This window comes from Mucilaginibacter sp. P1_A3 (genome assembly GCF_056406855.1).
This window is the reverse complement of the sequence record NZ_JBFTZJ010000013.1, coordinates 1-115,343: the sequence shown is the minus strand read 5'-3', so window position 1 is coordinate 115,343 and position 115,343 is coordinate 1. Positions and strand designations below refer to the sequence as shown.

Annotated in this window: 89 protein-coding genes (1 of these 89 running past the window's edge); 38 read left to right on the top strand and 51 right to left on the bottom strand. The window is 41.7% G+C overall.

All coding sequences use genetic code 11. The features are described 5' to 3' along the window. From feoB to gcvH, 4 genes are all read right to left on the bottom strand, one after another. Window positions 1-24, bottom strand: the start of a protein-coding gene (gene feoB / locus AC1D0K_RS25395; protein WP_477442220.1) for a ferrous iron transport protein B. It extends 2,091 nt beyond the left edge of the window; only the first 24 of its 2,115 coding nucleotides appear in the window; it begins with the start codon at window positions 22-24; its stop codon lies beyond the left edge, outside the window. A gap of 11 nt (window positions 25-35) precedes the next feature. Then, entirely contained in the window at window positions 36-251 is a 216-nt protein-coding gene (locus AC1D0K_RS25390; protein ID WP_183562073.1) for a FeoA family protein, read from the bottom strand. A 314-nt stretch (window positions 252-565) separates the two neighbouring features. Beyond that, window positions 566-961, bottom strand: coding sequence for a VanZ family protein (locus AC1D0K_RS25385; protein WP_477391477.1), 396 nt, complete (start codon window positions 959-961; stop codon window positions 566-568). After that, the gene (gcvH, locus tag AC1D0K_RS25380; RefSeq protein ID WP_477434382.1) at window positions 961-1,341 is read right to left on the bottom strand and encodes a glycine cleavage system protein GcvH; all 381 of its coding nucleotides are present in this window, start codon (window positions 1,339-1,341) and stop codon (window positions 961-963) included. Before gcvH ends, AC1D0K_RS25385 begins: the two co-directional genes overlap by 1 nt. 455 nt (window positions 1,342-1,796) lie before the next feature. Here gcvH and AC1D0K_RS25375 point away from each other — a divergent pair, with 455 nt between their 5' ends. From AC1D0K_RS25375 to msrA, 4 genes are all read left to right on the top strand, one after another. After that, window positions 1,797-2,627 carry a mechanosensitive ion channel family protein gene (locus tag AC1D0K_RS25375; RefSeq protein ID WP_477391475.1) on the top strand — a complete coding sequence of 277 codons (831 nt, stop codon included), beginning with the start codon at window positions 1,797-1,799 and terminating at the stop codon, window positions 2,625-2,627. A 279-nt stretch (window positions 2,628-2,906) separates the two neighbouring features. After that, a complete protein-coding gene (locus AC1D0K_RS25370) occupies window positions 2,907-3,479 on the top strand; it encodes an RNA polymerase sigma factor (RefSeq protein WP_477391474.1) in 573 nt (190 codons plus the stop codon). Then, window positions 3,469-4,803: a carboxypeptidase-like regulatory domain-containing protein gene (locus tag AC1D0K_RS25365; protein WP_477391473.1), complete on the top strand. Its 1,335-nt coding sequence runs from the start codon at window positions 3,469-3,471 to the stop codon at window positions 4,801-4,803. Before AC1D0K_RS25370 ends, AC1D0K_RS25365 begins: the two co-directional genes overlap by 11 nt. Before the next feature lie 152 nt (window positions 4,804-4,955). Continuing rightward, window positions 4,956-5,444, top strand: coding sequence for a peptide-methionine (S)-S-oxide reductase MsrA (gene msrA / locus AC1D0K_RS25360; RefSeq protein WP_477391472.1), 489 nt, complete (start codon window positions 4,956-4,958; stop codon window positions 5,442-5,444). 235 nt (window positions 5,445-5,679) lie between these two features. Here the strand turns inward: msrA and AC1D0K_RS25355 are convergent, their stop codons facing one another. The 9 genes from AC1D0K_RS25355 to aspS form a co-directional block, all read right to left on the bottom strand. Then, complete coding sequence (locus AC1D0K_RS25355; protein ID WP_477391471.1) at window positions 5,680-5,994, bottom strand: low molecular weight protein tyrosine phosphatase family protein; 315 nt, start codon at window positions 5,992-5,994, stop codon at window positions 5,680-5,682. 2 nt (window positions 5,995-5,996) lie between these two features. After that, window positions 5,997-6,860 (bottom strand): hypothetical protein, encoded by an 864-nt coding sequence (locus AC1D0K_RS25350; RefSeq protein WP_477391470.1) that lies wholly within the window; start codon window positions 6,858-6,860, stop codon window positions 5,997-5,999. A gap of 7 nt (window positions 6,861-6,867) precedes the next feature. Beyond that, complete coding sequence (locus AC1D0K_RS25345) at window positions 6,868-7,533, bottom strand: hypothetical protein (protein WP_477391469.1); 666 nt, start codon at window positions 7,531-7,533, stop codon at window positions 6,868-6,870. 24 nt (window positions 7,534-7,557) lie between these two features. Next, entirely contained in the window at window positions 7,558-8,067 is a 510-nt protein-coding gene (locus tag AC1D0K_RS25340; protein WP_477391468.1) for a nuclear transport factor 2 family protein, read from the bottom strand. A 51-nt stretch (window positions 8,068-8,118) separates the two neighbouring features. Next, a complete protein-coding gene (locus AC1D0K_RS25335) occupies window positions 8,119-8,691 on the bottom strand; it encodes a hypothetical protein (RefSeq protein WP_477391467.1) in 573 nt (190 codons plus the stop codon). Between the two features lie 4 nt (window positions 8,692-8,695). Further along, window positions 8,696-10,003 carry an amidohydrolase gene (locus AC1D0K_RS25330; RefSeq protein ID WP_477391466.1) on the bottom strand — a complete coding sequence of 436 codons (1,308 nt, stop codon included), beginning with the start codon at window positions 10,001-10,003 and terminating at the stop codon, window positions 8,696-8,698. 112 nt (window positions 10,004-10,115) lie between these two features. Continuing rightward, on the bottom strand, window positions 10,116-10,577 hold the full coding sequence (locus AC1D0K_RS25325; RefSeq protein ID WP_477391465.1) for an FKBP-type peptidyl-prolyl cis-trans isomerase: 462 nt from the start codon (window positions 10,575-10,577) through the stop codon (window positions 10,116-10,118). A 104-nt stretch (window positions 10,578-10,681) separates the two neighbouring features. Beyond that, window positions 10,682-11,158 (bottom strand): FKBP-type peptidyl-prolyl cis-trans isomerase, encoded by a 477-nt coding sequence (locus tag AC1D0K_RS25320; RefSeq protein ID WP_477391464.1) that lies wholly within the window; start codon window positions 11,156-11,158, stop codon window positions 10,682-10,684. A 70-nt stretch (window positions 11,159-11,228) separates the two neighbouring features. Continuing rightward, on the bottom strand, window positions 11,229-12,974 hold the full coding sequence (gene aspS, locus AC1D0K_RS25315) for an aspartate--tRNA ligase (protein ID WP_477391463.1): 1,746 nt from the start codon (window positions 12,972-12,974) through the stop codon (window positions 11,229-11,231). A gap of 442 nt (window positions 12,975-13,416) precedes the next feature. Here aspS and AC1D0K_RS25310 point away from each other — a divergent pair, with 442 nt between their 5' ends. The 10 genes from AC1D0K_RS25310 (at window position 13,417) to trpC (ending at window position 25,143) form a co-directional block, all read left to right on the top strand. Further along, window positions 13,417-15,870 carry a TonB-dependent receptor gene (locus tag AC1D0K_RS25310; RefSeq protein WP_477391462.1) on the top strand — a complete coding sequence of 818 codons (2,454 nt, stop codon included), beginning with the start codon at window positions 13,417-13,419 and terminating at the stop codon, window positions 15,868-15,870. Between the two features lie 102 nt (window positions 15,871-15,972). Then, window positions 15,973-16,623 carry a nicotinamide riboside transporter PnuC gene (gene pnuC / locus AC1D0K_RS25305; RefSeq protein WP_477391461.1) on the top strand — a complete coding sequence of 217 codons (651 nt, stop codon included), beginning with the start codon at window positions 15,973-15,975 and terminating at the stop codon, window positions 16,621-16,623. Then, window positions 16,580-17,737: an acyl-CoA dehydrogenase family protein gene (locus tag AC1D0K_RS25300; protein ID WP_477391460.1), complete on the top strand. Its 1,158-nt coding sequence runs from the start codon at window positions 16,580-16,582 to the stop codon at window positions 17,735-17,737. Before pnuC ends, AC1D0K_RS25300 begins: the two co-directional genes overlap by 44 nt. 144 nt (window positions 17,738-17,881) lie before the next feature. Further along, window positions 17,882-19,546 carry an alkaline phosphatase PafA gene (gene pafA / locus AC1D0K_RS25295; protein WP_477391459.1) on the top strand — a complete coding sequence of 555 codons (1,665 nt, stop codon included), beginning with the start codon at window positions 17,882-17,884 and terminating at the stop codon, window positions 19,544-19,546. Window positions 19,547-19,683: 137 nt separating this feature from the next. Next, entirely contained in the window at window positions 19,684-20,307 is a 624-nt protein-coding gene (locus AC1D0K_RS25290) for a thiamine phosphate synthase (protein ID WP_477391458.1), read from the top strand. Between the two features lie 143 nt (window positions 20,308-20,450). After that, the gene (locus AC1D0K_RS25285) at window positions 20,451-21,239 is read left to right on the top strand and encodes a DoxX family protein (protein ID WP_477391457.1); all 789 of its coding nucleotides are present in this window, start codon (window positions 20,451-20,453) and stop codon (window positions 21,237-21,239) included. Between the two features lie 62 nt (window positions 21,240-21,301). Continuing rightward, entirely contained in the window at window positions 21,302-21,730 is a 429-nt protein-coding gene (locus AC1D0K_RS25280; protein WP_477391456.1) for a cytochrome B, read from the top strand. Window positions 21,731-21,964: 234 nt separating this feature from the next. After that, window positions 21,965-23,374, top strand: coding sequence for an anthranilate synthase component I family protein (locus AC1D0K_RS25275; RefSeq protein ID WP_477441869.1), 1,410 nt, complete (start codon window positions 21,965-21,967; stop codon window positions 23,372-23,374). Between the two features lie 79 nt (window positions 23,375-23,453). Next, on the top strand, window positions 23,454-24,026 hold the full coding sequence (locus AC1D0K_RS25270; RefSeq protein WP_477391454.1) for an anthranilate synthase component II: 573 nt from the start codon (window positions 23,454-23,456) through the stop codon (window positions 24,024-24,026). A gap of 334 nt (window positions 24,027-24,360) precedes the next feature. Further along, complete coding sequence (trpC, locus tag AC1D0K_RS25265) at window positions 24,361-25,143, top strand: indole-3-glycerol phosphate synthase TrpC (RefSeq protein WP_477391453.1); 783 nt, start codon at window positions 24,361-24,363, stop codon at window positions 25,141-25,143. Window positions 25,144-25,223: 80 nt separating this feature from the next. On the opposite strand, the gene AC1D0K_RS25260 is transcribed toward trpC, so the two are convergent. From AC1D0K_RS25260 to AC1D0K_RS25215, 10 genes are all read right to left on the bottom strand, one after another. Next, a complete protein-coding gene (locus AC1D0K_RS25260; RefSeq protein ID WP_477391452.1) occupies window positions 25,224-26,708 on the bottom strand; it encodes a SusD/RagB family nutrient-binding outer membrane lipoprotein in 1,485 nt (494 codons plus the stop codon). 11 nt (window positions 26,709-26,719) lie between these two features. Next, entirely contained in the window at window positions 26,720-29,959 is a 3,240-nt protein-coding gene (locus tag AC1D0K_RS25255; RefSeq protein WP_477441865.1) for a SusC/RagA family TonB-linked outer membrane protein, read from the bottom strand. Between the two features lie 600 nt (window positions 29,960-30,559). Continuing rightward, window positions 30,560-32,836: a GH92 family glycosyl hydrolase gene (locus AC1D0K_RS25250; protein ID WP_477397812.1), complete on the bottom strand. Its 2,277-nt coding sequence runs from the start codon at window positions 32,834-32,836 to the stop codon at window positions 30,560-30,562. Window positions 32,837-33,042: 206 nt separating this feature from the next. Then, window positions 33,043-35,226 (bottom strand): hypothetical protein, encoded by a 2,184-nt coding sequence (locus tag AC1D0K_RS25245; RefSeq protein ID WP_477397810.1) that lies wholly within the window; start codon window positions 35,224-35,226, stop codon window positions 33,043-33,045. Between the two features lie 119 nt (window positions 35,227-35,345). After that, the gene (locus AC1D0K_RS25240; protein WP_477397808.1) at window positions 35,346-36,029 is read right to left on the bottom strand and encodes an SGNH/GDSL hydrolase family protein; all 684 of its coding nucleotides are present in this window, start codon (window positions 36,027-36,029) and stop codon (window positions 35,346-35,348) included. A gap of 99 nt (window positions 36,030-36,128) precedes the next feature. Continuing rightward, on the bottom strand, window positions 36,129-37,322 hold the full coding sequence (locus AC1D0K_RS25235) for a hypothetical protein (protein WP_477397806.1): 1,194 nt from the start codon (window positions 37,320-37,322) through the stop codon (window positions 36,129-36,131). A gap of 221 nt (window positions 37,323-37,543) precedes the next feature. Beyond that, entirely contained in the window at window positions 37,544-37,918 is a 375-nt protein-coding gene (locus tag AC1D0K_RS25230; protein WP_295714678.1) for a hypothetical protein, read from the bottom strand. Between the two features lie 86 nt (window positions 37,919-38,004). Then, the gene (locus AC1D0K_RS25225; RefSeq protein ID WP_477397804.1) at window positions 38,005-40,242 is read right to left on the bottom strand and encodes a CRTAC1 family protein; all 2,238 of its coding nucleotides are present in this window, start codon (window positions 40,240-40,242) and stop codon (window positions 38,005-38,007) included. A 269-nt stretch (window positions 40,243-40,511) separates the two neighbouring features. Continuing rightward, the gene (locus tag AC1D0K_RS25220; RefSeq protein WP_477397802.1) at window positions 40,512-41,060 is read right to left on the bottom strand and encodes a hypothetical protein; all 549 of its coding nucleotides are present in this window, start codon (window positions 41,058-41,060) and stop codon (window positions 40,512-40,514) included. A gap of 420 nt (window positions 41,061-41,480) precedes the next feature. After that, window positions 41,481-44,216 carry a bifunctional YncE family protein/alkaline phosphatase family protein gene (locus AC1D0K_RS25215; protein ID WP_477441858.1) on the bottom strand — a complete coding sequence of 912 codons (2,736 nt, stop codon included), beginning with the start codon at window positions 44,214-44,216 and terminating at the stop codon, window positions 41,481-41,483. 291 nt (window positions 44,217-44,507) lie between these two features. Here AC1D0K_RS25215 and AC1D0K_RS25210 point away from each other — a divergent pair, with 291 nt between their 5' ends. Continuing rightward, window positions 44,508-45,641: a metallophosphoesterase family protein gene (locus AC1D0K_RS25210; protein WP_477392151.1), complete on the top strand. Its 1,134-nt coding sequence runs from the start codon at window positions 44,508-44,510 to the stop codon at window positions 45,639-45,641. Window positions 45,642-45,745: 104 nt separating this feature from the next. Here AC1D0K_RS25210 and AC1D0K_RS25205 read toward each other — a convergent pair whose 3' ends face one another. The 4 genes from AC1D0K_RS25205 to AC1D0K_RS25190 all read right to left on the bottom strand — a co-directional run bounded on the left by AC1D0K_RS25205 (window position 45,746) and on the right by AC1D0K_RS25190 (window position 52,795). Next, window positions 45,746-46,843 (bottom strand): phytase, encoded by a 1,098-nt coding sequence (locus AC1D0K_RS25205; RefSeq protein WP_477392152.1) that lies wholly within the window; start codon window positions 46,841-46,843, stop codon window positions 45,746-45,748. Between the two features lie 61 nt (window positions 46,844-46,904). After that, on the bottom strand, window positions 46,905-48,158 hold the full coding sequence (locus AC1D0K_RS25200; RefSeq protein WP_477392153.1) for a right-handed parallel beta-helix repeat-containing protein: 1,254 nt from the start codon (window positions 48,156-48,158) through the stop codon (window positions 46,905-46,907). A gap of 27 nt (window positions 48,159-48,185) precedes the next feature. Further along, complete coding sequence (locus tag AC1D0K_RS25195; protein ID WP_477441856.1) at window positions 48,186-50,945, bottom strand: TonB-dependent receptor; 2,760 nt, start codon at window positions 50,943-50,945, stop codon at window positions 48,186-48,188. Between the two features lie 272 nt (window positions 50,946-51,217). Beyond that, window positions 51,218-52,795 (bottom strand): tetratricopeptide repeat protein, encoded by a 1,578-nt coding sequence (locus tag AC1D0K_RS25190; protein WP_477441854.1) that lies wholly within the window; start codon window positions 52,793-52,795, stop codon window positions 51,218-51,220. A 433-nt stretch (window positions 52,796-53,228) separates the two neighbouring features. Here AC1D0K_RS25190 and AC1D0K_RS25185 point away from each other — a divergent pair, with 433 nt between their 5' ends. The 7 genes from AC1D0K_RS25185 (at window position 53,229) to AC1D0K_RS25155 (ending at window position 59,285) form a co-directional block, all read left to right on the top strand. Beyond that, window positions 53,229-54,782, top strand: a complete 1,554-nt coding sequence (locus AC1D0K_RS25185; protein ID WP_477392156.1) for a lipase maturation factor family protein — start codon at window positions 53,229-53,231, stop codon at window positions 54,780-54,782. A gap of 145 nt (window positions 54,783-54,927) precedes the next feature. Further along, entirely contained in the window at window positions 54,928-55,506 is a 579-nt protein-coding gene (locus AC1D0K_RS25180) for a Crp/Fnr family transcriptional regulator (protein ID WP_477392157.1), read from the top strand. Window positions 55,507-55,600: 94 nt separating this feature from the next. Then, entirely contained in the window at window positions 55,601-56,137 is a 537-nt protein-coding gene (locus tag AC1D0K_RS25175; RefSeq protein WP_477392158.1) for a YceI family protein, read from the top strand. 53 nt (window positions 56,138-56,190) lie between these two features. Further along, window positions 56,191-56,937, top strand: coding sequence for an SDR family NAD(P)-dependent oxidoreductase (locus AC1D0K_RS25170; protein ID WP_477392159.1), 747 nt, complete (start codon window positions 56,191-56,193; stop codon window positions 56,935-56,937). Between the two features lie 85 nt (window positions 56,938-57,022). After that, window positions 57,023-57,400: a nuclear transport factor 2 family protein gene (locus tag AC1D0K_RS25165; RefSeq protein WP_477392160.1), complete on the top strand. Its 378-nt coding sequence runs from the start codon at window positions 57,023-57,025 to the stop codon at window positions 57,398-57,400. Between the two features lie 3 nt (window positions 57,401-57,403). Continuing rightward, window positions 57,404-58,477: an NAD(P)H-dependent flavin oxidoreductase gene (locus tag AC1D0K_RS25160; protein WP_477392161.1), complete on the top strand. Its 1,074-nt coding sequence runs from the start codon at window positions 57,404-57,406 to the stop codon at window positions 58,475-58,477. Window positions 58,478-58,970: 493 nt separating this feature from the next. Continuing rightward, window positions 58,971-59,285 (top strand): hypothetical protein, encoded by a 315-nt coding sequence (locus tag AC1D0K_RS25155; RefSeq protein ID WP_477392162.1) that lies wholly within the window; start codon window positions 58,971-58,973, stop codon window positions 59,283-59,285. Between the two features lie 143 nt (window positions 59,286-59,428). Here AC1D0K_RS25155 and AC1D0K_RS25150 read toward each other — a convergent pair whose 3' ends face one another. From AC1D0K_RS25150 to AC1D0K_RS25140, 3 genes are all read right to left on the bottom strand, one after another. Beyond that, window positions 59,429-59,788 carry a hypothetical protein gene (locus AC1D0K_RS25150; protein ID WP_477392163.1) on the bottom strand — a complete coding sequence of 120 codons (360 nt, stop codon included), beginning with the start codon at window positions 59,786-59,788 and terminating at the stop codon, window positions 59,429-59,431. Between the two features lie 21 nt (window positions 59,789-59,809). Next, window positions 59,810-60,487: a hypothetical protein gene (locus tag AC1D0K_RS25145; protein ID WP_477392164.1), complete on the bottom strand. Its 678-nt coding sequence runs from the start codon at window positions 60,485-60,487 to the stop codon at window positions 59,810-59,812. A gap of 80 nt (window positions 60,488-60,567) precedes the next feature. Further along, complete coding sequence (locus AC1D0K_RS25140) at window positions 60,568-61,149, bottom strand: Crp/Fnr family transcriptional regulator (RefSeq protein ID WP_477392165.1); 582 nt, start codon at window positions 61,147-61,149, stop codon at window positions 60,568-60,570. A 210-nt stretch (window positions 61,150-61,359) separates the two neighbouring features. On the opposite strand from AC1D0K_RS25140, the gene AC1D0K_RS25135 reads away from it, so the two are divergent. Continuing rightward, window positions 61,360-62,847 carry an ATP-binding cassette domain-containing protein gene (locus tag AC1D0K_RS25135; RefSeq protein WP_477392166.1) on the top strand — a complete coding sequence of 496 codons (1,488 nt, stop codon included), beginning with the start codon at window positions 61,360-61,362 and terminating at the stop codon, window positions 62,845-62,847. Between the two features lie 191 nt (window positions 62,848-63,038). Here the strand turns inward: AC1D0K_RS25135 and AC1D0K_RS25130 are convergent, their stop codons facing one another. Beyond that, window positions 63,039-63,665 (bottom strand): hypothetical protein, encoded by a 627-nt coding sequence (locus tag AC1D0K_RS25130; RefSeq protein WP_477392167.1) that lies wholly within the window; start codon window positions 63,663-63,665, stop codon window positions 63,039-63,041. A 138-nt stretch (window positions 63,666-63,803) separates the two neighbouring features. Here AC1D0K_RS25130 and AC1D0K_RS25125 point away from each other — a divergent pair, with 138 nt between their 5' ends. From AC1D0K_RS25125 to AC1D0K_RS25100, 6 genes are all read left to right on the top strand, one after another. Then, window positions 63,804-64,304, top strand: coding sequence for a DUF2165 family protein (locus AC1D0K_RS25125; RefSeq protein ID WP_477392168.1), 501 nt, complete (start codon window positions 63,804-63,806; stop codon window positions 64,302-64,304). A gap of 128 nt (window positions 64,305-64,432) precedes the next feature. Beyond that, entirely contained in the window at window positions 64,433-65,449 is a 1,017-nt protein-coding gene (locus AC1D0K_RS25120) for a toxin-antitoxin system YwqK family antitoxin (RefSeq protein ID WP_477463118.1), read from the top strand. A 165-nt stretch (window positions 65,450-65,614) separates the two neighbouring features. Beyond that, complete coding sequence (locus tag AC1D0K_RS25115) at window positions 65,615-66,421, top strand: SDR family oxidoreductase (RefSeq protein WP_477392170.1); 807 nt, start codon at window positions 65,615-65,617, stop codon at window positions 66,419-66,421. A gap of 77 nt (window positions 66,422-66,498) precedes the next feature. Next, entirely contained in the window at window positions 66,499-67,326 is an 828-nt protein-coding gene (locus AC1D0K_RS25110; protein WP_477392171.1) for a helix-turn-helix domain-containing protein, read from the top strand. A gap of 667 nt (window positions 67,327-67,993) precedes the next feature. After that, window positions 67,994-68,590, top strand: a complete 597-nt coding sequence (locus AC1D0K_RS25105) for a Crp/Fnr family transcriptional regulator (RefSeq protein WP_477392172.1) — start codon at window positions 67,994-67,996, stop codon at window positions 68,588-68,590. Window positions 68,591-68,777: 187 nt separating this feature from the next. Then, window positions 68,778-69,572, top strand: a complete 795-nt coding sequence (locus AC1D0K_RS25100; RefSeq protein WP_477392173.1) for an alpha/beta fold hydrolase — start codon at window positions 68,778-68,780, stop codon at window positions 69,570-69,572. A 184-nt stretch (window positions 69,573-69,756) separates the two neighbouring features. Here AC1D0K_RS25100 and AC1D0K_RS25095 read toward each other — a convergent pair whose 3' ends face one another. The 4 genes from AC1D0K_RS25095 to AC1D0K_RS25080 form a co-directional block, all read right to left on the bottom strand. Then, window positions 69,757-70,527: a DUF2310 family Zn-ribbon-containing protein gene (locus AC1D0K_RS25095; protein ID WP_477392174.1), complete on the bottom strand. Its 771-nt coding sequence runs from the start codon at window positions 70,525-70,527 to the stop codon at window positions 69,757-69,759. Between the two features lie 115 nt (window positions 70,528-70,642). Beyond that, a complete protein-coding gene (locus tag AC1D0K_RS25090) occupies window positions 70,643-71,566 on the bottom strand; it encodes an aldo/keto reductase (protein WP_477441847.1) in 924 nt (307 codons plus the stop codon). A 252-nt stretch (window positions 71,567-71,818) separates the two neighbouring features. After that, complete coding sequence (locus AC1D0K_RS25085; RefSeq protein ID WP_477392176.1) at window positions 71,819-72,859, bottom strand: methyltransferase; 1,041 nt, start codon at window positions 72,857-72,859, stop codon at window positions 71,819-71,821. 294 nt (window positions 72,860-73,153) lie between these two features. Beyond that, window positions 73,154-73,558 carry a hypothetical protein gene (locus AC1D0K_RS25080; protein ID WP_477392177.1) on the bottom strand — a complete coding sequence of 135 codons (405 nt, stop codon included), beginning with the start codon at window positions 73,556-73,558 and terminating at the stop codon, window positions 73,154-73,156. Between the two features lie 501 nt (window positions 73,559-74,059). On the opposite strand from AC1D0K_RS25080, the gene AC1D0K_RS25075 reads away from it, so the two are divergent. The 7 genes from AC1D0K_RS25075 (at window position 74,060) to AC1D0K_RS25045 (ending at window position 86,663) form a co-directional block, all read left to right on the top strand. Beyond that, window positions 74,060-74,896, top strand: a complete 837-nt coding sequence (locus AC1D0K_RS25075; RefSeq protein WP_477392178.1) for a substrate-binding domain-containing protein — start codon at window positions 74,060-74,062, stop codon at window positions 74,894-74,896. Window position 74,897: 1 nt separating this feature from the next. Continuing rightward, entirely contained in the window at window positions 74,898-75,788 is an 891-nt protein-coding gene (gene pstC / locus AC1D0K_RS25070; RefSeq protein ID WP_477392179.1) for a phosphate ABC transporter permease subunit PstC, read from the top strand. Then, complete coding sequence (pstA, locus tag AC1D0K_RS25065; RefSeq protein WP_477392180.1) at window positions 75,785-76,630, top strand: phosphate ABC transporter permease PstA; 846 nt, start codon at window positions 75,785-75,787, stop codon at window positions 76,628-76,630. The genes pstC and pstA overlap by 4 nt, the downstream gene beginning before the upstream one ends. Next, on the top strand, window positions 76,623-77,384 hold the full coding sequence (gene pstB, locus AC1D0K_RS25060; RefSeq protein WP_477392181.1) for a phosphate ABC transporter ATP-binding protein PstB: 762 nt from the start codon (window positions 76,623-76,625) through the stop codon (window positions 77,382-77,384). The genes pstA and pstB overlap by 8 nt, the downstream gene beginning before the upstream one ends. A gap of 893 nt (window positions 77,385-78,277) precedes the next feature. Beyond that, window positions 78,278-81,445 carry a SusC/RagA family TonB-linked outer membrane protein gene (locus AC1D0K_RS25055; protein WP_477392182.1) on the top strand — a complete coding sequence of 1,056 codons (3,168 nt, stop codon included), beginning with the start codon at window positions 78,278-78,280 and terminating at the stop codon, window positions 81,443-81,445. Between the two features lie 21 nt (window positions 81,446-81,466). Then, window positions 81,467-83,026, top strand: coding sequence for a RagB/SusD family nutrient uptake outer membrane protein (locus tag AC1D0K_RS25050; RefSeq protein WP_477392183.1), 1,560 nt, complete (start codon window positions 81,467-81,469; stop codon window positions 83,024-83,026). A 73-nt stretch (window positions 83,027-83,099) separates the two neighbouring features. Continuing rightward, the gene (locus tag AC1D0K_RS25045) at window positions 83,100-86,663 is read left to right on the top strand and encodes a VCBS repeat-containing protein (RefSeq protein WP_477392184.1); all 3,564 of its coding nucleotides are present in this window, start codon (window positions 83,100-83,102) and stop codon (window positions 86,661-86,663) included. Window positions 86,664-86,807: 144 nt separating this feature from the next. Here AC1D0K_RS25045 and AC1D0K_RS25040 read toward each other — a convergent pair whose 3' ends face one another. From AC1D0K_RS25040 to AC1D0K_RS25010, 7 genes are all read right to left on the bottom strand, one after another. After that, entirely contained in the window at window positions 86,808-89,060 is a 2,253-nt protein-coding gene (locus AC1D0K_RS25040) for an FG-GAP-like repeat-containing protein (RefSeq protein ID WP_477392185.1), read from the bottom strand. Window positions 89,061-89,317: 257 nt separating this feature from the next. Continuing rightward, entirely contained in the window at window positions 89,318-91,822 is a 2,505-nt protein-coding gene (locus tag AC1D0K_RS25035; RefSeq protein ID WP_477392187.1) for a glycoside hydrolase family 95 protein, read from the bottom strand. 176 nt (window positions 91,823-91,998) lie between these two features. Beyond that, window positions 91,999-93,201, bottom strand: a complete 1,203-nt coding sequence (locus AC1D0K_RS25030; protein WP_477392188.1) for an endo-1,4-beta-xylanase — start codon at window positions 93,199-93,201, stop codon at window positions 91,999-92,001. Window positions 93,202-93,273: 72 nt separating this feature from the next. Next, window positions 93,274-94,128, bottom strand: a complete 855-nt coding sequence (locus AC1D0K_RS25025) for a sialate O-acetylesterase (RefSeq protein ID WP_477392189.1) — start codon at window positions 94,126-94,128, stop codon at window positions 93,274-93,276. 14 nt (window positions 94,129-94,142) lie between these two features. Then, a complete protein-coding gene (locus tag AC1D0K_RS25020; RefSeq protein ID WP_477392190.1) occupies window positions 94,143-96,116 on the bottom strand; it encodes an alpha/beta hydrolase-fold protein in 1,974 nt (657 codons plus the stop codon). A gap of 30 nt (window positions 96,117-96,146) precedes the next feature. Continuing rightward, on the bottom strand, window positions 96,147-97,421 hold the full coding sequence (locus tag AC1D0K_RS25015; protein ID WP_477392191.1) for a family 8 glycosyl hydrolase: 1,275 nt from the start codon (window positions 97,419-97,421) through the stop codon (window positions 96,147-96,149). Between the two features lie 67 nt (window positions 97,422-97,488). Beyond that, window positions 97,489-99,450: a family 43 glycosylhydrolase gene (locus AC1D0K_RS25010; protein WP_477392192.1), complete on the bottom strand. Its 1,962-nt coding sequence runs from the start codon at window positions 99,448-99,450 to the stop codon at window positions 97,489-97,491. A gap of 592 nt (window positions 99,451-100,042) precedes the next feature. On the opposite strand from AC1D0K_RS25010, the gene AC1D0K_RS25005 reads away from it, so the two are divergent. After that, window positions 100,043-104,257: a hybrid sensor histidine kinase/response regulator transcription factor gene (locus AC1D0K_RS25005; protein WP_477392193.1), complete on the top strand. Its 4,215-nt coding sequence runs from the start codon at window positions 100,043-100,045 to the stop codon at window positions 104,255-104,257. A 155-nt stretch (window positions 104,258-104,412) separates the two neighbouring features. Here AC1D0K_RS25005 and AC1D0K_RS25000 read toward each other — a convergent pair whose 3' ends face one another. From AC1D0K_RS25000 to AC1D0K_RS24965, 8 genes are all read right to left on the bottom strand, one after another. Beyond that, window positions 104,413-105,756: a family 43 glycosylhydrolase gene (locus AC1D0K_RS25000; RefSeq protein WP_477442858.1), complete on the bottom strand. Its 1,344-nt coding sequence runs from the start codon at window positions 105,754-105,756 to the stop codon at window positions 104,413-104,415. A 43-nt stretch (window positions 105,757-105,799) separates the two neighbouring features. Then, a complete protein-coding gene (locus AC1D0K_RS24995) occupies window positions 105,800-107,365 on the bottom strand; it encodes a glycoside hydrolase family 43 protein (protein WP_477390723.1) in 1,566 nt (521 codons plus the stop codon). A 173-nt stretch (window positions 107,366-107,538) separates the two neighbouring features. After that, the gene (locus tag AC1D0K_RS24990) at window positions 107,539-108,666 is read right to left on the bottom strand and encodes an alpha/beta hydrolase-fold protein (protein ID WP_477390725.1); all 1,128 of its coding nucleotides are present in this window, start codon (window positions 108,664-108,666) and stop codon (window positions 107,539-107,541) included. A gap of 56 nt (window positions 108,667-108,722) precedes the next feature. Beyond that, a complete protein-coding gene (locus AC1D0K_RS24985; protein WP_477390727.1) occupies window positions 108,723-110,171 on the bottom strand; it encodes a family 43 glycosylhydrolase in 1,449 nt (482 codons plus the stop codon). A 50-nt stretch (window positions 110,172-110,221) separates the two neighbouring features. Further along, complete coding sequence (locus AC1D0K_RS24980; RefSeq protein WP_477390729.1) at window positions 110,222-110,950, bottom strand: hypothetical protein; 729 nt, start codon at window positions 110,948-110,950, stop codon at window positions 110,222-110,224. 861 nt (window positions 110,951-111,811) lie between these two features. Then, window positions 111,812-112,570, bottom strand: a complete 759-nt coding sequence (locus AC1D0K_RS24975; protein ID WP_477390731.1) for an SDR family NAD(P)-dependent oxidoreductase — start codon at window positions 112,568-112,570, stop codon at window positions 111,812-111,814. A 449-nt stretch (window positions 112,571-113,019) separates the two neighbouring features. Next, window positions 113,020-113,604 (bottom strand): Crp/Fnr family transcriptional regulator, encoded by a 585-nt coding sequence (locus AC1D0K_RS24970; RefSeq protein WP_295714546.1) that lies wholly within the window; start codon window positions 113,602-113,604, stop codon window positions 113,020-113,022. Window positions 113,605-113,851: 247 nt separating this feature from the next. Next, window positions 113,852-114,604, bottom strand: coding sequence for an SDR family NAD(P)-dependent oxidoreductase (locus AC1D0K_RS24965; protein WP_477390734.1), 753 nt, complete (start codon window positions 114,602-114,604; stop codon window positions 113,852-113,854). 105 nt (window positions 114,605-114,709) lie between these two features. Between AC1D0K_RS24965 and AC1D0K_RS24960 the strand changes: the two genes are divergently transcribed. Continuing rightward, on the top strand, window positions 114,710-115,066 hold the full coding sequence (locus AC1D0K_RS24960) for a winged helix-turn-helix transcriptional regulator (protein ID WP_477390736.1): 357 nt from the start codon (window positions 114,710-114,712) through the stop codon (window positions 115,064-115,066). 44 nt (window positions 115,067-115,110) lie between these two features. Here the strand turns inward: AC1D0K_RS24960 and AC1D0K_RS24955 are convergent. Continuing rightward, window positions 115,111-115,343 (bottom strand): hypothetical protein (locus AC1D0K_RS24955; RefSeq protein ID WP_477463117.1); only part of this gene is annotated, 233 nt, incomplete at its 5' end.

Below are 115,343 nucleotides of genomic sequence, written 5' to 3'. Positions count from 1 at the left end.
TGCAACTCTTATATCGGCTTTCAATGTTTACAAAACTACTGCAAAATAATGGTGGAGGCTTCAAATTTACGCAAGCTTAACTGGTAGCCGGAAACGTGAATAGCTATAGGATCTCCAAGAGGTGCAATACGCGAAATTCTGATTTCCTCACCTGGTAAACATCCCATTTCCATCAATTTTACCGACATTTCAAGATCAGTAAATTCCTTTACAATACCTATTTCGCCTACCTCAAGTTGTGAAAGTGTCATCGTATATTTTTTAACCTGAGCAAATGTAAGCTTATTTATATTAAATCCAAATAAGAATGGTTAAAAATGACAAGGATCACTTTTGAAAAAATATTTTTTGTGAAAACTTCCTGGTATGAAACCGTAAGCTTTCACAGATTCTTATTTTTTTAGCGGTTCAACATCATTGAACCGTTTATCGAAATAAAGTTTAACAGAATTTATGGGCATCAACTGCACTTTTGATAACACCAAATGTTGGGCATCCGCAGCCTTTTTTAAATATACCGCAAGAAGAGCAACTGAATAGTATCACAGCTCCAAGTATAATCAGTTTACTTTTTCTCATTCCCAACCGCGCTTAATGTTAATACAACAGCAAAAATCCCCATACAAATGCCAAGCACATCACAAAACAAATCGTTCCATTCGGCACTGCGCCACGTAAAAATAGTTAGTTGCAAGATTTCTATCACTCCGCCAAAAAAAACAGCGGCTAAAACAACAACTATTATCTGCTTATACGTGAAAGTAGGCCTTTTTTGTTGCCTTATAATACCGTTACAAAACAGTACAACCAGCGTAAAAAACAGCCCGGTATGCGTAAGTTTATCAAAGCCGGGGAAAAACATCGGCGAATCGCTGGCAGAGCTCAGGTTAACAGAGCAAATGACAAAAATAAATAAGGCCCACAAAATTGTGAGCCCATGATATTTTAATATTGCTTTCATTAAGCGCCAACAACCGCTTTATAGTCATCAGCAGATAACAAGCCGTCTATTTCTGACAGATCGGCAACGATGATTTTCACCATCCAACCTTCTCCATAAGGATCAGCATTTACAAGGTCGGGCTGATTATTAAGGGCGGGGTTAATTTCCGTCACTGTTCCGGTTACCGGCATAAACAGGTCCGATACCGTTTTTACAGCCTCAACTGTGCCAAAAACTTCATCTTTGGCAGTTTCTTTCCCTAAGGATGCTATATCTACATAAACAATATCGCCCAGTTCGCTTTGCGCAAATTCGGTAATGCCGATAGTAGCTTCATTGCCTTCAACTTTTATCCACTCGTGGTCTTTAGTGTATTTTAATTCAGCGGGAAAATTCATGTCGTTAATTTTATGTGTCCAAAAATAATAAAACTTTAGGCTATAGCAATAATTAAAGATTTATTGTACAAACATCTTTTCATAAAAAAAGAGCGGCTCAAAACCGCCTAACTCCCCCAATAATAGCATATACCCCCCGTTTTTTGATTTTCAGGACGGATAGTACAACTCACCTCACAATTTTTTTTCGGCATTTTAATTTGAGCATGAAAAGTAATTAATTAAAACCTTTCTGATTTGCAATACAGTAAATATCATTTTATATCTAATTAAAAAATATGAACAATTGGAAATTTATTTACCAGTCCCACTTATTATTAAGTGACTGTTAATGTTTTACTTACAAATAAGCAGTCCGCTTTTAATTTGTATATTAACCGGGCATTAACTGCCATAGTCTTGTAACAACTAATCATAAAAATAAATTCCATTAATCTCCAAAACCTTCCTTTATTATGCAAAATGTATCCTTTTACTCCACCGCAATTTTTGCGTGGTTAAGCACATTCGGTATTAAGTTACTTGGTGCACTGCTGGTATTTATTATCGGCCTGTATGTTATTAGCTGGATAGGGCGTTTACTCAATGCCTCCATGGCTAAAGGAAAAATTGATGTATCCCTTCAATCATTTTTGAGCAGCCTGATGATGGCCGGCCTAAGGGTATTATTACTGATAACGGTTGCCGGCATGCTGGGCATACAAACCACATCGTTTGTAGCAATTATTGGTGCGCTTGGCTTGGCTGTGGGCCTGGCGCTGCAGGGATCATTAGCCAACTTTGCAGGCGGTGTTTTGATCCTGGTTTTTAAACCATTCAAAATTGGCGATATCATTGAATCCCAGGGCCAAAGCGGCGCGGTAATTGAAATACAGATTTTTAATACCATTTTACTTACGCCCGATAATAAAACCGTCATCCTTGCAAACGGCGCCGTATCAAACAATACCATTGTTAACTACAGCAGGCATGGCAATATCAGGGTAGATATTTCACTTGAAATTGCACCGCAAAGCGATATGGATAACGTACGCCAGATAGCTGTTAATGCCTGCCTCTCGCATCCGCTGGTGTTGGCAACTCCGGCGCCTGTTGTAAATGTTTCTAAACTACATGAAGGTAAAATAGTGCTAGGCATTTGCCCTTTTGCCAAAGCCAATGATTATTGGACCGTACTTTTCGGTGTACAGGAGCTGGTTAAAAAAGCTTTTGACGAGCACCAGATCGTGATTCCAAAACCGCATTTATTTGTTACCCAGCTGGATGCCACACCAACATCAGCGTAAATATTATAACTGCCCGGCACACCATGTCGGGCATTCATCTTCCTAATAGAAACCGGCATAATTGCTCATTTTATGCCGGTTTAATCAACCCAGAAAATCCCCGTTAACTTTAATCCGTTAACGCCCCGGGTATCCACAAACGCCACCATTAATTTGATATGGATTATCATATTTATTAAAATGGATGCAACATTTTTGCCCTTTTTCGTTTTATAAATACAGGTGCAGCCAATTCTTAATTTCCGTAAGTGGTTTTAAAATTTTATTTTGCACTTTTTAATGACCAATTTTATTAAACCAGGTAAAACAGACACATCAACGGATGAAGAACTGCTTATCGTATACCGTAACAACGGCGACGTGGCGGCTTTAGGAAAACTATATGAAAGATATATGGTTTTGGTTTATGGCGTTTGTTTAAAATATCTGAAAGATGAGGACCTGGCCAAAGATGCTGTGATGGGGATATTTGAGGAGCTGATAATAAAGGTTAAAAATCACCACATCAACACATTCAGGAGTTGGCTATATGTAGTGGGGCGCAATTATTGCTTAATGCAATTAAGGGCGGGCAAAAAATTAACAGTGGTTAATTTAGATGACGTTATGGAATTTACCCCGTTTTTGCATCCTGATGATAATAACCGCGAAGAAGCTTATAAAGCCTTAGAACAGTGTATTGATAAACTGGCCGGTGCACAAAAACAAAGCATCGACTTATTTTATTTAAAAGAGAAATGCTATAAAGAAATAGCCGATATAACCAATTTTAGCCTGAATGAAGTAAAGAGTTACATTCAAAACGGTAAGCGCAACCTTAAAATTTGCCTGGAGAAGAAAAGTGAATACTAAAAAAGCCGACATATTGCAGATCAGGAAGTACCTTAACGGGGAGCTTGATGCCAAAGCTATGCACAGGCTTGAACGGGAAGCGCTTGATGATCCTTTTTTAATGGATGCAATTGAAGGTTTTGAAGCAGCTCCCGAAGACCAGAAGGCCAACCTGGCCAAACTGACCGAAAGATTACATCAGCGCATTGAACCAAAGAAAGCTCGTGTTTTTTCATGGCAAATATGGTCAATAGCGGCATCTGTTTTGGTGATATTAACCATTGGCGCCTTGTGGTTAAGGAAAACTCCGGTAACCGAAAAAACTGCCGATCAACAACTGGTCACGCTTAAAAAAGATAAAACAAATGTTGAGTTAAAGGATACCGTAACACCGGCTAAGCCTGTTACCGTTGTCCAGGCTCCTCTGCTTACTCAAAATGCAAAACAAACCACGATAGTAAAATCGGGCAATAAATCTGTTTACCAGGACGAAATATCATCTGGCGATAATAATACAGTCGCCAGCCTGCCGCCAGCGCCAGTGTCTGCAGTTGCAAAACCAAAAGAGCAAACAGATGATGATAAAGAAGTTGTATCAGCAAGCGAGATAGTAGCATCAAATTATACCGAAACCCCAAAAGCGAAGAACAATAGCGATAGTCTGGCAGCACTTGCAAAAAAAGCACGGAACAAAGCCTCTGCTCCTCTTGAATATAAATTGCAGGGCAATGTTGGCGGTTTAACTATAGTAACCTCCAAAGATTCCAAAACGCAATTTGGCTATAACAGTATCAACGGAATAATCATTGCCAGGCCCGATGGTGCTCCTGTGATTGGTGCGGCCGTTAGGATAGAGGGAACCAATAAAAGCACCGTGACCGATGTGAATGGCCATTTTTCAATGCCGGCAAGCAGCAATAAGCAAACATTAGCCATAGCATCTATTGGATATTTACCTAAACAGGTGAGCGTAAAAGGCGGGGATAGCCTAAAAGTTGAACTTAATCCTGCCGATGGCGCCCTAAATGAAGTTGCGGTTGGCTACGGAAGTGTAAAAAAAGAAGCTGTTGTAAACGCCCACCCGCAAGGCAATATGAGCGCCCTTAAAAAATACCTGCAGGCCAATGCCGTTTTACCCAACGGAGAAGTTACCGGTACTGTAAGCGTAACATTTACCGTTAATGGCGATGGATCATTGAGCGATTTTAAGATCAAAAAAAGCCTTACCCCCACAGCCGATCAAAAGGCTATTGATCTGATAAAGGCTGGCCCCACCTGGGTAGGGAACAGTACGGGCAAACCAGAAGAAGTTACGGTTAAGGTAAAATTCCAGCAACAAAAATAACAATCAAGGGGTTAACCTCAGGAAATCAACACGTAATAGCGGGTTTACATTTAATGATGATCCACGAGATTCACAGACCACATCATTTCACATTAACCCTTGCCGTTTACCCATTTGTACCCTACCTTTAATCTATTAAAAAACGAAGCCATATGAATACTGAAAAAGCGATTTTGGCCGGTGGCTGCTTTTGGGGTGTAGAAGACCTTATTAAAAATTACCCGGGTGTTATTTCAACAGTAGTGGGATACACAGGTGGTGATGTACGCAATGCAACTTACCAAAATCATGGAACACATGCCGAAGCCATAGAGGTTATATTTGATCCCGCACATTTGCCTTATCGTGAACTGCTTGAATATTTCTTCCAAATTCATGATCCAACAACACGCAACAGGCAGGGAAATGACATCGGCACCTCTTATCGGTCCGCCATTTTTTTCCTGGATGAAACACAACGCGAAACTGCTAAAGCTTTAATTGCAGATATGGAAGCCTCTGGTAAGTGGCCAGGGAAAATAGTAACAGAAGTTGTCCCCGCAACTGATTTCTGGAACGCCGAGGAGGAACACCAGGATTATTTAAAAAAAAACCCATACGGATATACCTGCCACTTTGAAAGGCCCGATTGGAAACTGTAGTAATTAAAAAGTTGTTGAGACTAGTGTTTTTTTTGTAGAGACGCATATTTGCGTCTCCCGCGTGCAAATCGGAAAGGCAAATCCGCTCTGTATAGCTGGAGACGCAAATATGCGTCTCTACGAAAGCGTTTGCTATACGTCATCGCCATCTTTTTCAGGTTTACTCCTGATGGATTCGCAATGACGTGTGGTTATGTATTTCATTAAAAGCTAATAAATCAATTTAGACAACGCCTTAGATATAATCGCTCAATACAACCTGCAAAATCTTCACCAATTCCGGGTCATTAAATTGGTACTCGTCTTCAATATCAAGTACAATTAAAGGTTTGTTGCCTATTTCAAATCGTTGTTTAAGCAATTCCTTGTGCTTGCGCTCCATTACAAACACAACATCAGCCCTGTCAATCATTTTTTGATTTAACCGGGTACGTGCCTTATCACTTGTTCCGGCGGAATACGCTTTGTGTTCCGGGTGATCTTTAAACAGTAACTCGGCAGAAGGGCTGCGCCATTGGTTTTTACTACAGATGAAGAGGAGATTAGCCAAGTTTATTGTTTTTTTGGATGCCTGATAGCCTGATCGTCAGCGATTCTTTTCCACGCTTCCCTTGTCATTACAAAAAGATCATTTTTTTTGCAATCCCATATAGATACATATTTTTCCGATATAACATAATACTGCTGCCAGGTGGTTAGCTTTTCATAAAGCATTAAGGTGCAAATATCTGTTGCCGTAATAAAATCACCGGTTTGGGGCAAATGTGAATGCATTGAAGAAACTTCCTTCTTAATGCTATCGGCAGGGACATTAGTAAAGTAAGCCGGAATAATATTTTTGTGCAATTTATTCACACTTACAACCTCGTCATTGTCAAAGTTTATAAGATAATCATTACCAAAAACAACCACTCCCTGCTCATGCGTACCAGTTAAAACATACACCTTTTTAACACCTTTTATAATTATGGGTACAGGATTTAGGCTTGTATTTTTATAATATTTAAATGTAGTATCAGTATTAACCCGCTTAATGGCGACTTGCCTCATGTTGTATAATTCCTGCTCTATTTCACTGAACTTTCGAACTACGGTATCAAACTTGTAGTTGTTTTCATTAAAATCATTACCAAACAAAGTTGTGCCCAATACAGCTGGCTTTTCCCCTTTTGAGAAAAATACATTTGCTAAACCATTTTGGGTTTCATAGGATAAATAGCCGCCAACCTGGTCACGCTTATCTTTACATTTTTCTAAAAATATATCTGTTCCATACCATGAAGCCCATTCAGAGCGAAAAAGAGCCTTGCCCTCATTAACTATACTATCAGTTACCCTGGAAATGTCTTTTTGTTGGGCTGCTGCTGCTATCGCATAAATCGTTAACGCACATAATAGTAGTATCTTTCTTTTCATGTGGCCGTTAATTTTCCGTAAATACCGGCGCTATTTTATAAATAATACTAATCACAAAAATCGCGATAGCAATATAAAAAATCCATTTCCCTTGCTGCCTGTCGTTTTCATTATAACCATATACCCGTTCACCATCAGGTAATGTTTTTTTGTAGGTTGCCAGGTGCCAGCCTATAAAAATGCCCAATATGCCGCCGGCCAGGGCAAATAGGTAGCCCACAATTATCCATGTTTTTTGCGATGGTTCGGGTGCTTTTAGTTCTTCAAGGCGGTCGGCTTTCAGGTCGGTTAACATTTTTTCATTGATGGCAACCCCACGTTCTGTAAGTATTTTACGGGCCAGCTGGTAGTCAAAAGCGCTCCATTCATCGGCTTTTGCAAGTATATCCATCAATTCCTCATCTGTAAAGCCATACAAATAATGATCATGATCCGCGTTGTTGATATTTTCAATTTCGCTATCCTTCAGCAGCTGATTCACCGTTTCAAAATCTTCGGCTTTTATTTTTACAGAAAACTCGCTTGATAGCTCATTTCGCCTGAAAGCTGGATCAAATGATGTACCTATTTCTTCAATGGTATATTCAATTCCGTGCTCATCCAATACCGCAGTAAGGGCATTGGCAAGGGCTAAATCATTAAACCTTTTAAACAATATAAGTACAGGCTCCATATAAGTAGTTGATGTTTAAATAGATCACAGGCCATTCTTGGGTACCCAGGCCTGGCTCTTGATGAGCCATTTACCACTTACAATACGAAACACGAAAGAAAACGCGCCTTCTTCATTAAATGGATCGCCGTTTACTGTACCCGTATATTCAACCGGGACAATTAAATAGGCTAACTCCTCTGTTTGCCTAAAAATCTTGATCCGTTTAACAATAACTGTAAAATCCTTTATTTTAAATTCCTGAACAGCCTTTTGAACCGAGTTTACCCACTGCACACCAGCCAGCTGGCCATTCCACGAAAAAGGTTGTTGCTCATCCGTAACAACTGCGTTTGGCGCGTACATATCGGTAACTTTATCAATATCAAAAGTATAACATGCTTTTAACACCGTATTAACGGATTGCAGAACTTCGGGGTTTAGTTTTTTAACAGTATCGGCAAGGTTCACACCTGCCGCCATGGCTTTTTGCCCGGTTATCAAAATCAATAACAGGCCCACACGCACCATAGTAAATATGCTCTTCCTCATCATATCAGTTAATATAGCCCATTCTTCTCGCAATTGAGTTTATAAAGTTAAACATCAATCCGCAATCCAGTATTCAATTTTAAGCAAATTATTACCATTTGCACTAAATGTCAACATCCATTGATCATCCTTTCCGTCCTTAGCAGCATTTATATCTATCGCTATGTATTCATCCATCGCGGTATGATGAAGCTCATTGCTGCCAGCTTTGGGGAAAACCTTTTTAAAATTGGCCAGTGTTGTTGCATAACCCAATCTGATCTTGTCACTCTTTAAAAAAAGGGCAGTGTTTATTCTAAAATCAACACTCCGAAAAGCCAATCTATCGTTTGATTGTTCAAATTCCAGACCTCTAAAATAACAATAATTCCACTTTTGCTTGTTAAAAAAAGATGTACTTATGTTCCTATTTTTTTGCGGGACGATACTATCCGGCTTACCCAACTCTTTTACCGTTTGTTTGAAGTCTGATAGCATAGGAATAGTTCCGTTCAATTTAGTACTCTCCCAAACCAAACATTCTGTTTGGTTTGATAACCCATCGCGTTTCTTACCAGTCCTGTTTTGATTATCGGCTTGCTTACAGCCGAAGCCCAGCAATACCAACAATCCTATAAAATACTTCATTATATCACTTCCCTTTGGATGCCATATAATCTAACGTTAAATTACACAAGGCCTTAACACCTAAAGTAAAACCACTTTCATCAATATAAAAATCGGGCGTATGATGTGATGGAGCAGTAAGTGGATCATGCCCTTTAGGCATTCCGCCCAAAAAGATAAACAGTCCCGGTACTTTTTCCTGGTAAAAGCTAAAATCCTCGGCCCCGGTTACCGGCGGGCGCAATAGTACATTTTCGGCCCCTGCCGTTTTTTGCAAACTGGGCAGCATTTTTTGGGTAAGCTCCGGGTTGTTATAAGTAACCGGGTAATGATTACTGTAAGGTATCTTCACTTCAGCGGTTGCCCCCTGGGCTTCGGCAGTTTTAGTAGCTATTTGTGTAACACGCTCAACTAATAGCTTTTCGTCGGCCGCAGTAAATGAGCGCAGGGTGCCCAGCATCTCCACCCTCTCGGGTATAATGTTTGAGCGATTACCCGCTTTTATAGCACCAATAGTTACAACCGCCGGATTTTCGGTAACGTTGATGTTTCGGCTCACAATAGTTTGCAGGTTATTGATGATCTCGGCAGCAACCACTATCGGGTCAATGCTCGACCACGGGTAGGCTCCATGTGCCGATCGTCCTTTTACAATGATCTGCATATCGTTAACCCCGGCCATTGTTCCGCCCGGGCGATAGGTGATCTTGCCAACCTCGGTTTGTGAGTTGATATGCAAACCAAAAATCACATCAACCTTAGGATTTTCAAGCACACCCTCCTTCACCATTTCCTCCGCACCGCCTTTTTGACCGGGTTCAACCCCTTCTTCGGCGGGCTGAAAAATAAATTTAACGGTACCATGCAATTCGCTTTTCATAGTGGAAAGCACCTGTGCCACGCCCATTAAAATAGCCATGTGCGAATCATGACCACAGGCATGCATTACGCCAACCTCCTGCCCATTATAGGTAGTTTTTACTTTTGATGCAAAAGGCACATCTGTGCGTTCAATTACAGGCAACCCGTCCATATCGGCACGTAGGGCAACTACCGGGCCGGGTTTACCTCCCTTTAAAATGCCAACTACCCCCGTTGTGGCTATGCCTGTTTGCACCTCGATACCCAGCGACTGCAAATGTTTGGCAATAATAGCCGATGTGCGTACCTCGTGGTTACCAAGTTCGGGATGCTCATGAAAATCGCGCCGCCAGGCAATTACCTGGCCTTTTAGGGCATCGGCCTTGTTACTAACCTGTGTTATGCGGGCAGCATTTTGTGCAAATGCCTGTACTGCAAACAATAAAAAAAACAAGATCGATTTTGTTTTCATAAGGAGTTTTTGGAACACTTAATATAAGAACAATACTTTGAATGTACTAACACATGCGTAAGCATATTTCAGGCACTGCTCCAACCCTCCCCGGCGGGCCAATTTTGATGGTTTACTTAAAACTAACCAGGTCTATATCAAATATCAAAACCGCATTTGCGGGTATAGGGCCGCCACCACTTGAACCATAACCCAAAGCCGAGGGAACAAATAGCAAAATATTACCCCCTGCTTTTACATGTGGGATACCTATTTGCCAGCCCTTTACCAATCCATCAAGTGAACTGGAAAAGCCGTTAGCTGAATCAAAGGGCCCGCCATTGATCAGTTTACCCTTGTAATTTACAGTCACCATTGAATTGCTGTTGGGGTAAGCGCCCGTCCCTTGTTTAACAACCTGGTAGTACAGCCCCGATGGATCTTTAACCGCTTTGATCATAGGGTTGTTTGAAAGATAAACGCGAATAACTGAATCATCGATTTTGGCTTGCTTTACCTTATCAACAGACGGTGCGCGAGAGCAGGAGGTTATTGCAATGGATGCAATAAATAGCAGTAACAATAAATTCTTCATTCAAATAATCACTAACCTTTTTAGGTGTATTAAAACATCGGAAATATACCAAATTAAAAAAGCCCGGAATTAACAATTCCAGGCCTCTTTTAATAATTAAAATATTATTGGTTATTGGGCGCTATTAGCGTAACCGAAAATAACAAAACAGAATTGGGAGGTATTTTTCCGGTTGCATAGTTACCATAGCCATAAACTGATGGAATAAGCATTAAAACCTTACTCCCGGTTCTTACATGTGGCAATACTATTCGCCATCCCAATATTAAATTCAGTAATTTTTCGGAATAATTTGTATTGGCGTCAAACTGGGTGCCATCAAGCAGTGTGCCGGTATAATTTACATTAATTGTTGATGCATCTGTAGGATACACGCCTGTTCCCGGCGTAATAACCTGGTAATAAACGCCTAAAGTATCCTTCACATTGGTAATTTCCGGATGAGCGGTAAGATAGGTTTTTATAGTAGCATCATCAATGGCCGCCTGTTTAGCAGCATCGTAAGGTACAACATCGCTGTTTTTTGAGCAAGAAGAAAAAATAGCTAACGGTAGTAAAAATAAGAATAGAATTTTTTTCATTTTAAATAAAGATCAGTTTAATTTGAATACGCTTTAACCACAACAAACGCTACAATTCAAAAAAACTTATTTATACCGTTGTTTTAATTTTAAGTTCATTCATCTGCGTATCAGCTATGGTTGATGGTGAATCGATCATTACATCGCGGCCCGAATTGTTTTTAGGGAACGCGATTACATCACGAATAGAATCCAAACCGGCGAAAATAGATACCAGGCGATCAAACCCAAGGGCCAAACCACCATGCGGAGGTGCGCCAAATTCAAAGGCATCCATCAAAAAGCCAAATTGCTTTTGCGCTTCTTCTGCAGAAAAACCTAAGTGCTTAAACATCAGGGACTGGGTAGCACGGTCATGGATACGAATAGATCCGCCGCCAACCTCGGTACCGTTTATTACCAGGTCATACGCGTTTGCACGCACAGCTCCCGGATCGGTATCAAGCAGGGCAATATCCTCTGGTTTTGGCGAGGTGAACGGGTGGTGCATGGCATGGTAACGGCTGGTTTCTTCATCCCACTCCAGTAACGGAAAATCCAACACCCACAGTGGTGCAAATTTGTTTTTATCGCGTAAACCTAAGCGGTTGCCCATCTCCAGGCGAAGCTCATTCAGTTGCTTACGTACTTTATCTGCAGGGCCGGCTAATACCAGCATCAGGTCGCCCTTTTCAGCTTCAAATGCCGCTGCCCAGTTGGTCAGTTCATCTTCGCTGTAAAATTTATCAACTGATGATTTTAGCGTGCTATCTTCGTTATAACGGCAATAGATCATGCCGGTAACACCAATTTGCGGGCGTTTTAACCATTCGGTTATTTCATCTAATTGTTTACGGGTATAGTGGGCGCAACCTTTTGCGTTAATACCCACAACAAGCTCGGCATTATCAAAAACGCCAAAGCCTTTACCCTGAACAATATCATTCAGCTCCACAAACTCCATCCCAAAACGCACATCAGGTTTATCAGAACCGTACAGGCGCATAGCATCAGCATATTGCATGCGCGGAAAATCGCCCAGATCGATGCCTTTTACTGTAGTAAACAGGTGGCGGGTTAAACCTTCAAAAATATTCAGGATATCTTCCTGGGTGATGAAAGAAAGCTCGCAGTCAATCTGCGTAAATTCCGGCTGACGATCTGCTCTCAAATCCTCATCCCTAAAACATTTCACAATCTGGAAATAACGGTCAAAACCGCTCACCATCAGTAACTGTTTAAATGTTTGCGGCGATTGCGGCAAAGCATAAAACTCGCCCGGGTTCATGCGGCTTGGCACCACAAAATCGCGGGCACCTTCTGGTGTCGATTTGATCAATACCGGGGTCTCTACCTCAATAAACTCAAGATCGCTTAAATATTTGCGAATCTCCTGTGCCATTTTGTGGCGCAGAATGAGGTTGTTGCGTATTGGCGCACGGCGCAAATCCAAATAACGGTATTTAGCCCTAAGCTCCTCGCCGCCATCGGTATCATCCTCAATCTGGAAAGGTGGGGTTTTAGCGGCGTTAAGTATCTCTATATCTGCAACGGCTATTTCAATTTCGCCGGTTGGTATTTTTGTATTTTTGTTGGAGCGTTCAAGTACCTTACCGGTAACCTTGATCACAAACTCACGACCAAGCTCGCGGCTTTTTTCGCGCAGGGTGGCATCTGTATCTGTATTGAAAACCAGTTGGGTTAAACCATAACGGTCACGCATATCAATAAACGTGGTACCGCCCAAATCGCGCGATTTTTGTACCCATCCGCACAAAGTAACCGATTGGCCTAAGTTGCTGATATTTAATTCGCCGCAGGTGTGAGTTCTAAGCATAACTATATTTATAAAAGTTCGCAAAAGTAAGTTTTTAGTTGGAAGTCCGAAAATCCCGAAGAATGAAAGTCCAAAAGTTGGGCATTTTACTCAGGAATTTATACATCTTTTCTCGCATACTTTCCACCTTTTTTTACTTTCGGACTAAATCCCTACCTTTGCGCAATAATTCTCAAGGGGTGCCTTGCTTTGGTGTAATCAAAAACATATTGTTTTTACCAAACTGAAAGACAGGCTGAGATCAAACCCATGCCCCCCAGCCCCCTAAAGGGGGAGTTCTTAGTTTAAAGCCAGCCTTTAGCCTACTTACTCCCCCTTCAGGGGGGCGGGGGGGCTGCACCTGATCCGGGTAATGCCGGCGTAGGGAGAGGTAACATGTTAAGAGTACTGCCATTGTACCCTGGTGAGCAGATGGTTTAACTAATTTAAGTTTTTACACATTTTGAAGTTTTTCTACCTGGCGATCGCCGTATTGCTGTTGCCCGTTTTGGCATCGGCCCAACTTTCCATATCCGGAAAAATCACTAACCAATCTGGCGAAGCCCTGCCCGGCGCAACAGTCACCATTACCAATCCTGCCGCCAGCGCTATTGCAGATGCAGCCGGCAAGTACCAGCTTAGCAACCTTAAAGCCGGCAAGTATCAGCTTAATGCCAGTTACATTGGCTATCAAACTATTAGTAAAAACATCGTTGTAGGCGCCAATGAAGTTATTAACTTAACCCTCAACAGCAATACATTTGCTGCCGAAGAGGTGACCATAAGCGCCACCCGGGCGGTTAAAAACTCGCCTACTGCTTTTACCAACCTCAGCAAAAAAGATCTGGCTAAAAATAACTTCGGGCAGGATCTGCCTTACCTCTTAAGCCTTACTCCATCAGTGGTTACTACTTCTGATGCAGGCGCTGGCATAGGTTATACAGGTATCCGCATCCGTGGTTCTGATGCCACAAGGGTTAACGTTACCATCAACGGCATTCCGTTGAATGATGCAGAAAGCCAGGGATCATACTTTATTGACCTGCCCGATCTGGCCTCGTCTGTGGATAACATCCAGGTACAGCGCGGTGTTGGTACATCAACCAACGGCGCGGGCGCATTTGGAGGTAGCATCAATATTCAAACAACCACCCGCAGAGATACCGCCTATGCCGAGATCAATACATCGGCAGGCTCTTACGGTTCTATCAAAAATACTGTTAATGCGGGCACCGGTTTATTGGGTGGGCATTTTAGTTTGGATGGCCGTTTGTCGCGCATTCACTCCAATGGCTATATTGACAGGGCAACGTCCGATTTAAAATCACTTTACCTGAGCGCTGCCTGGTACGGTAAAAACAGTACCATCAGGGCCAACGTTATATCGGGTCATGAACGTACTTACCAGGCCTGGAACGGCATTGCCGATTATGTGATAGGCGATAATACCCGATCAGACAATCGCACTTATAATGAACTGGGCTTAATGGCCGATGGCTCGTTTTATAAAGACCAGGTTGATGATTACCTGCAAAACCATTATCAGTTACTGTATGATCAAAAAATAAGCAGCAAGCTATCATTCAGCGGAGCTTTGCACTATACCAAAGGCAAAGGCTATTACGAGGAGTATCGCCAGCAGGATGCAGTAACCAACTATGGTTTAAAACCGGTGATCATTGGCACAGATACGATCAACAATACCGATCTGGCCCGCCGTCGCTGGTTGGATAATGAATTTTATGGCGTTACCTATGCGTTAAAATATCAGCCTGAAAGCAACCTGAACATGACTTTGGGTGGCGCTTATAACCAATACTCTGGCGCGCATTATGGCAACGTAATTTACACCAAAGAGAGCGCGGGTATCGATCCAAATTATGAATACTACCGCGACCATGCCAAAAAGAACGACTTTAATATTTTTTACCGTGCCGAGTGGCATTTGAATGATGTTTTGCTGTATGCCGATGTGCAGTATCGCCATATTTACTATAACTTTTACGGTATTGACAGAAACCTGCAAAATGCCCAGCAAAGCGCCGAACTGAATTTTTTTAACCCTAAAGTGGGTATCACCTATCAGCTTAATGAACAAAGCAATGTGTACGCGTCATTTGCTGTAGGCAACCATGAGCCAAACCGGGATGATTATGTAAATTCACCTCCGCAAAAGCGACCTAAAGCCGAAAACCTGAAAGATTTTGAAGCCGGTTACCGCACTGTAGGCAAAATTTTTAGCGGCGGCATCAACGCGTTTTATATGCTATATAAAAACCAGTTGATACTAACAGGAGCGCTGAATGATGTAGGCTCGCAGATTCGTACCAATGTGGATAACAGCTACCGTGCAGGTGTCGAGCTGGATGGTAAAGTAAGGATAACCAGCCAGCTTAACTGGGGACTTACCGCTACCTGGAGCGCCAACAAGATCAAGAACTATCACCAGTTTTTCTCCAATTATGATGATGGCACACTGGTTGAAGAAACTTTTAAAACAACAACAATTGCCTATTCGCCATCGCTTACAGGGGCAAGCATCATCAGCTATAGCCCTATTAAAGGCGGCGAGATCGCTTTCATCAGCAAATATGTGAGCAAGCAATATTTAGATAATACAATGAACCAAAACCCCGCAGGGTTTAACATAGCGCCCGATAACCTGGGCAACCCTTACGCGGTTAACCGTTACCTTAAAAGCTATTTTACAAGCGATGTAAGGCTGCGGTATAATTTCAGTATCAGCTCGGTTAAAAACATTGGTTTGGGTTTACAGGTTAATAATATTTTCAGCAAAAAGTATGAGGCCAACGGCGCTACCTATCCAGATATCGAGAGCGGGCATGTGGTAAATTATAATTACTATTTCCCGCAGGCGCCGCGCAATTTTATGGCATCACTGAGCCTGAATTTTTAATACACGCGAATGGTTAGAATTTGGGCGAATTTCACGAATTAATGCATGGTAGATGATACGAATTGCAATGAGACAAATTCACTTATTTAAAGAGGCACGATAATGCATAATCTGCTCTCTCTTTTTATAGAACAAATAAAGGAAACCACCTGGGTGCAATGGCTTGCCGTTGCACTGGGTGTTGCCGAAGTGTTACTGGCCCGTAAAAACAATATATGGCTTTATCCCGCAGGCATCCTGGGCACAGCTATAGCTATTTATCTTTTAATGAATGTTGGGCTTTATGCCGAGTCTATCCTCAATGCCTATTATGTAGTAATGAGCATTTACGGCTGGTGGTACTGGATAAAACGTCGCAACGAACCTCCGGTAAAAATCAGCCGGAGCAATAAAACCGAGTGGATGATAAGCCTGGCAATAGCTGTTATTGGCTGGGTATTTTTTTATGTACTGCTCAAAAACCTCCCTGCCAAATATTTTACTCCATCAAACGTACCGGTTTGGGATGCGTTGATATCATCAACGGCCTGGGCAGGCATGTGGCTGCTGGCCCGCCGAAAAATAGAGAACTGGATATTCCTCAACGTATCAAACCTGTTTGCTATTCCTATTCTGTTTTATAAACACCTGCCTATGTTTGCACTGCTCACCATTTTTTTATTTGTGATAGCCTTTTTGGGTTATTTTGACTGGGGGAAAACAATAAAGAGTGAAGAATCAAGAGTTAAGACAAAAGGTGTTTATTCTTCATAAATTTACAGATCCTGATTCTAAAATGAACCATCCTTCGTATCATCTTAAACCCGACTGGGTAAAAACAATCCGCGATACAGCACCACAGGCCGAAAAGCAGGGTATGTTGCATCCCGATCAACTTAAGTTGATATATGAGCAGGGCTGGTTTAAATTCCTTGTTCCTGAAGTCTATTCAGGCTTGCAACTTGCTTTACCGGATATGGTAAGGTTGGAAGAAAGCCTGGCCTGGGCCAACGGCAGTTTAGGCTGGGTGGTAACCTTATGCAGCGGGGCCGGCTGGTTTGGCGGTTTTTTATCTGCCGATATAGCCCATGAGTTATTAAACAATCCGCATTTATGCCTGGCCGGCAGTGGGGCATCCACGGGTACTGCAACCATTACCAATGGCGGTTATATTATCAATGGTACCTGGAAATATGCCAGCGGTGTACATCATGCCACACATATAACAGCGAACTGCATTATTAAAAATGGTGAGGAACCTGTTTTAAATGATGATGGCACTAAACTGATCCTCCCCTTTATTTTCGACAGGAAAGATGTGGAAATTTTGCCCGCCTGGAAATACATTGGCATGATGGCAACCGGCAGTGATGCCTATGAGGTAAAAGATCTTTTTGTTAATGCCAACAGGTGTTTTAAAATTGACCCCGAATTTGCCGTAATTGATGCCCCTTTATATCAATACCCGTTTTTACAACTGGCCGAAGCAACCCTTGCCGCCAATATCTCCGGCTTAGCGGTCCATTTCCTGGATCTCTGCAAACCAATATTTGAAGAAAAACAATTGGGCAAACGTTTAAGCATCGCCCAAAAAGAGATTATAAAACAATTACTTACCAAACTAACGGAGCAGCTACATCATGCCCGCGAAGTTTTTTACCATGCTGTTGACGCCTCCTGGCAAGGAGAATTGACCGGGGAAAACTTCCATCTAAATGAAGTAAGCACAAGCAGCCGGAAACTGGCCAAAACAGCACGCGAATGTGTTGACCAGCTATACCCCTATTGCGGCTTACACGCTGCAAACCCCGATACTGAAATTAGCCAGGTATGGCGTGATCTGCATACCGCAAGCCAGCATTCGTTGCTAACATTTAGCCTCGCTTAACAACAACAACATTACTCATGGTGACCTTTTTTTTGAGAGAAAGTCGGCCGGGGCCTTTTGTAACAATAAGCTATAATTAACAAAAACTTCACATAGCTATTTAATTTCATTGCTGATATTTGGCCGATTCAAAGTAAAATAAAAATGAAGTTTAAACATCTGCTGCTTATTTCCTTATCTATAGTAACTGTTTCTGCATCGGCACAAAAAAGAAAAGCTGCTGCACCTGCCCCATCTAATACCTCAGTACCCCGCCCTAAACTGGTTGTTGGCCTGGTGGTTGACCAAATGCGCTGGGATTACCTTTACCGCTACTATGACCGTTACCAAACCGGCGGATTTAAACGCATGCTGAACGAAGGCTACACCTGCGAAAACACCAATATTGATTACATACCAACGGTAACTGCCGCGGGCCATACTTGTATCTACACGGGCTCAGTACCGGCTATACACGGCATTGCAGGCAACGATTTTATTGTACAGGCAACAGGCAAATCAATGTACTGCACGGATGATAGTACAGTTACTGCGGTTGGCAGCACCTCAAAAGCCGGCCAGATGTCGCCCCGCAATTTGCTGGTGAGCACAGTTACCGATGAATTAAGATTAGCAACCAACTTCCGCTCAAAAGTTATTGGTATTGCTTTGAAAGATCGCGGTGGTATTTTACCGGCAGGTCACTCTGCAAACGCGGCCTATTGGTTTGATGATGCCAGCGGTAACTGGATAAGCAGCACCTATTACATGACAGATCTGCCTGCCTGGGTTAAAAAGTTCAACGATCAAAAGATCCCCGAAAAATATTTGAAACAGGATTGGAACACCCTTTACCCCATAGCAACATACCTGCAAAGCGCACCGGATAACAGCAGCAAATACGAAGGCAAATTTGCCGGAATGGATGCGCCAACCATGCCCGTTAAAACTTCTGAATTATATAAAGGCCGTTTAGGTATGATCCGCTCAACTCCTTACGGTAACTCCATGACGCTTGATTTGGCTAAAGCAGCTGTTGAAAGCGAGCAACTGGGCAAAAATACAGTTACCGACTTTTTAGCTATCAGCCTTTCATCTACAGATTATGTTGGCCATCAGTTTGGCCCCAACTCGGTTGAGATCGAAGATACTTACCTGAGACTTGACCGCGACATAGCTTCATTTTTTACTTATCTTGATGCTACCGTGGGCAAGGGCAATTACACGGTATTTTTAACTGCCGATCATGGCGCTGCACATAACCCAAATTTCCTGGCTGATCATAAGATCCCGGCAGGCACATGGGATGATGGCCTGGCCCAAAAAGAAATGAACGCCTTGCTGAACGATAAATATAAAGTTGATAAGCTGGTGATCAGCATGGATAATTACCAGGTTAACTTTAATAATGCGGCCATTAAAAAAGCTGGTTTAAATGAGGACGCTATTAAGTTTGATTGTATCCAATACCTGCAAAAACAACCCGATGTGCAATTTGCAGTTGATATGCAAAGAGTAAATGCGGCAACTATTCCGGAGGATTTGCGTACCCGCATTATAAACGGTTATAGTGCCGAGCATAGTGGCGCTATCCAGGTAGTGTTAAAGCCCGGATATTTTTCAGGTCACGGATCAACCGGTACTACACACGGCACCTGGGCACCGTATGATACACATATCCCGCTGGTATTTATGGGCTGGGGTATTAATCATGGCAGCCTAACCCGCCAAACGCATATGACAGATATTGCCCCAACCGTAGCATCATTGCTGCACATACAGGCACCTGATGGCAACATTGGCAAAACCATTAGCGAAGTAATAAAATAAGTTACGGATGCCCCGCAACAAGGTGCGGAGCTATTTCGTATTCATACATAAAACATAGAGGCGCATATTTGCGTCTCTTTTTTAGTTTTCAACTCATAGCAACAAGGCAAAATATCCACCCCTACACCAAATCTAAAATGAAAAAATACATTTCCAAATTTCATTATCTAACACAAGACATGGCAAACCGCAGCCATACAGAGCAGGTAGAGATAGCTTGCGCCGCTGGAGCCAATTGGATACAATACCGTTGCATGACAAAATCTGATGACGAGCTGATAGATGAAATAAATGACCTGGCTGTTATTTGCGATGATTGGGGGGCCACACTCATTATCACCAACCATTATGATCTGCTTGACAGGGTTGATGCCCAGGGCGTACATATAGAAGATTTTGATGCCGATCTGGTAACCATTCGTAAGGTAATAGGTGAAGATAAAACGTTGGGTACATCGGCTACAAATGTGGCTGATCTGTTAAAAATACAAAACCTGGGAGTAGTTGATTATTGTGGATATGGGCCGTTTGCACATACAGATACCAAGCTCAATGATTTCCCATTATTAGGTTATGAAGGCTATCGCCTGCTTGAAAAACAACCTGTTGATATTCCTGTAATTGCCGTAGGCGGGATACAATTAACAGATGTGGAGCAACTGCTTAAAACCGGCATTTATGGTATAGCCGTTTCATCAGCTATCAATCTTTCACTCAATCCTGCTGCCATGGTGAAAGAATTTTATAGAAGCATTTTTTAATAAAATTCAATTTTGTTCGCTAAACAAAATAAATAGGGCAATGCAGCACCTTATTTGCTAATATTTTTACCTGTAAGATAAATTTAGGCTACGAATTTTGTAAATTGCATTATAAAATCTCTATAAACCTCATTCCAAATCTTATGGAAACCTATAATAAAGTGTGGCGGGCATTCTTTGCCTTTTCGCTCATTGCAATTGCCGTACAACAATTTATTTACACCGGTTTCAGGCCGGTGATTATGCCACCAGAGCCAGCGTTTATTGGGCAAAGCACTTTTTGCATGTGCGTTGCGAGCATCTTACTTATTTTAATATCCATAGCTATCATAGCGGGTATCAATGCCCATGTAGTGGCCGATTATTTGGGAGCATCATTGTTACTGATGCTGATACTTTTTCATATTCCCTATAACATCAAACACAACTTAAATAACCTGGGTGGTTGGACCGATGCTTTTAAAATGCTGGCCCTTTGTGGCGGCACTTTTATTATGGCTACATCACTCCCCACCCATAAAATAAGCGGCATTGATGTGGTAACCGAAAAACTAAGACCTACAGGCCCTTACCTTTTTGCGACCACCATGATTGTTTTTGGCATTATGCACTTTGTTTACCCCACATTTGTAGCAACGCTTGTACCAGCATGGATCCCCTTTCATTTATTCTGGACATACTTTGCCGGCGTTGCCCTTATAGCAGCAGGCGCGGCTATCGTACTCGGGAAAAAAGTAAAGTTAGCCGCTACTTTATTAGGCATAGCCCTCTTTTTATGGCTTATCCTACTCCATATACCACGTGCCATCGCTGATCCGCATAGCGGCGACGGTAATGAGTGGACCAGCGTTTTTGAAGCCCTGGGCTTTAGTGGTATAGCATTTTTAATTGCCGGCACATGTAAGCCCCGAAAAAATGGAACGGGTCAGTAATTAGTCAAATCCGCTTTAGCTGTTTTGCTTTTATTGTATATTCACAAAAAAATTTCCATAGCATGACAGCTTATAGCTTTTTACAACATCTTCATTCCGGTTTCAGGTATATTGTACTGGCATTAATATTAGCAGCCATTATTGGCGCATTAATTGGCTGGATAGGTCAAAAGCCTTACACCAATGGCATTCGCAAGCTCATTTTATTTGCGCTGATATCGGCACACACACAATTGCTTATTGGCATAGTACTTTATTTTGTTAGTCCGCTTGTGCAGTTCACCAGCGATACGATGAAAAATCCCGTGAGCCGTTATTTTACTGTTGAACATTGGGTTATGATGATAATAGCTATCGTTTTAATCACCATTGGCCACAGCAAATCTAAAAAAGCAGCTACTGCCGAAGGCAAGCATAAGATTATTGCTATCTTATATTTTATCGCTTTGTTAATTATTTTGGTGAGTATTATACTTATTCCACGTAGCTAATAGGATTTAGCAAATAAATAGTTTCTAAAAAAATTTGATAATTCATTTTTCTTTATAAATTTGTGACCTCGATGATTAAAAACTCACATAAAAACAGCTGGTGGCACCAATTAAATTTGGCAGCCGGATACGTTTTTGGTCAGAGATAAATCTAATCAATTGTAAACCTAAGTAGGAAACCCGGCGACCCCAATTCGCCGGGTTTTTTTATTACATATTTTTTGAAAACATAACATGAGCAAATTTAAAATAACCACTACCCATAAAAAGCTGCTTGCCGATACCACCACCCCGGTAAGCATTTACCTGCGCCTGCGCGATGTATTCCCTAATTCGCTGTTGCTGGAAAGCTCTGATTACCACAGCCGCGAAAACAGTTTAAGTTACATTTGCTGCGAACCCATTGCCGGCCTGGTGCTTAACAATGGTATCCTTAAAAAACAGTACCCTGATGGTAGCCAGGAGAGCCATGAGGCGGGCACATTTGAGCTGATAGATCAGCTTAACCAATTTATTGACAGTTTTGAAACTGATGCCAATCCGCTTAAAATAATTTCAAATGGTTTGTTTGGTTATTTTACACACGAGGCTGTTGAACATTTTGAGACCATTAAACTAAAGCAAAGCGATGATGTAAGCCGGCAGATACCAGTGATGCAATATCATATTTACCGCTACATTATAGCCGTTGATCATTTCAAGAACGAGCTGTACATTTTCCATAACCAGGCCGAAGGCGGCCCAACAAACGGCGGTATCGAGAAACTGGAATATCTGATCAAAAATAAAAACTTCCCTGAATACAGCTTTAAAAGCAGCGCCGCCGAGCAATCAAACCTTACCAACGAGGAGTTTATCGCCATTGTTGAAAAAATGAAGCAGCATATTTTCAGGGGCGATGTTTTCCAGATAGTACCATCAAGAGCTTTTTCACGCACTTTCCAGGGTGATGAATTTAACGTTTACCGGGCCTTGCGCTCCATTAACCCATCGCCTTATTTGTTCTATTTTGATTTTGGTGATTTCAGGATCTTTGGGTCATCACCCGAGGCGCAGATTACGATAAAAAACAATGTGGCCAGTATATTCCCTATAGCCGGAACCTTTAAACGCAGCGGCGACGATGAAAAAGATGCCGAAATAGCCCGCAACCTGGAGAACGACCCCAAGGAATCTGCCGAGCATGTAATGCTGGTAGATTTGGCCCGTAATGACCTGAGCAGGCATTGCGAAAAGGTAGAGGTTAAGGCTTTTAAAGAAGTACAATACTATTCGCACCTTATCCATTTGGTGTCGCATGTAAGCGGCAAGCTTTTACCGGGTGTATCATCCTTTAAGATAGTTGCCGATACTTACCCTGCAGGTACACTCAGTGGCGCCCCAAAATACCGGGCCATGGAACTTATTGATGAAAACGAAAAAGCGAAACGTAGTTTTTATAGCGGCGCAATAGGCTATATGGGTTTCAATGGCGAATTTAACCATGCCATCATGATCCGCTCATTCCTGAGTAAAAACAATACCCTGCATTACCAGGCCGGGGCAGGTATTGTAGCCGGCTCCATAGCCGAAAGCGAATTAAAAGAAGTTGATAACAAGATAGCAGCCTTAAGACGGGCTGTTGAACTGGCCGAGGAGCTGTAGAGGCGGGGAGCCGGTTGCGGGGTGCGGGTAAAGCCTGGCTTCGTTTTAGAATTTAAAAATTAGGATTTAGAATTTTACGATGAACAAGATATTAATTATAGACAATTACGATTCCTTCACCTACAACCTGGTGCATTTGGTTAACGAGCTTGGCCTGCAATGCGAAGTTTGGAGGAATGATAAATTTGCCATTGAAGATGTGGATGCTTATGACAAGATAATCCTGTCGCCGGGTCCTGGTATACCTTCAGAGGCGGGACTACTGTTGGATGTGATCAAAAAATACGCGCCTACAAAGAGCATTTTTGGTGTTTGTTTGGGCCAGCAGGCTATCGCCGAAGTTTTTGGTGGCAGCCTGTACAATCTTAGTCAGCCGATGCATGGCATTGCAACACCTATAAAAGTTATTGATGGCCAGGAAGAATTATTTCAAGGCTTACCCGATACTTTTAAGGTTGGCCGTTACCATTCATGGGTAGTAAGCAGCGATGGTTTGCCCGATGTATTAAAGGTTACGGCAATTGATGAGGCCGATAATTCCATCATGGCATTATCTCACCGGGAATATGATGTAAGAGGGGTCCAATTTCATCCGGAATCAATATTAACCGAGTACGGAAAAGAAATAATGCAGAACTGGCTAACCCGGTAATTGACGGATAATGATAACTTTGTGTTAACAATGACATTAACAAACCCGTTATCGCGAGGGGAAAAATTTCGCGAAACGGTGATGGAGAGATAACATTTTTAAAGGTTTGTCATCCTGAACGCAGTGAAGGATTTATTCGTAGACTGTACAGGGCGAATACGCATGGTGGAGAGTAGATCCTTCGTTCCTAAGGATGACAAAAGGGGCTTTTTTTACGAATATGCCATTGAGAAAAGGGCCAACGAAGCAGTCGCGAAGTGGATATATCCACGCTGTAAAGTTCGCGATTGCCGCGCTGCGCTCGCAATGACATAGTTTTTAAGATTTCTGATACATGACGATACTTGATAAAATAGTTGCCAATAAAAAAAGGGAAGTAGCGCATGCTAAAAAGCGCGCTTCATATGTTGAACTGGAAGAATCTGAATATTTCCATAGGGAAACTTATTCGTTCAAAGAGTTTTTGCTTGACCCTGCACGTACCGGTATAATTGCCGAATTTAAGCGTAAATCGCCTTCAAAGGGCATTATAAACGACAAGGTGAGGGTTAGTAAGGTAACGACTGATTACGCAGCAGCGGGCGCCTCAGCGCTCTCTGTTTTAACCGACCGTGATTTCTTTATGGGCCGCAAAGCCGACCTGAAGAGAGCCCGGTCTGTAAACAGCATCCCGGTTTTACGTAAGGATTTCATGATTGATGAATACCAGGTAATAGAAGCCAAATCATTAGGCGCCGATATTATTTTGCTGATAGCCGCTATACTTACTCCTGCCGAAATTGATAAACTGGCCACGCTGGCTAAAAGTATCGGCCTGAATGTTTTATTAGAGGTACATAACCTGGAAGAACTGGAGCGCAGCATTCACCCAAAATTAGATGCTATTGGTGTAAACAACCGCAACCTGGCCGACTTTTCCGTTTCTGTAGAAACATCCTACCAACTGGCCAAACACATCCCTGCCGAGTTCATGAAAATATCAGAAAGCGCCATCAGTGATCCTGAAACCATAAGGCACCTTAAACTGGAAGGCTATAATGGCTTTTTAATTGGCGAAACTTTTATGAAGCAGGAAGATCCGGGACAAGCCATGCGCGATTTTGTAGCCAAGTTGTAAAGATCACTCATAACACATCAAACAAAAAGAGGGAATTGCCACCGGCAACTCCCTCTTTTCTGTTTGAGCGATTATGTTAATTAATGCTTATCAAAGAATAATTTGGTAGTTACTTTATCGCCACCAATGGCAGCAGCCGCTTTATCATAATTAACCTGGTTCACATTTTGTTCATTAACAGGATAGGTAAAACGAACAGGAAAAGCAGTCTGCGCAGTTTCGGGGGCTAAGAGTACAGGATAATCCAGCCTCCTGGTTTCTATCCATGCATCCCAACCGCGGTTATATAAAGCAAGATATTTTTGAATGGCTATTTTTTGCAGATTATTACTGCCCGCTGCAGTAGCAAAAGCAACATTTGGCTGCAACAGGTAAGTTGCCGCCGCACCAGCTGTTGCACCCCAGTCGGTTACTGAAGCAGTAACGCCGGCGTTGTAATGACCGGCAACAGTACCAGCAACTGCATAACCTCTTGATGCCGCTTCCGCAAGGTTAAATTCAGTTTCTGCATAATCCAATAATGTAGCCGGAAAATCAGGATTGGTAATTGAGCCAATAGAGCCTTTTACCAACAATGGACCGGATGGCTTTGAGAATAAGCTAAATGTGGCACTTTCACCAGGATTGGCACCGGCGTACTGACCATCGGTGTTAACTGTAAAGAAGTATGGAAGCCTTGGATCAGCAGGATATTTAGGTGTCCCATTAGGATTAAGAGGTTGCAACAGGTCCATTATTGTGCTGTTGCCAACAAAATCCTGCCTTGCACTCTGTACCAGGTCAACCCATATAGGATTGGTATTTGGCGGGCTTGCTACGAATGTAAATTTAGCGTTATCGGAATTTGAAGTAAATACACCAGTGGCAATTGCGGATTCAACAACCGCCTTAGCTTTTGCGTTATCCACATCAACCATAGTGATGCCCATTTTAAGTTTAAGTGTAGCTGCAAATTTCTTCCAGGCAGTAATGTCACCACCGTATATTACGTCGGCAGCGCCAAATCCGGAAGCCCCGGTTTTTAATGCGGCAATATCCGCATCTAAACGGGTTAGCAAGCTATTATAAACAGTTTGGGCATCGTCAAACCTTGGGAAAGTTTTTTTTATATCCAAGGCATCGGTATAAGGAATATTACCAAAAGTAGTTAAGAGGTAATAATAAGTGTATACCTGCAAAATATCAGCAGTAGCTAATTCATTTTTTTGTACATCAACGCCAGTTACATCCGTTGGAATCAGCGTTTTTGCCCGCTCTAAATTATAAAGTACATCCCTGTACATGGCATTCCATAAATTATCAGGAATAGGGCGAGTAGTAATATCGTAATTACTTTCATCCGTATATGTAGTTTCCTGCCACTGCTGCTCAACTAAACGAAATATGTTTAAGTTAACATTAGATGATGTCATCGTGCTGGCTAATGTTCTTTCGGCATTTGTAAACAATGCATAAGAAGGAACAAGTACCGGATTCTTTGGGTCGTTATTCAGACTCGCAATATCCTTTTTACAGGCCGAGAATAGTATCGACGTCAGTAAAAATAAACCTATATATTTTTTCATAATTCTTTTCCTTAAAAACGTAGTTTCAAATTCAGTGATAGTGTACGTGTGGTTGGATAGGCGCCTACTTGGTAACCTTGCAGGTTTCCAGATGTTAAGCCTTCTTCAGGATCTGCATAAGGTAAATTTTTATGTATTATCCAAAGGTTTCGTCCAATCAACTGAAAGGTTACTTCTTTAATAGGGCCCAGGCTTGATACCGTTTTTTGAGGTAAAGAGTATCCGATAAGGGCCTCTCTTAATTTGATGTAACCTGCATCATACACAAACGCCTTGTCTGGTAAACGTGCGTAACCAAAAGCGCCATAGTTACTTGCACTTACACGTACAGTGTTTGGCTGCCCAGCTTCAGTTACACCAGCCCTGATAAAGCCACCACCATTGGCAAGTGTATTACGTACCGGGTTGCCTAAATCATTGGTATAAACTGTTTCAGGATATAACCCGGTAGCTAAACCGTAGTACATATCTGTTGAAAATACAGAACCTCCTTTACGTATATCAATTAAGAAACTAAGGTTAAAACCTTTATACGTAAAGCTGTTGTTAATACCACCTGCCCATTTAGGATTTGAGTTGCCGATATTTGCATTAGGTCCGCTTTGCAGATACTGCCCGTTGGCGCCAACTACCTTTTGCCCGCTTTTGTCATATATAAAATCGGTACCGCGTATCATACCAAAAGGTTGGTTTAAGCTGGCATTTATAGATACACCACCCTGGAAACTGTTCAGCTCGAGGTTTTTAGCTTCCTGGCCCTGATCATCTTTAAACAGCTCAGTAACCTTACTTATATTCTTGGTGAAGTTAACGGTCATTTTCCAACTGAAATCATTTGTACGGAACGGAGTGCCATTTAAAGATAACTCGATACCTTTATTTACTACCGTTCCCGCGTTTAAGTAGTTAAATGAATAACCCGTTGCGGTTGATACGTTAACCGGCAATATTTCATCAAAGGTTGATGTATGATAGTAGCTACCATCAAACCCTAAACGGCTGTTAAAGAATGATAATTCCAAACCAACCTCAGCACTCCTGGTACGTTCCGGTTTTAAATTCGGGTTGTTTTTGGTTGTTTTTACTATGGCCTGCGGAATTGAACCAAATGGAGGAAGTACAGTATAGGTATCATTTACACTATAAACAGGTGCATCTGCACCTACCTGCGCGTAGTTGGCCCTTATTTTACCGTATGATAACCATTTGTAATCTTTTAACAATTCAGAGAAAATGAAACCACCCGCTACCGAAGGATAATAATAAGTATTGTTGGCCTCTGGCAATGTTGATGACTTATCTCTTCTGATGGTTGCATCCAGGGTAATTAAATTGTTGTAAGTAAGTGTTGCCCCCGCAAAAACACCATCAACCTCTCTAAGTCCTTTATATTCTGTAGGCGCGTTTGGAGCGTTCAGGGAGTTGGATATAGAATATACTCCCGGAACAAATAATCCACCATTAGTTGTAGCAAAAATATTTTGGGTATTTTCCTTCCTGATATTTGTTCCTAATAACGCTTTCAGGTTGAAAGATTTTGAAATGTTTTTATCAATATTAGCTAACAAATCATAATTGGTTTCGGTAAATGACCTGTTGGTTCTTGAGTAATATGGTACACCCACACTACTTACATTTTTACGCTCTTCATCTAACTCTGTATAAGAATCTAACGAAACCCGGCCGGTAATAGTTAACCAACTAACTGGCTTATAAACCGCGTTAACATTTCCAATATACCGGTTACGGGTATCGCTTTCAAAGTTTTGGTAACGTACATAATAAGGGTTATCCCAAAATATGGGGGTTAAATTGCCATTTAATGGGTCTGCGTAGTTCCAGGTAACGTTTTTTCCTGTTCTTTCATAGGCAGCCTTCAAAGCCTGTACATCGTTGTTTACTTCCCACCATTGCCTTAAGTTGGTCATTACGTTCCTGGCGGCGGCACCATCATAACCAGTACCCGGCCGGCCAAGTCCATTAATATTATAGAAGTTAACGGCGCCACCAACTGTTAATTTAGGCGTAACGTTGTAGGTCGCTCCTAAGTCTACCTGGTTCTTTTTAATGCTGCTGTTAGGGATGATGCCATTTTCAATATTCCTGGTATAACCTAACTTAAATGTTCCCTGGTCGCCTCCGTTGGTGATCAGGATGCTTTGGTTATTTGAAACCGGGTGAACAAAGAACGAAGTAGGGTCGTTTTTTGCCGCTACCCATGGAGTAGCTTTACCAAAGTTGGGCGACGTTTTATCAAAAGCATCCCACTGATAAACCATCAGCTTTGGATCAAATTTAGCACCGTATGATGCATCTTCTGTTGTTGGTGTAACCAAATCCGCTTTTCCATCACCGTTTACGTCTCCATAAAAGAAGTAACCCGTTGGGTCATTATAATAGTTACCGTAACCGGCACCATAACTATGCTGATATTTTGCGAAGGTTGATTTATCTACAGAACCAACACTAACGCTGCTGTTAACTGTTATACCTAACCCTTTTTTGCCTTTTTTAGTAGTTATTAAAATAACGCCGTTGCTACCCCGTGAACCATACAGCGCGCTTGCCGCTGCACCTTTCAAAACAGTAACAGCTTCAATATCATCCGGGTTAATATCCGACGATGGACTACCATAATCATAACCACCATCACCAGCCTGCTGAGAAGCACTGTTATTGTTGCTGTTATTAACCGGTACACCGTCAATAACAAAAAGTGCCTGGTTATTCCCGGTAATGGATTTCACCCCCCGTAAAATAACATTGGTTGATGCACCAAGCGCGTTGTTCTGGCGTATTTCCAAACCCGCAACTTTACCAGATAAACCGTTAACAAAGTTTGATGAGCGTGTTTTGCTGACCTCTTCACCGGTTACCTGCTGAGCCGCGTATGATTGCTGGTTACGCGTCCTGGTAATACCCAGCGCACCGGTTACCACCACTTCACCAAGTTGCTGACTTGTAGGAATCAATACCACATTTAGCGTAGTGCCGTTTGCCGGTATTAATTGGGTAACGTAGCCGATAAAGCTGAATGATAAAACTGCACCTGGGGTTACCGATAAGGAATACTTTCCATCGGCACTGGTTTGAACACCCGTATTAGTTCCTTGAATTTTCACCGTTACTCCGGGTATTGGCAAACCATCTTCTTTGGCCGTAACCTTGCCAGTTACGGTATGGTTTTGTGCATATAGCTGTGATATAGCAAGCAACAAAATGCACAAAGTCGTGAGTAGACTTTTTTTCATGAATAATATAGATTAGTTATTGGTTAAAACTTAGAAGAAATAAACCTACAGGAGATTTATAATAAAATCAATTAATATGTGTAACGTTTCCTTTACATAAATATTATTAACCACAGGGAATATTTTTAGGCTGCGATAATAAAATATTTTGTTCTTTTGCACGTTCTAATTCCGTAACTAAAAAACATTTAGTTAATAATAAGACAGTTAAAAGTTAATTAGGGCGGGGAAAATGCGCGAGGCATTTTCCCCGCTTATTTTTATACTAATCTATGAAAAAAAAATTCAATTAACTAAGAATAAACGAATTATAAATATCAAAAAGTTTTACTTCAAAAATACTTTTTGCAAAAAGATGTCTCAATTAATGCATCCAATGCATCCGCCTGATATTTTACCCGGATAAAAAATAATTAAAACTGAAACAAAAAACCGGCTATTGTTAAATATGTATTAAATTAAATGCTATTATTTAATACATATTTCCCTAAAAGCAACTAAAATGTTACAAACCAAAAAAAACTAATAAATAACAGGCAATAAAAAAGGGGCTTGTTATTAAACAAACCCCTGGCATTTAGTAAATAATAATACAGGCAACTATTTTTCGTTGCTCATGGAATAAGGCACATCTGCATCCTTTGTACCACGCACCTTATTTGGTGTCGCGATCATATCAAAATTCAACTCAGCACCGTTTAATAAAGCCTTATGGCTTACCCAGTTGTTGGTATATGGCTTACCATCAATGCTCAGGCTATTCACATACTTGTTATCAGCACTGTTATTTGAAGCATTAATGGTGATGGTTTTACCATTCTCTAAATTGATGGTTACCTTTTTAAACAATGGCGCTCCCAATACATATTGATCACTGGCCGGTGTAACCGGGTAAAAGCCCATTGCCGAGAAGATATACCAGGCCGATGTTTGGCCATTATCCTCATCGCCGCAATAACCGTCGGGAGTAGCTTTGTACAGTTTGTTCATGGTTTCGCGTGCCCAATACTGGGTTTTCCATGGCTGGCCTGCATGATTGTATAGGTATATCATGTGCTGTATAGGCTGGTTACCGTGCGCGTACTGACCCATGTTGGCTATCTGCATCTCGCGAATCTCATGAATCACGCCGCCATAATAGCTATCATCAAATGTAGGTGGCATAGTAAACACCGAATCTAATTTGGCAACAAACTGCTGCTTGCCCCCCATCAGATTTATTAAGCCCTGTATATCATGAAATACACCCCAGCTGTAGTGCCAGCTATTACCTTCGGTAAACGCATCGCCCCATTTAAACGGATTGAACGGTGTTTCAAAAGAACCATCCTGATTTTTACCGCGCATCAGCTTGGTTTCCGGATCAAAAATATTGCGGTAGTTCTGGCTGCGTTTTTTGTATACCTCTATCTCTGATTTTGGTTTGCCCAGGGCTTTTCCTAACTGGTAAATAGCAAAATCATCATAAGCATACTCCAGGGTACGGGCAGCATTTTCATTTATTTTTACGTTGTAAGGCACATAACCCAATGTGTTATAATATTGCACTCCACGACGGCCGGTAGCATTAGGGCCTTCATTATTGGCGCCATGCTTAAGGGCCTGGTATAACGTTTCGATATCATATCCACGCATGCCTTTAAGATAGGCTTCAGATACTACCGATGCAGAGTTGTTACCGATCATACAATCAGCATAACCCGGGCTTGACCACTCCGGCAGCCATCCGCCTTCTTTGTAATCATTGATCAGGCCTTCCTGCATTTCTTTGTTGATAGACGGGTAAACCAGGTTAAGGAAAGGATACAACGCCCTGAAGGTATCCCAAAAGCCTGTACCGGCAAACAGGTAACCCGGCATTACTTTGCCATTAAAAGGACTGTAATGTATATTCTCGCCTTTTTCATTTACCTCATACATTTTGTTGGGGAAGAAAAGCATCCTGTATAAGCTGGAGTAAAATGTTTTAGTTTGATCAATAGTTCCGCCTTCTACATTTAACCTGCTTAATGTTTTATTCCAGGTATCTTTTGCTTTTTGCTCGGTAACCGCAAAATCATCATTGGCCAGCTCGCGTTTCAGGTTAATTTCTGCCTGTTCGATGCTCACAAATGAGGATGCCACTTTTAGGTGCACCTGCTCGCCTTTAGCTGTTTTAAGGGTAATAACAGCGCCTGCATGGTCGCCGGTATACTCTAATGAGCCATTATCCTTTTTCCAATCATGCCATGCCGAAGCCAGCGCGAAAGGCTTATCTACATAAATAACAAAGTAGTTTTTGAAATTGGCCGGTACAGCACCACTGTTTTTGGTGCTATAACCCACTATCTTTTGCTCCCCCGGAATGATCTTCACATATGATCCTTTATCAAAAGCATCTATTACGATATGTGAACTATCGCTTTTAGGAAAAGTAAACCTGAAACTGGCTGCACGCTCTGTTGGCGTAATCTCGGTGGTTACATCATAATCAGCGAGGTAAACACTGTAGTAATATGGTTTCACAATTTCGGCCTTGTGCGAGAACCAGCTGGCGCGTTCTTTTTCGTTCAGTTTTAACTTACCTGTTTCCGGGAAGATGGAGAACATGCCATAATCATTCATCCATGGTGAAGGCTGGTGGGTTTGTTTAAAGCCCAATATCTTATCGGCATCATAGGTGTATTGCCAGCCATCGCCCATTTTACCGGTTTGCGGTGTCCAGAAATTCATACCCCATGGCAATGCAATTGCCGGGTAAGTATTACCATTGGAGAGTGAAGGCTTGGAAGCCGTACCCATAAGCGGGTTAATCAGATCAACCGGCGACGCTATTTTTTCTTGCGCCAAAACTGCTACCGGTAAAAAGGCAAACGCCAGGAGGAATAGTTTTTTCATTGATAAAAAATTATTTTTTAAAGGGCGATGAAACTATCGGGCGTTGATTACCCTTTCGGGGCAACTCCAAATACCTCATCTAAAATTACTAAAGCGTTGATTTACAGTAGTGCTAAAACGTTTAACCAAACAATGCAATATACACTGTATCAACAAACTTTTGCAATAATATTTAATGAGAACCTAAATTTTTTGCAGCAATAAACTTACCATTTCAAATTAACAGTTACCCCATCCGGGCTGTTGGCAAAACCCAGGTAAAGCGTATTTGATGATTTATCCCATGATGTTTTAACATCGGTAATTGCCTGGCCCCCGCTATCGGTAACTAAAGTTTCCTTTGGCTCGCCGGGGAGCAACACGCGTACACTATTCAGCGTTTTTACAGGGCTTTTTGCCACAAAAGAATAGCTTGAGCCGGTCACATTTTCGCTATATATCCTTGATGCTGATGTTAAAACCTGGGGCAATTTTTTATTGGGCACCCGGCTTAGGTTATACAGCAAAGCCTGCTCGCCGGGGTTAATAATCTTTTCGGCCAGTACAGGTAATTGAGGATCAAAAAGATCAATAACAGGGCCTTTTATAGTCAATGGCTTGCTATCGGAGTTTTCATCTAAAACCGATGCAATATCATAAGGACCACGTTCCAAATACAAACTATTTTTAAAGATCAGGTTGCCCGCATGGGCATCTTTTTCATAAGCCTGTTTTACAATGTTGATGTAGTCACTGTCTTTATCAGCCGCCAAAACATACTCTTTGGGGTTTTGCCTTAACACATATACAGCCCCTTTGCCCACTTTAAATTGCTGGTCATTGCCGGTTGGGGTTACACCAAGCAGCTTAAATAAATGCTGAGAGGGGGCGCTGAATTTATTGCCTTTGGTATTCCACCATTCCATCACAGATTGATAGGGATCATCATCGCGACCGCAATAAATTAAAACGCCACCCTGTTTTACCCAGGCCGCTAACTGCATATGCACATCTGCCGAAACAGGCTTCATATTGGAGTAACTCAGCACCAAAACTTTTATATTTTTTAACGATGCCGCGTACCCCAGGTTTTCCATATGCACGGTTTGCACCGGTACCCCACGTTTTAACAGTGGCAGGGTTTGCCCATAAAAATTGGAGAACTGCGGATCTTCGAATCCATTATGGGTAGGGAAACGCTGAAACATGAGCGTATTACTCATCAATACACCTATACCATTTACGCCGGTTACCTTGTTAACCGATGCAGGCATACTATTCAAGGCATTCACCATGATCTGCATTTGGGTAGAGTAATATTGCGGTATCAGCACCTTTTCATTACTCCCGGCCACTTTATAGGGGTGGGTGTAAATGCGCTCGGGCCATGGCATCACTTCATAATCAGATACGGTTGGGTACAATAATTTAGCGGTAAATGTAGCTTGGTAATTGCGCTTATAATCGCTCCAGTCGCGTTGCCGGTCTTCAATCGGATCCGTCAAAAAGAACATTTTGCGGCCGGTTGGCGCGGTCATAGATACCATTGAACCGTACTCCAGGTAAGCATTTTCAAATACGCGCTCCTTTTGCAAGCCGTTAAAATAAGTTGGTTCGCGCGAAGTACCCGTCCACACCTGCGCTATGTAGCCGTCAATACCGGGCAGCGAGGCCAGGCTCGCTTCGGGGCTCACAATCTGCCATGACGAATAATTAACCAGCGAATGTGTAGCAATAAATACCTTTATGTTTAAGCCCTTGCTTTTGCCATAGGCTTTGGCGTATGATGAAACCTGCTTTATGGCATCGTAATACAGGTGATACTTTAATTTGCTTGACAAATAGGTATTCTCTGCCGATGCATCCTGCGGTTTCCACGGAAAGCCGTAATAAGTTTGCCATTGCGCTTTAAAGCCCGCGCTATAACCTGCACGTGCCCAAAACTCAGGTTCCTCCAAAAATATATTGGTGATACCTACATCTATCACCCTTTTAATCACGGCGGTTTTCATGTATTCAATGAATGAGGCATCGGGCACTACATAAGGCATATCCTTACCGTGAAAAATGGTATCGCCTTTTTGTGTTACCTGCCCCACCCCCAGGTGGTTTTTACCATCCCACTTACCCAAAAAGTAATCTTTGTAATCGCCCCAGGCTATACCCGTCATAAAATTGGTTTGATAACCGTGGTCGCGCCATGATTGTACGCGTTGCTCAAAGGTCATGCCCGGCCTGTCGTTAGTACCGTAAACAATGGCAATGTCGCTTCGTACATCAATCTCGGGCATCCAGGGACTTCCTGTTTGGAAAGCTGTTTTTTCTTTTAGTGGTGATAAGGGTGTCGTTTTTTGCGCATAAGCGGCAACGGCTAAAACGATTAAGCAACTTGCAAGTAAAATGTTTTTCATAGGTGGTTTTAATGGTAAATAACGTTACCGGCATCAACAGGTAGCTTGCCGGCACACATAGATAGTAAATTATTACAACTGAATATAGCTTTATATCATTATAATTACAGAAATTCCATTCAACGCCCTTCGACTAACTTTTGTAATACATATGGGGCTATAATAGCCTTTGTGCTTTGCACACTTGGATGGATGCCATCGGGCACATATTTAAGATAAACGCCCTCCCCCTGGTTAAGAATTTGCTGCCAATGGGGATAGTGATCAATTAACAATATTCCCTTTTGCTTAGCTACTTCTCTGTACACCTGGTAATAGGCAAACAGATTTGGCCGGGCTTCGGCATGCTTGTTAATAGCTATATTCATTACCTGTAAAATCACTTCGCAGCCGGGATTATACAACCTGATCCTGTCAATCATATAGTTTAGGTTAAGCCGGGCCAATGCCACCGATGTTTTATAAGGCAAATAAGCGTCATTCATCCCAAACTCTATCAGTACAGCATCGGGCTTTTTACTAATCACACTATCATCCAGGTGCTGCACGCCCCAGCCCGACCACATGGCGCTTTTTGCCGCATTGATCACGGTTAAGTTGTTGCCATATTTTTTATTTAATCCAGCGTTCACCGAATCAACCCAGGCACGACCGCCCTCACCAGCCGTTAAACTGGTGCCATATACCACCAATGTTTGTTTTTTACCTGCACGAAGATTTTTAATGAGTTGGGTTTGGGCAAGGACTATGGATGGAATCAGGCCAATAATCAGTAAGGAGATTTTGAGGAATAATGCTTTCATGGTGATCTACATCAGCCCAAATATAATAAATTATGTATCTACATAATATGGATTATTTAAACACAGCGATGGTTAAATATTCATATATTTTCACGCAGTTTATTTTACAGTGGGGATGTATTGATAAACCACTTCATAGGATTTATCTTTTAGCTTTGCCGATACCTGCCCTATTGCCAGGTTTTCTTTTTGCGGCGTAGGCTCGCAAAGCGAATAGATCTGCCCCTTGTAAACTATAGGGCTGCCAACTGGCTTATCAAACTGTACAGCCATGGTAATATGTGTGGGGTACAAAAGCGCTATCATGGGCAAATTGTATATTTCCTTTACCAGGTAAAAAAACAAAGCAGCCCTGTCATCACAATCGCTATATTTTTCAAACAATGTTTCTTCGGGCGACAGGCGTTTTTCTTTCCCAAAGTTTTCCTCATCGGTTTCATATAAAAAAGCATAGCGTGTAAACCGCATTAAATAATCCACACCTTTTTTTTCATTCATCCCCTTCATGTTTTTTTTCAACATCGGGATCAACGAACCATAGGTTTCTTTGCTTAGCGGAATATTAAAATATGATCCAAAATCAACTACCGGGTAGTTTTTAAAAATGGCCTCTACCTCCCTGTTCAGTTTTATATTAAAATAATACACTTTGTGGCGGTAGGTAAACTGCAATTCTTTTTCAAAGTAATCTCCGGGGTTAAAGTCTGGCATCTTTTCTACATTGTATGAAAAAGCATTTACGGCTTCCGGGATATCTACGTTTACAGGAATAGGCGGATCCTGGTGCAGATCGGCATTGGCATAATCATGATAATTTAAGCATACATACCTCTTGTTATCCACATCAAAAAATGGAATATCCTCTACCTTTTCATCATTAAACACGTAAAATATCACCTTATTGGAAGTTAAAGCCAGCCGCGCATCATATCCCGACTTAGCCAGCAAAAACCACTTATACAATGTATACCTGCTATAATTAACTTCCTTAGGGCTAATTTGCTGGGCCACCTTGCGGATAAGCTGATAGTAAAGCCAATCGTTTAAATTACTCCTTTGCTTATAGGCAGTTAATGAATCCATTAAGGGTTTATAATTACCGGCATTTACTTCGGCATAAAAGGCTCTTACCAATTGCGGTGTTAATTGTACAGGAACATTAACCAACACGTTGCTATCAATTCCACAATTAAAAGTTCCCTGGTAAAACTCAAAGCACAGCCTTTGATCTTTGCCCTGGCCATAAACTGTTGTCAGTGTAAAGATCAGCAACAATGTATACAATACATTCATGTGCCTGATCATGGAATTTATAATTGGATATATTAAAGCTACTGATAATAAATACCTTTTGCATATTATTTTTTAGCATTAAAAACACATTCAATTAACAATAGCTTAACAACCGGGAATTATTACAACCGACTTTTGATTAAAACACAAATCCCCCGGACTTTCATCCGGGGGATTTGTGTTTAATGATAGTAACAAAGTTTGGTTCAAATATCTTAAACTTATTTACTTGCGCTCCAGCCGTCACTCCAGCCATTACCGCCGGCGTTTTTTGAACCTTTTACAAGTGCATCATATTTTGCAGCCTGTTTTGGTGTTAAAACTCCCTTGATCTTTTTTATAGTAGCAGTACGCAACGGCTCAATAGCAACCACCATTTTGGCGTTATCACCTTTATTAGCTTCTTTTATCTTTTCAAATTTTTCTGATGACTCCTGGTAAATGGCAGCAACTTTTTTGCATTGAGGATCAGTAAGTTTTAATTTTTTTTGTAGTTCCATCGCTTTTTCTTCTGGCTTGGTTGCAGCCATTTTTTGCGCGAAACTTGCTGTTGTTAACCCAATTAACATGCAGCATAGTAATAATAGTTTTTTCATCGTCTAAGTTTATTTTACTATAAATGTAGCTGATTTTAATTAGATATTAAAGAATGTTTGTATTCAACTTTAAATACAGCCAACACTTACTTCATTTTCGCTGTCATAGGCATACAAAGCGACATATCCTTCTTATCGATAAACGTTAATTTAGCAAGCTGATTTACTTTAAATTGATCTACCCCTTCGGTGATATGCAAAAACTGATTGGGTAATACATTTTTAAAATATTGAACGGTACCGCTTCCGGCCCACTTTATTTCAATTTCATCAATTATTTTGGCTTGCCCTATTCCCATTTCCTGCCTTAACGGAGATGCACCAAAACTGCCTCCTGAATTTACATCTTTATACACGCTTCTTTTAACGCCGTTTTCTGTAAAGGTTAGTTTAATATGGCTCCCGATGGCGGCTTTATTGGCTTTTACCCCATCCAGCTTTAAACTTATCCAATTATTATCATTGGTTTCGGGATTAAGGTATAAAGAACTGGTATACGAATCGCCGATATAGGCCCCTCCCATTTCGGCAAAAATATCCTGCCTGCCAGTGTTTCTGAGATCGGCAAATGCAATACCGTGTCCTTTCTGCAAATTACCCAGGCGAGACGATGTGGTGATATCAACAAATTTTTTACCGCCAACATTCTTAAACATCTTGTTAGGCACCAACGACCTGAAATCGGGATTACCCGTTCCAAAATACATATCCAGGTAGCCATCATTGTCAATATCGCCAAAGTTGCCTCCCATACTGTACACTACTTTATCTAATCCCGCCTCTTTGGTTACGTTGGTAAAAGTACCATCCTGGTTATTTTTGTATAAGAATACATTACCCGCATTTGCAACAGGGCGGCCCAATGCCTGGGATGCACTATAGTATCCCAGGGAGCGCTCAAACTGATAATCGCTTACAATAATATCCTGCCAGCCATCATTGTTATAATCATAAAACCAGGTTGTAAATGTCCGTTCCTTATTGCTGCCAATTCCAGCTTTATCGGTAACATCTTCAAAATCAACACCGCCTCCCTTTATACCTTTATTTTTGAGCAGGTACTTATTACCGGTCATGGTCGAAATAAATATATCCGGGTAACCATCATTATTATAATCAGCCGAGGTAACACCCTTTACAAATGATACAATATCGCAATGCGCCGTTTTTGTAACATTGGTAAACGTGCCATTATGGTTATTAATATACAATGCGCAGGTAGATGAATTGGCATCAAGTACCTGGGTTGAGGTTTCGGTACCAACAAAAACATCAAGCCAGCCGTCATTGTTAAAATCGGCCCAGGTGGCTGTTTGGGTTGGATGAAAGAAAAGCAAGCCGCTTGGTATAGTAACATCTGTAAAAGTACCATCGCCATTATTGCGTAACAGCGAGCTGGGCTGATTTCCAAAACCCCTGGTAAGCCAGGCCCCCCTTAACACAAAAAGATCTATGTTACCATCATTATTAAAGTCTGTTTGCTGAATATTTAATCCGCCTGTTATACCGGTTAAACCGCTTTGTTCGGTACGATCGGTAAATGTACCATCCTTGTTGTTCTGAAAGTAATGCATAGGGTCGCTCAAATCCCATCCAGATGTGATGATATCCAGGTATCCATCATTATTAAAATCATCAATAGCAACACCACCGGCCCGGCCATTAACATTAATACCAAGGCTTGCGGCAATATCTTTAAATGGTTTTACGCCTGCAACACTATCGGCATTCAAGCCGGGGATCAACAAATTTTTGGGCACCTTTACCGGGTATTCGCCCAGGGTCATATAGGCAATATTAATCAGCCATTTTGATTCCAGGTCATCAGGGTGAATCTTTAAAATAGTTTTGTAGGTTTCAATGGCTTTTCTGGAGCCGGTTTGAATTTTATGAACCCCATCATTTTTAATAGGGAAAATACAGGAAGAACCGGTATGGTTAAGCATACAATTGCTGCGCTCGCCGAGGCGCATATAAGCGATGCCGGATTCAGAAAAAACAGCATCTGTTGGCATGAAATCCAGTTTGCTCAATATGTTTTCATAAATATCAACAGCTTGCTCTTCCTTCCCCTTCATCAACAGAAGCGAGGCCTTTGAAGCCCATAAATATGAATCCTGGTTATTAATCCCTATTTTGAGTACAGAATCGCAATACTCAATTTTACGTTCGGGGTTAAATGGATTTAAAATAGTATTATTCTTTTGGTTGATTGCTTTTAGTAATTGTATCATCTCTTCATGCGAAGAGGTTTGACTGGATGCTATTATGGTGAAGCCAAGCGCTACAACGAGCACTGAAGCCAATATTATTTTAAATTTCATTTGATTGTCTTTTTGCCGCTACAGGTAAACCTGCAGGGAATTATGCCACTTTAGTTTTGATAAATAAATTTGTATTTAAACCTGCCGATGCCTGATGTCCTGAAAAACAAAGCATCATAACAAATTAAAGCTGATTAAAGGGATGCCTGATTATTAAGCGAATGATTTAATTTATTAACAGTTGCCCGGCAGGGATACAAAAAACTGCAGATAAACACATTCAACAATACTTACCAGGTAGGCCTTTAGTGGTCTAAATAAGGAGAGAATTAGCAGGAAACTTTAGGTGGTTGCTCAGGAATGTCCTGGTGGTAATGAACTAAACGCTGTACAGGCTGTACCACGTTTTTTTGCAATTTTTTAATGGGGCAATTAAACTCAAATTGTACAAAGGATAAGCTAAGGTTATCCATCATTACTATTTTGCCATACGGAACATGATCTTTTTGAGATACCGGTATATCCTTAACCTTTTTGGCATTAAGTACATTATTATCAACCGGGCGGGTAGTTTCGTAATTAGGAATGCACATGAGGTGAATGGCAGTCCGGGTAATTTTCATTTTTACATAGTTGTAACTGTTATTACCAAACTGGATCTGACCGGCTATGTTCTCAAAGTTTTTCCAGTCATGAATATTAGGCAAATTAACAGGAATGGCTATTTCTGTAAGATCTTTAATATTATACAACCCTTTGCTGATCTGATGATTGTAGTATTTATCGGTTTTATAAACCAAATACTGGTGCACTGCCAACTGCCCTCCTATATTTAGGAAGTGAATATTAAGTAACAGCAATGCAATAAACTTCTTCAAGTTGAGCTTTTAGGTATTGATTTATAAATATGAGGTTTATTATTTATAAATCAAAATAAGTTTAGCTATAAATATTGCATTGTAACACAGCCTGAAAGTTGAAATGGGGCAGGGAAATCGCTTTTAAAAATCCATGAATATTTTTTGGCTAAAGCCTTAACTGATTTCTGCCAATTTAACCGTTGGCTAAAGCCCAACGGCAATGATTAAGGACCGATCCCATTTAAAGTAGCGGAGGGTTCATTGCCGCCCCATTTATGGGACGGTAGTAAAGGAACAAAAAGCGGCTTTAGCCAAAATTTGCCATACAGATATTTAAAACACGATTTCTTTATTGAAACGGGCCGATGCCTGGCCCGTGTATTATTTATTTACAAAATATCTGATGCCAAACGGAGCGCCTTGCTTTATTACCTAAAATTAATCATCATCGCTATCCTTACCTGCCAGTTTTGCGGGATAAGCTTTTTTACCTTTAGTAGCTGCATACCATAGTATCCGGTTCAATACATCATCGTTTCCGCCATCAATATGATCATACTCGGGCAATGATGATAGTTTGGCGAAATGCAGGGCCGCACCCTTTAAAGAGGAAAGTTTTGGATTAATAGTGTTGATAGGAATTTTATTTTTCAAACTTTTATAAGTGTAGTTTGCCGGCTTGCTTGTAAAGCAATCAAACATAGGTAAAGCTGTAGCATCTATAATGTTCATCGGTGGTATGCCTAAAATTTGCTCAATAGAGCGCACTATGCAGGTTTGGTTGTAGTTTTTAGATACTTTGCCCTGCAAACGACTATAAGGACTTATCACAAAACCGGTGGTACGATACGCCGATACGTGATCCCAGCCAGCCTGGGAATCATCCTCCGTAACAAAAATTACTGTATTTTTCCAAAACCTGCTTTTTGATACGGCTTCCACAATCCGGCCGAGCGCCAGGTCATTGTCGGCTACCATAGCCTCGGGCGTTGGCATGCCCGGTCTTGTACCAACCGTATGATCTGATGACAGGGCCATAACCATTAAATTAGGTAATTGATCGCCGGGCTGTTTTTCATAATCATTAATTTCTTTAATAAAAGTGGATGCCCTTAACTGCTCATTGATCCGGTGCTCATCAGATCCTGGAAAATTTTGCGACAACATGGGCCTTACCCGCGATATGGTGCTGGTATTGGTAAATTTAAAAGGTTTACCGGCCATGTAATCGTTGTAAATATCCGTCCAGGTGAGTTTATTATCAAAATGCGGTTGGCAGGCCTCGCCATAAATTCTCACCGTTTTTCCATGGTCGGCAGCGTTGTTCCATATAAAGCCATTACCATCATAAACCAATGCATCCTCCTGCACATGTGGGTAACTCCTGAACCATGAGCGAACACTTTTTTCAACATAGTCGGTAACCATAGCTGCATCCGTCCACTGGTGTCCCTCGGCCGAGCATTTGCCCGATGCATAATAATTGTCAAGCAGTAAAAAATTGCGTGCAATGTTGTGCTGGTTTGGTGTAATGCTATCACCATAAATACAAAGCGATTTCATCCCGTTACCTTCTGGCATATCACCTAAAACCTGGTCGTAAGTACGGTTCTCTTTGATGATGTATAATACGTGTTTAAAAACCGACGGCTCGCCAATACGCTCGGGAATGGGGCGTGGCGCAATATTTTTACGGGGCAGCAACTGTGCAATCTCCTGCCTAAAGCTTAAACTAAGATCTTTTACCTTTTTGGTGTATTGTTGCAGCTGCTTATCATCCGGTAAAGAAATTATAGATACCGTTGCCTTTTGATGGTGGGAATTATAAGCAGCCTCTGGGTTATTGCCTACTTCAGCATCAATGCCTGCTTTATTTATTTCTTTACTGCTTACGCGTGCGCCCTCGCCTTCCAGGTTGGTAACGAACAAAGTATGATCACTTATTGCAAGGCCGCCCGGATAAGCTTCTGTAGGAATAAATCCCCTTACCTCGCTATTTGCAGCACCCTTACGCGATGCCTTTGAACCCAGCTTTACTACCGCGACCGCATTATCAAGTCCATTGGCTACATACAAAGTGGTTCCTGTTTGGTCAATTGCCAATGCATTAGGAGTATCGCCTATATAACTCTTTTTGCCGGGATTCAATTTTACACCAATCGACTCCACATTTTGAAGCGAAATGGCAGATATAACCGAAACCATATCGCTATTGCCATTGGCGATATAAACAAAAGCTTCATCGGCACTACTAATAATGGCATTGGGGTGCAAACCAACCGGAATTTCTTTGATAACATCGCCTTTAGCAAGGCCTATCACCATCACAGTGCCCAGCGCTGTGGCTCCGGTTTTAGGATCAATATATGTTTTCCCGTAAGGTACACCCGCGGTTTCGCGAGTAAGGGTATCTACCGCTTCAGGGCCGGCCCAGTTTGTTACAAATGCCTTGTTTTTGGCAATTACAATTCCGTAAGGGGCAACACCTGTAGGCTTGGTCCATACCGTTTTGCCGGTATTAAGGTCTATTTTTACCAGCTGGTTATTCCCGTTTAAAACCACGTACAAGTAGTTGGTTCCGTTCTCATTATTAATGGCTACATCATTAGGTAAGGCAAGTGGCGATTCGCCTTCGGGCTTAAAATCAAAAGTATTTTTAATGCTGATAGCAGCGCCATCAAATACCGCCTGGAAAACATACGACTTTGACTCTTTGCCTTTACCCGCTGCAGCACTCCAGAATATTTGCGTTTGATTGTTCAACTTCAACACTTTTAAACCCGAATAGGTACTTGAAAGTCCTTTATACTGATTGCTTGCCTTGTAAGTCCACCGGGTGATAACCTTGCCGGATACGGTATCTATTACAGCAATTCCGTACCTGTCTTCAACGGCAATCTGCGGGCTGCCGGGAATAAGCCTTACATCCATGCTATGGTTTTCGTCCTCAGCATCGCCAAAGGATACCACTTTACCGGCGGGATCAACAATGCGGTTATATGGCATTAAAACAGGCAAAACATTTCGGCTTAGGGTACTGTCATCATAAGCACTATGCATGTTTACCTCTTCACTATCAATAGCCGGGCGGCTTTTTGGCACCGAATGACATGCTGCCAAAATACCTATTATACAAAGCGTTACAGGATATAGTTTTAACGATCTTTTAATCATGATTTGTTGATAGTTGCAATTGATAAAAATATAGCATTAACATGTAAAACAGGTTACCAAATAGTAAATTAATAAACGGCGGGCTAATTGTCGTTATAAATTTTACAATGGCCTTTGTCATAAAATGCATTAATCATGTAAAATAGCTCATCATTATTTACCAATTTATCAATATCAATAAACTCGATTGGTTTTATAATTTCTATAAGTTTTGTCTATATCGTGCAAGCTTTGGTATATTTAATCGTCCCTTTATATTGATTTAGTACTTTTGAGTTTATTATGATTAAAATGAAATCCCTCAAAAATCTAAAATATAAAACACCGGTTTTTAAAAAAGACCAGCCCGACGATACCTATAAATTTAAGCCACTGCCTGCCCCATCTGGCAAATACCCCTACCATTTGGTATTGAAAGATGTTTTACCCCAGGTAAGTGATCAGCACATGGCATTCCACATGATTGGGGACACAGGAGGCGTTGGCAACCCGGCATTGCAGCAGTTAATAGCCAATACCATGGCCAGCCAATGTAATAAAGAAAGCAAACCGGATGACGGTCCGCAGTTTTTATATCATTTGGGAGATGTGGTTTACCATTACGGAGAAGCAGAACAATATGATAGGCAATTCTTTCAATCCTTTGGCAACTACCCCGGTCCCATTTTCGCGATAGCCGGGAATCATGACAGCGATATTAATCCCTTAAGCACTCATCCCTACAAAAGTTTGGATGCCTTTACCAAAGTATTTTGTGATACCACATCGCGGCCTGTTGCTTTCAGCAATCAAACCAAACGGAAAAGCATGGTACAGCCCAATATTTACTGGACCATGGAAACGCCTTTAGCTACCATAATTGGGCTATATAGTAACGTGCCTAAATTTGGTGTTATAACCGAAGAGCAAAAAAACTGGTTTATTGAAGAGCTCCGCTCTGCCAGCCCCGATAAAATGCTGATAGTTTGTATACACCATGCACCCTATTCGGCAGATATCAATCATGGCTCAAGCCTGCCGATGATCACTTTTTTGGAGGAAGCCTTTGAAACCGCAGGCAAAAAGCCCGATATTGTTTTCAGCGGCCATGTGCATAATTATCAAAGATTTTGCAAAAATTATACTGATGGCAAAAGCATATCCTTTGTGATAGCAGGTGCAGGTGGCTTTGATGAGTTGCACCCCGTAGCCACCACAGATGATGATCGTTTTACAGCCGATATTCCACAACTTGATGATGTTAAACTGATGAACTATTATGATACAGGGCATGGCTTTCTGCAAATAGGCATCAATAAGGAAGAAGACGGCATATCACTTAACGGCAACTATTTTAGCATAAACCCCAATGAGGAAATTACATTGGTCGACTCCTTTACCATTAGCAAAAGCATCAGGCAAAAAAGCCTTGAGGCTTACGCCTGAAGGCTTTGAACATTATTTGTGCCCCCTCACATTTCAAAACGCCAGGCCGCGATAAGCAACCCGTATTAACAGATTACTTATCGCGGCTTATAGCAAAAGGCTTATTATTTTATTTTTAAATCGCTCCCGGCTATATCTTCCCAGCGGTAATAATGAAAAGTTCTATCGTTACTCATTACTACAAAAATACCGTGTTTAAAGGTGTCGTTAAGCGGTATCGCTACAACATCCGATCCATCGCTTTGGCGTGCGGCAACATTTGCCACTTTTATTAAACGATGTTCAAAAGGATTGCTTTTGGTGCCCTCCCGGTTAAATACCTGGAAACGATTAGCTCCCTGATCTGACACCAAAATATATCCTGTAGTATCAGATAATTTGTAAATGGAGATTCCTTCGTGATCGGCCAGGAAACCGCTTGTTCCAAATATAGCAAGCTGCTTATTCCCCTTTTCAGGATCTGCATAGTATTGCCTTACACCAACCTGCTCGTCCGAGTAATAAATATAACCCAGCTCATTATCTACCGCGATAGATTCAATCTCCTTTTTGCCGCTATACTCACCAAACTTACGTACAAGCTGCGCCTTTACATTACCGGTACCATCATCGGTAAGTAAGTACTGCCAAATGTATCCCCCTTTTAATGGGCCATTTTTACGACCTACAATAGCGAACATCTTACCATTTTTTGCCGTATAAATGGATATCCCCATCAAATCGCGGTACTCGTTACCCGTTTCACCGGCAAATGCTTCAATACCTCCGTTATCTACCGGTTTCAAATCTGGAAGGGAATATATACGGAGCTTATGCGTCATGCGTTCTGTAGTAATGGCAATATCCGTTGGCTTTCCGTTTAACATTAAGCCGTAGGCAATATCCACGTTATTGGGGCGCTTAAGCCCTTTCACGGTTTTGTTAGCTAATATTTTACCTTCCAGGTTAAAAACATAAAGCGCGCCATCACTGTTTTTATCCGTGCCAATGATCAAACTTTGCGCAGGATCATTGCGGTTAATCCAAATTGCCGGATCATCGGTATCAAATTCCACCGGATCTGTAACAACAACGGGCTTTATCTCCGGCGAATTTATGCCCGGTAAATTGAGATTGATTTTATTGGCAGTAGTTTGTCCGCATGCCGTGTTAAAGAGTAATAAAGCAAATGGCCCTATATAGAAAATATTAAATCTGTTCATTCAATTAAAATACCAGGCGGTTGCTATGCAGCAACCGCCTGTGGTGAATTATAAATTATTTTTACTTTGTTCCGAAGGCGCCTACAAAGCTTGATGGATCAGGAGATTTATAGGTTATACCATTTACAATAATACCTGCCGCGTGGTGCCTGGTAAAAGTAGTTATGCCTTTTGTTAACGCCGGCGAACCTGCTTTTAGATGAAAATCCCAGCTGGTATTAAAATCAGCGTTGCTGGTTGATGTACTCAAGGGATAATTTACAAACTGCGGATCATTAGCGCCGGCAGTTTTGCCAATCACATCATTTACACCTGCCACAATTTCGGCACTGGGCTGAAACTGATTAACCGTAGCCTGGTCAAACCCATAATACCAGTTATTGCTATATACAGATCGTTTATCCTCGGGCTTCTTGGTATCTCTTTTAACTCCAAAACGGGTATTGGCAAAAAGGTTATTATATAAATCGGCACGCACTGTGCTTTCCAGCCAAACAGATCCTCCTTTGGCGGTAGGCCTTCTCCAGCCCGTGTTGATCATAGTATTATTATAAGCTATAATATAAGCCTGGGGCACACGGTCGCCTGTGTTTGATAGTTTAAAGGCATTGGTATTGGCACTGTATACCATGTTATAGGCCAAATCTGCCAAACATCCCGATTTAAAATTCATGGCCTCGCCACCGGTAATGCCTGTGGTGTAAAATAAGTTGTTGGCAAAAATCACTTTTCCACCTTCTATATAGGTACAATCTTCGTTAAAGTTCCTGATGATGCTATTTACTACTATAAGCTTTCCGTTAACGTTTGAAAACCACAATGCAGGTAAATTTTCGCCGCTTACCGCCTTGTACAAGCCCTGTTTTACCGATGTTGAAGCATCAGAGGTTGTAGAGCCGCCGTATTCCAATATGGTATTATCAAGCACCAGCTCGGCACAACTTGGGGCAGCAAGTATACCTCCCCATAGCCTGCCAAATTTTTTGGCTGTTGTTTTATAAGCATCGTTTACGGTAAATTTTACCGGGTTTTCTGCTGTACCATAGGAGTAAAGATTTCCTTTTACAATAATTTCGGGCTTGGCAACAGTATCCATCACTACCGTTACACCCTCTTCAATAGTTAATGATTTTCCGGCCGGGATAATAATATCGCCCTTGATCATCTGTGTACTTCCTTTTGCCCATACACCCGATACCTCACCAATAGCCGATCCATCAGCCGGCGTAGTATCAACATCAATATTTGCTTTTTGGCAACCTGCAAAAATCACAACCGATAATGCGAAACCTGCAAAAATTTGTTTTAAGTTCATTTTATATATTTTTAAATGATGATGTTTTTATAATTTATACCTGATACCTAACAGGTAACTTTGTTTATAATAGTCCTCGCGGATTAACGTTTGCCCGTTTGACACAAGCTTCTCCTGAATTTTTAAATTCTCGGGATTGGTGCCTTTGATGAACAGTTTGGTTGGTGTGTTAAGCAGGTTTCCCGCCTTTAAAAACACACTTAAACCACTTTTAAATCTTTTTTCGGCCGAGAAGTCCATCTGTATAAAGCCTTTCTGCCACAGGTCATTATTTAAAAACTGTGAAACTGTATTGATACGTTGCCCGGTATAAGCACCGGCCAGCTGTGCATCCCAACCTTTTTTGGTATCCTTATAGAGTAAAGAAATATTAGCAATATGGGCCGACTGGCCGTAAAGCGGGCGTGATTGCTCAACCGAAACGGCCTCTACATCACCTGTTGAACTGTTAATTACCCTTGAAGTTTTAGGCGTGGTAATGCGTGAGTGGGTATAGGTATAGTTGGCCTTGATACCGAATTTATTAAAGAATTTAATGTAATCAATCTCTGCACCATAGTTACGCGCGGTACCAAAATTACCCGGACTATAATAAATATCCTGTCCACGGGTGGCATCTGCCTGGAAGGTGTATTCAATAGGATCTTTTATAGATTTATAAAAGCCCCCTACCAATAATTGCTCAGATGCATCAGGGAACAGTTCATAGCGTAAATCAAAATTATCTGCTTTGGCGCGTTTCAAATCCGGGTTACCGCGTTCCTGGTATTCTTCGTTTACTACCTTGCTTGGTACAATTTCATAAAAGCCCGGGCGGTTAAGCGACTTGAAGTATGATGCATGCAGCTGGTCTTTATCGCCCAGTTTATATTTTAAAGTTAAACTTGGCAATACATCGGTATAAATCTGGCTTCCTTTAGGTTTTAGCTCACCAGCCGGAAACAACAGGTTATATGCCTGGTTGGTATGCTCAACCCGGGCGCCACCAATTACCTGCAAAGCATTAGCCGTAAATTTAAACATACCGTAACCAGCGCTTGTTTTTTCAGAAGCATCATAGGTTAATGGGTTATTTACAGCGCCCCCTGGATTTTGAACAGCCCACGCTACATCGGTATAGTTTTGAAAATCGGTACCATACAATGCCGCGGTGTTGACCGGGTAAAGGGTGTAGTTATTAAAAAAACTGCTGCGTTGCTTATCTCTGTACAAGCCGCCTGCCGTAAAATCAACATTTACATTACCAACAGGTACGGTGTAGGTGATATCCAAATAACCAGATTTATCTTCATCGGTGTTGCGTTCCCAGCGGTGGGTGCTTTGATCAACCACGGTACGCCTGTCAACATTATTATCACGTACGCCACTCAGTGAAATGGTTGTATTATCGGGCACATCTTTTTTGGCTGATGAATAAACTGCAGACCATTGGATCTTTAATTTGTTATCAAATAGCTTATGATCGCCATGCAAAGTGCTATTGTATATTTGCTGCTGGGTTAAACGGGTACGGGTGGAGTAACCTAATTCCGCATCACCTGCCGAAGGATTATAACCGGTAGAGTAATTGGTAGATACCGCATCTCTGGTTTGGATGTTATCCAGTTTTACGTATACGTTATACAAGCTCAGTTTATTGTTTTTATCAAACACGTAATCAACCTTACCGTGTAAGCCATAACGCTTTTGCTGTTCTGAATATTGACGCTTACTTTGACCCGTGATTACGGCATACTGATCGGTACTGTTTACCGCCGAACTATAAAAGGTACTGTTACTGCCTCTGTAGGTATTTTGGTAGCTGCCCGCCAAAATAACGCCCAGCTTATCATTAAAAAATCGCTGCCCTATTGATAAACTCCCTACCAGGTTTGGAGCCGGTTTCTTTGAATCATAGTTTAATGTGCCTTTAGGAAAATCGGTTTGGGTTGCCTGGAAATTTTTGCCCCCAATTTCATAAGGCGACTTGTGGTTTATGGCCGATGATTGGTAACCGAGGAAATTACGGTCGAAAAACAACTGGTTGTACCCGCCTGCTAAATTGGCATTCACCTGGAAACGGCTTGGTGCATCTTTCATTACCATGTTAACTACCCCACCAACGGCATCGCCTTCCAGGTTGGGGGTAAGGGTTTTGTATATTTCAAGCCTTTCCAATAAATCGGCAGGGAATATATCAAGCGGAACATAGCGGTATTGATTATCGGGACTTGGGATTTTAACTCCATTTACCAGGGTATAATTGTACCGTTTATCCATACCTCTTAAAATAGCATACTGCGCGTCGCCATTGCTGTTACGCTCTACCGACACTCCGGATACACGTTGGATAGCGTTGGCCACAGTCAAATCGGGTGACGCCTCAATAGCCCGGCCCGATACTATATTCATAACCTGCACAGATTGCTGCTCAATACGGCGGGCCTCATGCTCGGCCGATCCATCTTTTTTTGATGTTATGGAAACTTCCTGTAAATCCTTTCCGTTTGCCTGCATGTAAATTTTCACATGTGGGTTATCTTCTTTTTTAATATCAAGTTCCTTAACAACCGTTTTATAGGATAAAAAAGAAACACGAAGAGAAAATGAACCGGCAGAAACACCCTTGAGTTCAAAAGAACCATCGAGCCCTGTCGAGGTTACTTTATTGGCCTTATCAAGAATAACTGTTGCGCCAACAAGTGGCTCACCCGTGCTTTGATCATAAACATGACCTTTTAATGTAGTAGCGCTTGCGGCAGTTGCGCAAAACACAAATACCAATAATAGCTGTATAAGTTTATTCATTTTTAAATTCGTTTATTCAACAATGTTTATTCGTTTTTTTGTGGCGCAAAGGTGTAACAGCCAAATGCAACAATGAAATTTAGGCTGTTACAAAAAGTATACACCGTTACATATGCCATATACAACATAGCAACAAAAAGACACAAGTAATTAACAATCAAATATTTACATCATTAACAAAACGCCATTATCATTTAGTTACCGTTACATTAAGATAATATTAAGCGATTTATTGGGCTAAACTGCACCCTTTGAGCATAAAGGAATTAGTTTTAAAGCGTTTGGATAAACGCGGATAGGTTATCGCCCTGGTTAAGGCTAAGTTTTTTACGCAGGCGGTATCTGGACACCCGCAGGCTATCCATAGATATCCCTAACAGGGTGGAGATGTCTTTAGAGTCGAGGTTAATCTTAAGCAGGGCGATCAACCGCATATCTGCCGAGGTAAGTTCATTACTATGTTTCTTCAGATCTTCAAAAAACCGCTGGTGTACCTGCTCAAACACGGCAGTAAACTCTTTCCAGTGCTGTTCGTGGTTAAAGCTTTGGTTTATCTGGTGAATGATCTGCTGCATCTGTTTCTTCTGATCGCGTTTATCCTCCTTAACCATTTCCTGGAGGGTATTACGCAGGCTCTCCAACAGCTGATTATTTTTTATCAGGTTTAAAGTATGGTTGGATAATTCTTTGCTTTTTAGCTCCAACTGCTGCTTTAACGTTTCTTCCTGCAGCTGTTTGTTTTTTAGCTCCAGGTTCATCAGTTCATGCTGGGTTGCAAAAATCGATTCCTTTTGGGCCGCAAGTACGCGTTGATCTTTAATTTTTAAACGTTGCCTGCTAAAAATAACCAGGCCCAAAACAACCAGTAAAACAACCACAATTATTTCGGCAATGGTAATTACCTGGTTGGTTTTACGGATGCTGTTTAACCTTGATATTTCATCGCTTTTTTTATTTATATCATAAAGCACCTGCAAAAAGGCTGTTTGGTTCACCCCTTCTTTTGAATAAACCTCCAACGAATATTTACGGCTAAGCTCAATATAATGGTAGGCGCTATCCAGCCGGTTCAATAGTTTGTAAGCCTTGCCCAAGTCCCGACAGGCGGCCGCAAGCTGATAGGTATTACTGGTTTGCTGCGCAAGGCTTAATGCTTTGTATGATAGTTTTAAGCTTTCTTCATACTTGCCGGTTTTGCGTAATATATCGCCAAGGTTATTAACAACCTCAATGCTGCCTATTTCATTATTAACCTGCTGGTAAAGCAGCAATGATCTGTTGAAACAATTATAAGCAGAATCATACCGGGCCTGATCTTCATAAATGCTGCCTAAGTTTTCATAGATCTTTGCAGCTCCTTGTTTAAAGTTGATTTTTTGATACTTATTTAAAGCAAGGTTTTGGTAATAAAAAGCACTATCATACTGCTGATGCTTTTCGTAAAGATGACCGATATTTCCAAAAACATCGGCCTCACCCTTTAAATTCCCGTCCTGTTTATATATGGATAGCGCTTTATCATATAATGCCCGCGATTTCCTGATCTCCTTATTATAATAATACAATATGCCCATCTGGCTCAAATTGGCCGCCAATAGTTCCTTATTGTTTGATGTCTCAAATATTTTATCAGCCCGTAAATAAAAATCAAGCGCCTGTGCATAATGCCCCTGGTTAAAGCAAATTACCCCCATTTGCTGCAAACAGATCCCGGTTGTTAAAACATCATTGCCCTCTGTAGCTGCAGCATATACTTTCTTCAAAATATTTAGTGCAGAATCGGGATGGTTTTGACTTATCGCCATTGTATTGGATAATTGCTTATCCTGGGCATGAAGGCCTGCTGGCAAAATTATCGTAAGCAGGCACAAGCAATTTATAACGAAATACCTTATAACCTGCCTGCCCGTACTTATCATTTTTTATATCTCGCTAATTTTTAATACAGCCTCAAAATACTAAAGCTTTTCCAAAACAAAGTAAAGTAATCAGTATGACGATAATGTTAACAGGCATTTTACATGAATGCAATACCAGACACATCGATTACAAGCCTTTTAATTGATCAAAAAGACGTTAATTTTATATAGGATTTAAAAAAATTGTCATCCTGAACGCAGTGAAGGATCTATTCGCAGACTGTGCAGGGCGAAGAAGCATGGCGAATAATAGATCCTTCACTGCGTTCAGGATGACAAATAGTTTTTTTTTAACACATCATAGGTATGCACGAACCGATAACGTCGGTTTATTTATTTTTAGACAGCCTCTTATAAATTGCAAATGGAAGCGATAAATAAAATGGATAGCGAATTGGGCGGGGCATCCTGGGAGCCGGGTAACCCGCCAACCTACTGGCTTACCCGGTTTGTAATTCTTCGTTTGTTAGGTGCAGTCTACGTTGTAGCTTTCCTGGTGGCAATTAATCAGATTGTTCCTTTAATCGGGTCTAATGGGTTGCTGCCGGTTGGCATTTACTTAAAACAGATAAGCGCCGCGCTTGGTTCTGCCCAGGCTGGGTTCCTGCGCCTGCCTTCAATCTTTTGGCTTTGGCATTCAGATTCGGCACTTTTAATTGCCGCCTGGCTTGGGTTGATACTTTCCTGCGTATTAATGGCAGGTTATGCAAATGCGCCGTTGCTTGCTGTACTCTGGTTTCTGTACATGTCTTTCGTTCATGCAGGGCAGGATTGGTATGGATACGGCTGGGAGATCCAACTCAGCGAAACTGGATTTATAGCCATCTTCCTATGCCCGCTACTGGATCCGCGGCCATTTCCCAGGTACCCGCCGCCTATGCCCATCATCGTTTTGTTCCGATGGCTTATCTGCCGTATCATGCTTGGTTCCGGGTTGATCAAGTTTCGCGGCGATAAAGTATGGCGCGATGGTACCGCCTTATATTACCACTTCGAAACACAACCCATTCCCGGTCCGTTGAGCCGGTGGCTTCATTTCATGCCGCATACCATGCTCAAAATTGGTGTATGGTTCAATTGGCTGGCCGAGCTTGCTGCACCCTGGTTTGTATTTGGCCCACGCCTTGTTCGGCACATTGCCGGAGTTATTATCGTGTTATTCCAGTTCACCATTATCCTCAGTGGCAATCTTTCGTTTTTAAACTGGCTTACCATCATCCCTGCCTTAGCCTGTTTCGATGATGGTTTCTGGTCGGGAGTTCTTCCCCGCGCGCTGGTTCATAAAGCGGCAGCCGCTGCCGGTCGAGAAGAAGAATCTCAACCTATGCAAATCACCGCCTGGGTTATTGCCTGCCTTATTGCCATCCTGAGCATTCAGCCGGCCCTTAACATCCTATCTCCGGCGCAAATCATGAACACCTCCTATGATCCTCTTGACCTCGTGAATACTTATGGCGCATTTGGAAGTGTGGGACGAGAACGTTTGAATGTAATATTTGAAGGAACAATGGACGAGACGCCCGACGACAAAGCCAATTGGAAACCCTATATATACAAAGGACTGCCTGTATTACTTAACAAACAACCGCCACAAATAGCTCCCTACCAGTTGCGCTTAGACTGGCAAATGTGGTTTGCCGCAATGTCATCTCCCGATGAATACCCCTGGACGCTGAACCTGATGTGGAAACTGCTTCACAATGATCCCGGTGCTGTAAATTTATTTGCTGACAATCCCTTTCCCAACCAGCCACCGCGATATATCCGGGCAGTGTTGTACCGTTATAAGTTTGCGAAACCAGGCAACCCACAAGGCCTTTGGTGGAATCGCGAACAAATCAATATCTGGATTCCACCTACTTCGGCAAAAGATCCGCGCCTGGTTAAATTCTTAAAAAGTGAAGGTTGGATACCTTAATTGGGGTAAACTCAAATAAACGGCTGTTTATCAAAATGGAGAATTACCCGGCATTCCTAATTCAGCGAGGCCATAAATATTATACAAAAAATGAATAATTTTGAAGTCGTCCCTGCATGGTCAACAAACCGGTTAAACCAGAAAAATGGAAGCGAAAGAAATATTAAAACAGCATATTACCAAAACAGCCCCATTGACCGATGAGCAGTTTGATTATCTTTTTACCTATTTCAAACCGCAATCTTTCAAAAAAGGCCAGGTATTGATCAGCGAAGGTGAAAAGGTAAATCACGAATACTTTGTGATCTCCGGCTGCTTAAAAGCCTTTTTCATTAACGACGAGATCAAAATGTACATCCTCCAGTTTGCTATGCCTACCTGGTGGACATCGGATTACGGCGCTTTATACAACCAGACCAAGGCCACCATTAGTATAGATTGTATTACCGACGCAGAAGTACTTTGCCTTTCTAATCACGACCGCGAAAAAATATGCAGTGAGCTTCACCAGGCCGAACATTTTTTTAGATGGAGGACCAACAGAGGATACCTCGCTTCGCAAAAAAGACTGCTATCATTTATGAATAATGATACCAAGGCCCGTTATGAAGAATTGCTTTCATTATATCCGCAGCTGTATAACCTGGTGCCCAAACACCTTATAGCAGCTTACCTCGGCGTTTCCAGGGAAACGTTGAGCAGGCTTTACAATGCCCATAAATAAGCCGCGTACGAATGTGATATACATCACGTAGCTACCCGAAGTTTCCTCCTTTCCTTTGTACTATCAAATCATTAACGATTGATAACATAAAGAAATGGAAACTAAAAAATTTGAAGTCGCAAGTGCTCAAAGCGACATAGATTGGACCGGCAGAAAAGTAACCGGAGCTCACAATGGTACCATCTCCATTAAAGGAGGTACACTTACCTTGAATGATAACAGGCTTAGCGGCGGAAACTTCATCATTGACACCACCTCTATAAAAATACTGGATGTTACCGATCCGGCTACCAATGCTCAATTTGCCGGTCACCTGTTCTCTGAAGATTTCTTCGCTACAGAAAGCTTCCCTGAAGCCACATTTAACATTACCAGTACCGACTATATCAGCGATGGTAAATACCAGATAGGTGGTGATTTAACTATTAAAGGCATCACCCACCCTGTTAGCTTCACTGCCGATGTGTTTATTACAGATAAGGCTATCACTTCATCGGGCAAAATTATTGTTGACCGTATTAAATACGACATGAAGTTCCGTTCGGGCAATTTTTTCACAAACCTGGGCGATACACTTATCTACAATGAGTTTGAACTTGATGTGAAATTAACAGCCCTTGCTGTTCTTTAATTTAACAGCCTAACAGCTGAAAACAACTTTCAAAAACAATTTTAAATAAGATCATGAAAACACAAACAGTTATAGTAACCGGCGCCTCAACAGGGATTGGCAAAGCCATCGCCGAGATATTTTTACAACACGGACATAACGTAATTATTAACGCTGCCAATGAAAACAATTTAAAGGCAACCTTTGATGAACTGGGGAACCACGACCGCTTAGCCATGGTAACCGGCGACATTAGCAAACCGGCAACAGGCCAGTTACTTGTTGATACAGCGGTAGCACGCTTTGGGGCAGTTGATGTACTGGTAAACAATGCCGGCATATTTGAACCGAAACAATTTTTAGATGTAGATGAAGCCCATCTTGACCGCTTTTTAAATATTAACCTAAAAGGTACATACTTCACCAGCCAGTCGGCCATCAGGCAAATGCTGGTACAAGGCGAAGGTTCGATCATTAACATCGGCACCGTATTGGTTGACCATGCTATAGGTGGTTTCCCTGCTACAGCCCCAATTTCAAGCAAAGGTGGGATCCATGCTTTAACCAAACAATTGGCTACAGAATTTGGAAAAAACAACATCCGTGTAAACGCTATAGCGCCGGGTATTATCAGAAGCCCGTTACAGGCTAAAACAGGCGTAAGCGATGCCGATAGTCTTGCCGGCCTTCACTTACTTAACCGTATTGGCGAAACCAGGGATGTTGCAGAACTGGCCCTTTACCTGGCAGGCAGCAATTTTGTAACCGGCGAAATCATCAACCTGGATGGCGGGCACGTATCCGGTCACCATATTGCATAACGATCTGATAAAGCAAATAGATAAACAGCCATGCAAAAGAGCCAAATAACCCTTTGCATGGCTGTTCATCACAAAAACGAAAACAATGAACACTTATAGAGATAATGCAAAAGCCGTAGCAGCAGTATTATCCACCTACTTTGATGGCATTTTTTACGGGGATGTAGCGCGGCTCCGCGGCACTTTTCACCCGCAGGCATTGGTAGCCGGCGATATAAACGGACAGCCCTATTTTAAAACCCTTGATCAGTACCTGGAAGGTGTTAAACTCCGTAAAAGCCCGCATGAACTGAATGAAACATTCGGTATGAAGGTATTGGCAATAGAGATTATAAATTCCATAGCTTTTGCTAAGGTTCATGTACCTATGTTTGAGTTTAATTATTATGACCTGCTTTCGCTAAACAAGATTGATGGTAAATGGGTTATTGTTAACAAATTATTAACGCATGTAAATGTTTAAGCCATGTGGAACCAAACAAAAATCACCCAACTTTTAGGTATCAAGTATCCTATATTGCTGGGCCCAATGGGTGGGGACTTTTCAACACCCGAGCTTTTAGTAGCAGTATCAAACGCGGGCGGGCTGGGAAGCCTTGGAGCCTACACCCTTACCCCCGAACAAATACTGGAAACCAGCCAGATCATCAGGAGTAAAACAGATAAACCCTATAATATCAACCTATGGGTATCTGATGTTGATGAACGCCTGACCAATTTCTCTGCAGAAAGCTTACAAAAAGTGGAGGCGTTGTTTAAGCCTTATTTTGATGAGCTGGGCATCCCCCTGCCAGAACTAAATACCAATATTCCATCCAAATTCATGAAGCAGGTAGAAGCTATCTTCCAGATAAAGCCAGCTGTATTCAGCTTTATATTCGGAATTCCGCCAAAAGAGATATTGGATGAAGCACGCAGATTGGGTATCAAAACCGTAGGCGCGGCCACTACTATTGACGAAGCATTAGCTTTGGAAGAAGCGGGTGTGGATGCGATAGTTGCTGCCGGCTTTGAAGCAGGAGGCCACCGCCCATCATTCTTACGGCCGGCTTATGATTCTTTAACCGGAACATTTGCCCTGGTTCAACAATTGAAAAGCAAAGTAAAAACACCCATCATTGCCGCGGGTGGTATTGCAGATGGTAAAGGCGTTGCGGCTGCATTAACGCTGGGTGCCGATGCTGTACAGTTGGGAACGGCCTTCTTGATTACCGATGAATCAAACGCCACACCTGTTCACAAGGCCAGGCTAATGTCCGACGAAGCTAAATATACGGTACTATCCAAATCCTTAACCGGCAGAATGGGCAGAATGATCCGTAACCGCATTACCGAAGAGGTTAAATACGAAACCGAAGTACTGCCGTTCCCACTCCAAACCCGCCTGATGGGACCTTTAAGAGCGGCGGCAGTTGCTCAGGGTAAAACAGACATGATCAATTTTTGGTCGGGACAAAATGCGGTTAGTTTGAAACATACCAAAGCGGCAGAGTTAATGCAGGCACTGGTAACAGAAACACAGCTTATCCTTCAGCGTTGACCGGACTGAGGTAAGCACCTATTTCGCCGGCTATTGATAACATGGGATAGGGGTTGGCCGAATATCTGGGCTAATTATATTTTCTTTGGCTTTGAATTATTAAAAAATAGACGAAACCTCCTCCAAAGTGGTCACACAATGCACATCAGCCATAAAGGAGGTCTGTTTTTTTAAAGTGTAATGGCCGCAAAAAAAAGGCCTATCTTGGGGAAATTATTCGAAAGCCTTTAGGTAAACCAGGAGGCTTTTTTGTATTTCAATGTTATTATATTTATTCGTGCTACATAAAAAACCGCAACCATTTTTAGTAAAATATTTCAAATGGATTTCTTTGGGGCTGTTATTACTAATATTGGCCTTTGTATACTTTATTCCGAGAGCCATAAAGTATCCCGACTATTCGCCAATTGGCTGGATAGTTTTCATAATAATTTTTTTTATAATCCCAGTTTTACTATTCATAGTTCTAATAACATTTACAAAGCATTTGCAAATGAGCGCTACTTTGGCTATCGCATCTGCTTTAATAGTTGGTCCAACATTCGGGCTTTTTCAGGAGCATAGAGAAAAGTTGGAGCTGCAGAAATGTGGGGTCTGGACTAAAGCTATATTAATTAGCAAAGTATTTCGTAATGACAGATCCGGGAAAAAATGGACTGCTAAATATCAATACACGGTTAATCAAACTATTTATCAAACAAACTATCATGACAAGAAAGATCAGTTTACCGGGAGAGACACTATTGAAATAATTTACAGTAAAGAATTTCCTAAAATATATGCACTTGACTACGAATGGGAGAAGTAAATGGAAACAAAAAGGCAGCTAACCATCCTCCATATACACAATACAAATCAGCCATAAAAGAGTTCGGCTTTGAAGCGCCAGGGTCACAAAAAAGCACGGTAGTACTCAAAACTACCGTGCTTTTATATTATAACTAACTGAATTTAATCAGCAGATTCATTTTTTAATAAAAAGCGAAGCGGGCTAATTGGCCCGAGTGGGATGAAATCAAACCCCATCATGCCGGCTATACCTAAAGGGAGTTTTTCCAGCAGCCGGTGTGCCTCGGCGGGGCTTGTAACGTTCATGATAAATACCACTCCGCTGATATCCGGCTTAACATACCACTGCTCAATTGCCCCGGTTAGATAAAGGTTTACCGTGGCGGGCACCTCTTTGATCATTACCGGAAGTCTATCGCTCTTTATTAATCCTTTTTCTGTCCAGCTGCCTATGGCCAGTATTTTTGTTGTTGGAGTACTTAGGTCTACTAAAATTTCTGCACTGCTATTTTCTGTGTTCATGATATATTTATTAAAAATGTGTTAATTTTTGTTTTTGATTAATTTTCTGATGTTGACTATGTGCGCCAGTAATGCAATGGGCACAATAAAACAAGGAAGCCATATAAAGGGGAAATAAAACAAGGCAACGTTAGGCTGATCGAAGGCAAGCTTTTGGAAATCAAACGGCGCTGACAATATCGCGGTAACAACAATATTGGCCAGTAGTAATAAACAGGCAATATTCCAGGCCAGCAGCGCGCTCCTGCCGAGTGCATTTTTGATGTATCTCCAGTAATAAATCAACGGCGCGGTTAGCCCGCACAGGATATCAAAGTTTCGGCCCTCAAAAGTCATAATTCCAGGTACCGCCTTATGCAGGAATAACCAATACAAGGTGAGCTCTACCGGAACCCTCACGATATGGATCAGCGTTAATGTTTTTGCATCAAAGCCATCCATCAACAGCCTGCCTTTTTTTGTAAGGAACAGAATTACAATCATCACTACCGGCGGCATGAGTAACAGCGCGAACCTGGGAGGAGTGCCGCTGCTGATAAGGTAAAACCCTGATAGGCCGATTGCTGCCTGTAACACAAGCCACAGCAGCATGATGATAATTACGGGTTTGGAATGATTGCTGGCTTTGTACATCAACGCCACGGTGAGTAACGTGGTGAGTACAAATATTACTGGGATATAGATTGGTAAATGTTCCATCGTTTTGTTGTTTTGATGAAACAAAGGACGGGAAACTACAACCGCGGCATCTTGCCAAATGACAAGAAATGATAATGTGTTTATTTTTTTGAAAGAGCGGCCCTTATCCTGCTTAATGAGGTATCTGTAATGCCAAGATAAGTGGCAATGTTTTTTAACGGGGCGTGCTGAAATATCTCCGGCTTGGTTTTTAATAAAGTGGCATAACGCTCTTCGGCCGTTTCGGTGATCGTAGACAGCATCCGGTTTTTGAGTTCCGAAAACCCTTTCACCAGCATCGATCGTCCAAACTCTCTAAATTCGGGTAAAGAATGGAAAAGGTCATTTAACTGCTTATAGGTGATAAACCAGCCTTCGCAATCTGTTAAAGCCTGTATGTTTTCTTTTGATCTCGTCCGGTTGAAAAATGAAGCCACTTCAAAAATGATCTGTCCCGGCGCGTAAAAATTAGTAGTTATCTCATTTCCCTCAATATCGAAGGCAAAGGCTCGCATATAACCCTTGTCAAGAAATAAGTATTCGTCGGCTATCTTATCTTCTGTAAGCAGGAAATGATTCTTTGCAATCACCTTTTGTTCAAACCTATCAGCGAGTTCTTTAGCCATAGATAATGAAACCAGGTTGCTGTTGTGAAAAAAAGCAGAAAGGTGTTCTTTACTCATCAGATAAATTAGCTGAACGAATATAATCAAAATTTGGCAGGCATAATATTTCAACATCCCAAGCCCTTTTGTTTGACAGATTTCATAGTAATTTTTTATTTTTGCCTGCGTAATTAAAACGCCGCTGTATGTAATAGCTAATTTCTTTCCGGGAAAATAAACAGGACCCTTATCAGGCTCCTGTAATTATTCACTCTTTTAAAAGAAATTATGCTTATTCTGCAAGATGTTGCTTACATACATCCCAATAGGGATTTGTTGTTTGCTGATATTAACCTCGTTATCAACAAACAAGATAAAATAGCCTTAATTGGCAATAACGGTATAGGGAAATCTACCCTGCTGAAACTTTCGGCCGGAAAATTACAGCCTTCAAACGGACTCATAAAAACTACCACCAGGCCATACTATGTGCCACAGATTTTTGGCCAGTATAATGATTATAGCACTGCCCAGGCCCTTGAAATTGACGCGAAATTAAATGCCTTAACAGAAATTCTTGACGGCAACGTAACCGATGCAAACATGGCATTGCTTGATGATGACTGGGCAATGGAAGAACGTTGCAGAGAAGCTTTGGCGCATTGGGACCTTGAAGGATTAGATCTCTCTGAAAAAATGGGAACACTGAGCGGCGGACAAAAAACGAAAGTTTTTTTGGCAGGCATAATCATGCACCGCCCCCAAATAGTTTTACTGGATGAACCAAGCAATCACCTGGACAGCGCCAGCAGGGCCATCCTTTACAATTATATCGAAACCACCTCTAACACGCTGGTGGTGGTAAGCCATGACCGGGCATTATTAAATCTCCTGGATACGGTTTGCGAACTTAGCAAACATGGCATCACAGTATATGGTGGCAATTATGATTTTTACGCAGGGCAAAAAATGATTGAGAGCGATGCTTTAAACCAGGATGTCAAAAGCAAAGAAAAGGCGCTCCGTAAAGCAAAGGATACCGAAAGGGAATCATTGGAACGGCAGCAAAAACTGGATGCCCGCGGAAAGAAAAAACAAGAAAAGGCGGGGCTCCCCACCATTTCTATGAACACATTCAGAAACAATGCAGAGAAAAGTACCTCGCGGGTAAAAGGGGTACATGCAGAAAAAGTGGGTTCTATTTCGCAGGAATTAACGCAATTACGGAGCGATTTGCCGGATATTGGCAAAATGAAGATGGGGTTCAACAATTCCGGGCTTCACAGGGGGAAGGTATTGATTGATGCAAAAAACATCAACTTTGGATACGCCAATCAATTGCTTTGGAAACAGGCGCTGAATTTCCAAATCAGGAGTGGTGAACGCATTGCACTTAATGGGGTAAATGGTTCTGGTAAAACAACGGTAATAAAAATGATTTTAGGTGAGTTAGAGCCGCTTGCAGGAACCATTGACAGGGCCGCTATCAACGCTATTTACATTGACCAGGACTACTCACTGATTGATAATAAGCTTAACGTTTATGAACAGGCCCAACAATTTAATTCGGGTGCGCTGCAGGAGCATGATATCAAAATTCGCTTGAACCGTTTTTTATTTACAAAGGACTATTGGAGCAAACCCTGTAAAGCGCTTAGCGGCGGCGAAAAAATGCGATTGATGCTTTGCTCCCTAACAACAGGCAGGCAGCACCCGATGTTATTATATTGGATGAACCCACCAATAACCTGGATATTCAGAATATTGAAATTTTAACCTCCGCTATTAATGAATATAAAGGAACGCTGCTTGTGGTATCTCACGATGAATTTTTTCTGAAGCAAATAAATATGGAGCGCTCCATCGATATTGAATAAGGACGTTATCTAAAAAAAGTACCCGGCGATTGAATACTGCTGGGTACTGAATATTGATTATCAACTAACCCCGATGCATTATTAGATCATCTATTGTATTGCAGCATTCTTTCCTGGTTGAAAATCAGCGTTTGTAGTAAAATACTGTAAAGATAAAACCCAGGTAATTGTAATGAACAGCGTAAGTTTCTGTAAAATGGGCAAAACCTCCAGGTAGCTGCTGGTATAATAGACATACTCTGAGCAATAAAAAGCAAGAAGACAAATGGTGGAAATAATTTTAAATAAAAGCAACCTGGATTTGTATACAAATACGGTAATATAAAACATACTTACCAGGGCCATGGTGCATGCTATAGTAACCATAATGTCGTGATATGGTGTCACGGCTAAAAATGCAAATATCATTGCACCGGCTCCAAAGTATCTAACTATTTTGGCTGCGCCCTTTGTTGGTATTTTCTTTGAAATTTCGATAAAAAACAAAGCAAAACTGGCACTAAGGAACAACATGCCGAAAATAGCCCAAATCCGGGATCCGTTGTTTACGCCATTAACTGCTTTTTCGCCAAAGAGGTTACTCAGGTAGTTGTTTTTCCAGTCGTAACCAATGGAGTTTTTGTCGTGTTGAGAGCCGCCCGGATAATACAGTGTAGCTACCAGCAGCAGTAATAAAGAAATGATTATTCCAATTAAAATCGAGTGTTTTCTAAGCATACAATATCGGTTTAGAATATGCCAAAGCAGCGGCTTTATTTAGTTTTTACGAGATCCTTTTGTGCAAAACTGCTAATTCCTAAATATACAAAAATCGGGAAAGGAAATAGCATATTTGTTTAACCAACCATCACCGTTATGTATCCAGTTCAGTTTTTGTTCCGCATTGCCAAAACCGTGGCTGTTGCCGCTATCGCCTTAATGACTTTACTGGTTGTTATTGGCAATATAACGGACTATTTCACCAATTACCATTTTGTGGAGCATGTAATGAAAATGGATACTATTTTCCCGGGCAGCCATTTATATTACAGGCATGTGGAGAGCCCATTTCTTTTTCATGCCGGATATATTATCCTTATTGCGATGGAAGCTTTGATGGCATTTTGCGGCATTAAGGGAAGCTGGCTGCTTTTCAAAAACTTAAAATCAGATGCTTCGGTGTTTCATGCATCAAAGAATTGGGCTGTTGCGGCAATTACTATTGGAATAATAATCTGGTTTTTAGGCTTTGAAGTGGTGGGCGGTGAATGGTTTGCGATGTGGCAAAGTACCAGTTGGAATGGCTTAGGCGCAGCGGAGCGAATTGTCAGCTTCCTGGTCCTGGTTCTTATTCTGCTGTATTTAAAAGAGGAATAGTGATCAATGGTAATTACTGAGGGGAAAGTAATTCTATAATTAACAGTCGGCCCGCAATCAACCTTAAAAAGTTGGATTTTTAGTTTGATGATTAGGGCTATCTTAAAAAAGCACCAAAAGTGAAGAATGTGAAATATTTAACCTTTATTCTATTAATGATAAGTTGCGGTCTTTGTAAAGGTCAGGGGGTAAAATTTAAGTTTTATCTTACTAAAGCTTGTGGTAACATAGAGGAATTGGACACCTCATACTATCTATCCCCAGTTAATCAATTGGATACATCATTTTTCCCTAAAGCAGGGATAACATATTTACCTAAAACCGGTCGGTATTTAATTGGCTTTAATAGAGGCCCCCTGTTAGATTCGTCGATTATTGATATTAGAGACACTGGTTTATATATTTTAAGATATAAAGAGCCTGAAATTCAATTATTCATTACCGGCGTAACTGATAGGCCACCGATATATGTTAATTGTGAGCACCCAATTAACGGGTACCAAGAGGCCGTTTATCCGAATGGGAATTTGAAAATGCGCGGAAATTTTGTCAATGGCTACCAGAAAGACAGCTTGGTTACATTTTATCCGACAGGAAAAGTACAAAAACGTATTATTGTTTTAACTAAAATTATAAATATTGAGGAATATGATAGCTTAGGGAACTTAATTAAGGTAAGTCATAATCAGAAGAAATCATTTATGACTTATTGGGAATATGAATGGATAACCTATTTTCCGGATGGTAAAATACAGTCTAAAGAGTCATCAATTAAAAGAGTTATCAGAATCAAAGAGTTTTATCCGTCGGGGCAGATAAAAGTAACGCAAACTAAAAAAAGCAGGATCGAGTATTACGAAAACGGGGTGAAAGCGATTACATATAATTGGAAGCATAAACGGGAGAAGTTTGGAGGGCAAATTTCAAAGAATTTCACGGTATGGACAGTTAAGTATGATGAAAAAGGGCAAATTTTGCAATCGGCTGTTTACGAAGAATGGAATTATTCTGATCCTCAACCTCAACTTGATATTTCAAGGGCAAACTGGATAAGAAGTATTCAGAAATATAAAGACGGCAATAAGATCTTTGCGATTCAAGATATCGATATAAAAGAATATCTTAAAGCCTATCCAAATGATTGATTAGGATGTGTGTGTCAATTCATGTAAAACGCATTGTGTTTTACATGATAACCACTCAAATATGCTTTTTCAACTGAACGTTTAAACAATGTAAATTGACCTTTTCAACAAGGAGTCAGGTTGTTATTCCGCGTTTCTTTGTGTTATCATTAAAACAAAGAAAACATGAAAACAATATTCATTACCGGTACATCCAGTGGCCTTGGGAAAGCGGCAGTTCATTTATTTCACAGCAAAGGCTGGAAGGTGATCGCCACTATGCGCGACGTAAGCAAGGGCAAAGATTTTGACAGCCTGGAGCGCGTTACTGTGTTGCCGCTCGATATTACTAAACCCGAGGAAATTAAAAACGCCGCCGCTGCCGCGATTGCTTTAGGAGATATAGACGTAGTACTTAACAATGCGGCCTATGGTGCAATAGGTCCGCTGGAAAGCGTAAGCGATGAGCAATTATTAAAACAGGTTGATACAAATTTGCTTGGTGCTATCCGGGTTACACAGGCATTTATTCCCTACTTCAGGGAAAAGAAAAATGGCTTATTTATCAATATCACCTCCATAGCCGGCTTGGTCACTTTTCCGTTTGATAGCTTATACCATGCCGTAAAATGGGGATTACAAGGATGGACAGAAGGGATGAGCTATGAACTGGCCGCCTTTGGCATTGGTATCAAAACAGTTGCGCCGGGTTTTATCAGAACTGAATTTGGATCAAATATGGTGCTTACAACTGCCGAACCCTATAAAGAATTAATGGACCATTACCTGGGCGTTGTAGCCGGCATGATGGACCCTAACGCAGGCGGTTCAACCGCCGAAGAAATTGCGGCCGTAATATATGAAGCAGCAACCGACGGAAAGGACCAGGTACATTACACCGCCGGCACCGACTCGAAAGAGATGCACGAGCGACGTTTACAGCTTGGTGCCGAAGCTTCAAGAAAAGAAATGTCGGCCATATTTTTAGGCTAACCGGGAATTAAACTCCAGCTCGGGGAGCAGGGTTGATGTAATTTGCACATTAGCCCTGTTCCCGTATATTTGATCATATGGCTAACACCACCAATCCGCGCTTACCTCAAATTGTTTATTCCTGCGTTTCGAAAAGAATAGTGGAAGGTGAACTTTTTATAAGGCAGCATGTGGTCGACTATATTATTTCGGGCACATCCGAGGTTTATTTTGGTAGCAAATCCCACCTGTTTAAAGCCGGCGACTTCCGTTTTGCCGTGAAAAACAGGTTGAGCAAGTTTGTAAAGCAGCCTCCGCCGGGCGGCGAATACCGCTCCGTATCTATCTGCATTGATCACGACACGTTGCTGCAATTAAAGGATCAATTCCGGCGCGACATAACCGCTGCCGGCAGGCAGTACGACAATGTTTTTTTATTAAAACCCAACCACCTTTTTAATAATTACATTGATTCCCTTTTACCTTACCTGGAACATAGCCAGCACATGGATGGCGAATTGGTAAAAATAAAAATAAAGGAAGCGGTATTAGTTTTCCTGGGTGCTAACCCGGAGCTTAGGAACCTGCTGTTTGATTTCAACGAGCCGGGCAAAATAGATCTCCAGGCTTATATGAATGAGCATTATCAATACAATGGCGATCTTCAGCACTTTGCCTACCTTACCGGCAGAAGCCTATCTACTTTTAAGCGCGATTTCGAAAAAATATACCATACAACGCCAAGTCGCTGGTTGTTACAAAAGCGGCTTGAAGACGCGCATTACCTCTTAAAGGAAAAAAAGATCAAAGCCTCTGAAGTGTACCTGGAGGTTGGTTTTAAGGATTACGCGCATTTCTTTGTGGCCTTTAAAAAGTTATTTGGTTTAGCGCCATCAATGGTTTACGCTAAAACAAATTCGCAATAAGGGATTTTGTATAAATATTTAGATTAAAATCACATTTTAAGTGATCGAAAAAAATGCAAGACCGGGGCCGTGCGCGATTCCTTCCTCGGGGAAGGGAAGGTAGGGGTTAAATCAGGCGTTCAAGTAACGTTGTAGATGGTAATGTCGGTGAAATCCATAGTGCTCCCCCATAATCCCGGTGTAACTATAGCGTAATTATTATGGCGTTGCCTACGGCCCAGGCTTTCCCCTCATACGCCTGCAGGCATTACGCGCCAGGCCGGTACCCGGTACAATCCTTAACGCGAAGACCTCTCATTTCAAAGAAAGTTTTTACCTTCAGCTACTGCTAATTAACTACCAATTCGTTAAAAATCTAACCATAAAGTCACGAGTACTCTGCCCTCATTCCCTTGGCTGCATACTCGCGCCAGATGGTGAATACATGTATCCAACCTACAACCGTAAATGTCATCTAATAAATTGCCTGCTGGTCGCGGATAACGTAGCCTTTCCTAAACATGGTGTTTTTGTTTAGGGAAAATATATAAACAGGTTACTGTTTTGCAAACTACAGGCATAGTGGTTCGAACAGCGGGGGACTTCGAACAGCGGGGTTGCGTAACCGGACTCATTAATAATCTCTGCACATTCAATCGTTATTATTTAAAAGTGATATTTTTATAGCATGTTAGACAGCACAACAGAGATAGAATTATTACGCACGACATTGGGCTCTGCCGGCATGAAAGCCGATGCATTTGATCTGTCGTTGCCGCATTGGAAACTAAAACAGTATAAAAAAGGCGAATTCTATAATGAATATAAAAATATTTGTAAGCACCTTGGGTTCATCATCAGCGGGGTGTTTAGAATCTATCGCGTAAATGGAGAAACAGGTGAAGAAAAGAATATGCTTTTTTTTACAGACCATCAATTTGTAGCTTCTTATAAAAGTTTCTTAACCCAAACTTCGTGCGACTATTATACAGAAGCAATGGCTGATTCATTAATATTATACATACATATCGATCATCTTAATGAATTGTATGAGCAATCTCATCAATGGGAAAGGTTTGGCAGGATGGTTGCCGAAAAAGCCTTTTATGAAGTAATGGTTAATACAGAAGGATTTTTATTTAAAACTCCGGAGGATCGCTACCGGGAAATGATGGAAAAGCACCCGAATATTTTTAACGCTGTACCGCTTTATCATATTGCCTCCTATCTGGGCATCCAGGGACCATCGCTAAGCCGGATTCGGAAGCGAATGGTAGGCAAATAAATCTTATACTATTCCATTCTCCTGCAATTGTTACCCGGTTTATCAATAAGACCTTTCAATGGGTTATTCTATTGGCGTACCGCGTACAAAAAATCTTTTCGAATTTTCGATTTTAACCTGGGTTAAAATTATCCCGCCGGCTTACCCCGATGTTTGTGCTGTCCTAAACAATTAGGCATTAAACAAAATGAAAACAGCAATAATAGTTATGGCAATGAGTATATTAGGTTTTACTGCTCAAGCCCAAAAAACAAACAACAAAAATTCAGCAACTATCGTCCTTGTTCATGGAGCCTGGTCTGATGCAACAGCATGGCAGGCCGTTGTTCCGTTATTAAAAGCCCAGGGGCACGAAGTGATTGCAGTAAACCTGCCAGGTCACGGAACCGACACCACCTCATTTGCCAACATCAGCTTACAATCCTACGTGAATGTTGTAAAGAATGCAATTGGCGACAGAAAAAATGTAGTTTTAGTAGGCCATAGCATGGCTGGTTTGGTTATCAGCCAGGTGGCAGAAGAGATCCCCGGCCAAATAAAAGAATTAGTCTACCTGGCCGCTTACATACCCAAAAATGGAGAAAGCCTATTATCCCTTGCAAAGCAGGATCCAGACAGCCATGTTAGTAAATATTTACAAATTGATCAGACCACCGGTTCTGCAAACATTGCAAAAGATGGTATAATTGATGTGTTCGCCGCCGATGCTCCTGCACAGATAAACGACTTTATTATCAATAGCGTTAAAGCAGAACCTTTAGCACCATTGGCAACGCCGGTTACATTAACCAACGAAAAATTCGGCAGTGTAAAAAAAGTATATATCCACACTGCGAATGACCATGCAGTTAGCTTTCCATTACAGGAAACAATGGTGAAAAACAGTCCGGTTAGTAAAGAATATTCTTTACCAAGCAGCCATACCCCATTTATATCAATGCCCGGTAAATTAGCCGCCATTTTGCTAACAGCATCAAAATAAAACAAAGAAATACAATACCAGCAAAGAGGCCGCCTTCGAAATGAAGGCGGCCTTTTGTTTAAACTTTTATCGGATATAAATCTTAGCGAATAAATTTCATGCGGTAGGCCTCTTTTTGCCCCCTGACTACCGAGCCCGAACTCTTTTATGGTTGATTGATATTAGCGAGGGGTTTGAAGGCGCATTAACTTTTACTCGTTAATGTACTAACTAATTGACACTTATGGCATTTAAAATCATAGAAACCCAACCACTTTTCATCCAGAAACCATTCTCCGTTACACGATGGGCATTTTCTTGATCCATCCTTCGCAACTGAAATAGCCCGGTAGTTGAAAAGATAATAATAAGTGGCTACACCCGTCACTTTCGCTATTCTATGGCAAATATCCCGGCCGAATTGCGAAAGTTGAGATTTAGCGTCAGACATTTGTTTTATTGCCCATTTTTCTCCAACGTTACAACCCATATTCAGGTTATCACAGGAAACATAATCACCTTCCCAGGATTCAATATCAGTCCGATCTTTATCTGTTAATCCTTTTATTTGATAAATAGGAACCGGATGCCCACAAGTACCATAATCAATGGGTGAACTCTCATTTGAATAGGTAGTAAATAAGACGTACGAATCGCTACTATTGCAAGTACAGACATCCTTATAAAATGGAATATGTTGTCCAATAACTTCGGTATTCAATTTAGAATTACATCGCTCCTCTAAATTTTTAATTTTAAGATTGACCCATTCGTCGTTATATTGTGTATCCAACGAGTTTAACTCCAATGAGGTTTGATAAGAAATTATTTCATTTCCCGAAAAGTAAGGAGATTCAATCCCACCCATAATTTGACCAGTTCGACAAAGACTTTCCATTAGAATAATAAATTCATCAAATAGTTTCTCTTTCTCAAAATCAGAATTTACAGTTATTGATATTTTTTGCTTGTACACTGAGAGATTAATATTATCACAAAAGCCCTAAGTTAAAAAAGAAACCCAATAAAAAAGCCCTCAGATTTTCATCTAAAGGCTTTCAATAATCTCCCTATAACATACCAATGGTGGATCATTCAGTGGTCTCGTCCAAATTAACTCGTGGGATGAAACCCGGGACGCCGGTCTTCACCACTGCATTGTATCGCTGCCTGGTTTTAATGCGGTTGATTTCCTCAAACGCGTCTTCGGGCAAGGGAGAGATGTCGAAATTCTCACGCGCGCGGGCGGCAGTTCTGGGCGTGGTAAGCAAAGCCGTGCCACGCTGTAGCGCCCAGGCCAATAGCACCTGGGCCGGTGATTTTCCAATCCGTGCAGTAATCGCCAAAACAACCGGATCTTCAAGCGGCCCCGGCCTCATTCCGTGACCCAATGGCGCAAAAGCTAAAAATGTAATGCCCTTCTCCTTGCAGAATTCCAGAAGCTCTGTTTCCGGCAGATATGGGTGTGCTTCAACCTGGATCACGGCCGGCTTGATTCTCGCAGCTTCGTAGATGGGCAACAATTCCTTCAGGCTGACGTCAGACAGTCCGATAGCCCTGCATTTGCCACCGTCTACAAGATTCTCCATCGCCCTCCAGGTGTCGAGCAAATTCACGCTGTGATCGTAAATGACATTACCCTTTTCATCCCGCGGGTCCTGCTCCTCCCCCGGTTGAAATGCAAACGGAGTGTGGATGAGATACAGATCCAGGTAGTTGATCCTGAGTCTTTTCAAACTCGCCTCGAATGCGCCTTCAACAAACTCGGGCCTATGATTGGTGTTCCACAACTTGGTGGTGACAAAGATGTCTTCGCGGGCAAGTCCTTCAGCGGCAAGTCCTGCCTGTAAGGCCTCGCCCACTTCGCTCTCGTTGCGGTATCGTTCCGCACAATCGAAGTGTCGAAATCCAGCTTCCAGCGCGTCCCTGGTGGCTCTTATCGTCTCGGCCGGATCTGGAATCAGGGTACCAAACCCGAGCAGCGGCATATGGAGGGGGTTATTTGTTGACTTCATTTTATGATACGTTTTATCTAAATTATTAAAATGGAAAACTGCATGTAACAGCAGCATTGCATTATCAGCTATTCCAGGATAAAGTTAGGTACGTATTTTCTTTTCAATTCACCTAAAGCGCCAAAGATTTGATGATTCCGGCCAGCTCCCGTTTCTTACTTTAAGATGATATTATAAGGCTTCTTTTTACCCATAACAGCCGATCGAAATAATGGTTGAGAAAAATTTCAATCTGATAACTTTAATGCGGCTCTATTTGTATGCTATTGCCGCGCTTGATGGTCCTGCTAACGGAACGATTGCGGTTGATTTAAACCCTACAATATTTGCCCACCGGTTAAAGTCGGCAAATGTGTAATCAAATCCAGTTCCGGTTTCAATAAGCATATTCAAACTCATCATCATACCAAAAACGTTTTGCTTTCTTTCATCATCAATGATGCCCTCAATAGCCACAAATGCCCCGCCCACAGGGATTGCGTCATAAGCTTTTTTCATTAATGATAATTTATTTTCTTCGTCCCAATCATGCAGGATATTTCCCATTACAACAATGTCTGCATGAGGTATTGGCATGGTGAAGAAGTCACCGTTTGCAGTTTTTACACGATCTGATAACCCAAATTGCTGTATGGTAGCATTTGCAATAGGCTCAACAGGCGGCAGATCAAAACTTGTACAATGCATATGGGGATTATGCTTTGCAACCATAACCGAAAGCAACCCGGCCGAACCGCCTACATCAATTAATGTTTTATATTTTGCGAAATCAAATTTTTGAGCAAAGGCAATAAAATTACCCATCTGGATACCGCTCATTGCATTGGTAAATTCGTTCAACTTTTCAGGGTCCTGGTACATCAAACCGAAAAAATCTTCGCTCCTTTTTGCTTCGTTTTGCGGAAGCCCGGTAAGCAACCCCTCGCCCAGGTTACCCCAAAATGCATATAAACGATTGTTCATCATTTCAAGGATACCGCCAATATATGATGGTTTGTTTTTATCTAAAAATGTATCTGCATCCACCGTATTTGAATAAATGGCTGTATCCAAAATACCGTCACGCTTTAAAAAACCAAACACAGTTAAAGCATCTAAAAAATCATAAACATTCCTGTCTGTGCATTTAAGCTTTAAAAGGTCTTTTACATCTTTGGCCTTCATGATTTTCTTTTTGGCAAGCGTGGTAAATAATTCAAAACTCACTGCAGTTAAAAGAATTTTTGAGGCCCAAAAGCCTGTGCCAATTTTCATAATGTTTTCAGGTGATGGCTGGTTAGTTTGCTGTTCCATTTTTTTCTTATTAATTATCAGTTTTAATAAATTGGTTTGCATTCCAGGAAATTCTGCCGGGGGCGGGCAAAAATTAGGTTATCTAAAAATACGGTGATTTAATTTGATATAACTAAAAAAGCCTTCAGATTTTCATCTAAAGGTTTTCTGAACAACATTTCCATGAATGGCATACATTTGATCATTTTTGCGGTCCTTAGAATACAAAACCCGAACTCATTTATGGCTGATTGGAATTATTAGTGTTGTTATAGATAGACAAGAAGTGGGGACATGCCTACACAGGTTAAAACATTAAACAACAGTATTGTCAATTTGCGATTTATTTCTGTTGCCTGAAATAATTGCAGATATTATGGTAAAAACGAGTCCGAATATAAAAGAGATTCCCGCTAAAATTATGAATTTATAAGACAAGTGAGCCCAATAGTTATAGTCGTTACCGTAAACGGCTGCGCCACCAGCTAATGCATTTAAGGTTAATCCTAACCCGCATAAAATTATGGAAATCAGATATAGGCACCATCCTAAAATAACAATTGTGCGTTTTCGTTTTGATGCATTTTTAAAATCAAAAACCTTTTCGGCGAAACTTAAAGAGAAAACAAGGACGGCTGTAACCAGCGTTAAAAAGTGCAATCCCATATCCTTGGTTTCAAGGTAATTATACTTCAGGAACAATTCGGCAGAGGGACTCATAATTATTCGCTTTGCAATGCTGTTTCAAATTGTAAATAAATATAAGTATAAAACTATTGTATTACTAAAACATTCAACTTAGCGAAAAAAGCATTTAATGACTTACAAATTATTAAATGCATCTCATTAAAATAGCGTTGTGTTTTGTTCAGGTAGCGCAACAACACATTAAGTTAAAGTGATTTATATATTATATTTTTATTAACACAGGTAAAATCAATATACAAATCACTCAAAATCACCATATTTATTCAAGAACCGGATCATCCGTTATTCACAGAAACCGACATCAACTTAATTAATGATGACCATCATTATAATCATACCTATAAATCAGCAATTTTGCAGCATTACCTAAAATGTTTACGAGGCCTATAATAAAAGGATGAAAAAAACTGATCACTAACTGGCATCCAAATCCGGGAAGCTTCAATTTCAGGTTTGTCGAAATCCATAAAAAAGGAAATATCCTTGATTTATCTTACAGATATTTATAAGTTCATGATGAGGTATTTAATGTACTTGTTATTAGGCCTACTGTCTTCCTGTAGTAACGCAGAAAGATCTATCAAAGTAAAAGGTTCTGATACGGAGGTTAATTTAGTAGTGAGCCTGGCCGAAGGCTTTTACAAGGTACATGCCGACTTCAGTGTAGCGATCTCCGGTGGCGGATCTGGCCTGGGGATTGCCTCACTGCTCAACGGGCAAACAGATATCGCCAATTCTTCCCGTCCGTTGAACAGGGAAGAAAAAGAATTGTTAAAAACAAAAGGCATACCTATCCGCACGGTAATTTTTGCAGAGGATGCTACTGCTTTTATCGTTAGTCAGGATTTCCCCTTGGATTCTATTGATATTGTATCCTTAACCAGGGTATTAAACGGGCAGTACAAAACCTGGAAACCTGTTATCGGACAAGATATCCAGATCAATATTTATGGCAGGCAAAGTAATTCGGGTACCCACTCCTTCATCAGTAAAAAACTAAAAATAGCATTTAGCCGTGATGCCAAAGAAATGAACGGCAGCGCACAAATAGTGGAAAGTGTTAAGCGCGACAAGTCAGGTATAGGTTACGTAGGCGCAGGTTATATCCTTCACGATGGTGTTAATCAACCCATTAAAGTTTTAAAAATCACAGAAAAAAAAGGAATGACGGCCATATCTCCGTTAGATACAAAAGCAATTGCTGCCCATCGGTACTATTTTCAACGCCCCCTATACCAATTTATACCACTTACGTCCTGGAATAAGGTGGCTGCATTTATCAATTTTGAAAAAGGGCAAGCCGGCCAAAAAATAATCACCACATCAGGTTATTACATTATCCCCAAATAACATGCAATTAGCAACCAGAGAAAAAATAGATAACGCTGCCAAACTTCTTTTCAGAATGACCGGCCTTATGGTGATTGCTATACTGGCGGGGATATTTTTAATGCTGCTGTGGAATACAGCAGCTTTCTTTTTGAAAGTAAAACCATTTGATTTTATTACCGGCACCCAATGGAACCCATCGGGAAGCCCCGCTATTTACGGGATGCTGCCGTTATTGGTGAGTACCAGCCTTGTTACCTTCGGGGCGATGTGTATAGCTATCCCTTTAGGAATTGGAACCGCCTCCTTCTTATCAGACTATGCCGGTAAAAAGTTGAAAAGCATTTTGAAACCGGCAATTGAAATGCTTGCTTCAGTTCCTTCGGTAGCAATTGGATTTTTAGGTATCGTTGTACTGGGTCCTGGCATTGCCGGAATGACCGGGCAATCAAATGGGTTGAACGCGCTCAATGGCGCCATTTTACTCGCTATCATGTCTTTACCTACTATCATCACAGTAACCCAGGATGCACTGGAGGGCGTTCCAAATGCTTATAAGGAAGCCAGCTATAGTGTTGGCGCAAACAGGTGGCAAACTTTAATACTGGTAACTATACCTGCTGCTGCACCAGGTATCCTGGCAGCCATTATGTTGGGAGTTGGGCGCGCTATCGGCGAAACCATGACCGTGCTGATGGCTACCGGTAACGTATCTGCGTTTCCAAAAGGATTTTTCCATTCTGTGAGAACCATGACAGCAACCATCGCTATAGAAATGGGCGAGGTTCCGTATCAAACCACCCATTATTATGGGCTGTTTGCTATAGCGGCCGTACTCTTTTTGATGACACTGCTAGTTAATGTTGTTGGGGAATATTTTGTAAATAAATACCGGAAATATCAGGCAGCATGATCAGGAAACTTACACCGGTTATTGAATGGGGAACTTTATTGTTAAGCACTGGCTTGGCCTGCTTTTTCCTGGCAATAATACTCTGGGACCTGATCAGTAAAGGTGCTCCCTCCTTATCCTGGGAGTTCATCAGTAGTTCCCCCACCGATGGAATGACTAAAGGTGGAATTTTACCTGCAATCATCGGAACTGTATTGCTAACGTTCATGACTGCCCTCGTAGCGGCTCCCTTTGGTATTTGCTGTGCAATTTATCTGAATGAATATGCTGTTGATAACTGGCTCACCAGGATCATCAGGGCGTCGATACGGAATTTAGCAGGGGTGCCGTCCATTATCTATGGTTTATTCGGACTGGCGCTGTTTGTCCAGGGCCTGCAATTGGGTACTTCACTTTTAGCAGCCGGGCTAACCTTAGGCCTTTTATCGCTCCCTTACATTATTATTACTACCGAAGAGGCCTTACGGCGTATTCCTAATCGGATGCGGGAGGCCGCTTTGGCGGTTGGGGCTACGCAATTGGAATCTATCCGGGATGTTGTATTGCCTTCTGCGCTTCCGGGCATATTAACCGGCCTGGTGCTGACGTTATCACGCGCTGCCGGTGAAACAGCGCCTATACTATTTACTGGAGTAGCTTTTTACATCAATAAACCGGCGGCCTATTTAAATCAGGAATTTATGGCGCTGCCTTACCATCTATATATGTTATCCACCCAACACCAGGCTATTGAACAGGTAAGGCCGTTAGCCTACGGTACGGCATTGGTATTAATTATTGTGGTATTCTTTTTAAACCTATCCGCTTTCTATATCCGGTATCAGCACAGTAAGCATGAATAAAGAACACATCAAACTATCGGCAACCGCTGCTAAGCTATGGTTTGGCACCAAGCAGGTATTGAAAAACGTTACGGTAGCATTTCCCGAAAATAAAATAACGGCGCTGATCGGACCATCCGGCTGCGGTAAAAGTACCCTTCTCAGATGCTTTAACCGGATGCATGATCTATCGCCGGATGCCAGGATAGAGGGTAACTTTCTGCTAGAAGAGCAAAACCTTTATAAAGGCAATCTTACGGCTACAGCAGTTCGCCGGCGCATCGGAATGGTTTTCCAGCAGGCCAATCCTTTCCCCAAGAGTATTTATGAGAATATTAATTATGGTTTAAAGATCAATGATATTCCTAAACACGAACGCCCCGCCATCATTGAAAATGCTTTGAAAGAAAGTTATATATGGGATGAGGTGAAAGATGACTTGCAGAAACCCGCCACCAAGCTGTCCGGCGGACAGCAGCAGCGCTTATGTATAGCACGAACCGTTGCTTTGCGGCCGGAGGTTATTTTAATGGATGAACCCTGTTCGGCATTAGATCCAATTAGCACCTCCAAAGTTGAAGAACTAATCCTGAAACTAAAAAAAGACTATACTATCGTGATCGTAACGCATAATATGCAACAAGCACAGCGCATAGCAGATAAAACGGTTTTTATGTATTTAGGGGAAATTATTGAAGCGGGCGACACGCATCAACTTTTTAATAAACCCCAACAGGAAATGACGGGCAATTACGTAAAAGGGAATTTTGGGTAGAGGACTGCGCTTTTATAATGATGCTTAAAAAATAATAGCTTATAGGCAAAGATCAAATACTGCATTTCCGTATCCTTACTTTAATAAGGGGCATCAGGCAATGAGGTGTTTTTTATATATCAGATATCACCTTCTTCCATTATAACATTTACAGAAATAAAGCGCCCGCTCAAATAAAAATTCTGATAAGCGGGCAATGGTTTTTCAATGCCCTACGTTGAATTCATTTCTAAGATATAAACTGTAAGGTTTATTCGGAAGATGATCACGTTTTAACTTTTGTAACGACGGTTGTTAGGGCTGAATGTGGCATAAGTTGACAAATGTTGTGTTTTTATGTTAAAAAATTGGTTGCTTGAATCTGCTTCAAAAGTAATTTTACTCCTGCAAAGCTGCTACAATTCTAATCAAATAGCTGCTGAATTATAAACCAATAAAGCCGACCGGCAAGTTCTGTCAAAATTTCGATTTAAGTTATTAAAGCTTGATCGACCTGTATACTATAGTTTAGTTGTATTCAGGAAACGTACAAACCGGTTCGACTCTACAATCGATTGCAAACCTTTTCTGAGCTATATTTATGAGAGAATAAACCAAAAAGATCTTGTTTTGCCGGTCACCGTTCGTGGCCCGCAGTAAACTACGCCGGCATCAATATCATGGATTCTATAACCAATTAATTCAATCCTGATACAAGCTACCGGTTAAGCAACCAATTAAGTAAACCACCTTTTATTAAACCAAATGAAGGCATCCTTATAAGGTACGTTCAATAATTATGGATGAGCTTAATTCATTCATCACTTAACCATTACCAATACGGAGAACTGTTTGAAATAAGTGGTGAATCTTACCAGTTTCCCAACCAATGTTTTCAATTAACAAACCAAAATATGAAAAAAAAATATTTACTAAGCACTTTCATGAGAATGACGGTTATAATAGTATTTATAAGTATTACTATTATAAACTCCACGTTTGCGGCTAATGGCCTGGCTCATTTGCGGTATACAAATCCTGATGTAATAACATCAGACGTAAACAAGGTTATCACGGGTAAAGTAACCGACGAAACCGGTGAAGGATTACCAGGCGTAACGGTTACATTAAAAGGTACTACCACCGCGGTCGGAACTGATGCCAATGGTGCATTCCGCATTGAAGTTCCTAATGATCAGGCGGTACTTGTTTTTACTTTTATAGGATACGCTTCCAAAGAAGTTTCTGTTTCAGATAAATCTGTGATTAACGTATCCTTAAAGGGCGATTCTAAATCATTAAGTGAAGTTGTTGTTGTAGGTTACGGAACACAAAAGCGTGCCAATGTAACCGGTGCTGTGTCATCAGTAAGCAGCAAAACAATATCAGCGTTACCTGTTGGCGGTGTTGATCAGGCCTTACAGGGCCGGGTTGCCGGTTTAACGGTTACCAATAATGGTTCGCCAGGTACCGCGCCTATTGTACAGATACGCGGTGTTAGCTCAATAGGTTATGGAGTCGACCCCTTGTACATTATTGACGGTTTTCCGGGCTCTATCGGCGGGCTTGATCCAAGAGACATAGAATCAGTTGATGTACTTAAGGACGCGAGCGCCGCAGCAATTTACGGTTCAAGAGCAACTAACGGCGTTATCATCATCACAACCAAGAAGGGATCCAGGGGCAAGGTTGTGTTAAGCTTCGATTCATACGCTGGATTTCAGGAGGTTACTAAAAAGTTCGACCTTCTTAATACAAACCAATATGTACAATACGAAAGGGCTTTAAACGGAGCCGCCGGTATTGGTGTGCCGCCGCGTTTACAACCGGCAAACTTTAATCTGCCCATCTATGCAGGCTCTTCGCAAACCTTCGCCCAAACCAATACAGACTGGCAGGACGCCTATTTCAAAAAAGGACCTGTGCAACAGCACGCTGTTTCACTAAGCGGTGGGAATGAAAATTCACGCATATTTACTTCTGCCAGTTACTTTAATCAGGATGGTATTACCGTTGGAACAAATTTCAGCCGTAAAAGCTTCCGAATGAATTCTGATCATAACCTGAACAAGTTTATTACAATCGGCGAAACATTCAATGTTTCGGAAACCCGCCAACGTTTTGGGATCCCTCCAGGCAACAGAACGCCCCTTACCAACGTGATAAGGATGCAGCCATACTTACCTATTTACAATCCTAATAATAACGGCGGTTTTTTTGGCCCACAAAGCAGTTTTGACGGTGCCGACCCGGTAAACCCGATAGAACAGGCACTAATTAACGAAAACCGTAATTTTGGTGTTGGAATACGCGGCAACGCTTATTTAACGGTCAAGTTTACACCATGGCTGAAATTCAATTCCACTTACGGCCTTGATTACGGAACAAACAGGCAAGAACAATACACCCCAATATATAACGATGGTGGTACTTCAAGCAACCCGCTTGCTTCAATAACCGAAAATACCGGAAGCGGCACTACTACGCTATATACACAACAATTAACTTTCGATCACACCTTCGCCAGCAAACACCACGTTTCGGCTTTGGCAGTTTACGAGGTGCAAACCAACCGTGGCGATAGTCAAAATTCATTTGGTAACCAAAATAACAACATTATACGTACACTAAACAACGCCACAAACACCACTACCAATTACACTTATAGTACTAACGTTCTTCAGTCATTAGTAGCCCGGGTTGGGTATGATTTTGAAGGGAAATATTTAATTTCCGGTTCAATACGTCGTGATGGCTTATCTGTTTGGGCTCCGGGCCACAAATATGAAAACTTCCCTGCGGCTTCGGTGGGCTGGAAGGTTGACCAGGAAAGTTTCATGAAGGATATTAAATCAATAAGCGAATTCAAAATTCGGGCCGGTTACGGCGTTACCGGGATAAACGGAACTGTATTGGGAAATTACCCTTACGTTTCCAATGTTTCTGCAGGTGGCACAACATATCCATTTGGCAACCTGGCAACAGGCGCTAACGCTGGTAACGGATCTTTTTACACTGCATTAAGTAATTATTTTCTTCATTGGGAAATAACAAAATCAACAAACATTGGTTTCGACCTGGGCTTATTTCAAAACGCATTTACGCTATCGGCCGAGGTTTATAAAAGAAAAACCGATAACCTGATCTTGACTATACCTGTACCACCCAGCGAAGGAGTTGGCGCCCCATTGGGAAATGTTGGCTCGATGCAAAACACTGGTATTGAATTAACCGCAGGTTACCATAAAACCACCCACGACTTTAAATATGACATATCAGCTGTGTTTGGTTTAGGCAGAAATAAAGTTACCTCATTAACAGGAGCTGCAAACGGTGCGATAAGTGCCGGCGGCGACGCAGATTTTGGTGGTGGTGGTCCAATTACCAACACTTCGGTTGGTCAATCTATACAGTATTTCTACGGTTATGTGGTTGAAGGCATATTCCAAAATGCATCAGATGTAACCAGCCATGCTACTCAAACAGGTGCAGCACCAGGCGATTTAAAATTTAAAGATATTAATCACGATGGCGTAATTGATGCTAAGGACAGGGTTAACCTGGGTAGTTACCTCCCTAAATTCACCTATTCATTAAATTACTCTGCCAGTTACAAGAATTTCGACCTTTCTTTATTTTTCCAGGGCGTATATGGCAATAAAATATTTAACGCCGAAAAAATTATCGCTCAAGGTATGTCCCGGTTATTTAACTCAGATGTTGCGGTGTTAAACGCCTGGACTCCCACCAATACCAATACAGTTATTCCGAGGGCTATTTCAGGAGACCCTAACTCGAATGTAAGGCCATCATCCCGCTGGGTTGAAAGCGGCTCATACCTTCGTTTAAAAAACCTCCAGTTAGGTTACAATTTGCCAATGCCGTGGCTTAAATCGGCCAGTAACAATTTAGTAAGCAAAGTGAGGATCTATTTATCATCAACAAACCTGTTCACCATTACAAAGTACACCGGGCTTGATCCGGAGGTAGGCTCCAAAAACGGAACGCTTACAAATGGTATAGACTATGGTCAATATCCTTCGCCAAGAGTGTTCCAGGCAGGTTTACAGGCAACATTTTAACAATCATTAATTTGATATATTATGAAACACAAAAAAATTTATTTATTGTCAACCGTTATGTTGCTAACAATAACGGTGATCGTATTGTCCTGTAAAAAAACAGCGCTAAATACTTCTGATCCAAACAATCTTACTACAGGCAACTATTATAAAACGGCAGCGCAATTAAAGTCGGGCGTTAACGCCATCTATGCGGTTATGCATCAAAACAACCTCGTATCGCGGGAGTGGTATTACCTGCATGATACCAGAAGCGACGAAGTAGCACCGGGTGGCGGACAATTGGAAGCTCCAAGGCTCCAACTAATCAACAATACCGACGATCCTACAAACTCTGTGATGAATTCTGTATGGAATGGCTGGTACACAGTAATTTTCCGTGCCAATGTTGTAACAGATAACGCGGCAAATGTTACCGATAACATAGCCGACGCGAAAAAATCAGTGGGCGAGGCAAAATTCCTGCGTGCCTGGGCTTATTTCGACCTGGTAAGCATGTGGGGCGGGGTGCCACTGGTAACATCAGTTCCCAAAAGCCCAACCGATTTTAAACCACGTGCGGAGGTTGCCGCCGTTTATGCGCAGATAGTTCAGGACCTTACAGATGCTGCAGCAGTGCTACCCGGAAAATCAGCTACTGATCAGGGACGGGCCACGGCATCTGCCGCCTATGCTATGCTGGGCAGGGTGTTAATGCAGCAAGGCAATTATGCTGATGCTAAAGCTGCATTTCTTAAGATACCTACCAGCGGGGCCGATGGCTATTCGTTAACTTCCCGTTATCTTGATAATTTTGAGTTAGCTACCGAATTTAACAAAGAATCAATTTTTGAAGTTGTGTTTGTAGATAAAGGAACTAATGGTTACAACTGGGGCGGCGAAAGCGCAACTGAAGACCAGTCAACAGTTAGAAACCAGGAATACTGCCCTGTTGCATGGAGAAACCTTATTCCTTCAAACAAATATCTGAATGAATTTGAAAGTACCGCTACGGGTGCGGTAAAAACAGATCCACGTTTTTCATATAGCGTTTATCAGAGCGGCGATGTTTATAACAATGGCCAAAGCACATTAAGCGATGCCGATCAAAACGGAAATTCTTCGGTGTTGAACGGCGTTACCAAAAAAATCAGCTGGCGTAAATTCATGATCATTTACCAGGAAAGTGCAGCTACTGCAGGCTTCCACCCGGCCGGTAACAACCAACGCATTATCCGCTATTCGGAAGTTTTACTTAACCTTGCCGAGTGTGCTAACGAAACTGGCGACATCGCCGGAGCTATAACATACCTTAATATGGTGCGTTCAAGGCCAGATGTTGCCATGCCTCCTTATCCAACAGCCCAATTTCCGGTTGCTTCCAAAAGTGATGTGGTTAAAGCCATCATGCACGAAAAAATGGTAGAATTAGGCGATGAAGAAGTACGCAACATTGACATTTTAAGATGGCGCAAAAAAGGGTATTTCGCTACCGAGCCGATTGCTGCTTTCCACGCTAACAGAGACGAGTTATTACCTATACCTCAAGCTGAGTTAGATAATAATCCTCTTGTTACAGGACATCAAAACCCTGGTTATTAATTCACTTCGCACTTATTTTTAAAAAGCGGGCGGCCTACAAGCCGCCTGCTTTTTCTTATATTTATGTTAAACTATGAAAAGGCTCCTTATTGGTTTTACTGTTGCGATACTAATTTCGTCCTGTAAAAAACATACGCTATTTGAGCAAATACCATCTTCTGCTTCCGGCGTTACGTTTAATAACCTGATTACAGAAAACGATTCGATTAATCCTATCGATAATGCCACTGTATATAATGGCGGAGGTGTTGGCATAGGTGATTTTAATAACGACGGCTTACAGGATATTTACTTTGTGGGCAACATGGTGCCAAATAAGTTATATATCAACAAAGGTAACTTCAGGTTTGAGGATGTTACTGCAACAGCAGGCGTAGAAGGCAAAGGACGCTGGGGACGGGGCGCTTCTGTCATTGATATTAATAACGATGGCTTGCCCGATATATTGGTATGTAATTCGTTTGCCAATGATCCAAAAAAAAGGCAGAATTTATTGTATATAAACCAAGGGGCTAATACAAACGGTGTGCCTGTATTTAAAGAGGAAGCGAAGGAATACGGCCTTGATAGTCAGTTATTTTCTACAATGGCCAGCTTTTTTGATTATGATAATGACGGCGACCTTGATATGTATTTGACCGTAAATGAGCCAAACCCTGCCGAATTCCCGAACCAGTTCAGGCCCATTAATACCATCGGCACCGGCAGAAGCATGGGACGATTATATCGGAACGACTGGGACCCGAAACTTAAACATCCGGTATTTACGGATGTATCATTAGCAGCGGGGATCAAGATTGAAGGTTACGGGCATGCAGCAACTATTGCTGATATTAATCTTGATGGCTGGAAAGACATATATGTCACCAACGATTTTCTGTCTAATAATATATTGTACATCAATAATCATGATGGCACTTTTACCGATCAGTCTAAAGCGTATTTTAAGCATACCTCTTTCAATGCCATGGGTCAGGATATTGAGGACATCAACAACGATGGGCTGGCCGATATATTTGAGCTGGACATGAATCCTGCCGATAATTTCCGAAAAAAAATGATGTCGGGACCAAGCAGCTATAACACTATTCAAAATTTTGACCACTACGGTTATCAATATCAATATGTTCGAAATACACTACAGCTAAATCAAGGACCGTCTATAGGAGAAAACAACCAGGTTGGTAACCCAACTTTTAGCGAAATAGGCTTTTTAAGCGGTGTGGCCCAAACAGACTGGAGCTGGACCCCGATGATAACCGATTTTGATAACGACGGTTACCGCGATATCATAGTTACTAACGGTTATCCCCGCGACGTTACAGATCATGATTTTATTGCTTACAGATCCAATGCGTTTTTAATAACGCCAAAGAAGGAAGTTCTCAAGCAGATACCGTCAGTCAAAATTCACAACTATGCCTTTCGTAACCAGGGCGGTGTGGAATTTAATGATGTGAGCCTGGATTGGGGCCTGGGTATCCCCTCCTTTTCGAATGGTGCGGTGTATGCCGATCTAAATAATGACGGCGCACTTGACCTTGTAATTAACAATATCAATGATGAAGCGCTGATTTATAAAAACACCGCCGGGGAGGATAAAGAAAATGTGCACCACTACCTCAGCGTAAAGTTTAAAGGCCCAAATCAGAACCTCGAAGGAATCGGAGCTTTTGTGGATATATATTACCAGCACGGCTTACACCAGGTTTATGAAAACACTCCTTACAGGGGCTACCTTACCAGCATTCAACCTATAGCACATTTCGGGTTAGGTAAATGCAAAACCATAGACTCGGTGGTTGTTAGGTGGCCAAACAAATTCAGGCAAACATTTTTAAATGTAGATGCAGATCAAACTTTGTCTGCAAATGTTAATAATGCTCATCAAACCTATAACTGGGCAAGTCCTATACAGGTAAAAACTCCGTTGTTTACCAATATCACGGGCAAAAGCGGGGTTAAATACATTCATCGCGATACGGATTATACGGACTTTAATATTCAAAAACTTTTGCCGCATAAGCTTTCAGAGTACAATCCCGCGCTGTCGGCAGGTGATATTAATGGCGATGGCTTAGATGATATAGTTGTCGGTGGAAATTTGACCGAGCCCGCTCAGCTCTTTTTTCAACAAAAGAACGGCACATTTATACAACGGGGCCTTTTAGAAGAAAAGAAATATGATCATCCCTACCTTGATGGAGGAATTCTCATTTTCGATTCAAACGGCGATAAATTTCCTGATGTATTAATTACCGGCAGCGGTTATAAAACGCCGGCAAATGATCCCGCATATCAGGACCGCTTATATATTAACAATGGCAAAGGCCATTTTACGCTTGCAAAGGATGCGTTGCCGGTATGCTTTAAAAGTAAATTATGCGTAAGAGCATTCGATTACAATAACGATGGCAAATTAGATCTCTTTATTTCAGGCCGGGTTGAGCCATGGAGATATCCCGAACCTGTAAATAGCTATATTTTAAGAAATGACACAAAGGACGGGAGGGTGAAATTCACAGATGTAACTAATGAAGTTGCACCAGACCTAAAAAAGATTGGGTTGGTATGTGATGCTATTTTTAGTGATTTTGACAACGATGGTAAAACAGATCTGATATTAGCAGGAGAATGGATGCCGCTAACCTTCTTAAAAAACTTAGGCGGAAGATATGCGAACGTTACAGCAAAAAGTGGTGTCGGCAATAAAACCGGATGGTGGAACTCAATAATTGCGGGTGATTTCAGGCATACAGGCAGAACAGATTACATAGTTGGAAATGTAGGCTTAAATACCCTTTACCAGGCCAGTGAAGAATTTCCGGCCTTTATTACAGCAAATGATTTCGACAAAAGAAACCGGTTTGATGCATTTCCATCATTTTTCCTTCCGGGCAAGGATGGCATAAAACGCGAATACCCTGCAAATGTAAGGGATGATGCCATTAAGCAAATGATAACTTTACGTGCAAAATTCACCAACTATCATTCCTACGCGGAGGCTACAATGCAAGATGTGTTGAGCGCTGAGCAAATGAAAAGTGCGCTGCGGCTTAAAGCTACCGAGTTAAGATCCTGCTATTTTAGAAACGATGGCGAAGGTAAATTCACGATAGTTCCCTTACCTCTTGAAGCGCAGGTTTCAGCATTGAACGGGATGGTGGCCGACGATTTTGATGCAGACGGCAATCTGGATTTATTGATTAATGGAAATGATTTTGGCACTGACGTTTCAATTGGAAGATATGATGCCTTAAATGGCTTGTTGCTAAAAGGTAATGGCAAAGGTGATTTTGCTCCTTTACCAATTGCACGCAGCGGCATATATTTACCTGGAGATGGGAAAGCGCTTGTAAAATTAAAGGGCGCGGCTGATAACTATTTACTGGCGGCAAGCGAGCACTTAGGGCCACTCCGAATTTTTCAATTAAATGCTCACGTATCCATGTTAAAAATAAGTGATACAGATCAAAGCGCTGTTATCACTTATAAAAATGGTAGTAATACCAAACAAGAATTTTACTATGGTAGTTCGTTTCTTTCTCAATCCTCCAGGTCTATCCTCATTAGTGAGAAAGTAGCGCAGGTATCTATAAAAGATTATTCGGGAAAAACGAGGGTAGTTAAATTTTAGTCAGGATAATTTGAGCGGTTTAATCGATTAATTAGCTGTTCCTAAAAAGGCCTTTCTATTGGGGAAAATCTAAATCATTCTGCAAGTCCATTTTGCATGATGATTTAGATTTTTCCTTTTTTGCTCAAATGTGCGTAGTGCTTTTTACTTAAAAATATCTTTGCCTTTTACTGTCATACCAGCCATGGGCATAGACATTGGCTGCGCGCTGGTATTAAATTTAAGTGTCCTCAAATTAAGTGGTGTTACCTTGCCATCTTCTGTTATCTCCAGGAATTGGTTAGGCTTTATTTTTTGAAGATGTTGCACGGTACCACTCCCTGCCCATCGAATCTCAATATCATCGATGATACTGGCCTGCCCTATCCCTATTTCTTGCCTTAATGGAGATGAACCAAAGCTTCCGCCGGAGTTTACATCTTTAAACACATTTCTTTGTAAGCCATTTTCTGTAATAGTGACTTTGATTTGCGACCCAATAGCACTCCTGTTTGACTTTTTACCAACCAGTTTTAAACCTATCCAATTATTGTTATTTTGGCCTGGATTAAGGTACAATGCGCTTTTATAAGCATCGCCTATATAAGCCCCGCCCATCTCGATGAAAATATCCTGCAGGCCATTATTCCTAAAATCGGCAAATGACACGCCATGGCCTTTTTGCAAATTGCCGGTACGTGATGAACTGGTTACATCGGCAAATTTTTTTCCCCCTATATTCCGAAAAAGTTTATTCGGTATAAGCGATCCAAAATCGGGATTGCCGGTTCCAAAATAAATATCGGGATAGCCGTCATTATCAATATCACCAAAATTACCCCCCATGCTAAACACTACTTTGTTCAGCCCTACATCACGGGTTACATTTGTAAATGTTCCATCGCGGTTGTTTTTAAAAAGAAAAATATTGCCATTATTTGCCACAGGTGTACCCAACGCCTCCAATGCCGCATAATAACCAAGGGTTGTAGTAAAATTATAACTACCAATCAAAATATCGGGCCAGCCATCATTGTTGTAATCATAAAACCAGGTAGTAAATGTATTTTGTGTAATATTAATGCCCGCCTTTTCGGTAACATCTTCAAATTCTACATTCTTCCCTCCCTTACATTTATTTTTCAGCAAATATTTTCTTCCGCTCATGGTAGAAACAAAAATGTCGGGCCAGCCGTCGTTATTGTAATCTGCTGATGTTACACCTTTTACAAAATCGTTGATCCCACAATGCGCTTTTTGAGCCATTTCGTTAAAAGTACCATCATGGTTATTCATATAAAGTGCCGATGGATGGTTATTCTTAGGGTCGGTTCCGCCATGACTTTCCATCCCGATAAAAACATCAAGCCAGCCATCGTTATTAAAATCGGCCCATATGGCAGTTTGTGTAGGATGCATAAATTGCAGACCGGCTGCAATGGTAACATCCGTAAACTTACCGTTGCCGTTGTTTTTAAGTAATGAACTTGGCTGGTTGCCAAAACCATCCCGAAGCCAGCCTCCCCGCATTATAAAAATATCGGGGCGGCCATCGTTGTTATAATCGGTTTGTTCAATATTAAGGCCGCCAACCTCATCTTGTAAACCACTTTGAGCGGTGCGATCGCTAAAAGTACCATCTCCGTTGTTATGAAAATAATGCACGTGATCCTGAAGATCCATCCCACTTGTAATGATGTCTATATAACCGTCACCGTCAAAATCGTCGGCTATGGCACCGCCTGCCCTGCTATTCAGGTTAATACCAACATTTGCTGCTACATCTGTAAATGGCTTCACTTTGTACGGCCCATCGTCGGCATTTAAGTTAGGGATCACATATTGGGCAGGAACCTGATCAGGATAACCACCTAACGTCATATAAGCTATATTTAACAGCCATCGGGACTGGGCATCATGAGAGTTACTTTTTAAAATATTCTCCAGTGTTTCAATGGCTTGCTGCGATCCTGTTTGCGCCTGATGTATGCCTGCTCCTTTAATAGGGAATATACATGATGAGCCGTTATGGCCAAGCATGCAATTGGCACGTTCTCCTAAACGCATAAAAGCAACAGCCTGATCTGGCATTACATTAACGGGATTCATGTAAGGCGGCAGTTTTGAAACTTTTGAATATATGTCTAAAGCCTGTTGTTCATGACCTTCCTGTAACTCAAACAAAGCTTTTTTTAACAACAATTGAACATCATAGTTTGGCGAATCAACCTTTAACAGCGAATCGCTGGCAGCAAGCCGGGCATCAGAACTAAAAATATTTTGAGGATTATAATTTCGTTTTTCAAGTTGTTGCAGCAAGTCCGTCATTTTCGCCGGCGAATGTGGTTTACATGATATTATTAAACCACAAGTACATGCAGCAAAAAACATGACCATTTTTGCAAATCGTGATAACATGATATTTCGTTTTAAAAATTAGATACGTTTTTTTGTTCCCTAAACCATGAAAGGCTGCCAGATATAATAGTTTGAACCGTAAAACGGACCAAAATACTATATCTAACAACCCTCGTTAAGAAGCGATTAGTAAAGATAAAAAACGACCATAGCCCCAAACACAACGTTTGTTTATATTCATATAACATCTGTATAAATTTACAGGAACTGTCTTTCAATAGAATTTGAAATTGCTTGTCCCTTGTAAAATCGGCAGACTAATGCAAACCGCTATTAACAATGGTATATGTTTTACCCGGAAGCGTGGCTACATCATACATCCAGGTTTTAGGTAAGTCGGGCTGAAGATTTTTGTCGCTATTTTTTATGATCGGCGTTTGCAAATCCATTGTTTGGTAAAAGCGGTTTTTATTTATCCCGCTTACTGCTGTCAGCAATTTACCATTCATTTGTTGATTGACACGCAGGCGGCAGTTTCCGCCAAGTGAGGAATGTATCACCACTTTGATGATTTTATGGTTAGCCCATTTTATATCTACTTTAAAACCACCTCTTGCCATTAACCCCGATATGCTGCCATCCTTCCATTCATCAGGCAATGCAGGCAATAGGTAAATCGCGCCATCATGGCTTTGCAAAAGCATTTCTGCTATCCCTGATGTACATCCAAAATTACCATCAATCTGGAAAGGCGGATGAGCATCAAATAAATTGGGATAAGTGCCGCCAGAACCCCCGCCTATAGGTTTTATTTGATCTTTAATAAGCTTGTAGGCGTGATTGCCATCCAGTAAACGCGCCCAAAGGTTGATCTTCCACGCCATTGACCATCCAGTTGATACGTCACCACGATAATTAAGTGATTTTTTTACAGCGGCAAAAAGTTGCGGTTGCGTAAAAGGAGATATCTGGTTTCCCGGAAACAAGCCGTATAGATGAGAAACATGGCGATGATGATCATCCGTACGATCAAGATCTTCCAGCCACTCCTGTAACTGCCCGTACCTGCCAATTTGCATTGGAGGTAGTTGGTGGCGGTAGGTGGCCAGGCTATCTGCAAATCCTTTGTCAATATTTAGTTCGGCTGCTGCTCTTATGGCATCAGTAAACAAGCCATAAACTAACTGGTTATCCATGGTGGCGCCAGCAGTAACGGAGACCTGGTTTTTTCCGTCGATATACTCGTGTTCGGGCGAAACCGACGGCGACACTAACAGCCAGCCATGTTCAGGATCTTTTTGAAGGGCATCAACGTAATACTCGGCCGCGCCTTTAATTATCGGATAATATTGCTTTAAAAATTCCTTATCGCCTGAGTATAAATAATGTTCCCACAGATGCTGGCAAAGCCATGCATTTGACGTTGGCCACAAACCCCAGAAAGCTCCGTCTACAACACCGGTTATGCGCCAGATATCAGTATTATGATGTAACATCCATCCACGTGCTCCGTACATTATCCTGGCAGTAGGCTTGCCTGTAACAGACAAATCTTTGATCATATTAAAAAGCGGAGTGCTTAATTCTGGTAACTGGGTTACCTCACTTGGCCAATAATTCATTTCGGTATTGATGTTAATCGTATACTTACTATCCCACGGGCCTTTAACTTCGCCGTTCCAGATACCCTGTAAATTGGCTGGCTGCGATCCCGGCTGAGATGAACAAATCAACAGATAGCGACCGTATTGGAAATACAACTCGGCTAATTGCGTATCATTATTGGTGGAAAAATTTTGGATCCGAACGTTTGTTGGCTGTTTTGCCGCGCTATCTGCACCAAGATCGAGTTTAACCCTGTCAAAATACGAGCGATAAAACTTGATGTTTTCAGCCAACAATTCATCGTAACTGTGCTCATAGGCCTTGCTTAAAATATTTTCTGCCCGAAGCATTGAATTTGCTGAAACATCGTGATAGTTGATAAAATTGGTGGCCATAGAAAGATATATCACGACCGTATCTGCATTTGCGATAGTAATGCCCGAAGTATCTGCAACGTTTGTGCCTCCCGAATTTTTGACCCTGGTGAGCACATTAAATTCTATTTGTCCTTTTTGCCCTTCGTGCTCACTGCCCTGGCCGGATAAAACCAATGCTTTTTCGTTATTTATGGTGACTGAAGATTTAAGAGGGCTTTGAAGTTTTAGCCTGCAGTTAATCATGCCTGGCTTATTGGCTGTAAGTTTTACCATGAGCACATTTGCGCCGAACGAGGTAAAAAACTCTCTTTTATAGTTAACGCCGTTTAAGGTATACTTTACCGTAGCCGTGGCATTCGTTATATCCAGGTCGCGATAATAATTGCTAACGGCATCTGATCCAGGAAAGCTGATATATAAATTACCGGCAAGTTGGTACGGCATGCCGCTATTACCTTTTGGGCCAAGTTTACTGTTAGCTAATTCTTGCGCTTCCGCATACTTTTTCTCAGAGAGCAACCGCCTAACCTGATCAATGTATGGCCTCGCACTTGAATCAATTGTATTATTGGGGCCCCCTCCCCATATGGTTGATTCATTGAGCTGAATCCGTTCGTCTTGTACGTTGCCAAACACCATCCCCCCTATAAAACCGTTACCAAGAGGCAGGGCTTCGTTCCAGTTTTTAGCAGGTTGATTATACCACAATTTATATCGCCCGGAATTATCGGGTACGCTATTTTTTTTACCGGCGTAATTTTTCTGTTGAGCTTGTATTGATGAAAACATCAATAATACCACAGCAAATAAATACACTTTTTTATTAACTAATCTTGTCATATACTTTGGTTTGTAACGTGCAATCCTCATTGGACAGCATTATTATTATCTTTCTATTGTATCGTCTGTTTCAGCAACATCCGCGTTTTAAATCCATGCTGTGTGCCTAATGCTTATAGCCTTCGATAATAAAACCCATTGATCACGCCTCATCGCGAAGTTAAACAACGCTCGGGTTAAAAATTCACTACAGACCAGTAAGCATTTTTGCGTTGAAGGTTTTCATTAAACAATAAAGGATACGCTTTTCTAACCGTGCGGGGCGTGTTCTCGCCTGCGGCAGCTCCGCCAGTTAATCCTCCACCTCTCTGATCCAACCAGCTGTATTTGTCAGATACGTTCCAGAAAGTAACACTTGTTATAAACTTTTTATACTGCCTGAAGATATCGAACGCCATTTTGTATTGGGCTATTTGTTTGGCTTCCAATTCTGGCGTATAACCCGGGTCAGGGGTTGGCGGAGTTGATCCGGGCGCAGGTTTTGGTTGTGGCAAACGAATAGTAATATCCAGTTCGGTAAATTGAACCTTTAAACCTAACGAGGTTACTTCATCCAAAGCTTTACGTAATTCGTCGGGCGATGGTTCATATAATTTCCAATGTGCCTGCATGCCCACCCCATCAATAGGTACGTGGTGCTCAATCAATTTTTTTAACAATTTAAATATCTTTTCTCTCTTTACCGGGTGTTCGCTGTTATAATCATTGTAGTATAACTTAGCCTGCGGATCGGCTTCATGCGCATATCTAAAGGCAGCCTCTATAAAATCGGGACCATTGCATATATTGTACCAATTGCTTTTACGATATACCTGCGTTGTATCATCGCTATCATCAACGGCCTCGTTAACCACATCCCATGCATAAATCTTCCCCTTATATCTTCCCGCAACAGCAAAAATATGATCCTTTAAGCGCCGCAACAGCAACTCTTTGGTAACCGGCTTTCCGTCGCCCCCTTTAAACATCCATGCTGCTTCCTGGTTATGCCAGCATAAGTTGTGCCCGCGTATTTTAATATGATGACTCACTGCAAAATCAACAATTTTGTCGGCATTTTTCCAATTATAAATATCTTCTGATGGATGTATCGGGCCCATCTTCATATCGTTCTCGGGCGTTACACTGTTAAATTCTTTGACAATTAATGCAGAATCAGGACCATGCAGGGAAGCCATACTAACCGCCACACCAATTGGGAAATAGTTTTTATAATAATCTTTTAAACCTTTATCTGGATGATCGGCTTTTGTACCCGCCTGGAATGAGGAAGCTACCTGGTGTTTAGGTGAACATTGAACAAACGATAAAACAATAAACACAATGGCCGGGAGCAGGAAGCCCCCGTCTGTTTGTTTAGTGACAGTTGAAAAATTCATAAATCATTAATGGTTTTATTTGATAGTGTTTAACTGTGCTTACATCACTCCGCGTTACTCATCTTAAACAGGTTAAAGTTTAACGGTTTGTGTAAGCTTGTAACCCAACAATGAAAGCATTGCCTCGCCATATCGTTTGCCTAATAACCTGTAGCCTTCTGCTGTAAAATGAAGATGATCACGGGAGCAGGGACAACCTGCTGAAGAAATAACGTATGAATTAGTAACGGCCTGAGGTAAGGTTGCAATAATTTTATTCATCGCAGCGCAAGCACCGTCCTGGTCAGCATTTACTAATTCGCCTGCAAGTAGAGGCACTTTTTTAGGATTCAGGTTTAAATCTTTGATCAAATTATCATAAATCCCTTTTACTTTTTTTGTCCATAGCGTATCATTAGGGTTCGATTCTCCCTGGTGTAACAAAATACCCTTAATTACACCAGCCTTTTGAGCTGATCTGGCAAGTTCTATCAACCTTCCATATGGATTTCCACCATATTCAGCTGCAATACTTTTCATCCAACCGGGGGCTGTTGCAAGGTATGATTGATAACTATCCTTTTCAAAAATTTCAATTTTGGCACCGGCGACAGAGACATTTATAATGCCGACCCTTATATTTTCAGGAAGGTTAGCAACCAAAGTCCGGCCGAAATAATCTGCCGGAGTTAAGCCCGTAGTACACCGCGCCAATGGCGGCACGGCCGTATACCAATTATCTTTTATCCTGCCTTTGTCGCCACAATCAACAGCTTGCAACAGCTGAAACCGGCTATCAACAGCGGTAGTGTCTTCGGCTTCAATTTTTGCATTACCCTCCATATTTGATTGACCAAAGCAGATAAATATGTAAAATTTCTTGTCTCGCGAAAAGCTTTTCAGGCTTAACAAAGTGAGGCATGCAACGGCTATGAATCTAAACTTCATTTTCATGTATAATTTCAATTCTTAAATATCATGCCTGCAAACTGGTTTAAGGAGCGTCTCCAGGATTGCCACTCGTGCGCAGTGCCCGGCGATTGGTAAAATACATGTTTAATGCCTGCCTTTTCAAGCCCCTCGTGAAAGCCCTTTACCATGGTTTGCATTCTTTCCTGCTCGGTAGTTCCAACACTTAAGTAAAGTACTTTAACCTTTTCGTTAAAAGCATTTGCATCAGCAAATACGCCGTTATACATTTTGGTTATATCGGTACCTGGCTGCATGAAACCAGCGCCGCTAAAACCTCCTATATAAGCAAATTTGTCAAGATTGGTCATTGTAGTTTGGAATGTTTGAAATCCTCCCATTGAAAGCCCAGCCATAGCACGGTGATCGCGGCTTGCCAGCGTCCTGAATTTTTCATCAACCATTGGAACAATTTCTTTCACAAGCACGTCCGGAAAAACATTTCCTGCCATGCTCATTCCAGGTGCGTTAGTAGCTACCGGCTGCGTTGGATCTGTGGCATATCCCCTATCCATAACAACTATCATAGGCGTTGCCTGTTTCCCGGCGATGAGGTTATCCAATATAAAGTTCATTTTACCTTGTGCGGGCCAGCCGGTTTCGTCTTCGCCCGAGCCATGTTGTAAATAAAGTACCGGGTATCTTTTGTCGGCTTGCGTATCATAGCCGGGAGGTGTGTATACATTTGCCCGCCTCCAGGCCTTTGTTATGTTTGAGTAGTAATTTACTGAACGCACTTCACCGTGGGGCACATCTTTGGTGGTATAAAAATCACCCTCCGGATCAGGAATATCAATCCCGCTTGCCATTCTTCCCATACCGTAAAAAGTTTGACTTGACGGATCGACAACGGCAACGTCATCAATTATCAAAGAATAATAGTGAAACCCTAACACAATCGGGTCGGTAGTTACCGTCCAATACCCCCCGGTATCTTTGGTCATCGGGTACTTTTTCAATAAGTCAATTTGAACACTTTGTGCCTTCGGGGCCTTTACACGAAAAAAAACTGTATTGTCTGGAAATATCTGCGGGTATTGCACGCCCGGAATATTAGTGGGCGCCGGTACACCTGTTTCATTATAAGAATAACGGGCGAAGGTTGAGGCATCTACCGGCTTAAAAAGCATTTGTGAAAACATATATAAGCCGTTTTTCCAAACCTTAAAGTTATGCACACCCGGCTCGATATAGTAAACATGCGGCACGCCTTTCTCTGCCAGGTAATCATGGGTGCGTTTGCTGAATGCAATTAGTCCGTCGCTTGATCCACATGATATCCAAAGCAATTTCAGCTTACTTTTTGCCGCGTCGGGGTTGGGAAGCAATTCTTCAGGTTTTTTTGTATTGGGGGCTGACGAAAAGCCACCTACCCATGAAAATACGTCAAGGTTTCCCAAACCGAAATTTAATGATTGCCCGCCTCCCATCGATAAGCCTGCCACTGCCCTGTGATCCTTATCAGTATATACACGGTATTTACTATCAATAAATGGTATCAGATCGTTCAGCAAATCTTTTTCAAAAACGGCAAACCCTTGTACCTTATCGGGTGCCATGATATTTCCCGTCGCGCGGTCGTCCTTCATAGCTCTGCCGTTCGGCAATACTACTATCATAGGTACAATTTTACCTTGCGCATAAAGGTTATCCAATATCACCTGGGGGCTGCCACCGTTATACCATTCTTTTTCATCGCCACCAATACCATGCAAAAGATACAGCACGGGATATTTTTTGCTTTTAGAATATCCGGGAGGTGTGTAAATAAGAGCACGGCGGGTATTGCCCACCGTTTTTGATTGATAAGTGATGGTATCAATTTTGCCATGCGGAATATCTGTGCGAAATACATCAAAACCCGCTCGTGCCTGGCTAACTATATCTTGCGAATAAACCGGTGCATTAAACAAAAGAACGGCGCATACCGCGAGGAAAACCTGCTTAATGTTTTGTAATATGTTCATTATTAATATTGTTTAGGTGTAAATAATTTATCAATTGGTTTGTGGTTGTATAAGCTGGTATGAGCCGCTGAGATGCATAAGGCTGAATACATACAACAAGCCATCATAATATGGATCGAAATATCCATCTGCATAAGGCTCAAGTTTAGCGTTCCAAAGAGGCCGCACAAAATCGAATTTTGTGTTATCGTTTATCATGAGCGAGGCTGAGGCCGAGGTGGCCACCAATCCCAAAGAATGCCGTAACTTCTTTACTCCTCCTGCCGGAAGAACAAACGCAGGCGTAGATCCATCTGTATTAAACTGATCCTCAAAATCATTTATCCCCTTTGAGCGTAAAAAGTTTTGAAAGCGCTTAGCATACCCTTGCTGCCACTTTTTGTCTTTCCCAAACCAAACATAATCCATCGCGATATTCATTGGTACGCGCCAGGAGTCGAAGCGAAAAGCCGACGGCATTCGCCTCCCACCGAGTGACTTGCCATTAAAATCGGTATTATCAGGATTAAGAGCTGTAACGGGGTCACAGGCCCTGTGTAAAAACGCTCTTGCTGTATCTGCACAATCCCGGTAAAATTGTTCATGGCCGTCTTTTGCATAAAGCGCCCATACTTCGTAAAACGCAGGCAAGTGATAGGAAGGATCTGTCCACTCATACCCGCCGCCTTCGGGCACAAAGGAAATTTGTTTCGCCGCAATGTTTATTAAAGGATGAACACTCGCGGCACCTTCTTTTTTCCACATGGCGTCAAGGATCCTCCTGGCCTCTCCATAATAATTAATGCCTGTATTATTTCCCCACCGGTTGGAGGCAAAAAGGAGGTCGGTGATATAGTATAATTCCCCGTCAGATGCAGAACCTTCTGAATTACGCTTCATAGTTTGGGGATTAATGCTCCAGGCAAAATACCCTTCGCTTGGTCCGTCCTGGTGTTGAAGATATTTTTTTGACCATCGCCATATACGGTCGAAGACATCTTTTTTATTAAGTTGTACGGCGATCATCATACCATACGAAAGGCCCTCTGTTCTGGCATCGTGATTTTTCACATCAGACACGTAGGCCATTGAATCGCCTACCTCGAAATAAACCTTGTTGGGGCCTTCAAACACATCATGATAAGCCTTGGCTACCTTAATGTTGATATCATCCTTGCTGTACCCTGCTTCATGAAAAAGATCAGGATAAACGCCGGATGCAAAGGCCCCTTTACCTGACATTTTTTTTGAAGCTTTGTGATTTTGGCTATTTGCCAAAGCAGGCAGCAAAGCAATCATTACATACAATAACACTAATTTTTTCATACTCACGTGGTAGTTAAATAAAGATTTTGTCTTACTAATTTTCTCATTGGTTAATAAAAAGGTCATCCTACTTGCCAGGAAACCTTATGCTTTTAATAAAGATGCTTTGCGGAACGCCTGCAGGATACCGCACAAAAACATCATGCTGCCCGGTAACATTTTTAAGTTGTTTGCTGAAGGTTTTATAATTACCGCTGCCTGTAGCGTTTAGCGGTATTGTGGCTATCAATTTACCGTTCTGAAGATCATCAAGCCATATTTGAAGCTTGCCCTTGCCTTTTGAAGAAGCAACTACCTGGACGGAAGATGCCGACTGCCTTCCAATTTCCACACCGGATATCATAAACCATCCGCCATATATAGATGTATTGGTTACCGTTTTCCCCATCACTTTGTTAACAGTTGCTATTCCATAGTAGTTACTATAGCTTGCTGCGGGTAATGAGGAGGATCCGTCTTTACAAATAAAACAGTCGAAATCCGCCGGCTTTCCTTCTGCAAATAACCCTACACTTGTACCTACCCATGAATTATAATTTGGCTGGGTTTCATCAAGCTTAACTGCGTTAATTGGCCTGCCTAAAGAAACCCAGGCTTTTCCGTCGCCGCTATAATATCCGGTTAGCTCGTGGCCGTTTCTTTCCAGTTTCAGCCAAACTGTGTTTCCGAAGATGTTCGGCGCGCTTCGGCTCGCGGTATCCATTATAAAAACAATTTTCTTTCCGTTGTTGTAACCGCTGTAAAGCTTCACTACCACGGTCTGGTTTCCGTTAGTGAGGTAAATGCCAGCCTTGGTACCGTCATTCGATGCACTCAGGTCAACCTTTGTAACAGCGGAATAATAGTGGTCCGTTTCTTTTTGAACAAGGTGGGTACGGGATGAATCGGGCACAAGCCTTATCCATCCCCTCCGGCCGGTAAGTGAATAGGCGGCTGAAGCTTTTTTGGTGAGGAAATGCCAATTCAGGCTTAATTCACTGCCGTCAAAATAATCTGTCTTTACGCTTGTCCATGAAATACCTGACCGTGGCAGGTTTGGTTTCCGGATAGGTGTGGTGACCGGCGCCATACCCCATGGCCTGTCGCCCTCCCAGGTTACCGGGTAAAGCGAAGTTTGTCGTCCGGCACCTGACCAATCGTTGCCATCATACTTTTCATAGCTTTGTCCAATAGTCCACCAGGTGCCATCGGCTAATTGAAAGGGAGCTGAAATGTGGTTAGGACGACGGAAACCTGCCTTATCATCTGTAACCGGTTTAAAAAAATCACCCAGCCTTTCCCATTTTGTCGAATCGCCGGTCAATGCTCTTCCTCTTAAAACATATTGTCCGCCGGTAACATCGCCAGCCGGAAAGTAATAATAATAGCCATTGCGTTTACACATTACTGGACCCTCTGCCCAGCTATATTGTAGCCTGGCGTTTACCCAGTCGAGATTTATCACATGATCTGTCAATTGCCCATCCTTACCCAGGGCTTGCAAACGATTAACTTTTTGACCGTTTTTTATTACCATGTAAGGTTTTCCGTCATCATCCACAAAAATGGAGTTGTCATAGCCAAGATTACCTGTTTCGGGATTAGACTTTACCTGTACAGGAGCAGACCACGGCCCTTTAGGGGAATTTGCCTTACAAAACCACTGCCCTCCTGCCGAAAAATAGATCCAGTAAGAGCCGTAAAAATAGGTTATAGCACCCTGCCAGATACCAGCGGAAGGCCGGTCAGTAACCCAGGCAGCTTTGGACGATGGCAACACCCTGCTTATTACCTCCCAATGAATGAGATCTTTTGAGTGATAAATGGGCAGGTAAGGGTTAAAATGAAAGGAAGATCCGCAATGATAAAAATCATCGCCCACTTTAAGCAAAGTGGGGTCCGGGTGGTCGCCAGGTAACACAGGGTTCACATAGGTGTTAACTGTTTGATAAAACAAAGAAGAATCTGGCATTTTTCCCTGGCCATTGGCAAATAAAACAGCGAGCGTGAAGATGAATATAAGGCCGGTAAGCCTTGTGAATTGGTTCATAATATTTAATTAATTCAGATTGTACCCCAGGGTGTTTAAGTTGAAGCGTTGTTTAACTGATTGGCGGTTTACCTGGCGAATAAGTATTATGCATTCACGGCCTCATAATTTAGTTTGCTAAATAAAAAAGGGAACAATGGTAAAACCAATAATTGTTAAATCAACATCAACCAAAAGTATTTTGAAAACAGAACTTGCTGTGACACAAATGTTGATTAAATTAACACTTTAGTTGAAATAAGCGATCTTTTCCTGCACAGGCGCCTTAATCAGGCATGGCATATCCAAAACCCTAAATCATTTAATACCTGAACATTCAGTTGCGGTACCGCAAACAAATCGCAATACGGGGGCAAGTCAACAATAATAAACAGCGGTTTCAATTTGCGATGAATTAAGAGGTTTCTATTGGGTATACTATGCCGACATGATCAAAAATCTACGTAAATAATTTACAGACAATCTGCTTAAGAATGTTATTTTTTTATTTATGCAATCGATTGTTTTTTTTGAATTTATAGTTTAGATTTACGTTGTGTGATTTTTACTAAACGATTGAAGTCGCACCTTTATAAACCTCATGTTTCCGAAAATGAAATTATCAGTACACTTATCTGCCGATAAAAAGGGAGGTGCCTGTACAATTTTAAAAAAAGCAATGGCATCTGGCATGTTAAATACCTCACCATCACATAAGCAAACTACTGTTACTCGGTTGTTTTTAATTGTATTAACGGTATCACTCTGTATCAGTACCCAATGCCGCGGGCAGGCCATACGATTTACTGTACTGACATCTCACGACGGCTTGCTTTCAAATACGGTTAATGCGATCATAAAGGACCGTTACGGATTTTTATGGTTTGCTACCGCCGATGGACTGGACAGATTTGACGGTTTGGAACATAAGCCATACCGTTTTGATCCCGCAGACAAATCAGGCTATCGGTCCAAAGAAGTAACAAGCATGTATGAGGACGCAGCAGGGCAGTTTTGGGTAGCTACGATGGGAGGAGGATTATATTACTTCGACCGTTCTCACGATCAGTTTCGAACCTACCAGGAGAGTTCCGCAAATGGACGTCTTGCAAATAGCTACATAAAATCTATCTACGGTGATGATCGTGGCCGTCTTTGGATTGGTATGCTGGGTGGCCTGTGCGTACTTGACCCTAAAACAAAAAAAGAAATATTTTACGAGGCCAACGAAAACAAACCCGGGCAGCTCCATTCGGGTATCATATTATCTATCTTCCGGGATAGCCAACGGCGAATGTGGGTTGGTACAGATAAAGGGCTGTATCTTTATGATAAAGGATCAAACAGCTTCATTGCCTTTCTGCATGAAAAAAACAATCCCTCAAGTATCCCAAGTGACGGAATCAATACCATAGCCGAATGCCAGCACAGGTTATGGATAGGTACCGATGATGGACTATGCAGTTTATCGCCGGATTTAAAAACTTTCAGAAATTTTAAATACAGCCCCACTGACGATAGCACGATCAGCGGCAACCTTATATATAGCATAGCCGCGAACGGTGATAAAATTTGGGTAGGTACCGAAGGTGGTTTGAATATTATAGACCCACTATCGGGAAAGGCAACCCGCTACAATCACGACGACAGGGATAAGTTTAGCGTAAGCAGCAAATCTATCCGCTGCATTTATAATGATCCCGAAGGGATTTATTGGCTTGGCACCTATCAGGGTGGAGTTGACAAGTATGACAAACACCTTACCTTATTTAATTCAAAGCAAAATAATGCATATGACCCGGCCGGCCTAAGCGCGCCTTTTGTTTCATCGTTCGCCGAGAACAAGGACGGGGATCTGTTTGTTGGCACAGACGGCGGAGGCTTGAACCTTTTTCACATCAAGAGCGGTTTGTTTAGCCATATCGCTATAAAAGCTAAGGCAAGAAGTAATTCTGCTGGTCTCCCTATATTATGTATGATGCTTGACCACAACCAGCAACTCTGGATCGGCACGTTTCAGGATGGCCTATTTAATTACAATACAAAAACAGGGCAGTATCAACAGTTAAATGCAGGAAACGATAATGCGCATATAAACCATAACGAAATTTTTTGTTTAAAGGAAAGCAGCAAGGGAAAGATATGGATAGGGACCAATGGCGGCGGCGTTAATGTGTTTGACCCTGATAAAAAAACCTTTTTTAAATACGTTTCAACTCCTGCTTCTGCCGCAGAAAGGCCGTTACCTGTGAATGGTTTTATAAGAGCTATTGAAGAGGACCAGGAGGGAAATATATGGATTGGCACCTATGGCAGTGGAATTGCAGTTTTAAATCCTGCAACTCAAAAGTTTAGGGTGTATAATAATAAGAATACCGGCATGGCAATCGATCGCACGTTTTCGCTGTTGCAAGATCATAAGGGTAACATGTGGATTGGCACCGCCGGAGACGGGTTATATTGCTTTAATTTCAACAATAAAAAAATCGTTAATTACTCCGCACCAGATGAACTGCCAGACGGAGTAGTGCACAAACTACTGGAGGACAATAGCAACAACATATGGTTGAGTACCGATAAAGGAATATGTATGCTTAACGCGGCATCCAAAAAGTTTACTCACTATTCTGCCTACAATGGCCTGCAAAGCGATGCATTCATCGACGGATCGGGCCTACGGTCAACCAAAGGCCTGCTTTTCTTCGGCGGAGACCGGGGCTTTAATTATATTGACCCGCAGCAGGAAGTAAAACGCAACAACAATGCGCCTCCTGTATTTTTAACCACCCTTAAAGTAAATAATAACATTGTATTATCCGGCAGTCACTCGCCACTTAAACAAGATATTTCGGTAGCAAAACAGATTGACCTGGACTACAAGGAAAACTTTTCAATCAGTTATTCTGCAATTAATTTTACGCTTCCCCAACGCAACAGATACGCCTACATCCTTAAATCGTTCAATAAAAGCTGGAATTATGTAGGCTCAGCTACTACAGCGTATTATACCAATTTAGATCCTGGCGAATACCTTTTTGTAGTGAGGGCTTGCAACAACGATGGAATATGGAACAACTCTGGTGCACAAATCCGCATCGTGATTCATCCCCCCATTTGGATGACCTGGTACGCCTATTTACTATATGCCCTGATGGCTGTGGGCACACTTCTGCTCATCCGTCATAGGGCTATAAAGAAATTGAAAAGCAAACTTGCGCTGGAACAGGAAAGAAGGGAAGCGGAACAACTGCATGAACTTGATCTGCTTAAGATTAAATTCCTTACTAACCTGAGTCATGAGTTCCGCACACCAATTTCGCTTATCATGGCACCGGCAGATAAGCTACTGGCAGAACATAAGGATGAGCAAACCACAGGCCAATTGGCAGTGATACGACGAAATGCGCGACGGCTGTTGAATTTGGTAAATCAACTTTTAGATTTCCGCAAATTAGAAGAGCAGGAATTAAAGCTTAACCTGGCCGAAGGTGAAATAATTTCATTTATAAGCGACGTTGTAGATTCTTTTCATGATTTGTCAGAATCGCGAAGCATCACGTTTGATTTTAAGGCACCACAGGAAAAATTATTCGTACGTTTTGATCACGACAAAGTGGAGCGTATTTTATTTAACCTGCTCTCCAACGCCTTTAAATTTACATTACCTGAAGGGACGGTTACCGTTAATATTACGCAGCATCCCACATCACACACAGATAAAACCGTGTTGGAATTAAAAATAAGTGACTCCGGTATTGGTATTGCCCCGGATAGAAAACATTTTATATTTAAACGGTTTTATCAGGCAGGGGATACTAATATAGGAAATGTAAACCCGGGAAGCGGAATCGGTCTTTCAATCACAAAGGAATTTGTTGAAATGCATGGTGGCAGCATAGCTGTTGAAAGTGAATTAGGAAAAGGTTCCGTTTTCAGCGTGTTAATTCCTCTTGAAGTTTTTGCAGATAGGTCAATTGCCGTTCAGCTGCCGGTTAAAACAGATGTTAAAGAAAACGATCTGCGGATAAAAAGGAATAATGCCCAGGCAATTACAAACATGCCAACACTGCTTATCGTGGAAGATAATGATGAGTTTCGCTATTACATTAAAGATAATTTAATTGCCCAATATAAAATTGTTGAAGCTTCAAATGGTGCAGAGGGTTGGGATAAGGCGCTATCATGCCATCCTGATTTGATCATTAGCGATATAACGATGCCATTCATGAATGGCATTACGCTGAGTAGAAAAATAAAAGCCGATAAACGTACCAGCCATATTCCATTTATAATGCTTACCGCCTGCACGCGCGAAGATGAGCAACTAAGAGGGCTTGAATCGGGGGCAAACGACTATTTGACCAAGCCCTTTAATTTTGATATTTTAAATATCAAAATTAAAAATTTATTACAACTCAATACCATGCTCAAAAACACCTATAAAAAGCAATTGACGGTAATCCACCCCGATATAGAAATTGAATCAAGCGGAGAGAAGTTTTTAAGTAAGGTGATCAATTACATAGATAACAACTTAAATAATCCGAAGTTTTCTGTCGTAAATCTCAGCGAACATTTGGCAATGAGCCGGGGTGCGCTTTACACAAAAATATTTGAGCTTACCGGCCTTCCCCCCGTTGAATTTATCCGCTCGTATAAACTCGACCGCGCCGCGATATTGCTTCTGAAGAGCGATCTCACGGTTACACAAATAGCCTATGAAGCCGGTTTTGCTACACCCCATTATTTTTCCCGATCGTTTAAAGAGAAATTTAATATGCTACCTTCTGATTACAGAAAGGTGGAGAATAACAGGGTGCTGGCATAGAAAAGAGGCTTTTATGTAATTGATATAAGCTGCCGCTGATGTGCGGGCAAGTAACCGAAGCCAATAGCGCCTATGTAGATAAACAGCCATAAGTGCTTTAGCGTTTGCCGGTGAACTTACCAACCAATGAGTATCAATACTTACGATACATAAAGCTACTCGAAGCTTATCCAGTCAACTTCCACATGGCCGCTTCCTTTTAATTGTATGATAAGGTTTTTGACACCGCCTGGCATGGATAAAACTGCTTTTTTAACAACGCTCCAGTTATTTCCTTTTGGTATAATAAGTTTTGCTAAAACCTTACCCGGCTTATCCTCAGTACTAATTAATAAAGTTCCTCCGGTTGCCGAACAGGCGTTTACACTAATGCGCCCCGCTGTTTTTTTGCCAAAAAGCACACTGTTATATTTTATCCATGAATCAGTTTTAGTAAAAATAGTTTTCCAGCCCTTGAATTTGTTTAGCGTGTCGAGAAACTCTACCGCTACACCATCCGCGCTTTTGGCACTAAACCTATCTATCTGTATTTTTTTTGATGAGGCCGTTACACCAACGCCACGTAATGTGGGGATAACCTTGCGGATGGTGCCATCTTCATTAAAGGACAAACTATCGGCCCTTACCGCCCGGTTTTTATCAAAGTTTGTCGATAAATCATCGTTATGATAAAATAAGTACCATTGATTTTTAAACTCGATGACCGACTGATGATTTGTCCAGCAGCCCGAAGCTGATTCGTCCATAAGCACGCCAGCGTATTTAAAAGGCCCCAGGGGGCTACTTGACATGGCATATTCAAGCCGTTCTATTTTATCAGCCACATGCGGGTAGGTCATATAATAAATACCCTTTCGTTCAAATAAGTAAGGCCCTTCCTTTAAGCCCTTATCTGGAAAGCCTTCAAGTTTTACCGGTTCTGATGCCAGTTCAAGCATATTTGCTTTAAGTTTAGCGCCGTACAGGTTTCCTTGCGCCCAATAAATATATGCCTGTCCGTCTTTATCGATCTGTACATTCGGATCTATGCCATGAATCCCGGCTATGGGCAACGGTTGGGGAACGAAAGGCCCGTAAGGCTCGTCGGCTACGGCAACACCAACTGAAAAGCCTTTGGGGCTACCGGATTTTGCAGTGGCCGGGAAATAAAAATAATATTTTCCTGCCCGCTCAATACAATCAGGCGCCCACATACTATATGCTGTGGAGTCGGCCCAGGGTACCTTGTTTTGACTTACAATTACGCCGTGATCAGTCCAATTGGTAAGATCTGCCGATGAGAAGACGTGATAATCCTGCATACAAAACCAACCAGCTCTGCCATGCCCGGGCGTAGCCGGGATATCGTGCGAAGGATAAAGATATACCTTGCCATTAAAAACACGGGCCGAGGGATCGGCGGTAAACTGGTTTTGTATCAGCGGGTTTTGCGCCATCAAACAATTGAACCATAAGATAGATACCATTAGCGTTGCGTATGTCTTATAATCTTTCATCATCTACAATTTATTACTATTAATTATCTTGTTCTTTAAATCGATTTCATTTACCTGCCGCTAATCGAAAATAATCGAAGTCTGCATATCCTCCTGTAGTTTTTGTGGCGTAGTTAAAAAGGCCAAACCTGTAACCCATAAAATGTGGAATGGTATAAGCCATTTGAAGCGTAGCGCCAATTGGTATCCAATTATTTCCGTCGATGCTATAATAAAAATACGCTTTGTCGGTCCGGTCTTTAAAATCACACACAGCCTTTAAATAGACCAGGTTTTGGGATAACGGAATACTTGCCGACTCTGTTGGCGAAGCTCCTTGTGCATTTACCATAACAATATACTTACTGCCGTTTTCGACCTTCACCCCCACCCATCCAAATTTTCGCTGTAACAAGGCGAGGCCGGCATGATCGCCGTCTTTAAGTCCAGAAACATCAATAGCTGTTATAGCTGAACATTCCGGACCAAACGTGCGTTGTGTGAGTATATTTTTTGCTGCTACTAAAGTGGTATCAAGCCTTCCTGTAGTTAACCTGAGGTAACCTTTACGCTGTGTAACAGACCATAATTGGTTAACCGGGTTATGGTTCCATTGCCAAACCAGGGGCAAATCGCGCTCACCGCGCCTACGGTCAAATTCATCCGACGAGATGATACCGGGCATGAGCGATTTGTTTGCCGGTAACGTGACAGTATCGGGCGCCTGATGATTTATACCCAATACAGGCCAACCATCTTCCCATTTTACAGGAACCATGTAGGGCACCCGGCCTACTGAACCAAAATCGCGAAAAAGGTACGCAAACCACCGGCCGTTTGGAGTGTTTACCAAACCACCCTGCGCTACACCTTTATCCTGTAAGGCCAGCCGCCCCTCGTAGGGCCCAGTAATATTATCTGCCCGGTGAATAAGAACACTTCGCATTCCACCACGGGGCCATGAAATATTGAACAGGTAATATTTCCCTTTGATTTTGAACATCTGGGAACCTTCTGCCGGCAATCCTAAATTCGGCCCGGCAGCCAGGCTGGCGTTCTCTATCAGCACCTGTGGCTTTGTGTCAGGTTTTATTCCGGAAAGATCATCCTTCAGTTGCGCTAACATGATGCGCCCGCTTCCATAAATCATATAAACTTTACCATCATCGTCAAAAAACAATGAATGGTCATGCAGGCTTGGCTTAAAGGATAAAGCCTTCCACGGGCCTTTTTCAATATTATGAGTGGTATAAATATATGTTTTGCCGGTATTGCCAGGAAAGGTAGATACATAGTAAATGCCATTATGATAGCGCAGGCTACTTGCCCAGGAACCTCGGCCATAACTGTTCTGGCCATTATTCAGGTTTAGGTCATCGGTGTCATCCAAAATATCATACGCATAGCTAACAAGTTTCCAATTGACTAAATCTTTGGATTTCATTATCGGCATGCCAGGGCTCATGTGCATAGTAGTACTGCTCATGTAATAAGTACTACCTACCCTAATGATTGAAATATCAGGCACATCCGCGTAAATAATTGGATTATGAGCCGTTTGTGCAAAAGGCGCGGATGGGCCCAGCAAAAAAAATACTATACCAAAAAAAAGATTACTGAATATTTTACTCATAGTCGGTTTGTGCTGTTATATGAATAGATATTTCTATTTGCAGCTGGGTAACAGAATCCTTTTCATATGATGATTATTTTGAATGCTTTATGATACGCATAGATATTAAAAAACACGCTTAATTGCTTTACCCGCAATTAAGCGCACTTAATATATTAACACAACAAGGCCGCTCAGTCTTTAAACAGCAGCGGCGCAAGTTCTTTCAGGCTGCGGCGCCAGGTTAGAAACTCATGGGCAGTATTCTCTGAAATAAAAGACACGGCATTGTAGCCTGCTTCTTTTAATGCAGCCGCAGCGTTATTTACGCCAGCAGGATTTTCCTTGCTGCCGCAACTTATAAAAATAAGTTTAGCCTTAGGTTTATCTTTTAATTCAGCGGGTGTATAAATCCCCCCGCTTAAAAGACCGTAATAGGCAAATTCATCGGGCTTGGCAAGTGTTATTAAATGCGTTTCCATGCCCCCCATTGATAACCCTGCCATCGCGCGGTGCGCCCTATCTGCAACCGTACGGAAGCTGGCATCCACATAAGGCACTAATTCATCTGTTAATACGGTTTCAAAAGCATCTATCTTGAAATCCCTCAAACCACCTGGTTTCATTTTAATATCGTTGGTCATGCCATAGGTCATCACTATAATAAAAGGTTTTATTTTGCCTTCAGCAATTAGGTTATCCATGATCAGATTGGCATGCCCCTGGTTGCTCCATGCGGTCTCATCTTCACCCCAGCCGTGTTGCAAATACAGCACCGGGTATTTCTTCGATTTTTCCTTATCATAACCCGGAGGTGTGTAAACAAAGGCTCTTCGCTGCGTATTTGTGCTTTTTGAAGGAAAAAGTATTTGCTGCACATTACCGTGAGGTACATCCTTTAAGGCATAAAAGTCCTGGTCAAGAGCAGGTATTTCGATTCCGCTCTCCCAACGGGTGGAACCATAATAATTTAATGTGCCGGGGTCATTAAATACGCCTCCATCAACTATTAAGTGGTAGTAGTGGAAACCTTCGTCCATTGGGCCTTCTGTTGTGCCGGAAAAATATCCGTCAGTACCTTTAGTAAGTTTTGTTCCTCCTCTTCCACCCAGGCCTAAGGTAACCCGTATACTGTCCGCTTTGGGGGCCATTATCCGAAAACGTGTATAGCCTTGCGAATTAACCTGGGGGTAGTCCCGCCCGGGTTGGTTAAGGCTGGAAGCCTGGAAATCTTCTTTGATCTCTCCAGGGCCCGTTTGAGCCTTGCAAAGGCTACCGGCCAGGGAAGCCATTAATAAAATAGCAAAACGTTTTAAATTCATTTTTTTATAATTTAATTTTCAAGATTGGTAGCATTTCCGGATCGCATTTAAATAAGTTAGTGAGCCCTGAAATTCCATTTTGAATTATCACTATTCATATCAAATTTGGCGAGTGTGGGTGTGCTGTCTCCAGATGACACTAAAGCCAGCTGCTCCTTCGAATCCGGAACCACCTTTGGCATAATCCTATAAGTTCCATCAGTCAATTGATCAATTCGCCATAATTGTTCCGGCGCACCGGTAAACGTTGGAACTGTTATCAGTTCAGCTTCTGCTGTTGCTGCTAATGCCCGGTCTGTTCCGGCAATTACTATTTTATAATATGGTCCGCCCAGGTATCCACCTGCACCGGGAACTTGTGAAATTGCCCATTTTTGATGTGGACGAAATACATAATCACCTATTCTTACACCAATGTTTCCGGCTGGCCAGTTTTTAACTACATCTGCTAATTCCTGTGATGGCACTGGTTTTACCGGTTCATCATTGTTTCTATTAAACCGCATTCCACCTGGCATTCTTATAAAATCAACCCCTAATTCTAAAGCGTATCCCCTTCGCTCAGACTCAATCTCATAAGTTCCATCTTTGAAGTTATCACCAGCAACAGGCCATCCGTTTTTCCATAGTAATGGGCGAATACCTAATACGCTCCGACCACTTTGATCCAAATCCGCCTCGTAATGGCAAGACATCTTTTCAACGCCGTCGCCAACAACTAAACGTCCAAAATGTCCTGGTCCAATCAGCCTGTCGCCAGCGGCAACTACCATTTTGCCGCCTCCCTTCAACATAGCCCTTCCCATGTTATCAAGGTATGGGCCGGTTACCTTTCTGGAGCGACCAACAACAATATTATAGGTTGAGTTTGGGCCATCACAGCATGTGCCGTGGGTTCCAAGCAAATAGTACCATCCATCCCGATATAACAGATCTGTGGCTTCACAATCTATGGCTATGTTTAATGCTTTATTACCCTCCACTCGCTTACCCGTTTTGGGATCAAGTTCCACAAGGCGGATATACCCAAAATAGGTGCCGTACGATAACCATAACCTTCCATCGGTTGGATCCAGAAGAAGCCCCGGATCTATCGCATCATTATCCTCTATACCATCGGACGAGGCAACTTTAACAGCCTCCGAATATTTAAAATCCGGGGATTTTGGGTCGAGCGACTTATTCCACATGGTAAGTATTGTTCCGTTATGACCGCCCGCCAGGCCACCGCCAGTTGCGCCATAAACAATAAGGTAGCGGTCACCAATTTTTAATACATCAGGAGCGGCTCCTCCGCCGGGTCTTACTGCGCCCCCATTCCATGTCCAGCCATCTTCGGATATTAATCCGCCTCCACCTGTTCCAAATGTGAAATACTTCCCATCAGATTCTGTGATAGTTGAGGGATCATGTATAAATGGTTTGCCAATTTGTGCTATCGCATCTCCGGTTGACCACAATAAAAATAGGGCTATAGTGCTTATTACTTTTACTATTAATTTCATAATAAATAATTGCTATACAAATTCGATGTTAAATGGGGTGATCAACTAATTTATTGCAGATTGATAGTGAGCCCTTTTATCGGCTCTCCTTTTTCATCCAGCAGACGAACACAAAAGTCACTAAGTCCGGGCCCGTTGATTACTGCTCCCCTTATTATATTTTTTCCTTTGTTGAGTGTCAACCGAGTGGAGACACAATCATCCATCACCATGCGTCTATCTCCGTCGAGTATTACCGCTTCCTTTCCATTCAGCCACCACATTGACCCTCCATTTGACCCTACTGCCAATCTTACATTTTTTATTTCGCGCGGACTGTTAACTATGGTTACTGCCCAAAACAAAACTGCATACGTCTGTTTCTTTAACCCATAGGCAAAACGAAATAATTTGAGGTTGAAATTCGGGCTTTCCAATGCATGCCATAACAATTCCTGCTCGCCAACTTTTACTTTTTCCAGATCCTTCGGAATAACCGTAAACTGGTTTGGAAAATAATTGGTTTCAAATTGTGTTTTCAGGTAGTTATCTGTAAAAACAAGGTTACTCCGTATCGATTTATTGATGGGCTCTAAAAGCAACCAACGCTGAATAAACCCCTCCGGATTCGGGGTCTTTTTTGATGTGGTTGCCGGGATAAAGAATGGTGTGAGCGTTCGTGCGGTATCATTTTGGGTTATAACATCGATCTTGCCTGGGGCAGCAGACTGTCCTTGTGATCTTAATCCTGCCAAAATTAGAAAGGCCGCCAACAACGCTGCACTGAGTTTAATATTCATAGTAGATACTTTAACTTAAATCAATTTTGATAAATAATAAATTGTCGAAAATGCATTGAGTCGCGGCCTGTCGATCGATTGCCCAGAAGTCGTTGGCCTACGAGATATCGTTGGCCTAATACCCCTATGTGTTATTGATGATATTTTGCGTTAACGTTAAAATGTATTTCTTCAATTTTAAAAAATGGCTTGTAAACCATTAACCCAAAACTATACCTTCAGAAAAGGACTCTATCACACTATTCAGCAATAAAAGTCAACTTTTGTCAATAATGCTGCGTGAAATACAGCTTATGAACGATTTTTCCATCATTTATTCAAGCATGGCAGTGATGCCATTTCCTATAGAAATAAAAAAGTTGCCCCTGCGGACAAAATTCTTTACAAAAACACTTAGCCCATTTACAAGTGATCTTTAGATAGGAACTCAGAGTTGAGTAATTAGCTTTAGCATTTGCCTTTTTGTTTGCCCTGCCGGTAACGTTATTAGAACCTTTTAACCGGGTTGTATTAAAAGACGGTTGTACCGCTTCTGAAATTCGGTCATTCTTGTTTTTTATGGCGATAACCGGATTTATGTTTACAATAATTTCGCTCACAGGAGGTTAATCCCACAAAAAAGCCCTCAGATTTTCATCTAAAGGCTATTTAATAATCTTTCCCAGCCATTACTATGGGTGGGGTTAAATGAGGTCTCAAAGGCTCCGATTTCCAATAATTTCATTGAGAACTTACAGCCATTAATCGACCTCGCGGCATAATAAATAGACATTTTAAATATGGCGCCGGGAAGTGTTTCAAACTATATGATTATTAAGCCTGTAACTGCCATAACAATGAAGTTTTGTGGTTAATATGAATTTAAAAACCATACATACCACCCGAAACAGAAATTTGCTCTCCTGTGATCCAGGCTGCGTCATCGGAAGCCAGAAATACTGCAGCTTTCGCAATATCTGCGGGCTGTCCTCTGCGGCCAAGCGGTGTTTTTTCGACAAACATCTTTTCATACTCACTGCCAGCAGTAACGCCTGCACTGGCTGCACCTTCTGTTTCCGTAGCGCCCGGCAAAATAGAATTGATACGAACGTTTTTTATACCCAACTCCTTAGATAAAGCAATGGTAAAGGCATCCAGTGCCGCTTTGGTTGCAGAATACAACGAGGCATTTTGAAGTGGGTATTTACTTGCACCCGAACTGATATTGATAATGTTCCCACCCTTATCGCCGAAAAGTTTCAGAGCTGCCTGGATAGTCAATACAGGCCCCAACACATTGACATTGAAACTTTGGTGGAAGTCTTCTACCGAAATTAGTTCAATAGGTGCATATCCCTGAGATACCGCATTATTTACTAAAATATCCAGCGTGCCGAAAGCCTTCCTTGTTTCTTCGAACAGCCTGGATACATCGGCCTCTTTCGATACATCGGCCTGTACTGCAATGGCTGTACCTCCATTGTCGGTTATGGCTTTTACCACTTTATCTGCGCCTTCTTTGCTGGAAGCATAATTTACAACAACCTTTGCGCCTGCAGCAGCAAAATGTTTGGCGATAGCTGCACCTATTCCTTTTGAAGCACCAGTAACTACTGCTACCTTGTTTTTTAATTTACTCATGATTATATTATTAATTATATTCAAGTTCTTCAGGTTTTTTCCGTTCTGAAGAACATTCAAAGATGCTGCATCATAACGAACCGGAGGCTGACATAAATCATTAAATACACACGATAAATGTCACTTCAAAGAGGTGGCTTAAATCAAAAAAATACGCTAACTAATTATAAGATAACAACTTAAAACAGCAGTGAAAATCGAAGATGCAAAACGGCTGAAAGACCACAACAGCATAGATTTCATTGTTGAGCACATCTTCTTATCCAGCGAAGTGTAGCGTTGGCAAACCACGAATTGTAGTCCCGGTAGAAGTAATTGACAAGTTACCCTCGCAAATCCAGACATTGATCAGTCGGATGTTTATATATCAGGGAGAAAGAAGATTCCCGGGCGATTCAATTTAACAGGCGCATTTGTAATGATAGCGAAGCCTGAAATCGCTAAAGGATCTATTTTAAGGCGTTTTTCTTTATCCGGCTCAAAGTTTCAGACGATAAACCAAGATACGAAGCGATCATATTTTGCGGGAACCGCTGTAGAAAATGAGGATAATTACTAATCAGTTCTTCGTAGCGCTCTTCAGCCGAATGGCTAATGGCCTGCATTCTTTTCTGGGCTGCAATGGTGTTGTTTTGACTGATCACGTTCGACATCGCCGAAAAGGCAGGGATATGCTTCAAAAACTCCTCAATTTCGGCGTGGGTTGACTGCAGTATCTCTAGTTCCTCCAGCGCCTCAATATTGAAGCGAGTTGGCGTTAACCGGTAAAAACTTTCGAAATCTGTCAGCCACCAATTTTCTACAGACAATTTCAGTATATGTTCATGTCCTTTTTCATCTACCGTAAAAGTCCTGGCGGATCCTTTTACAATAAACGCGATATATTTGCACACGTCTCCTTCCTGTAAAAAGTATTGCCGTTTTCGAAGTTTTCTGGGTTTGAAATGCGCTGTCAACAAATGCTTATCATCCTCTGACAGCACTTTGCCTGATATTTTTTGAATGTAATCGAAAAACGCTTCAAAATTGGACATTGTACAAATATATAATCATGCGCAATTTAATCAAGCTGCCGGATAAAAGACTAAGATCTTTGGCCGGTTATTTTAAACAATAAAAATCCCTGCTCATGAAGGAACAGGGATCTAAAAGAAAGTTATAATCAAACTGTGGTTTCCTTTGTCCATGAGGCGTTATTGCATCGCAATTTATGACCACAATTCGTCAGTCGAACTTGAACAAGTTGGCACGGGTTATAAAACCAGCGCTAGTGTGGGCTAATTACTTAGCCAAATAGGTCATACCACCATCAACAAGGAGTTCAGCACCAAGCATAAACGAAGAATCATCGGAGGCCAGGAAGACCGCTGTTTTACCAATGTCAGCAGGTTGCCCAATCCTGCCTGTCGGCATTTCACCTGCAAAGTGTTTTTTTATAGCTTCAATTTGTTCTGCGGGAACAAACTGTTCAAATGCTGGTGTATCTGTTGTACCGGGTGTTATTACGTTTGCTCTGATTTTTCTATCTAAAAGATCGCTTGAAAATGCTTTTGCAAAAAAGATCACAGCCGCTTTTGCAGCACCATACAGCGTAAATGACGGATATGCCCGATGTGCAGCATTTGACCCGATAAGAATAATAGAACCGCCATCATTCATATGGGGCAGTGCTTTATGAACAGTGAAGTAAACACTTTTCAGGTTTAAATCCATTGTCTTGTCATAATCGGCTTCGCCAATAGTTGCCACAGTTCCTACAGTTCCAGCACCCGCATTAGCTACAATAACATCTATTTTACCAAATTTTTCAGCTGTTGCTGCAAACACTCTTTCCAGGTCGGCAAGGTTGGTTACATCGGCATTTATGGCTATAAAATTATCGCCAAGCTGAGCCACAGCACTATCTAAAGTTTTCTGATTTCTGCCGACAATAACTCCTTTGGCACCTTCGTTTTTAAATGCTTCAGCAATACCAAACCCAATACCGCTATTGCCGCCTGTAATCACGGCTACTTTGTTTTTTAATTTACTCATTATTTCTTTTTTTAAAGATTGAGCGACAAAGGTAGACCACATTGGTTATTTTTAGTAACTTTGTACTGATAAATAACAGTAACATCGGTGTAACCAAGTAACATTATGAGGTGCGAAATAACAGAGTTTCAACAGGAACAAAAGAAAAGAATGAGATCCGTTCAGGATGCCATGGACGCGTTGAACGGGAAATGGAAAATTGCTATTATCTCGTCGATTTGCTGTTACAAAAAAAGGCGTTTCTCCGATATTTTGAATGATATAGAAGGAATTTCCAACCGGATGCTGAGTAAGGAATTAAAGGAATTGGAAACAAATCAATTGGTTAAACGAACAGTTTTAGACACCCAACCGATATCGGTTCAATATGAATTGACCGAACACGGCAATACGCTGCAAACCATCATCAGCGAACTTTCAGGTTGGGGAATTGTACACCGCAAGAAAATTGTCGGGAAATAATATTCGTTTTGCTTGCGGTCGGTGTTATCACCATAGCCGTTAACTTAAGGATTGAATATGTCATGAACGATCTGAAAAGCAGCTTTTTTTCCTTTTTTGGGTTCGATAAGGATGTGTTTAATAATTGGGAAGATGAATATTTCGCACCAGTCTTTGAAAGCCAAGCTGCCTTTTATCACTTTTCTTAAAGCATATCCATATTGCCGGACTTGTTTAAAGAACTTCCACATAGAGCAGGCATAGCCTGGCGACCCTTTCCGAATAACGGTATCGATAC

Coding starts and splice junctions, on each gene's coding strand:
- AC1D0K_RS25390 (WP_183562073.1), bottom strand. CDS start 251: ATGACACTTTCACAACTTGAGGTAGGCGAAATAGGTATTGTAAAGGAA.
- AC1D0K_RS25385 (WP_477391477.1), bottom strand. CDS start 961: ATGAAAGCAATATTAAAATATCATGGGCTCACAATTTTGTGGGCCTTA.
- gcvH (WP_477434382.1), bottom strand. CDS start 1,341: ATGAATTTTCCCGCTGAATTAAAATACACTAAAGACCACGAGTGGATA.
- AC1D0K_RS25375 (WP_477391475.1), top strand. CDS start 1,797: ATGCAAAATGTATCCTTTTACTCCACCGCAATTTTTGCGTGGTTAAGC.
- AC1D0K_RS25370 (WP_477391474.1), top strand. CDS start 2,907: ATGACCAATTTTATTAAACCAGGTAAAACAGACACATCAACGGATGAA.
- msrA (WP_477391472.1), top strand. CDS start 4,956: ATGAATACTGAAAAAGCGATTTTGGCCGGTGGCTGCTTTTGGGGTGTA.
- AC1D0K_RS25350 (WP_477391470.1), bottom strand. CDS start 6,860: ATGAAAAGAAAGATACTACTATTATGTGCGTTAACGATTTATGCGATA.
- AC1D0K_RS25345 (WP_477391469.1), bottom strand. CDS start 7,533: ATGGAGCCTGTACTTATATTGTTTAAAAGGTTTAATGATTTAGCCCTT.
- AC1D0K_RS25340 (WP_477391468.1), bottom strand. CDS start 8,067: ATGATGAGGAAGAGCATATTTACTATGGTGCGTGTGGGCCTGTTATTG.
- AC1D0K_RS25335 (WP_477391467.1), bottom strand. CDS start 8,691: ATGAAGTATTTTATAGGATTGTTGGTATTGCTGGGCTTCGGCTGTAAG.
- AC1D0K_RS25330 (WP_477391466.1), bottom strand. CDS start 10,003: ATGAAAACAAAATCGATCTTGTTTTTTTTATTGTTTGCAGTACAGGCA.
- AC1D0K_RS25325 (WP_477391465.1), bottom strand. CDS start 10,577: ATGAAGAATTTATTGTTACTGCTATTTATTGCATCCATTGCAATAACC.
- AC1D0K_RS25320 (WP_477391464.1), bottom strand. CDS start 11,158: ATGAAAAAAATTCTATTCTTATTTTTACTACCGTTAGCTATTTTTTCT.
- aspS (WP_477391463.1), bottom strand. CDS start 12,974: ATGCTTAGAACTCACACCTGCGGCGAATTAAATATCAGCAACTTAGGC.
- pnuC (WP_477391461.1), top strand. CDS start 15,973: ATGCATAATCTGCTCTCTCTTTTTATAGAACAAATAAAGGAAACCACC.
- pafA (WP_477391459.1), top strand. CDS start 17,882: ATGAAGTTTAAACATCTGCTGCTTATTTCCTTATCTATAGTAACTGTT.
- AC1D0K_RS25290 (WP_477391458.1), top strand. CDS start 19,684: ATGAAAAAATACATTTCCAAATTTCATTATCTAACACAAGACATGGCA.
- AC1D0K_RS25285 (WP_477391457.1), top strand. CDS start 20,451: ATGGAAACCTATAATAAAGTGTGGCGGGCATTCTTTGCCTTTTCGCTC.
- AC1D0K_RS25280 (WP_477391456.1), top strand. CDS start 21,302: ATGACAGCTTATAGCTTTTTACAACATCTTCATTCCGGTTTCAGGTAT.
- AC1D0K_RS25275 (WP_477441869.1), top strand. CDS start 21,965: ATGAGCAAATTTAAAATAACCACTACCCATAAAAAGCTGCTTGCCGAT.
- AC1D0K_RS25270 (WP_477391454.1), top strand. CDS start 23,454: ATGAACAAGATATTAATTATAGACAATTACGATTCCTTCACCTACAAC.
- trpC (WP_477391453.1), top strand. CDS start 24,361: ATGACGATACTTGATAAAATAGTTGCCAATAAAAAAAGGGAAGTAGCG.
- AC1D0K_RS25260 (WP_477391452.1), bottom strand. CDS start 26,708: ATGAAAAAATATATAGGTTTATTTTTACTGACGTCGATACTATTCTCG.
- AC1D0K_RS25255 (WP_477441865.1), bottom strand. CDS start 29,959: ATGAAAAAAAGTCTACTCACGACTTTGTGCATTTTGTTGCTTGCTATA.
- AC1D0K_RS25250 (WP_477397812.1), bottom strand. CDS start 32,836: ATGAAAAAACTATTCCTCCTGGCGTTTGCCTTTTTACCGGTAGCAGTT.
- AC1D0K_RS25245 (WP_477397810.1), bottom strand. CDS start 35,226: ATGAAAAACATTTTACTTGCAAGTTGCTTAATCGTTTTAGCCGTTGCC.
- AC1D0K_RS25240 (WP_477397808.1), bottom strand. CDS start 36,029: ATGAAAGCATTATTCCTCAAAATCTCCTTACTGATTATTGGCCTGATT.
- AC1D0K_RS25235 (WP_477397806.1), bottom strand. CDS start 37,322: ATGAATGTATTGTATACATTGTTGCTGATCTTTACACTGACAACAGTT.
- AC1D0K_RS25230 (WP_295714678.1), bottom strand. CDS start 37,918: ATGAAAAAACTATTATTACTATGCTGCATGTTAATTGGGTTAACAACA.
- AC1D0K_RS25225 (WP_477397804.1), bottom strand. CDS start 40,242: ATGAAATTTAAAATAATATTGGCTTCAGTGCTCGTTGTAGCGCTTGGC.
- AC1D0K_RS25215 (WP_477441858.1), bottom strand. CDS start 44,216: ATGATTAAAAGATCGTTAAAACTATATCCTGTAACGCTTTGTATAATA.
- AC1D0K_RS25210 (WP_477392151.1), top strand. CDS start 44,508: ATGAAATCCCTCAAAAATCTAAAATATAAAACACCGGTTTTTAAAAAA.
- AC1D0K_RS25205 (WP_477392152.1), bottom strand. CDS start 46,843: ATGAACAGATTTAATATTTTCTATATAGGGCCATTTGCTTTATTACTC.
- AC1D0K_RS25200 (WP_477392153.1), bottom strand. CDS start 48,158: ATGAACTTAAAACAAATTTTTGCAGGTTTCGCATTATCGGTTGTGATT.
- AC1D0K_RS25195 (WP_477441856.1), bottom strand. CDS start 50,945: ATGAATAAACTTATACAGCTATTATTGGTATTTGTGTTTTGCGCAACT.
- AC1D0K_RS25185 (WP_477392156.1), top strand. CDS start 53,229: ATGGAAGCGATAAATAAAATGGATAGCGAATTGGGCGGGGCATCCTGG.
- AC1D0K_RS25180 (WP_477392157.1), top strand. CDS start 54,928: ATGGAAGCGAAAGAAATATTAAAACAGCATATTACCAAAACAGCCCCA.
- AC1D0K_RS25175 (WP_477392158.1), top strand. CDS start 55,601: ATGGAAACTAAAAAATTTGAAGTCGCAAGTGCTCAAAGCGACATAGAT.
- AC1D0K_RS25170 (WP_477392159.1), top strand. CDS start 56,191: ATGAAAACACAAACAGTTATAGTAACCGGCGCCTCAACAGGGATTGGC.
- AC1D0K_RS25165 (WP_477392160.1), top strand. CDS start 57,023: ATGAACACTTATAGAGATAATGCAAAAGCCGTAGCAGCAGTATTATCC.
- AC1D0K_RS25160 (WP_477392161.1), top strand. CDS start 57,404: ATGTGGAACCAAACAAAAATCACCCAACTTTTAGGTATCAAGTATCCT.
- AC1D0K_RS25155 (WP_477392162.1), top strand. CDS start 58,971: ATGAGCGCTACTTTGGCTATCGCATCTGCTTTAATAGTTGGTCCAACA.
- AC1D0K_RS25150 (WP_477392163.1), bottom strand. CDS start 59,788: ATGAACACAGAAAATAGCAGTGCAGAAATTTTAGTAGACCTAAGTACT.
- AC1D0K_RS25145 (WP_477392164.1), bottom strand. CDS start 60,487: ATGGAACATTTACCAATCTATATCCCAGTAATATTTGTACTCACCACG.
- AC1D0K_RS25140 (WP_477392165.1), bottom strand. CDS start 61,149: ATGAGTAAAGAACACCTTTCTGCTTTTTTTCACAACAGCAACCTGGTT.
- AC1D0K_RS25135 (WP_477392166.1), top strand. CDS start 61,360: ATGCTTATTCTGCAAGATGTTGCTTACATACATCCCAATAGGGATTTG.
- AC1D0K_RS25130 (WP_477392167.1), bottom strand. CDS start 63,665: ATGCTTAGAAAACACTCGATTTTAATTGGAATAATCATTTCTTTATTA.
- AC1D0K_RS25125 (WP_477392168.1), top strand. CDS start 63,804: ATGTATCCAGTTCAGTTTTTGTTCCGCATTGCCAAAACCGTGGCTGTT.
- AC1D0K_RS25115 (WP_477392170.1), top strand. CDS start 65,615: ATGAAAACAATATTCATTACCGGTACATCCAGTGGCCTTGGGAAAGCG.
- AC1D0K_RS25110 (WP_477392171.1), top strand. CDS start 66,499: ATGGCTAACACCACCAATCCGCGCTTACCTCAAATTGTTTATTCCTGC.
- AC1D0K_RS25105 (WP_477392172.1), top strand. CDS start 67,994: ATGTTAGACAGCACAACAGAGATAGAATTATTACGCACGACATTGGGC.
- AC1D0K_RS25100 (WP_477392173.1), top strand. CDS start 68,778: ATGAAAACAGCAATAATAGTTATGGCAATGAGTATATTAGGTTTTACT.
- AC1D0K_RS25090 (WP_477441847.1), bottom strand. CDS start 71,566: ATGAAGTCAACAAATAACCCCCTCCATATGCCGCTGCTCGGGTTTGGT.
- AC1D0K_RS25085 (WP_477392176.1), bottom strand. CDS start 72,859: ATGGAACAGCAAACTAACCAGCCATCACCTGAAAACATTATGAAAATT.
- AC1D0K_RS25080 (WP_477392177.1), bottom strand. CDS start 73,558: ATGAGTCCCTCTGCCGAATTGTTCCTGAAGTATAATTACCTTGAAACC.
- AC1D0K_RS25075 (WP_477392178.1), top strand. CDS start 74,060: ATGATGAGGTATTTAATGTACTTGTTATTAGGCCTACTGTCTTCCTGT.
- pstC (WP_477392179.1), top strand. CDS start 74,898: ATGCAATTAGCAACCAGAGAAAAAATAGATAACGCTGCCAAACTTCTT.
- pstA (WP_477392180.1), top strand. CDS start 75,785: ATGATCAGGAAACTTACACCGGTTATTGAATGGGGAACTTTATTGTTA.
- pstB (WP_477392181.1), top strand. CDS start 76,623: ATGAATAAAGAACACATCAAACTATCGGCAACCGCTGCTAAGCTATGG.
- AC1D0K_RS25055 (WP_477392182.1), top strand. CDS start 78,278: ATGAAAAAAAAATATTTACTAAGCACTTTCATGAGAATGACGGTTATA.
- AC1D0K_RS25050 (WP_477392183.1), top strand. CDS start 81,467: ATGAAACACAAAAAAATTTATTTATTGTCAACCGTTATGTTGCTAACA.
- AC1D0K_RS25045 (WP_477392184.1), top strand. CDS start 83,100: ATGAAAAGGCTCCTTATTGGTTTTACTGTTGCGATACTAATTTCGTCC.
- AC1D0K_RS25040 (WP_477392185.1), bottom strand. CDS start 89,060: ATGTTATCACGATTTGCAAAAATGGTCATGTTTTTTGCTGCATGTACT.
- AC1D0K_RS25035 (WP_477392187.1), bottom strand. CDS start 91,822: ATGACAAGATTAGTTAATAAAAAAGTGTATTTATTTGCTGTGGTATTA.
- AC1D0K_RS25030 (WP_477392188.1), bottom strand. CDS start 93,201: ATGAATTTTTCAACTGTCACTAAACAAACAGACGGGGGCTTCCTGCTC.
- AC1D0K_RS25025 (WP_477392189.1), bottom strand. CDS start 94,128: ATGAAGTTTAGATTCATAGCCGTTGCATGCCTCACTTTGTTAAGCCTG.
- AC1D0K_RS25020 (WP_477392190.1), bottom strand. CDS start 96,116: ATGAACATATTACAAAACATTAAGCAGGTTTTCCTCGCGGTATGCGCC.
- AC1D0K_RS25015 (WP_477392191.1), bottom strand. CDS start 97,421: ATGAAAAAATTAGTGTTATTGTATGTAATGATTGCTTTGCTGCCTGCT.
- AC1D0K_RS25010 (WP_477392192.1), bottom strand. CDS start 99,450: ATGAACCAATTCACAAGGCTTACCGGCCTTATATTCATCTTCACGCTC.
- AC1D0K_RS25005 (WP_477392193.1), top strand. CDS start 100,043: ATGAAATTATCAGTACACTTATCTGCCGATAAAAAGGGAGGTGCCTGT.
- AC1D0K_RS25000 (WP_477442858.1), bottom strand. CDS start 105,756: ATGATGAAAGATTATAAGACATACGCAACGCTAATGGTATCTATCTTA.
- AC1D0K_RS24995 (WP_477390723.1), bottom strand. CDS start 107,365: ATGAGTAAAATATTCAGTAATCTTTTTTTTGGTATAGTATTTTTTTTG.
- AC1D0K_RS24990 (WP_477390725.1), bottom strand. CDS start 108,666: ATGAATTTAAAACGTTTTGCTATTTTATTAATGGCTTCCCTGGCCGGT.
- AC1D0K_RS24985 (WP_477390727.1), bottom strand. CDS start 110,171: ATGAAATTAATAGTAAAAGTAATAAGCACTATAGCCCTATTTTTATTG.
- AC1D0K_RS24980 (WP_477390729.1), bottom strand. CDS start 110,950: ATGAATATTAAACTCAGTGCAGCGTTGTTGGCGGCCTTTCTAATTTTG.
- AC1D0K_RS24975 (WP_477390731.1), bottom strand. CDS start 112,570: ATGAGTAAATTAAAAAACAAGGTAGCAGTAGTTACTGGTGCTTCAAAA.
- AC1D0K_RS24970 (WP_295714546.1), bottom strand. CDS start 113,604: ATGTCCAATTTTGAAGCGTTTTTCGATTACATTCAAAAAATATCAGGC.
- AC1D0K_RS24965 (WP_477390734.1), bottom strand. CDS start 114,604: ATGAGTAAATTAAAAAACAAAGTAGCCGTGATTACAGGCGGCAATAGC.
- AC1D0K_RS24960 (WP_477390736.1), top strand. CDS start 114,710: ATGAGGTGCGAAATAACAGAGTTTCAACAGGAACAAAAGAAAAGAATG.